At 58.4% G+C, this 115,343-nt stretch carries 99 protein-coding genes, 4 pseudogenes and 2 riboswitches (1 of these 105 cut by a window edge); of the genes and pseudogenes, 55 read left to right on the top strand and 48 right to left on the bottom strand.

Annotation, left to right across the window (positions count from 1 at the left end):
* Nucleotides 1-620, bottom strand: a pseudogene (gene tssI / locus JTJ32_RS07885) (type VI secretion system tip protein TssI/VgrG) (its annotated part extends 244 nt beyond the left edge of the window); the annotation flags it as partial.
* Nucleotides 621-681: 61 nt separating this feature from the next.
* Nucleotides 682-1,209: an Hcp family type VI secretion system effector gene (locus tag JTJ32_RS07880; protein ID WP_184322532.1), complete on the bottom strand. Its 528-nt coding sequence runs from the start codon at nt 1,207-1,209 to the stop codon at nt 682-684.
* Between the two features lie 529 nt (nt 1,210-1,738).
* On the opposite strand from JTJ32_RS07880, the gene tssA reads away from it, so the two are divergent.
* The 14 genes from tssA to JTJ32_RS07810 all read left to right on the top strand — a co-directional run bounded on the left by tssA (nt 1,739) and on the right by JTJ32_RS07810 (nt 21,231).
* A complete protein-coding gene (tssA, locus tag JTJ32_RS07875) occupies nt 1,739-3,286 on the top strand; it encodes a type VI secretion system protein TssA (RefSeq protein WP_210041681.1) in 1,548 nt (515 codons plus the stop codon).
* Nucleotides 3,287-3,314: 28 nt separating this feature from the next.
* Nucleotides 3,315-3,812, top strand: a complete 498-nt coding sequence (tssB, locus tag JTJ32_RS07870) for a type VI secretion system contractile sheath small subunit (RefSeq protein ID WP_210041680.1) — start codon at nt 3,315-3,317, stop codon at nt 3,810-3,812.
* Nucleotides 3,813-3,840: 28 nt separating this feature from the next.
* Entirely contained in the window at nt 3,841-5,316 is a 1,476-nt protein-coding gene (gene tssC, locus JTJ32_RS07865) for a type VI secretion system contractile sheath large subunit (protein ID WP_184322535.1), read from the top strand.
* On the top strand, nt 5,313-5,723 hold the full coding sequence (gene tssE, locus JTJ32_RS07860; protein ID WP_184322536.1) for a type VI secretion system baseplate subunit TssE: 411 nt from the start codon (nt 5,313-5,315) through the stop codon (nt 5,721-5,723). The genes tssC and tssE overlap by 4 nt, the downstream gene beginning before the upstream one ends.
* A 106-nt stretch (nt 5,724-5,829) precedes the next feature.
* The gene (gene tssF / locus JTJ32_RS07855; RefSeq protein WP_210041679.1) at nt 5,830-7,617 is read left to right on the top strand and encodes a type VI secretion system baseplate subunit TssF; all 1,788 of its coding nucleotides are present in this window, start codon (nt 5,830-5,832) and stop codon (nt 7,615-7,617) included.
* Nucleotides 7,581-8,588 carry a type VI secretion system baseplate subunit TssG gene (gene tssG, locus JTJ32_RS07850; RefSeq protein WP_210041678.1) on the top strand — a complete coding sequence of 336 codons (1,008 nt, stop codon included), beginning with the start codon at nt 7,581-7,583 and terminating at the stop codon, nt 8,586-8,588. Before tssF ends, tssG begins: the two co-directional genes overlap by 37 nt.
* Nucleotides 8,589-8,600: 12 nt before the next feature.
* The gene (gene tssH / locus JTJ32_RS07845; protein WP_210041677.1) at nt 8,601-11,219 is read left to right on the top strand and encodes a type VI secretion system ATPase TssH; all 2,619 of its coding nucleotides are present in this window, start codon (nt 8,601-8,603) and stop codon (nt 11,217-11,219) included.
* Nucleotides 11,220-11,229: 10 nt separating this feature from the next.
* Nucleotides 11,230-12,750 carry a sigma-54 interaction domain-containing protein gene (locus JTJ32_RS07840; RefSeq protein WP_210041842.1) on the top strand — a complete coding sequence of 507 codons (1,521 nt, stop codon included), beginning with the start codon at nt 11,230-11,232 and terminating at the stop codon, nt 12,748-12,750.
* 187 nt (nt 12,751-12,937) lie between these two features.
* Nucleotides 12,938-14,095 carry a type VI secretion system-associated FHA domain protein TagH gene (gene tagH, locus JTJ32_RS07835; protein ID WP_210041675.1) on the top strand — a complete coding sequence of 386 codons (1,158 nt, stop codon included), beginning with the start codon at nt 12,938-12,940 and terminating at the stop codon, nt 14,093-14,095.
* Nucleotides 14,096-14,110: 15 nt separating this feature from the next.
* Nucleotides 14,111-14,599 (top strand): type VI secretion system lipoprotein TssJ, encoded by a 489-nt coding sequence (gene tssJ, locus JTJ32_RS07830; RefSeq protein WP_408004587.1) that lies wholly within the window; start codon nt 14,111-14,113, stop codon nt 14,597-14,599.
* Between the two features lie 2 nt (nt 14,600-14,601).
* Nucleotides 14,602-15,933 (top strand): type VI secretion system baseplate subunit TssK, encoded by a 1,332-nt coding sequence (gene tssK / locus JTJ32_RS07825; protein WP_184322541.1) that lies wholly within the window; start codon nt 14,602-14,604, stop codon nt 15,931-15,933.
* 17 nt (nt 15,934-15,950) lie between these two features.
* Nucleotides 15,951-16,826, top strand: a complete 876-nt coding sequence (gene icmH, locus JTJ32_RS07820; protein ID WP_236059215.1) for a type IVB secretion system protein IcmH/DotU — start codon at nt 15,951-15,953, stop codon at nt 16,824-16,826.
* Nucleotides 16,823-20,329, top strand: coding sequence for a type VI secretion system membrane subunit TssM (gene tssM, locus JTJ32_RS07815; protein WP_210041671.1), 3,507 nt, complete (start codon nt 16,823-16,825; stop codon nt 20,327-20,329). Before icmH ends, tssM begins: the two co-directional genes overlap by 4 nt.
* A gap of 32 nt (nt 20,330-20,361) precedes the next feature.
* On the top strand, nt 20,362-21,231 hold the full coding sequence (locus tag JTJ32_RS07810) for a serine/threonine-protein kinase (RefSeq protein WP_328823957.1): 870 nt from the start codon (nt 20,362-20,364) through the stop codon (nt 21,229-21,231).
* A gap of 115 nt (nt 21,232-21,346) precedes the next feature.
* Here the strand turns inward: JTJ32_RS07810 and JTJ32_RS07805 are convergent, their stop codons facing one another.
* Complete coding sequence (locus JTJ32_RS07805; RefSeq protein WP_099227818.1) at nt 21,347-21,805, bottom strand: metallophosphoesterase family protein; 459 nt, start codon at nt 21,803-21,805, stop codon at nt 21,347-21,349.
* Between the two features lie 180 nt (nt 21,806-21,985).
* Between JTJ32_RS07805 and JTJ32_RS07800 the strand changes: the two genes are divergently transcribed.
* Both JTJ32_RS07800 and JTJ32_RS07795 read left to right on the top strand, forming a co-directional pair.
* Nucleotides 21,986-23,152: a DUF2314 domain-containing protein gene (locus JTJ32_RS07800; protein ID WP_210041667.1), complete on the top strand. Its 1,167-nt coding sequence runs from the start codon at nt 21,986-21,988 to the stop codon at nt 23,150-23,152.
* A 98-nt stretch (nt 23,153-23,250) separates the two neighbouring features.
* Nucleotides 23,251-24,090 carry a TauD/TfdA dioxygenase family protein gene (locus tag JTJ32_RS07795; RefSeq protein WP_210041666.1) on the top strand — a complete coding sequence of 280 codons (840 nt, stop codon included), beginning with the start codon at nt 23,251-23,253 and terminating at the stop codon, nt 24,088-24,090.
* 423 nt (nt 24,091-24,513) lie between these two features.
* Here JTJ32_RS07795 and cobM read toward each other — a convergent pair whose 3' ends face one another.
* The 4 genes from cobM to JTJ32_RS07775 are packed head-to-tail and all read right to left on the bottom strand — an operon-like array spanning nt 24,514 to nt 26,637.
* Entirely contained in the window at nt 24,514-25,260 is a 747-nt protein-coding gene (cobM, locus tag JTJ32_RS07790; RefSeq protein ID WP_210041665.1) for a precorrin-4 C(11)-methyltransferase, read from the bottom strand.
* A 31-nt stretch (nt 25,261-25,291) separates the two neighbouring features.
* Nucleotides 25,292-25,741 carry a cobalamin biosynthesis protein gene (locus JTJ32_RS07785; RefSeq protein WP_210041664.1) on the bottom strand — a complete coding sequence of 150 codons (450 nt, stop codon included), beginning with the start codon at nt 25,739-25,741 and terminating at the stop codon, nt 25,292-25,294.
* Nucleotides 25,719-26,441 carry a CbtA family protein gene (locus JTJ32_RS07780; protein WP_210041663.1) on the bottom strand — a complete coding sequence of 241 codons (723 nt, stop codon included), beginning with the start codon at nt 26,439-26,441 and terminating at the stop codon, nt 25,719-25,721. The genes JTJ32_RS07785 and JTJ32_RS07780 overlap by 23 nt, the downstream gene beginning before the upstream one ends.
* Nucleotides 26,442-26,451: 10 nt before the next feature.
* Entirely contained in the window at nt 26,452-26,637 is a 186-nt protein-coding gene (locus JTJ32_RS07775) for a CbtB domain-containing protein (protein WP_099227811.1), read from the bottom strand.
* A 101-nt stretch (nt 26,638-26,738) separates the two neighbouring features.
* A riboswitch (cobalamin riboswitch) is annotated at nt 26,739-26,949 on the bottom strand.
* Nucleotides 26,950-27,007: 58 nt separating this feature from the next.
* A riboswitch (cobalamin riboswitch) is annotated at nt 27,008-27,230 on the top strand.
* 110 nt (nt 27,231-27,340) lie between these two features.
* Between JTJ32_RS07775 and cobW the strand changes: the two genes are divergently transcribed.
* From cobW to JTJ32_RS07755, 4 genes are all read left to right on the top strand, one after another.
* Nucleotides 27,341-28,450: a cobalamin biosynthesis protein CobW gene (gene cobW / locus JTJ32_RS07770; protein ID WP_236059214.1), complete on the top strand. Its 1,110-nt coding sequence runs from the start codon at nt 27,341-27,343 to the stop codon at nt 28,448-28,450.
* Nucleotides 28,451-28,453: 3 nt separating this feature from the next.
* Entirely contained in the window at nt 28,454-32,218 is a 3,765-nt protein-coding gene (gene cobN / locus JTJ32_RS07765) for a cobaltochelatase subunit CobN (RefSeq protein ID WP_210041662.1), read from the top strand.
* Nucleotides 32,218-33,252, top strand: coding sequence for a magnesium chelatase ATPase subunit I (locus tag JTJ32_RS07760; RefSeq protein ID WP_210041661.1), 1,035 nt, complete (start codon nt 32,218-32,220; stop codon nt 33,250-33,252). Before cobN ends, JTJ32_RS07760 begins: the two co-directional genes overlap by 1 nt.
* A gap of 77 nt (nt 33,253-33,329) precedes the next feature.
* Complete coding sequence (locus JTJ32_RS07755; protein ID WP_210041660.1) at nt 33,330-33,920, top strand: vWA domain-containing protein; 591 nt, start codon at nt 33,330-33,332, stop codon at nt 33,918-33,920.
* 163 nt (nt 33,921-34,083) lie between these two features.
* Here the strand turns inward: JTJ32_RS07755 and JTJ32_RS07750 are convergent, their stop codons facing one another.
* Entirely contained in the window at nt 34,084-34,350 is a 267-nt protein-coding gene (locus JTJ32_RS07750; RefSeq protein ID WP_004879734.1) for a hypothetical protein, read from the bottom strand.
* A 308-nt stretch (nt 34,351-34,658) separates the two neighbouring features.
* On the opposite strand from JTJ32_RS07750, the gene JTJ32_RS07745 reads away from it, so the two are divergent.
* The gene (locus JTJ32_RS07745; protein WP_099227807.1) at nt 34,659-35,984 is read left to right on the top strand and encodes a sigma-54 dependent transcriptional regulator; all 1,326 of its coding nucleotides are present in this window, start codon (nt 34,659-34,661) and stop codon (nt 35,982-35,984) included.
* Here JTJ32_RS07745 and JTJ32_RS07740 read toward each other — a convergent pair.
* Nucleotides 35,928-36,506 carry an AAA family ATPase gene (locus tag JTJ32_RS07740; protein WP_210041659.1) on the bottom strand — a complete coding sequence of 193 codons (579 nt, stop codon included), beginning with the start codon at nt 36,504-36,506 and terminating at the stop codon, nt 35,928-35,930. The two genes, JTJ32_RS07745 and JTJ32_RS07740, sit on opposite strands and share 57 nt — an antisense overlap.
* Nucleotides 36,503-37,066 carry a nicotinamide riboside transporter PnuC gene (pnuC, locus tag JTJ32_RS07735; protein WP_210041657.1) on the bottom strand — a complete coding sequence of 188 codons (564 nt, stop codon included), beginning with the start codon at nt 37,064-37,066 and terminating at the stop codon, nt 36,503-36,505. Before pnuC ends, JTJ32_RS07740 begins: the two co-directional genes overlap by 4 nt.
* A gap of 240 nt (nt 37,067-37,306) precedes the next feature.
* Here pnuC and JTJ32_RS07730 point away from each other — a divergent pair, with 240 nt between their 5' ends.
* Both JTJ32_RS07730 and JTJ32_RS07725 read left to right on the top strand, forming a co-directional pair.
* Entirely contained in the window at nt 37,307-38,137 is an 831-nt protein-coding gene (locus tag JTJ32_RS07730) for an undecaprenyl-diphosphate phosphatase (RefSeq protein WP_099227804.1), read from the top strand.
* The gene (locus tag JTJ32_RS07725; RefSeq protein ID WP_184322555.1) at nt 38,134-38,574 is read left to right on the top strand and encodes a DUF1294 domain-containing protein; all 441 of its coding nucleotides are present in this window, start codon (nt 38,134-38,136) and stop codon (nt 38,572-38,574) included. Before JTJ32_RS07730 ends, JTJ32_RS07725 begins: the two co-directional genes overlap by 4 nt.
* Here JTJ32_RS07725 and JTJ32_RS07720 read toward each other — a convergent pair.
* Nucleotides 38,569-38,913 (bottom strand): MmcQ/YjbR family DNA-binding protein, encoded by a 345-nt coding sequence (locus tag JTJ32_RS07720; protein WP_099227802.1) that lies wholly within the window; start codon nt 38,911-38,913, stop codon nt 38,569-38,571. The genes JTJ32_RS07725 and JTJ32_RS07720 overlap by 6 nt on opposite strands.
* Before the next feature lie 126 nt (nt 38,914-39,039).
* On the opposite strand from JTJ32_RS07720, the gene pcaD reads away from it, so the two are divergent.
* The 4 genes from pcaD (at nt 39,040) to JTJ32_RS07700 (ending at nt 43,120) form a co-directional block, all read left to right on the top strand.
* Nucleotides 39,040-39,834, top strand: a complete 795-nt coding sequence (pcaD, locus tag JTJ32_RS07715) for a 3-oxoadipate enol-lactonase (RefSeq protein ID WP_210041655.1) — start codon at nt 39,040-39,042, stop codon at nt 39,832-39,834.
* Nucleotides 39,835-40,072: 238 nt separating this feature from the next.
* Nucleotides 40,073-41,032 (top strand): LysR substrate-binding domain-containing protein, encoded by a 960-nt coding sequence (locus JTJ32_RS07710; protein WP_099227800.1) that lies wholly within the window; start codon nt 40,073-40,075, stop codon nt 41,030-41,032.
* A gap of 72 nt (nt 41,033-41,104) precedes the next feature.
* Nucleotides 41,105-41,710, top strand: a complete 606-nt coding sequence (locus JTJ32_RS07705; RefSeq protein ID WP_210041653.1) for an FMN-dependent NADH-azoreductase — start codon at nt 41,105-41,107, stop codon at nt 41,708-41,710.
* Nucleotides 41,711-42,049: 339 nt separating this feature from the next.
* Nucleotides 42,050-43,120, top strand: coding sequence for an alpha/beta hydrolase family protein (locus JTJ32_RS07700; RefSeq protein ID WP_184322559.1), 1,071 nt, complete (start codon nt 42,050-42,052; stop codon nt 43,118-43,120).
* 41 nt (nt 43,121-43,161) lie between these two features.
* Here JTJ32_RS07700 and JTJ32_RS07695 read toward each other — a convergent pair whose 3' ends face one another.
* From JTJ32_RS07695 to glgA, 10 genes are all read right to left on the bottom strand, one after another.
* A complete protein-coding gene (locus JTJ32_RS07695) occupies nt 43,162-43,815 on the bottom strand; it encodes a glycosyltransferase family 2 protein (protein WP_210041651.1) in 654 nt (217 codons plus the stop codon).
* On the bottom strand, nt 43,787-44,410 hold the full coding sequence (locus JTJ32_RS07690) for an SAM-dependent methyltransferase (protein WP_210041649.1): 624 nt from the start codon (nt 44,408-44,410) through the stop codon (nt 43,787-43,789). The genes JTJ32_RS07695 and JTJ32_RS07690 overlap by 29 nt, the downstream gene beginning before the upstream one ends.
* A complete protein-coding gene (locus tag JTJ32_RS07685; protein ID WP_210041648.1) occupies nt 44,407-45,180 on the bottom strand; it encodes a PIG-L deacetylase family protein in 774 nt (257 codons plus the stop codon). The genes JTJ32_RS07690 and JTJ32_RS07685 overlap by 4 nt, the downstream gene beginning before the upstream one ends.
* Nucleotides 45,173-46,207, bottom strand: coding sequence for an acyl-CoA dehydrogenase family protein (locus tag JTJ32_RS07680; RefSeq protein WP_210041647.1), 1,035 nt, complete (start codon nt 46,205-46,207; stop codon nt 45,173-45,175). Before JTJ32_RS07680 ends, JTJ32_RS07685 begins: the two co-directional genes overlap by 8 nt.
* Nucleotides 46,204-48,387: a glycogen debranching protein GlgX gene (gene glgX, locus JTJ32_RS07675; protein ID WP_099227794.1), complete on the bottom strand. Its 2,184-nt coding sequence runs from the start codon at nt 48,385-48,387 to the stop codon at nt 46,204-46,206. Before glgX ends, JTJ32_RS07680 begins: the two co-directional genes overlap by 4 nt.
* 157 nt (nt 48,388-48,544) lie before the next feature.
* The gene (locus JTJ32_RS07670) at nt 48,545-48,937 is read right to left on the bottom strand and encodes a DUF2934 domain-containing protein (protein WP_210041646.1); all 393 of its coding nucleotides are present in this window, start codon (nt 48,935-48,937) and stop codon (nt 48,545-48,547) included.
* A gap of 17 nt (nt 48,938-48,954) precedes the next feature.
* The gene (locus tag JTJ32_RS07665) at nt 48,955-51,738 is read right to left on the bottom strand and encodes a malto-oligosyltrehalose synthase (RefSeq protein WP_210041645.1); all 2,784 of its coding nucleotides are present in this window, start codon (nt 51,736-51,738) and stop codon (nt 48,955-48,957) included.
* Nucleotides 51,735-53,813: a 4-alpha-glucanotransferase gene (gene malQ, locus JTJ32_RS07660; protein ID WP_210041644.1), complete on the bottom strand. Its 2,079-nt coding sequence runs from the start codon at nt 53,811-53,813 to the stop codon at nt 51,735-51,737. Before malQ ends, JTJ32_RS07665 begins: the two co-directional genes overlap by 4 nt.
* On the bottom strand, nt 53,803-55,620 hold the full coding sequence (gene treZ, locus JTJ32_RS07655; RefSeq protein ID WP_184322564.1) for a malto-oligosyltrehalose trehalohydrolase: 1,818 nt from the start codon (nt 55,618-55,620) through the stop codon (nt 53,803-53,805). Before treZ ends, malQ begins: the two co-directional genes overlap by 11 nt.
* 18 nt (nt 55,621-55,638) lie before the next feature.
* Nucleotides 55,639-57,231 (bottom strand): glycogen synthase GlgA, encoded by a 1,593-nt coding sequence (gene glgA, locus JTJ32_RS07650; RefSeq protein ID WP_099227789.1) that lies wholly within the window; start codon nt 57,229-57,231, stop codon nt 55,639-55,641.
* 594 nt (nt 57,232-57,825) lie between these two features.
* Here glgA and JTJ32_RS07645 point away from each other — a divergent pair.
* Nucleotides 57,826-58,317 (top strand): GNAT family N-acetyltransferase, encoded by a 492-nt coding sequence (locus JTJ32_RS07645; protein ID WP_099227788.1) that lies wholly within the window; start codon nt 57,826-57,828, stop codon nt 58,315-58,317.
* A 264-nt stretch (nt 58,318-58,581) separates the two neighbouring features.
* On the opposite strand, the gene JTJ32_RS07640 is transcribed toward JTJ32_RS07645, so the two are convergent.
* Complete coding sequence (locus tag JTJ32_RS07640; protein ID WP_184322566.1) at nt 58,582-58,755, bottom strand: DUF6026 family protein; 174 nt, start codon at nt 58,753-58,755, stop codon at nt 58,582-58,584.
* Nucleotides 58,756-59,066: 311 nt separating this feature from the next.
* Here JTJ32_RS07640 and gnd point away from each other — a divergent pair, with 311 nt between their 5' ends.
* The 4 genes from gnd (at nt 59,067) to JTJ32_RS07620 (ending at nt 64,322) form a co-directional block, all read left to right on the top strand.
* Complete coding sequence (gnd, locus tag JTJ32_RS07635) at nt 59,067-60,041, top strand: phosphogluconate dehydrogenase (NAD(+)-dependent, decarboxylating) (protein WP_099227786.1); 975 nt, start codon at nt 59,067-59,069, stop codon at nt 60,039-60,041.
* Nucleotides 60,041-61,573 (top strand): glucose-6-phosphate dehydrogenase, encoded by a 1,533-nt coding sequence (gene zwf, locus JTJ32_RS07630; RefSeq protein WP_210041643.1) that lies wholly within the window; start codon nt 60,041-60,043, stop codon nt 61,571-61,573. Before gnd ends, zwf begins: the two co-directional genes overlap by 1 nt.
* Entirely contained in the window at nt 61,566-62,396 is an 831-nt protein-coding gene (locus JTJ32_RS07625) for an HAD family hydrolase (protein WP_210041641.1), read from the top strand. Before zwf ends, JTJ32_RS07625 begins: the two co-directional genes overlap by 8 nt.
* A 105-nt stretch (nt 62,397-62,501) precedes the next feature.
* Nucleotides 62,502-64,322, top strand: a complete 1,821-nt coding sequence (locus JTJ32_RS07620) for a glycoside hydrolase family 15 protein (RefSeq protein WP_210041640.1) — start codon at nt 62,502-62,504, stop codon at nt 64,320-64,322.
* Nucleotides 64,323-64,339: 17 nt separating this feature from the next.
* Here JTJ32_RS07620 and alkB read toward each other — a convergent pair whose 3' ends face one another.
* From alkB to JTJ32_RS07605, 3 genes are read right to left on the bottom strand one after another with little or no spacing between them, the layout of a single operon-like run.
* Nucleotides 64,340-65,017: a DNA oxidative demethylase AlkB gene (gene alkB, locus JTJ32_RS07615; protein ID WP_210041639.1), complete on the bottom strand. Its 678-nt coding sequence runs from the start codon at nt 65,015-65,017 to the stop codon at nt 64,340-64,342.
* A 25-nt stretch (nt 65,018-65,042) separates the two neighbouring features.
* Nucleotides 65,043-65,222, bottom strand: a complete 180-nt coding sequence (locus tag JTJ32_RS07610) for a hypothetical protein (protein ID WP_025993687.1) — start codon at nt 65,220-65,222, stop codon at nt 65,043-65,045.
* Nucleotides 65,223-65,244: 22 nt separating this feature from the next.
* On the bottom strand, nt 65,245-65,550 hold the full coding sequence (locus tag JTJ32_RS07605) for a DUF1883 domain-containing protein (RefSeq protein ID WP_099227781.1): 306 nt from the start codon (nt 65,548-65,550) through the stop codon (nt 65,245-65,247).
* Between the two features lie 170 nt (nt 65,551-65,720).
* Here JTJ32_RS07605 and JTJ32_RS07600 point away from each other — a divergent pair, with 170 nt between their 5' ends.
* Nucleotides 65,721-66,071, top strand: coding sequence for a hypothetical protein (locus tag JTJ32_RS07600; RefSeq protein ID WP_210041638.1), 351 nt, complete (start codon nt 65,721-65,723; stop codon nt 66,069-66,071).
* A 48-nt stretch (nt 66,072-66,119) separates the two neighbouring features.
* Here JTJ32_RS07600 and JTJ32_RS07595 read toward each other — a convergent pair whose 3' ends face one another.
* A complete protein-coding gene (locus tag JTJ32_RS07595; protein ID WP_099228034.1) occupies nt 66,120-66,401 on the bottom strand; it encodes a hypothetical protein in 282 nt (93 codons plus the stop codon).
* 454 nt (nt 66,402-66,855) lie between these two features.
* On the opposite strand from JTJ32_RS07595, the gene galU reads away from it, so the two are divergent.
* The 3 genes from galU to JTJ32_RS07580 all read left to right on the top strand — a co-directional run bounded on the left by galU (nt 66,856) and on the right by JTJ32_RS07580 (nt 70,527).
* Nucleotides 66,856-67,695 (top strand): UTP--glucose-1-phosphate uridylyltransferase GalU, encoded by an 840-nt coding sequence (gene galU, locus JTJ32_RS07590; RefSeq protein WP_099227779.1) that lies wholly within the window; start codon nt 66,856-66,858, stop codon nt 67,693-67,695.
* Between the two features lie 105 nt (nt 67,696-67,800).
* Nucleotides 67,801-69,159, top strand: coding sequence for a glutathione-disulfide reductase (gene gorA / locus JTJ32_RS07585; protein ID WP_210041637.1), 1,359 nt, complete (start codon nt 67,801-67,803; stop codon nt 69,157-69,159).
* Between the two features lie 66 nt (nt 69,160-69,225).
* On the top strand, nt 69,226-70,527 hold the full coding sequence (locus JTJ32_RS07580; RefSeq protein ID WP_210041636.1) for a hybrid sensor histidine kinase/response regulator: 1,302 nt from the start codon (nt 69,226-69,228) through the stop codon (nt 70,525-70,527).
* Between the two features lie 35 nt (nt 70,528-70,562).
* On the opposite strand, the gene JTJ32_RS07575 is transcribed toward JTJ32_RS07580, so the two are convergent.
* Nucleotides 70,563-71,570, bottom strand: coding sequence for a DNA-binding protein (locus JTJ32_RS07575; protein WP_210041635.1), 1,008 nt, complete (start codon nt 71,568-71,570; stop codon nt 70,563-70,565).
* Between the two features lie 176 nt (nt 71,571-71,746).
* Here JTJ32_RS07575 and JTJ32_RS07570 point away from each other — a divergent pair, with 176 nt between their 5' ends.
* From JTJ32_RS07570 to ahpF, 3 genes are all read left to right on the top strand, one after another.
* Nucleotides 71,747-72,706, top strand: a complete 960-nt coding sequence (locus tag JTJ32_RS07570; protein ID WP_184322574.1) for a site-specific integrase — start codon at nt 71,747-71,749, stop codon at nt 72,704-72,706.
* 101 nt (nt 72,707-72,807) lie between these two features.
* Nucleotides 72,808-73,371 (top strand): alkyl hydroperoxide reductase subunit C, encoded by a 564-nt coding sequence (ahpC, locus tag JTJ32_RS07565; RefSeq protein WP_004879663.1) that lies wholly within the window; start codon nt 72,808-72,810, stop codon nt 73,369-73,371.
* 132 nt (nt 73,372-73,503) lie between these two features.
* Entirely contained in the window at nt 73,504-75,066 is a 1,563-nt protein-coding gene (gene ahpF / locus JTJ32_RS07560) for an alkyl hydroperoxide reductase subunit F (RefSeq protein WP_099227774.1), read from the top strand.
* A 62-nt stretch (nt 75,067-75,128) separates the two neighbouring features.
* On the opposite strand, the gene gloA is transcribed toward ahpF, so the two are convergent.
* A complete protein-coding gene (gene gloA, locus JTJ32_RS07555) occupies nt 75,129-75,650 on the bottom strand; it encodes a lactoylglutathione lyase (RefSeq protein ID WP_099227773.1) in 522 nt (173 codons plus the stop codon).
* Between the two features lie 150 nt (nt 75,651-75,800).
* Between gloA and JTJ32_RS07550 the strand changes: the two genes are divergently transcribed.
* Complete coding sequence (locus JTJ32_RS07550) at nt 75,801-76,361, top strand: DUF4946 domain-containing protein (protein WP_099227772.1); 561 nt, start codon at nt 75,801-75,803, stop codon at nt 76,359-76,361.
* Nucleotides 76,362-76,848: 487 nt separating this feature from the next.
* Here the strand turns inward: JTJ32_RS07550 and JTJ32_RS07545 are convergent, their stop codons facing one another.
* The 9 genes from JTJ32_RS07545 to JTJ32_RS07505 form a co-directional block, all read right to left on the bottom strand.
* On the bottom strand, nt 76,849-77,211 hold the full coding sequence (locus JTJ32_RS07545) for a histone-like nucleoid-structuring protein, MvaT/MvaU family (protein WP_099228033.1): 363 nt from the start codon (nt 77,209-77,211) through the stop codon (nt 76,849-76,851).
* Between the two features lie 482 nt (nt 77,212-77,693).
* A complete protein-coding gene (locus JTJ32_RS07540; RefSeq protein WP_210041634.1) occupies nt 77,694-78,779 on the bottom strand; it encodes a tetratricopeptide repeat protein in 1,086 nt (361 codons plus the stop codon).
* 135 nt (nt 78,780-78,914) lie between these two features.
* Complete coding sequence (locus tag JTJ32_RS07535) at nt 78,915-80,312, bottom strand: efflux transporter outer membrane subunit (protein ID WP_099227770.1); 1,398 nt, start codon at nt 80,310-80,312, stop codon at nt 78,915-78,917.
* Nucleotides 80,312-83,503, bottom strand: a complete 3,192-nt coding sequence (locus JTJ32_RS07530) for an efflux RND transporter permease subunit (protein ID WP_099227769.1) — start codon at nt 83,501-83,503, stop codon at nt 80,312-80,314. The genes JTJ32_RS07535 and JTJ32_RS07530 overlap by 1 nt, the downstream gene beginning before the upstream one ends.
* A 12-nt stretch (nt 83,504-83,515) precedes the next feature.
* Nucleotides 83,516-84,757 (bottom strand): multidrug efflux RND transporter periplasmic adaptor subunit MexE, encoded by a 1,242-nt coding sequence (mexE, locus tag JTJ32_RS07525; RefSeq protein WP_099227768.1) that lies wholly within the window; start codon nt 84,755-84,757, stop codon nt 83,516-83,518.
* A gap of 145 nt (nt 84,758-84,902) precedes the next feature.
* Entirely contained in the window at nt 84,903-85,883 is a 981-nt protein-coding gene (locus JTJ32_RS07520; RefSeq protein WP_210041632.1) for an energy transducer TonB, read from the bottom strand.
* Entirely contained in the window at nt 85,880-86,326 is a 447-nt protein-coding gene (gene tolR, locus JTJ32_RS07515) for a protein TolR (RefSeq protein WP_210041631.1), read from the bottom strand. Before tolR ends, JTJ32_RS07520 begins: the two co-directional genes overlap by 4 nt.
* Nucleotides 86,323-87,021: a protein TolQ gene (gene tolQ, locus JTJ32_RS07510; protein ID WP_210041630.1), complete on the bottom strand. Its 699-nt coding sequence runs from the start codon at nt 87,019-87,021 to the stop codon at nt 86,323-86,325. Before tolQ ends, tolR begins: the two co-directional genes overlap by 4 nt.
* Before the next feature lie 51 nt (nt 87,022-87,072).
* Entirely contained in the window at nt 87,073-89,616 is a 2,544-nt protein-coding gene (locus tag JTJ32_RS07505; RefSeq protein ID WP_210041629.1) for a TonB-dependent receptor, read from the bottom strand.
* 269 nt (nt 89,617-89,885) lie between these two features.
* Between JTJ32_RS07505 and JTJ32_RS07500 the strand changes: the two genes are divergently transcribed.
* A complete protein-coding gene (locus JTJ32_RS07500; protein WP_210041628.1) occupies nt 89,886-91,016 on the top strand; it encodes an ROK family protein in 1,131 nt (376 codons plus the stop codon).
* A gap of 34 nt (nt 91,017-91,050) precedes the next feature.
* A complete protein-coding gene (locus JTJ32_RS07495; RefSeq protein ID WP_236059212.1) occupies nt 91,051-91,935 on the top strand; it encodes a DUF6528 family protein in 885 nt (294 codons plus the stop codon).
* Between the two features lie 27 nt (nt 91,936-91,962).
* On the opposite strand, the gene JTJ32_RS07490 is transcribed toward JTJ32_RS07495, so the two are convergent.
* A complete protein-coding gene (locus JTJ32_RS07490) occupies nt 91,963-92,865 on the bottom strand; it encodes an AraC family transcriptional regulator (RefSeq protein WP_210041627.1) in 903 nt (300 codons plus the stop codon).
* Between the two features lie 150 nt (nt 92,866-93,015).
* Between JTJ32_RS07490 and JTJ32_RS07485 the strand changes: the two genes are divergently transcribed.
* The 5 genes from JTJ32_RS07485 to JTJ32_RS07465 all read left to right on the top strand — a co-directional run bounded on the left by JTJ32_RS07485 (nt 93,016) and on the right by JTJ32_RS07465 (nt 98,310).
* On the top strand, nt 93,016-94,086 hold the full coding sequence (locus JTJ32_RS07485; RefSeq protein WP_099227761.1) for an aldo/keto reductase: 1,071 nt from the start codon (nt 93,016-93,018) through the stop codon (nt 94,084-94,086).
* A gap of 78 nt (nt 94,087-94,164) precedes the next feature.
* On the top strand, nt 94,165-94,695 hold the full coding sequence (locus JTJ32_RS07480) for a nuclear transport factor 2 family protein (protein WP_210041625.1): 531 nt from the start codon (nt 94,165-94,167) through the stop codon (nt 94,693-94,695).
* Nucleotides 94,696-94,816: 121 nt separating this feature from the next.
* Nucleotides 94,817-95,671, top strand: coding sequence for an oxidoreductase (locus JTJ32_RS07475; RefSeq protein WP_210041840.1), 855 nt, complete (start codon nt 94,817-94,819; stop codon nt 95,669-95,671).
* 90 nt (nt 95,672-95,761) lie between these two features.
* Nucleotides 95,762-96,481, top strand: coding sequence for a haloacid dehalogenase type II (locus JTJ32_RS07470; RefSeq protein ID WP_099227759.1), 720 nt, complete (start codon nt 95,762-95,764; stop codon nt 96,479-96,481).
* A gap of 80 nt (nt 96,482-96,561) precedes the next feature.
* Entirely contained in the window at nt 96,562-98,310 is a 1,749-nt protein-coding gene (locus JTJ32_RS07465) for an OPT family oligopeptide transporter (RefSeq protein ID WP_210041624.1), read from the top strand.
* Nucleotides 98,311-98,464: 154 nt separating this feature from the next.
* On the opposite strand, the gene JTJ32_RS07460 is transcribed toward JTJ32_RS07465, so the two are convergent.
* From JTJ32_RS07460 to JTJ32_RS07445, 4 genes are all read right to left on the bottom strand, one after another.
* Entirely contained in the window at nt 98,465-98,908 is a 444-nt protein-coding gene (locus JTJ32_RS07460; RefSeq protein ID WP_210041623.1) for an NUDIX hydrolase, read from the bottom strand.
* Between the two features lie 137 nt (nt 98,909-99,045).
* Nucleotides 99,046-99,471 carry a GNAT family N-acetyltransferase gene (locus JTJ32_RS07455; RefSeq protein ID WP_184322588.1) on the bottom strand — a complete coding sequence of 142 codons (426 nt, stop codon included), beginning with the start codon at nt 99,469-99,471 and terminating at the stop codon, nt 99,046-99,048.
* A gap of 137 nt (nt 99,472-99,608) precedes the next feature.
* Nucleotides 99,609-100,733 carry an alkene reductase gene (locus JTJ32_RS07450; RefSeq protein ID WP_099227755.1) on the bottom strand — a complete coding sequence of 375 codons (1,125 nt, stop codon included), beginning with the start codon at nt 100,731-100,733 and terminating at the stop codon, nt 99,609-99,611.
* 102 nt (nt 100,734-100,835) lie between these two features.
* Nucleotides 100,836-101,513, bottom strand: coding sequence for a type 1 glutamine amidotransferase domain-containing protein (locus JTJ32_RS07445; protein WP_210041622.1), 678 nt, complete (start codon nt 101,511-101,513; stop codon nt 100,836-100,838).
* A gap of 208 nt (nt 101,514-101,721) precedes the next feature.
* Here JTJ32_RS07445 and JTJ32_RS07440 point away from each other — a divergent pair, with 208 nt between their 5' ends.
* The gene (locus JTJ32_RS07440) at nt 101,722-102,306 is read left to right on the top strand and encodes a TetR family transcriptional repressor CurR (RefSeq protein WP_099227753.1); all 585 of its coding nucleotides are present in this window, start codon (nt 101,722-101,724) and stop codon (nt 102,304-102,306) included.
* A 16-nt stretch (nt 102,307-102,322) separates the two neighbouring features.
* Here the strand turns inward: JTJ32_RS07440 and JTJ32_RS07435 are convergent, their stop codons facing one another.
* Together JTJ32_RS07435 and JTJ32_RS07430 are read right to left on the bottom strand one after the other, a co-directional pair.
* Entirely contained in the window at nt 102,323-102,625 is a 303-nt protein-coding gene (locus JTJ32_RS07435) for an ArsR/SmtB family transcription factor (protein WP_099227752.1), read from the bottom strand.
* Between the two features lie 46 nt (nt 102,626-102,671).
* On the bottom strand, nt 102,672-103,565 hold the full coding sequence (locus JTJ32_RS07430; RefSeq protein ID WP_210041621.1) for an NAD(P)H-binding protein: 894 nt from the start codon (nt 103,563-103,565) through the stop codon (nt 102,672-102,674).
* A gap of 76 nt (nt 103,566-103,641) precedes the next feature.
* Between JTJ32_RS07430 and JTJ32_RS07425 the strand changes: the two genes are divergently transcribed.
* Nucleotides 103,642-104,229, top strand: coding sequence for a TetR/AcrR family transcriptional regulator (locus tag JTJ32_RS07425; RefSeq protein WP_210041620.1), 588 nt, complete (start codon nt 103,642-103,644; stop codon nt 104,227-104,229).
* 51 nt (nt 104,230-104,280) lie between these two features.
* On the opposite strand, the gene JTJ32_RS07420 is transcribed toward JTJ32_RS07425, so the two are convergent.
* Entirely contained in the window at nt 104,281-104,655 is a 375-nt protein-coding gene (locus tag JTJ32_RS07420; RefSeq protein WP_099227749.1) for a winged helix-turn-helix transcriptional regulator, read from the bottom strand.
* A gap of 102 nt (nt 104,656-104,757) precedes the next feature.
* On the opposite strand from JTJ32_RS07420, the gene JTJ32_RS07415 reads away from it, so the two are divergent.
* The 3 genes and pseudogenes from JTJ32_RS07415 to JTJ32_RS07405 all read left to right on the top strand — a co-directional run.
* Nucleotides 104,758-105,876, top strand: coding sequence for an NADH:flavin oxidoreductase (locus JTJ32_RS07415; RefSeq protein ID WP_210041619.1), 1,119 nt, complete (start codon nt 104,758-104,760; stop codon nt 105,874-105,876).
* 341 nt (nt 105,877-106,217) lie between these two features.
* Nucleotides 106,218-106,997: a YkgJ family cysteine cluster protein gene (locus tag JTJ32_RS07410; RefSeq protein WP_210041618.1), complete on the top strand. Its 780-nt coding sequence runs from the start codon at nt 106,218-106,220 to the stop codon at nt 106,995-106,997.
* Between the two features lie 52 nt (nt 106,998-107,049).
* Nucleotides 107,050-107,335, top strand: a pseudogene (locus tag JTJ32_RS07405) (MFS transporter); the annotation flags it as partial.
* 108 nt (nt 107,336-107,443) lie between these two features.
* Here the strand turns inward: JTJ32_RS07405 and JTJ32_RS07400 are convergent.
* Nucleotides 107,444-107,851 (bottom strand): hypothetical protein, encoded by a 408-nt coding sequence (locus JTJ32_RS07400; protein ID WP_210041616.1) that lies wholly within the window; start codon nt 107,849-107,851, stop codon nt 107,444-107,446.
* A 153-nt stretch (nt 107,852-108,004) separates the two neighbouring features.
* Between JTJ32_RS07400 and JTJ32_RS07395 the strand changes: the two genes are divergently transcribed.
* Nucleotides 108,005-108,859 carry an AraC family transcriptional regulator gene (locus JTJ32_RS07395; RefSeq protein WP_184322597.1) on the top strand — a complete coding sequence of 285 codons (855 nt, stop codon included), beginning with the start codon at nt 108,005-108,007 and terminating at the stop codon, nt 108,857-108,859.
* A 139-nt stretch (nt 108,860-108,998) separates the two neighbouring features.
* On the opposite strand, the pseudogene JTJ32_RS26720 reads toward JTJ32_RS07395, so the two are convergent.
* Both JTJ32_RS26720 and JTJ32_RS26715 read right to left on the bottom strand, forming a co-directional pair.
* Nucleotides 108,999-109,205 (bottom strand): annotated as a pseudogene (locus JTJ32_RS26720) (methyl-accepting chemotaxis protein); the annotation flags it as partial.
* A 78-nt stretch (nt 109,206-109,283) separates the two neighbouring features.
* Nucleotides 109,284-110,003: pseudogene (locus JTJ32_RS26715) on the bottom strand (PAS domain-containing protein); the annotation flags it as partial.
* A 648-nt stretch (nt 110,004-110,651) separates the two neighbouring features.
* Between JTJ32_RS26715 and JTJ32_RS07385 the strand changes: the two are divergent.
* Nucleotides 110,652-112,898 carry a TonB-dependent siderophore receptor gene (locus tag JTJ32_RS07385; protein WP_210041612.1) on the top strand — a complete coding sequence of 749 codons (2,247 nt, stop codon included), beginning with the start codon at nt 110,652-110,654 and terminating at the stop codon, nt 112,896-112,898.
* 273 nt (nt 112,899-113,171) lie between these two features.
* Nucleotides 113,172-115,280, top strand: a complete 2,109-nt coding sequence (locus JTJ32_RS07380) for a Tat pathway signal sequence domain protein (protein ID WP_236059211.1) — start codon at nt 113,172-113,174, stop codon at nt 115,278-115,280.
* Nucleotides 115,281-115,343 lie beyond the last annotated feature (63 nt).

Below are 115,343 nucleotides of genomic sequence, written 5' to 3'. Positions count from 1 at the left end.
GTTTCGGCGACCATCGCGCTGTCTTGTCGATACACCACGGGCGCCAGTTTGGGAAACACCGCCTGATCCTCGCCGAACACCAGCAGGTGGGCAGCGGGGCTGTGTTCGAAGTGATAATGCAGGCCTTCCTCCTCGCACAGACGCTGAATGAAGTGCAGATCCGATTCGTGGTACTGCACGCAGTACTCACGCTCGGGATAGACGCTGGCGAGCTGGAAACGATAAGTGGTGGCAAGCAGGCCATGCTCTTCCAGTATCAGGGCAATGATCTGCGGCACCGTACGGTGCTGAAAGATGCGTTGATTGATGCGGTGGCCGAGGCGGGCCAGATGCGGGCGCAAGGTGATCGAGTAACGGGTCAGACGTTGCCCCGAATCGCCTTGGGCGATGCGGTCGATCAAACCGTGAATGCCGCCGTTGTCCGGTGCGAACTGCAAAAAGGCAGGACGGTTAAGCAGGCTTTCCAGATCCAGGCAGGACGACTCGCTGAGCAGATCCAGGGTAAAGGTGAACGGCTGACTGATGGCTTCCCGGCCGTTGAAGGCGAGCACCTGAAAGTCATGATCGACGCCATCAAGGTTGAGCTTGAAATCATGCTTGCTTGAAGATTCAGACCTCATGGCTTATCCCATGTCGAAGTGAGGTAAAGAACCATCGACCCTTACGGGTCGATGGTGTTAATTACTCAGCCTTTTCTTTCCCATGGGTGCGCCAGTCGTCAGAACCCGAGGTTCCGCACGTTTCATGAGTCCAAGTGATTTTCCGGTAAGCGAAATGCACGTCCTGAAGGTGAGTGAAGCTGGCCTTCGCAGGATCTTGGCAGTTATGCATATAGTCCTTTATCTGGACGATGGTGGCGTCGGTCAAAAGAGTTGTGTAGTAAAGCTCCTGATTGCCGTTGACTGATGTGCGGTACCACTGGATCTTGACTTCACTCAAACACTCGCCCGACGTCAGTGCTGCCTGCAGCAACGGTGAGGCTTTATCGAAAATCTTCGTGATACATAAAGGCTTGTGTATCCGCAGTCCGCTGGGTTGACCCGTCTGGGGGTCGCAAGGAATGACAACCTCATGGCTGAACGCTTGTACCAGAGCCTGATCTTCGTGACCTTCCTGGTAAATATTCCCCACTGAATGCGCGGTAAATGCACCTTCAGTTATAAGCTTCTGTTTTACCCCTGTGATGGATATGTAAGCAGGTGTTGCCATTATAAACTCTCCTGATATTTGATTGGCCAGCTGGAACTCGACGTGCCGGCTAGCAGGTGATTAACAAGAACTATGCCAATTAACTGTATGCCCAGTATCTCAAGGCTTTGATTAAGCATGGATGAGTCCTCTTATTCACAGGGCGGTACTTTTTTGCCGAAAAGTGCGCATGTCTTTGCGCACGTGGAGGATTTTCTGCGCATTCGTATGGATACCTCGACATTTATTAGGGGAGGGCGGTTGGGTTTGGCGCAATATTCGGCGAAGGTGTGCAATAAATAGCACGGTTGGTCAGGCGTCAAACAGTAGAAATGCCTGACTCATGCGTGCAAGAGCGTATTGTGTTAGCTCACAAGCATCATCTGCGTTCGCTTCCTACATTAAGACTATGCGGCGTTGTAGGAAAATTCTGAAAAGTTGCTCCGCGATATTGGGTCGCTTGTTAAACGTAGTGTGAGCAGTTAGTGTTTGCGCCGTTGGCCAATATCTACCAGTAACGATACTTGACGCATAAAGGAGGTAACAGTAAATGACTCATTCGGATACATTGTCTGCACGTTACCTCCATCTGGCAAAAAGTCCTGTATCCAGTCATGGCTATGCGGGCAACGACGTCCGCTTTTCCGAGGAGTTTGAAACCTTGGAAGCACGACTGAATAGCGAGCAGTCGGTTCTGGGGGCTGGAAAGGTTGACTGGTTAAAGGTTCGTGAAGAAAGCGAGAAGATCCTGCGTGATCAGTCGAGAGATCTACGTATTGCGAGTTGGTTGACATGGGCGCTTTATAAAGTTGAAGCGTTTCCAGGTTTATTGGCTGGCATCGGCATGCTGCGTTATCTCTGCGAACACCATTGGTCAGAGTTATATCCAGCTAAACACCGAACACGTATTGCCGCCTTTGCGTGGTTGCTGGTCAGGCTTGAGAAGGTTCTCGTCGACGATGTTTCAATAAAACAACAGCTTCTGTTGTTTCAGCGTTTATCGGGTCATCTTGATGGGCTCGATGAGTCGCTGAGGCGGCATCTGGGTGAAGAAGCACCATTGATCTTGCCGGCTCGCAGGCGATTGGCCCGAATGCTCCAGGCCGCCTCGCAAAACGAAAGCAAGCCTACGATCACTGAGCAGGTCAAGGAGGTGGCTACCCAGTTTTTCAGCCAGCCTTCTGTGAATAATGACAAAGATGCCCGCAAGGCTCTTGGTACGCAGCAGGATTTAACCCAGTCCCTGTGCGCTTGGTGGCTAAGGCAGAAAGCCACTGATGTCCGCGCGTTTCGTCTGAATCGTACGGTGCTCTGGCTTACGGTTGATACTGCCCCGGCGTGTAACTCCGAGCGCATAACAGCATTGCGTGGCTTGCCCATAGACCGATTGAGCAATTACAAAGAACGTTTTGAGCATGGCAAATATGCGGACCTGATTGTGGACCTTGAGTCGAGCATCGCTCGTTCTCCCTTCTGGTTCGACGGTCAACGAAGGGTATGGGAATGTCTGCAGGGGCTCAACGCGGAACTCTCCATGCGTGAAGTGGAAGTTCATTTCGCTCTTTTTTTGCAACGAGTACCTGGCATCACCGAATTGCGTTTCCATGACGGTATGCCCTTTGCCGATGATGAAACACAGAGTTGGATATCGACGCATGTGATGCCTCACGTATGTCCTACTCAACCCGAACTTGCTCAGAGCAATACCGGCGTCCAGCCAGCCTGGAATGCTGTTCTGAATGAAATGATTCAGAGGCTGCACAAGGACGGTCTGAAGTTTGCGGTCAGGGAATTGACCCGGCACCTCATGAGCGCGACCAGTGAACGTGAGCGTTTTTTCTGGCAATTCAGCATCGCTCGCCTCTGCCACCGTGCAAAAAAATATGAGTTGGCCAAAGTTCAACTCGAACTGCTTGATCAAGAGCTTGAGAGGAAGGGACTTGAGACATGGGAGGCCGAAGCGTTCCTGGACATTTCCCGGCTTCTATACAGTTGTCACGATAAGCTTCCGCCTGACCGGATTTCACGAGTGAGCAAAGACGAAATCTACCGGCGGTTATGCAAATATGATTTTGAAACCGTGCTGAATAAAATATAAGTGCTGTCATAAGCAAGGAGTGAATACAGTGGCAAAAGAAGGCTCTGTCGCGCCCAAGGAACGTATCAATGTTACTTTTAAACCGGCGACTGGTGACGCACAGGAAGAAATAGAGCTTCCGTTCAAGTTGTTGGTGTTGGGTGATTTTATTCAGCGCACGGATGAGCGAAAGCTTGAGACGCGCAAGTCCATCAGCGTTGATAAACACAATTTTGATGACGTGCTTGCGAAACAGAATCTGAGGCTTTCACTGAGTGTTCCCAATCGGCTACGGGATGAAGGCGAGACTGAAGAGTTGGCGATCGATGTCAGCGTCCATGCAATGACTGATTTCAACCCGGCCAGCCTCGTGGAACAAATCCCGGAGCTCAGGAAACTCATGGAATTGCGTGACGCCCTGATGGCCCTCAAAGGACCGTTGGGCAACGCGCCTGCATTTCGCAAGGCGATTGAAAATGTGCTTGCAGACAAGGCTTCACGTGATCGGGTACTCGGTGAGTTAGGGCTCGATGCGGTAACGGAATGAAGTATCTGGAACGTCAGGAAGAAAATTTATGAGCACCATCACTGCACAACAGGATAACCACGACAATGTCGAGTACGGCATTCTCGACCAGATCATCGCCGAGACCAGAATGTCTCCGGGCGATGAAGCCTATGCGATAGCAAAGCGTGGTGTTGCCGCTTTCATCGAGGAGTTACTGAAACCGCATAACAGCGCGGAGCCGGTAAAAAAGGCGCTTGTCGATCGAATGATTACCGAGATCGATGTGAAGTTGAGCCGGCAGATGGACGAGATCCTGCATCATTCCGAGTTTCAGTCGCTCGAGTCTTCGTGGCGTGGCTTGAAGTTGCTGATCGACCGAACGGATTTCCGGGAAAACATCAAGGTCGAGATGCTGAGTGTTTCAAAGCAGGATCTGTTCGATGACTTCGAAGATTCTCCAGAAGTGATGCAGTCCGGTCTTTACAAGCACGTGTATACGGCGGAGTACGGTCAGTTCGGAGGAAATCCGGTAGGTGCGATCATCGCAAACTACTACTTTTCGCCCAGCGCTCCGGACGTCAAGACGATGCAGTACGTTTCCAGCGTCGCCTGCATGGCCCATGCGCCCTTCATTGCGGCCGCCGGGCCTCAGTTCTTTGGTCTTGAGCAATTCACCAGCCTGCCTGATCTCAAGGATCTGAAGGACCATTTCGAAGGTCCGCAGTTTGCCAAATGGCAGAGTTTTCGGCAGCAAGAGGACGCCCGATACTTCGCCTTGACGGTCCCTCGGTTTCTGCTGCGCAGCCCCTATGATCCCCAGGAAAATCCGGTCAAGACATTCTCCTACCGGGAGAACGTCGCGAATGCTCACGAGCATTATCTCTGGGGGAACACCGCCTATGCGTTTGCTACCCGGTTTACCGACAGTTTCGCCAAGTTTCGCTGGTGTCCCAATATCATAGGGCCGCAGAGCGGTGGAGCTGTTGAGGACCTCCCTCTGCATCATTTTGACAGTCTGGGTGAGATTGAAACCAAGGTGCCGACCGAAGTGTTGGTGTCCGACCGTCGAGAATATGAACTCGCAGAGGAGGGCTTCATTGCGTTGACGATGCGCAAGGGAAGTGACAACGCCGCTTTCTTCTCTGCCAGCTCCGTACAAAAGGCCAAGTTCTTCGGAAACAATCCGGAGGGTAAAGTGGCCGAGCTCAATTACAAGTTGGGTACTCAACTGCCTTACATGATGATAGTTAATCGCCTGGCCCACTACATCAAGGTGCTTCAGCGCGAACAGATCGGGTCATGGAAAGAGCGTACGGACCTTGAACTGCAACTCAACAAGTGGATACGGCAATACGTTTCCGATCAGGAAAATCCCGGGGCTGAGGTCCGCGGTCGACGGCCATTGCGTGCGGCGCAGATTACAGTGAGTGATGTCGAAGGCGACCCGGGTTGGTACAAGGTTGCTCTTAACGTGCGTCCGCATTTCAAGTACATGGGGGCCTCTTTTACATTGTCGCTGGTCGGGAAAATGGATAAGGAATGATCCGTTGCACGAGTCTGTTTGAACGGCTGGCCGGGGTACCTGAAAAGCGGCTCTGTTTGAACCGGGAAACTCAGCTTGTGACGTCGGTTGCCGTTCATCTTTCAAGAATGTTGAGTACTCGGGCGGGTAGCGTTCAGACGCTGCCCGATTACGGTCTTCCGGATTTGAATGATCTGCGATTCAGCCTGAACGATGTGATGCGCAATTCCCGGAAGGCCATTGAAGATTTTATTTGCGCTTATGAGCCGCGGCTCATGAATGTTCGCGTTGTTTCCGAGTCGCGCGACGACAATGCGCTTGAACTTGGCTTCCACATCCAGGCGGTTGTGAATATCGATGGCGTGAACAAGGAGGTGCTTTTTCAAGCGGTGCTGAATGGCCGTGGGCGCGTCGATGTAAAGGTGTGATCAATCTGGGCGGGGCGGCATGTCTACGTGAACGTATGCGTCAGGTATGTCGTTCCTTAATGCCTCTATTCACCGTTCTCGGTGAACTTGGAACAGGTAATGAACGTTGTCTTTCAATGACTACTATCAGGATGAACTTTCAGCCTTGCGTCAGCTGGGCCGTCGTTTTTCCGAGCGTAATCCTGCACTGGCGCCTTTTTTGGGCCAGGCGGGGCGTGATCCTGATGTCGAGCGATTGCTCGAGGGGTTCGCGTTCCTGACAGGACGGCTGCGTCAGAAGCTGGACGATGAGTTGCCAGAATTGACTCACTCATTAATGAATTTGCTCTGGCCCAATTATCTGCGACCGCTGCCGTCGGTGAGCATGCTTCAGTTCGAGCCACTGCTTCGGTCCGGGCCCGCAGTGCTGGTTGATCGATCCACTCCTGTTGAAAGCGATCCGGTAGATGGGCGTGTCTGTCGTTTTCGCACGTGCTTCGCAACCGAGGTCTTGCCGCTTGAACTCAAGGAACTGCGTCACTCGTCGATCAGCGATGGGGCAACCCTGAAATTGTTTTTCGTCATGAGTTGCGAAGGTCACATTGGCGAACTGGAGTTAAAACGAATAAGACTGCATCTTGCGGGTGATCGTTATGTCAGTCAGGCCTTGTATCTCGCGCTGATGCGTAAACTCGAGGGTGTCACTCTCAGCGTGCTCGATGCTGAGGGGCGTCTGATTGATGACGCTCATGGAAATACCATTGAACTTGATATTCCGGTCACTGAAGTGCAGCCAGTTGGCTTTGCTGAAGAAGAAGCATTGATACCTTATCCTTTCAATACATTCAGAGGTTACCGCTACCTGCAGGAATATTTTTTCTTTCAGGAAAAATTCATGTTTGTCGACGTCACGGGCTTGAGTGTTCTGAGTGCGTTGCCCGAATCTATTATCAAACATGCCCGTGGCATACAGTTGACCTTGAACATCAAGGGTGCTGAAATCCAGCGTCTTCGGCCCACCCTCGATCATGTAAAGCTGTACTGCACACCGATCGTGAATTTATTCAAACAGGATGCCTTGCCCATCCTGGTCGACGCCAAGCGAGATGATTATCTTCTCGTCCCGTCCAGAGATGATCTCGACAGTTGTGCAGTGTATTCAGTGGATCGGGTAACCGGTTGGCAATCTGGTGGTCTTGGCTATCAGGACTATGCCTCGTTTGAATCGTTCGAACATGATTCAGGGCAAGGCTCGACGAAAACCAAGCCTTTCTACAGCGCTCGGCAGCGCCCCTCCATGCAGTACGATGGCCTGGATACTTATTTAAGCTTTGATCATCGAAGTGCTGAATACCCTGAAACGGTATCCGTCGAGCTGAGCTGTACCAATCATGACCTTCCATTGCAGATCAAAGCCGGTGGTATCTGCAGGTCCTGTGACGGAACGCCGGATTTCCTTCGTTTCAGAAATATCACTCCGGCCACACCCAGCTATGCGCCTCCTGTCAGTCGCGATTTTCTATGGCGTGTGATCAGTAACATGTCGTTGAACTATCTGTCACTCGCCAATATCGACGCGTTGAAAGTTGTACTCGAAACTTATGATTTACCTCGTTATCACGATCAGCAAGCCGAACGGGCCAGTCGGCATCTTCTCAAGGGGCTTGAATCAATAAGCCATCGTCCCGCGGATCGACTTTACAAGGGGCGGCCCGTGCGGGGCGTCACGACAGAGTTGGTGATCAATCCCGACGGTTATGAGGGCGAAGGCACTCTATTTCTGTTTGCATCAGTACTGAACGAGTTTTTCGCACTGTATGCCAGCCTCAACTCTTTCCATGAACTGAGTGTGAAAAGTACACACGGAGAATTTTACAAATGGACACCGCGCATGGGACTCCAGCCGCTTCTTTAGTTGCACTCAGTCACAGGATCCGTGAGTACTCCATTTATCAGGCGATCCCTCTGATCCTGGAGGTGCTTCGCGAGATTCATCCCAAGGCTGATGATGAGTCGCTGCATGACTTTCTTTTACTTCATGCGAACCCGGGCCTTGGCTTTCCCGGAAGCGATATCGAACGTCTCGAACTGTTTGAATGGCATGGGAAACTTCACGTGAGGCTATGCCTGAATGTTATCAGCCTGGTCGGCTCCGGCTCGCCGCTGCCAGCCTTCTACGGCGAGCAGGTCTTGGACGAGGAGGGTGACTTCAGCGTAACGCGCGATTTTCTTGATGTTTTTCATCACCGGCTTCAGAAGCTCATGTTGCCTGTCTGGCGCAAGTACCGTTATCACGCGGTGTTTGCTCATGGTGCGACCGATCATTTTTCCGAGCATCTGTTTGCATTGATCGGACTGGGTGGCGAAAGGATCAGGGAAGCTGCCGACCTAGACTGGAAGCGGCTCCTGCCTTACCTGGGGCTGCTCAGCTTGCGCGCGCACTCTGCGGCGCTGATCGAATCGGTCCTGCGTTATTACTTCAACCATGCCGATTTCTTCATTGAGCAGTGTGCAGAGCGTGTTGTTCACATCACCCGTGAACAGCGCAACTTTCTGGGTGGAAACCATAGTCAGCTCGGGCAGGACGCCGTTCTTGGTGAGCGGATTCGAGACCGAAGCGGCAAGTTTCGTATCCACATCAGGCGACTGTGCTGGGACAGCTTTCACAAATTTCTACCTCAGGGCGCCTCGAATCAGCCTCTCAGTGCCTTGGTGCGGTTCACGCAACGAGACTTTCTTGAGTACGACGTCTGTCTTGCCCTGCTGCGGGAAGAAATTCGGGCCCTGTGCATTGGTGAAAAGAATACCTGCCGCCTCGGCTGGACCAGTTGGCTGGGGCATGAGCGTGCCGACGGTATGGTGACGCTTGGCCAGTCGATTCATTAAGGATAGATAGTCATGATCAATGTAGATCTGCAGCAACTGGTCAATGCACTGGACGCGCCCACCCGGATGAATCTGGAGAGCTGCGCAGCGCGTTGTGTAACGAGAGGAGGCAGCAGGATTCTTGTGGAGGATCTGCTGCTTGCCCTTCTGGAACGTCCGGACAGTCTTCTTTCCCGTGCGCTTTTGGATGCTGATGTCGACTCTGCGCATTTTGCGTCTTTGCTGCAGCCGGGTATGGAGCAAAGCGCCTCTCGCAATCCTGTATTTGCGCCGGAACTCGTGCAGTGGCTACAGGACGCGCTGCTCGTGGCCAATCTTGAACTGAGCCAAAGCCACATTGAACAGGCCGCACTCGTTCTTGCACTGTTGCGCAATCCGATTCGATACGCAGGCAGCCGCTATCAACCACTGCTGAGCAGGATCAATGCAGATCGCTTGAAGGATTTCTCTCTTGCCGAGCAGCATGATCCCGAAGGCCATTTGCCTGAACGGACAGATGAATCACTACTGAAACGCTTCACTCACAACCTGACACAGCGGGCGCGTGAGGGTCGGCTTGATCCCGTCCTTTGCCGGGATGAAGCGATTCGGCAGATGATTGACGTGCTCTCCCGAAGACGCAAGAACAATCCGATCGTGGTAGGCGAAGCCGGGGTCGGTAAAACCGCGATTGTCGAAGGCCTGGCGCTGAGAGTAGTCCAGGGTGAAGTGCCTGAGTCTCTCAAGGATGTTGAACTGCTGACACTGGATATGGGCCTGCTGCAGGCCGGGGCGAGCATCAAGGGTGAGTTCGAGCGTCGTCTGAACGGGGTGATCGAGGAGGTCAGGGCATCAGCGCGCAGCATCATCCTGTTTATCGACGAAGCCCACACTTTGATTGGCGCAGGAGGACAGCCAGGCGGTTCCGACGCTGCCAACCTGCTCAAGCCTGCGCTGGCCCGAGGTGAGCTTCGGACAATCGCAGCGACAACCTGGTCGGAGTACAAAAAGTATTTCGAGAAGGATCCGGCGCTGGCACGCCGTTTCCAGCCGGTTCGCCTGCTGGAGCCTACAGTGGAAGAGGCAATAGTCATTCTGCGTGGCCTTGCTGCGACCTATGAAAAAAGCCACGGTGTGTATCTGCGTGATGATGCTGTGGTCGCAGCGGCTCGGCTATCGGCGCGCTATCTCACCGGTCGGCAGCTACCGGACAAGGCGGTTGATCTGCTTGATACCGCCTGCGCCCGTGTTCGCATCAGCCTGGCAGCCGCGCCGCAACAATTGGAGCGCCTGCGTACCCGGTTCGCCGAGGACCAGCGTCAGCTCGACGCCTTGCGACGAGACTCACAGGCCGGGTTGGGTGTTGATGAACGGGCTCTGTTGACACTTGAGGAAAGCCTTCATGAACTCCGGAAGCGAAAAAGCGACGTTGAAACCTTATGGAACCAGCAACGCGCCAATGTCGAACAGTTACTCAATCTGCGTCAGCAGTTGTCCGAACTGCGCGAGAAGCGCGACCTGAAGGAAAAGACTGATATCGAGCATCCTCATCAATTGTGTGCGCTCATAGAGTCGCTGGAAACGGAGCTGACAGGTGTTCATAAAGCCCTGACCGAAGGTGAGGCAGCGGAGCGACTGGTCAGTTTTGAAGTGTGCCCTCGATTGATCGCCGAGGTGGTCAGCGGCTGGACCGGCATCCCGCTTTCACAGCTTGCACAGGAACACAGTTCGAAAGTTGCCGATTTCGCACAGGACCTGAAAAAACGTATTCGTGGCCAGGACCAGGCTGTTCATGTGCTTGACCGAGCGATGCGTGCCGCGGCGGCAGGCCTTAACAAGCCGGATGCTCCGGCCGGTGTCTATCTTCTGGCAGGCCCCAGTGGCGTGGGCAAGACCGAAACAGCCATTGCGCTGGCTGACTTGTTGTATGGCGGTGAGCGTTTTCTCACGGTCATCAACATGTCCGAATTTCAAGAGAAACATACGGTTTCCCGCCTGATAGGCGCGCCGCCCGGTTATGTCGGGTACGGAGAGGGTGGTCTGCTCACCGAGGCTGTTCGACAAAAGCCATATTCGGTCATTCTGCTGGATGAGGTGGAGAAGGCCGATCCCGATGTGATGAATCTGTTTTATCAAATATTTGATAAAGGCATTGCCAATGACGGTGAGGGTCGGGAAATCGACTTTCGCAACACGCTTATTCTTATGACGACCAATCTTGGAAGCGAACTCATTGCGACGTGTTGCCAGACAGATCAACGACCTGATGTCGAGCAACTCGAAGCACGCATTCGCCCGGTTCTGATCGCGCATTTCAAGCCTGCACTTCTGGCAAGGATGCAAGTCGTGCCGTACTACCCGATTTCTGGAGAGATACTGCGCGAACTGATCGAACTCAAGCTCATACGCCTGGGAGAACGGTTGAAAAGTCGAGGACTCACCTTCGCGTATTCAAAGTGTCTCGTTTCGTTCTTGCTTGAACGATGCTCGCAAGGCGATACGGGGGCGCGGTTTGTGGATCGCCTGCTGGACACCTGCCTCATTCCGTTGATTGCCAATCGTCTGCTCGGCGCCATGTCCGACGGTCAGGGCATTCAACGCGTTTACGCGACGCTGGATCCTGCCGGCCTCATTGTCTGTGAGTTCGATTGAGATGACGTCGATGTTTAACGCTGTCCAGAATCCGCTGGACTACGCGCATACGCTATGTTCGATCTACACCCGCCTGTCATGCGCTGGCGACAGTGAGTCGCTGCTCAACGGGTTTGCCCGGGCAGCCTGCCAGCTTGTCGGTTGTGAGCTGGCCCAGTTATTCCTCTTCGAAGCAGGCAATGAGCGGCTTGATCTGAAGGTGCAGGTGTTGAATGACATCATTCAGCCCGAAGCCGTCGCAGGTCATTATTCCGATTACAGTACGGAAAACCTGCTTCAGTTCGCTTTGTCTCAGAGCACGCCTGTCAGTGTGAATGAAGTGGACTCAGGCCTTTACGATACGAGCTTCCTGCCCTCAAGGCCGTCAGGCTGGAAGTCATTGTTGTGCGTGCGTCTAAGCACCAGAGATAACGTCACGACGGGGCTTCTGGTGTGCGCCAGCGAAGCAGCCAGATCACTCGAGTGCTTCGCGGCTTCATTGGAATCGCTGGGTTCTTTCGTACTTGCGCTGAAGGTTCTATTCGAGCGCCGCCATGCCCTCACGGGAATGCCGATACTGGAGTCCGGGTCCTCGAGTTACGGGCTGATCACCAAAAGCGAACCCATGCGTCAGACCTGTCAGCTGGTCGGCAAGGTTTTGCAAAGCGCTTACACCGTTCTGCTGACTGGCGAGACCGGGACGGGCAAGGAGGTCGTTGCCCGTGCCATCCATTCCTACGGACCCCGGCGCAAAAAAGCTTTTGTCGTGCAGAACTGCGCCGCGTTTCCCGAAAATCTTCTGGAAAGCGAGTTGTTCGGCTATCGAAAGGGGGCATTCACCGGCGCTGATCGCGATCGCCGCGGTCTTTTCGACATCGCGGATGGCGGCACGCTCCTGCTTGATGAAATAGGCGATATGCCCCTCGGACTCCAGGCAAAGCTTCTGCGAGTCTTGCAGGAAGGAGAAATACGTCCCCTGGGTTCAGACACGGTACGTAAAGTCGATGTGCGCATCATTGCTGCCACGCACAGGGATTTGCCAGCGCTGATAGCGCAAGGGCGTTTTCGCGAGGACCTTTATTACCGCCTCGCCCAGTTTCCCGTTTCGTTACCGCCGTTGCGGCATCGCGTGGAAGACATCGAACCGCTGGCCAGACAGTTTGCGTCCAGTGCCTGCATTTCGTTGCGACGTGAACCGGTACGGTGGTCGGAATCGGCACTGTCTTTTCTCTGTGACTATTCCTTCCCCGGCAATGTGCGGCAGTTGAAGGGGTTCGTCGAACGCGCTGTTCTGCTTAGCGAGGATGGACACCTGCTGCCGGAACACTTCCCTGTTGCAAGCGGTACCGAAGGTTCTTTTCACGGCGTGACGTTGCGTGAGCGCATGGAGCATTTCGAACGTGACGTATTGCTTGAATGCCTGCGTAAAAACAGTGGCAATCGAACGCTGACCGCGCGCAAGTTAGGTCTGTCACGACGCACATTGCTTTACCGGATGACGCGCCTGGATATAAACAGCGCCAGAAAGTGCTCCGCCAGGTGCCCCCAATAACCGGATCGTTAGTTTCATGGAGATACCTGATGAACTTCAGTCAGCGGAGGGCTGTTCTCTTTTTTTGTGCGCTATCGATTCTTCTGGTCGGGTGCAGTGGCCCATTGAAGTTCAGTGATAGTGAATATCGTGCCCTTGGGAATACGACGTCAAACAATCGCAATCGATGAATCAGAGAGATGTGTTGATGGAATTGGTGTTGGAAGTAATCAACCCGCCGGACCTCAAGGAGGGGTGCTCACCGTCGTGGCGCTTCAACCAGAGCGGCGGTGTTCTGGGACGCAGTCCAGAGTGTGAGTGGCGTATTGAAGATCAGGCGCTTTATGTGTCCAGGCAACATGCGCGTATCAGTCATGAAGACAACGTGTTCTACCTGACAGACATCAGTCGTAACGGCACTCTGCTTAATGGTGTTGAAACCCTTTATGCCGGCGAAAGGCGGTGCGTCAGGCATGGCGATACCTTTCGTATAGGGGACCTGGAATTGCGAGCTTGTCTGCTCGGCATCCGAAGCGAGCGGACCTGTCAAAAAGCGCAGTCATCTATTAACGGTCTCCCGGTTTTCGCTGAGCTCGATCCACTCGCTGTATGGCAGGCAGGTGATAAACGCCACTGTCGTTCCGATGAGCTTTCATCCTTGCTGGAAGAGCGGGTCGAGTTTCCAGGCATTGGTCGGTATTCATCCACAGATCGCGAACAGTTACGGTTGCCGGAGTTGATACCTGCACCCCTGCCGGCTGCCCAGCGTTATGCGAAGAGCGCTGACGAAATGACGGGTTTGTTCTGTCAGCGGCTTGCCGAAGCGCTCGATGTGGACCTGAGTGGCGTCGATTCGACAACGTGCGAGGCGTTGGCAATTGATGCAGCACGGCTGTTCAGACAGTGCATTGATGGTCTGGAGCACGGTTCATCGACTCGCAACGAGCTTGACTCTGAACTGGGGGGTTGCCGTCCGGCGTCAGGAACCGGCAGGGACCGACCTGTCGATTCACTGGATGCCAGCTCGATTATCCAGCTGCTTTTGCACCATCAGTCCGGGCAAGCGTCCCGAATGATTACTCAATCATTTCGCGCTTCCCAGTCCCATCAGGTTGCCCTTCTCGCAGGTTGCCGGGCCATGGCGCGCTCGGCTCTGGAGCATTTCTCCCCGCAACGGCTGCATTGGCAGTTTGAGCATGAAGACAAGTCCTGGCTACGGACCGCAGGCAGTCGATGGCGCGCTTATGTTCACCACCACCGGACCCTTGCTCAGGACGATCAATGGACTATGGGACTGTGGAACCGGGATTTTCTAAAGGCTTACGACGAACAGATCCGCCTGATCAACACCCTTTACCCGAACTGACTGAGAAAAACCTGAATGCCTATGTATTACGCCAGGCCAGTGATGCTGGCCATGTTCATGTTGCTGGGCGGCTGCTCGGCGCTGTCGCCTTATTCCACGCAGACGCGGCTGGAGATCAGCCTTACCGGGAGTGATCGACTCAATCCGGACCTCAACGGCCGACCTTCACCAACGGTGCTGCGCCTTATGGAGTTGAAGCATCCCGCAACGTTCCAGAGTGTGGATTTCTTTTCCCTCTACGACCGGGCCAAGGACGTGCTCGCTCAGGATCTGGTCGCGACGGAGGAACTGGAGTTGCGCCCCGGCGATCGCGTCGACCTGAAGCTCAAGCTTGAGCCTGGCAGTGCTTACGTCGGAGTGCTGGCTGCGTATCGCGATCTTCCCGAGGCGCGATGGCGCTATGTGATCCAGCTGACGCCCGAGGCGCTGACGCGGGCCGAATTCACGCTTGATGAAGCCGGTTTGCATCGCAGTGACGAAACCGTTTCAAGGGCAGGGAGCTAAGCATGAACGCTCACAAGGTTATCTGGCAGGAAGGCATGCTGCTGCGCCCTCAGCACTTTCAACACAATGATCGATACCACGACCAACAGATGAGGTTGTGCACGCAACTGACTGGCATACACATGTGGGGCTTTAAAACGGTTGAAATCAATCAACAGTTTTTAGGCTCGGGTCAGATTGTTATCAATCGGGCATCAGGTGTACTGCCGGACGGCACCTTTTTCGATTTGGGCGACAGGGATAAACCATTGGCATTGGAGATACCTCCAAACACGGCCAACACCGCAGTTTATCTGGCATTGCCGCTGGTGACGGGTAATTGCATCGAGGCACGCAGTGCCGACCAGCCGGAGGTGGTTGCCCGATTTACCACCTACGCCACCGCAATCGCCGATTCCAATGCCGGAGAAGATACCCGAACCGAAATACTCTGCGCCCGGCCCGAATTTCAATTGCTGCTGGGGGACCAGAAGACCGAGCACGCTTACGTAAAGCTCAAGGTGTGCCAGGTACTGGTCAGCACGCCTGACAATGCCGTCAGGCTCGACGATGGGTTCGTTCCTTCTTTCATCAATGCAGGCGGGTCGCCTTATCTGATGTCGTGTTTGAAGGAAGTCGTGAGCCTGCTTGGGAACAGAGGCAACGCCATCGCCGGACGAATCCGCTCCAACGGTCAGGCAGGCAGCGCCGAGGTCGGTGATTTCATGATGTTGCAGTTGATCAATCGAACGGAGCTGGTGCTTCAGCACTACCTGACCCAGCAGGACGTTCACCCCGAGCCGCTTTATCGTTCGCTTTTGGCATTGCTGGGCGAACTGTCGACCTTTGGTGCTGAAAGCAAGCGTCCGCTGCTGGACGGCCAGTATCAGCACAGCGATCAGGGTACGACGTTCAGAAAAGTGATGTTCGCGATTCGACAGGTCCTGTCGATGGTCCTTGAGCAGCACGCCATTGAACTGGAGCTGCAAGTGCGTCAGTACGGCGTGCTGGTTTCTCCGCGCGTGGATCGACAATTGCTGGGCTCAGCCTCGTTTGTGCTCGCAGCCCGGGCGCAATGCGATGCTGAAGAGCTGCGTCACCGGTTGCCTTCTCACCTGAAGGTCGGCTCGGTCGAAAGCATCCGCGAGCTGGTCAGTCTGCATCTGCCGGGCATGCGTCTCAGACCCTTGCCCGTAGCTCCGCGTCAGATCCCGTTCCATTCGAACCGAACCTATTTCAGTCTGGAACTCAGCGAGCAGGAGCAGGCGCAAGTGGATACGTCTGGCGGATTTGCCTTCCATGTTTCAGGCGATTTTGCAGGTCTTGAGCTGCAATTCTGGGCGGTCAGAAACTGATGGCAAAGGTAGTGGATATGCAAGACCACAATGAAAATCCTACCCGACTGCACGGGCAGCGCTCAGGTGATCACACTCACGAGCGGCTCACGTGTTCGGCCGGATTCCATCCGTTCGAAAGCCTTCAGGAACGGTTGACCTACAGTGCCCGACTGGCACCTGAAAAGCGTATGGACGTTCACATCAACCCCTTGATCGCTGCTGCAAGTGACCTGCTGCGGCACCTTTCAAGGCTAGCCGCTGCACCGGATGAAGAAGACATTCGTCCGTTGAACAGAACGCTGATCGGGCAAGTGAAACTGTTCGAGGCCCATGCCCATCATCACGCGATAGAACACGACCAGATGCTGGCGGCACGCTATGTGTTGTGCACGGTGCTCGACGAGGCTGTCCTGATCACCGCATGGGGCAGCGCCAGTAATTGGTCGACCATGAGTCTGCTGAGTCATTTCCATCAGGAGACGTTTGGCGGCGAGAAGTTTTTCCAATTGCTGGACAGACTGGGCAGTAATCCGGCCAGGCACCTGCACATGCTGGAACTGATGTACCTCTGTCTGGCTCTGGGGTTCAAGGGCAAGTACCGCGTCTCGCAACGGGGTGATGACGGACTGGACGATATTCGCGACGGCCTCTATCGGCAGATACGCCAGTTGCGAGGAGAGGTACCTATGACGCTTTCGCCGCATTGGCGTGGCTCGCAAGAGGACGCTTCGGAGCCGCCGCGGCTCGTGCCGTCCTGGCTGGTGATCATGTTCACACTGATGACAATGGCGGTGATGTATTCGGGGTTCGCCTGGGTGTTGGGCAAGCAGCGCGAGACGGTCCTCAGGCCTTATCAGTTCATTGATTCAGGGGCGCTTCAGCGCCAGTCGCACAACCGAGAGACCCGATGAAGACATTATTGAAAAAGTTGTTCTCCGTGCTGGGAAAAACCTGGGTCTGGTCGTTATTGCTGGTGCTCGTCATGAGCGCTCTGGTCTGGCTATTCGGGCCTTTGTTCGCGGTCGCCGAACACAGGTTTCTGGACAGCGCGACTTCGCGCCTGCTGGTTGCCATTGTGCTGTTGCTCGCCTGGGGGCTGGCAATGGTCTTCGTCGGTTGGCGAACGGGTAAAGGCGACGAAAAAAAACAGGGCAGCGACACCGAAAGGGAGCAGATGCACCAACGCATCGCAATTGACAAGGAACGTCAGGAGCTGACCCGCCGGTTCAAGGACGCCGTAAGGCTGATCAGGCGTTCGAGTCTTTACGACGGGCACGGCGATTCCGGGCGCCTGGAATTACCCTGGTACCTGATGATCGGCCCGCAAGGCAGTGGCAAGACCAGTCTGCTGGACTTTTCCGGGCTCGACTTCCCCCTCAACAAGGTTCAGCGCAAGCTCACGCGCGATACCAGCAGCACAAGCTATTGTGATTGGTATCTCACTGATCAGGCGGTGATCATGGACACCGCTGGCCGTTATCTGAGCCAGACGCAGACAGAAGTAGACAGCAGCGCATGGCGCACGCTGTTGTCATTGTTACGTGACAGACGCCGCGTGCGTCCTCTCAGTGGCGTGATGGTCACGTTACCCGTGGAGCTGTTGATCGACGACCCGTCGAATCGACTCGAGTCATTGGCCGAAACCGTTCGAACTCGTCTGGACGAGGTTCGTCGTCAACTGAGCATTGAGGTTCCCGTTTATCTCGTGCTGACCAAGGCTGACGCTATAGAGGGCTTCGATGAGTTCTTCGACCATTTGTCTCGTGAGGAAAGCCGGCAGGTACTGGGTTCCACGTTCGGCAAGGACGAGCGGGGCAGCGACGTTGATGTTGTCGGCAAGGCATTCGAATCGTTGTTGAAAAGGCTGGGCAGTCAAGTCATCACGCGGCTTCATCAGGAGCGCGACATTCAGCGACGTGGCCGAATGCTGGAGTTTCCTGATCAATTGGGACGCATCGGCAATAGTCTGAACATCTTCGTCGAGCTGGCCTTTTCGGGCAATCGTTACCAGCGTGCCAGCCATCTGCGCGGTTTTTACCTCACCCGTGCGCCTCACATGATTGATCAGGCTAGCCCGCTGCAAGAGCAGGCGGTTGGCGATCAGGACAGCAGTGGTCTGCCGTTACGACATGCCGGGCGCCCGCGATTCATCCATGACCTATTGGCACGGGTCATATTCCCGGAGTCCAGGCTGGCGATGCTCGACAAAAACGTGCGTCGACAGCTGGGTTGGAGACAACGTGCGATTCTTGGCAGCGCGTTCCTTGTGGTCGCGATGGCCGGTCTGGTGTGGGCGACCGGATTCAACGCCAACCACGACCGACTTGAAGCACTTCGTCTGGCCGCGCAACCGTTGGCCAGGCAGCACTTGCAGATAGGGCCACAGGATGACGTTTTGACGGTGCTTGATGCTCTGAACACTCATTACCAGTCCACGCGGGTGTTTCCCGATACAGCGGGGCTGTCCGTCTACGAGCGCAATGGCTTGTATCAAGGGCAGGCTGTCAACGAGGCGCTGCTGGCCAGTTACCATGCGCAATTGCAGCAATTGTTGTTACCTCGTCTGGCAGGCTTGCTCGAAGCACAGATGCAGGCTGCTGCACACGACCGCGAGCAGTTGTTGGGCAGTTTGCGCGCCTATCTGATGTTGACCCATCAGGAGCACCGGGATCGTGTCTGGCTGCGGGAATGGATCGCCGCTGACTGGTCGATACGCTATGCCGCTCATGCCCAGGCACGGCGTCAATTGAATGAGCATGTGCAACGTTTGCTGGATCTGCCGTTTGTCTATTCCGGCAACGCCGAGCTGGTGGCGCAGACTCGCCAGGTCTTGCGCAACGAGTCTCTGGCCAGTGTGGTTTATCGGGTACTGCGTGATAAGGCGCGCAGTCTTCCCGAATACAGCCTGGCGCAACGAATCGGTCCGCAACGGATGCTGCTGGCAGGCACCGACTATCGTATTCCGGGCTTTTACACACGTCATGGCTATCAGCAATATTTTGTGGTTCAGGGCTCGACAGTGGTCAGCGAAATTCTCAAGGACAACTGGGTGCTGGGCGAGAGCGCTGCGCTTGGTACTGCCGACTTGCGCCGGTTGATGATCGAACTGGAGCAGCTTTATTTCCGCGATTACGCCAATCACTGGTCCGAAGCTGTCGATCGGGCATCGTTGCAGCCGTTTGAAGGACCAAGGCAGGGGGCGTTGCAAATGGCCGGTCTGAGCGCCGCCAACTCGCCACTGGTGCAGTTGCTGGTTGAAATCCGGGACAACACCCGCTTTCCGACGGTGGCCGAAAGCCTCGACACACCGCCCGTCCCGGACAAGGCCGGTGCTGTGGGCAAAATCGCTTCAGCCATTGGCGGGCACGTACAGCAAGCGATAACCGAGGGCCTGCCCGACGCTGCGAAGAAGACGCTGCAACGTCGCTTCGATCCGTTGCATCGACTCCTGGATGAAGAAAATGCGCCCGGTGCTGACCTGATCTCCCTGTTCAGTGCGCTGGATGACGTTCAACTGCAAATGGCGGCGCTGGGCCGCTCTGGCCAGCCTGAACTGGCTGCATTCGAGATGGCCCGCAGCCGTATGGGCGGGCAGCGCGATGCGTTGAGCAGTCTGCGTAATACGGCTGCATCGCTGCCGCAGCCTGTGGCCGGATGGTTCAATGGATTGGCGGAAGATGTCTGGAGCCACGTCCTGCATCAGTCGTATCAGTACGTCAATCAGCGTTACAAGGATGAGTTGTACAGTTTCTATGGTCAGGCGCTCGACAAGCGTTATCCGTTTCACGCCCACAGCAGCAGCGATGTTGCGCTCAGCGATTTTCGCGAGTTTTTCAAATCTCAGGGGCTCGCTGATCGCTTCTTCAACAGCTACCTGAAACCTTTTGTCAGCGGCGAGCCAGGCCACTATCGCTTACGCAGCATCGACGGCTACAGCCTGCCGATGAGCCGGGCGTATCTTGATCAGATGTCTGCGGTGTACGCCATTCGCGACAGCTTTTTCGCGGAAAGCGCTCAGGAACCAAGGGTCCGGTTCAAGCTTGAGCCTTACACACTTGATCCGAATGTCAGCCGCGCCGAGTTTCGCCTGGGCAACCAGTCTATGGAGTATCGCCATGGGCCCATCGTACCCGTTGCTTTCACATGGCCGACCGAGATCGAGGGTGGCCGGGCCAGTTTGATCATGGACCGTATGGCCGGTCGCCCGATGGGCATCGAGAAGAATACTGGCCCCTGGTCACTGTTCCGCCTGCTGGACCTGATGCAGACCGAACCACTCAAGGGACGTGATGTTATGGTGTTGAAAGCCGATGTGGGCGGGATGCGGGCCAACTATCTGCTGCTGGGGCAGCGTTCTCCGAACCCCTTCGATATGTCGGTGTTACGAAGCTTGCGTATGCCAGCACAGCTTTGAACGTCCGGAAGGCGCAAGACAGGTTTCCCGATGTGCTCTCAGGCCGCTACAAAGTCGAGCGTCTGCTTGGCGCCGGCGGCATGGGAGTCGTCTATCAGGGCCGCGACCTGCTGCACGAGTTGATGGGCGAGCCTGATCCCTGCATCGCGATCAAGGTGCTCAACGATGATCTGGCGACGGCGAAGGACGCCGATGCACTGCTTTACAGCGAGTTTGCCCTGACACGGCACCTTCATCATCCGCATGTGGTTCGTCCTTTTGCGTTTGGCGTGGACGCCGATCGGCATCAAGCTTTTATGACGCTTGAATTCATGCGCGGTGTGCGCCTTGATCGACTCCTCAAGGCGCACACCGCAGGATTACCCTGGGAGCAGGCAAGAGGAATGGCGATAGCGCTGCTGGATGCCGTGGCACATGCTCACGAGAAAGGCGTACTGCATGGGGACGTGAAACCGGAAAATGTCATGCTCACTGAGCAAGGACTGCGACTTTTCGACTTTGGTCTCGGGCAGCCCGTCGATAGGGTTCTCAGCGGACTGCCGCAGATGAATCGACACTCCTTGCAGCCCTGGACGCCCCGTTATGTTGCGCCCGAGGTGCGTGATGGCGGCCCGCTCACAATGCAAGCCGATGTTTACGCCGTTGCACGAGTGCTTTACGAAATGGTCGCAGGAAGGAAAGCACTGGCTGATGCCGGTGACCTCCAATCCTGCCCGGTACGCGGCGCTTCATCGCTACTAAAACCCGAAGGTCTTCCGTCCGCATGTTGGTCTGAATTACGTGTGGCGCTGATGACTGATATTCGAGACAGAAAAATAAGCGCTCGCCAGATGCTTAACGCTTATAAGCGCGCGTCGAAGCGGCGGTTTTGGCGATGGGGTCAGGCAATGGTCAGCGATTAACGAACCGCGACGACCAGCGTCAATCCGTAGATCACACTTCATCAACCCTAAGGGATGTTTCAGGCAATGGTTGATGGCACATGATGTGTAGCGCCGATTCATGTAGCGAACCCACTTACTCAAGCAGTTGCACCAGATGTGGCTCCAGTGAAGACGCCTGCACATCAAGCAACACCAGCGTCACCGGCAATTTGAAACGACGCCGTCCCGCACTGCCGGGGTTGATGTAGAGCCGCTCCCCGCGCCATTCAATAAGTGGCTTGTGCGAATGCCCGGTGACCACCAGCCGCGTGTGCTCATCAAGCAGGGCGGGCACGTCGGCGATGTCGTGGACCAGCAATACCTGCCAGCCACCCAGTTCGAAAAGCAGATGGTCAGCGATGTCGTTCGCCCACGGCGAACCCACGTCGTTGTTGCCACGCACGATGTGCAGCGGGGCGATGGCCTTGAGCTGCTCGACGATCTCTGCGCTGCCAATGTCTCCGGCGTGGATGATCTGCTCGCAGCCTTGCAGGGCTTCCATGGCTTCTGGACGCAGCAAACCGTGGGTGTCGGAAATAATGCCGATTTTCATGAGGGCCTCGCAGCGATGTTGAGTGGGTTATGACCGTGAGAATTGATGGGTGTGCCTGCTGGAAAGTGGGTCTTGAAGAAAATAGTCTCGGGGTCACGGAACGCGGATGCTGCGAGTTGCGTCTGAGACGAGTTTGAGTTTTTCCACACGTATTAGCCGCTTAAAGGAATGACCCTTCGTATGACGGAACAGATTATTTATGGCGTCGAAGGCGAGAGCGCCGACTTCAAGGCTGCTGTAGCCAGTGCGCATCGCACGTTCAAGTTCTTCTGGAGAGAGCTGTCGTGGGAGCAGCGGCGCATCGTCAAGGCGCTGGACATGGCGGCGGTCAAGGTCTCGTTTGCGACCGATTCGACTGATTCGGACGGCCCTTCGGTCGAGAACATGTGGGTGACCGATATTGGGTTCGACGGCCACACACTTACCGGTGTGTTGATGAATGAGCCTCGCTGGGTCAACCAACTGAGTGCGGGCGATCCGGTGTCGGTGCCGCTGGCGCACGTGAACGACTGGATGTACGTGTGTGGCGGTCGGGTCTATGGAGGCTTCACGATCGACGCGCTGAGAGCCGGCATGTCAACCGGAGAAAGGGCCGCGCATGATCAGGCGTGGGGGCTGGATTTTGGCGAGGCAGGGCGGGTGGCTCTGGTTCCTCCGGCCAATGGCAAGGCACCGGTGCTGTTCAACCGCCCGCTGAATGGCCGTGCAGACGGTAAGGCTCTGGACAAGCTGGAGCGCACCGAGCATCCGATGGCGTTGAACGTTCAGAGCACAGTAGAGCAGGGCCTTCGCGACGATCCTTCTTTGATTTCTGATTACGACGATGGCGGATGGCAGTTGTTGCATCACGAGGCGCTCGCCGGAAACTGCAACTTTGTCATCACGCTGCTTTACATGGGCGCAGACGCTGCCGCGCTCAACAGCCAAGGTGAAAGTGCCTTGATACTGGCCAGACGTGCCGGATGGCCAAGGCTCGTCGAGTTACTGGAAAGTGAAAGCCCGAACCTGCAACGGGCGATGCAGTATTCAGGCTTCTCGCTGTGGCCGATTGGACTGGGGATGGTCGCGGTCGCTCTGGGCGGTCTGTATTTTGTGGCCTTCAAGCCGTTGATGGATGTCTGGGCTGGCGTGCGTGCAGAGGCTCCGGACAAGTGGCTATTCACAGCGCTGTTCATGCTGCTCGGGTATGGCCTGGTGTCCTGCACCGGTCCCTGGTATTTCCGACTCCGGGAGCGTACGCCGATGTGGGGCAAGTCCCGTGCAATGGACGTGATTGCTCTGATGGGCTGGCTTGCGATTGGCTTTGTTCTTCAAGAGGCATTGGCCGATTACCTGAGCAGACGCTGAACCCCGCTGTATCGCCTGGCAAAACTTATAACTCCTGGCTGTTGCGCACTGCTCATCAAAAGCGTACCGTAAGGTTCACTTATGAAGAGCGTCGCATCATGTTAGCCACTTCGAAAACGTGTCTGCTTCACGAGCCGATCAAACCTGTCATCGGCACCCGGATTCTCAACACCAAACACGAACTGTTGAGCGGCGAGCTTGCGGACGGGATCCGCGCTTTGCTGGAACAGCGGGGTGTGCTGATTTTCCCGCGAATCGGTTTCAGCGATGCCGAGCAGATTGCGTTCACCCGAACGCTGGGCACGTTTTCGGCAGAAGCCAGCGACGGTCAGAATGTCACCAAAATCACGCTGGACGCCAGGGTGAACCCGGCGGGTGCCGAGTTTCTGAAGGGGTCGCTGTATTGGCACATCGACGGCACCAGCAGCGATGTGCCCATCCTGGCTTCGCTTCTGGCCTGCAAGGTGAAGGCAAGCTGGGGCGGCAACACCGGGTTTTGCAATACGTATGCGGCCTATGAGGCACTGTCTGCGGCGGACAAGCTGCGCTACGCCAGCATGCGTGTCGTGCACGCGCCCTGGTCATCGCTGTTTTACTACAATCCAGAGCCGAGTCTGACGACGCTCAAGCTCATGCAGGCCATCGGTGAGAAAGAACTGCCGCTGGTGTGGAAGCATCGCTCGGGTCGTAAATCGCTGATTCTGGGCTGCACGGCGCAGCAGGTAGCCGGTGTCAGCCGGGCCGAGAGCGCACGGATTCTGGTCGAGTTGCGTGAGTGGGCGACGGGCGAATCGTTCAGCTACAGCCACGAATGGCAGGTGGGTGATCTGGTGGTCTGGGACAACACGGGCACCATGCATCGTGCCGAGGCGTATGACCCGGAGTGCGGGCGCCTGATGCATCGCACCAAGCTGGAAGGGGAGGAGCCTTTTGAATGAGCCCTGGTGCGATGTTGTTCGAAAATAAACTCATGTGTACATTTACGCATTGACTCACACCATGCGTTCACATGTTCGCGACATTCGAGCACTTATGCTCGGTCAGTCATTGGTGTAACGGGCCGTTATCAGTCGGCTGGAGGAAAGACCTATGCGCGGATCCATGCGCGGGACCAGGGAACCCATCGCGGGTGTGTTCGTTTTGCTGTTGCTGGCTGCCGGAGGTTGGGCGGCACAAGAGCCGTTTCCCCACTTTGGAAGCAATATCACGCCTGATTCGCAGATAAGTGAAAAGGTCCGTACACAGCCGGTTCAGTCGAGCGCAGCTTGCGCCGGATAATCTGCGTCGTTTCAGTAGCGCCGGTGCCACGCCGGACTATGCCCACGCCGTTGTCGGCACCCGCTGTCTGCCGAGCCCTGTCGCTAAGGTCTGAACAGGTGCGCATGGCCTGCCCGATACAGCGATGACTCGCTGAACGTATCGTTTGCCAATACACGTCCTACCAGTATCAACGCGGTGCGCCGGAAACCTTTGGCCTGCACCTTTTCTTCTATGTCTGCCAGGGTGCCTTGCACCCAGTCCTGATCCGGCCAACTGGCGCGATGCACCACGGCAATCGGGCAGTCCTCGCAGTAATGCGGTAGGAGGTCTTCGATGATCCGGTGCAGATTGTTGACACCCAGATGAATCGCCATGGTGGCCCGATGCTGCGCAAGGCTGGCCAGTTCTTCGCCGGGCGGCATTGAAGTCTTGTCGGCGTAACGGGTCAGGATCACGCTTTGCGAGATGTCGGGCAGGGTCAGTTCTGTGCCGAGCAACGCTGCACAGGCGGCCGTTGCAGTAACGCCGGGGATGATTTCAAAGGGAATGCCCAGTTCGCGCAAATACCGGATCTGTTCGCCGATGGCGCCATACAGGCTCGGATCACCTGAGTGCACGCGTGCAACGTCCTGACCCTGGGCATGAGCGGTCTTGATCAGGTCGATGATCTGTTCCAGGTGCAGCTCGGCGCTGTTGACCACCTGAGCGGCCTGATTGCCCTCCAGCACTGCGACGGGCACCAGTGAGCCTGCGTATAGGATGACCGGGCAACTGCGGATCAGGCGCTGGCCCTTGACGGTGATCAGCTCCGGGTCGCCGGGGCCTGCGCCGATGAAAAAAACGGTCAAGGAAATCTCCTGAATTGAGTCAATGCCGCGATTATCCGCCTGTAGCAGGGCTGGTTGCCAAGGCAAATGTAGCGTGGGTGTTTTTCTGGCGTTCGATCACCAGCCCGGCGGTGCCATCACCCAGTTGCGCCGCAAGCGCCAGCGCCGAACCTTCAGCGACGCCGTGGCATCCGGTGTGTTGCAGGACATTCGCCGAACGATGCGTAAGGTGCAGATCCCAATACACCAGCTGCGCCGCATTGAAGAACACCAAAGGAACGGCCAGTTGCTGCGCCAATTCCAGCAGGCCGGGCTCTTCGCTTTTCAGGTCGATGGAGGCCAGCGCCGTGATATCGGCCATGCCCAGTCCATGCGCCTTGAGGTGTTGCTCCAGCAGTTCATGCAACTGCAGGGCAGAGCAACCGCGCCGACACCCCACGCCCGCGACGATGACAGACGCGGGCAGGGTGATCGTCTGCTCAGGCCGGGTGTGGTTCGGCATGCTGCAGATCGACGTTGTTGCGACGGAACAGCCAAGCGCTGATCATGCCCAATGCCACCCAGAACACGGCATTGGTCAGCAGCGAGGCCACGATGAATTGCGATTCCAGCGCCTCGGGCGCAAGGCGCTCGTGAACCAGCGGCTGTGGCGCGCCGATCACATGCGGTGCAACCAGAATGGCGATGCCCAGCACTTTGAGCAGCAGATTCTGACTGAAAACCAGCAGCGCGAGACCCGCAGCGGTGGAGGCTGCGGTGCCGATCCACCAGAGCTGGCGCTGACCGAGCTCGGCGGCTGCAGTGCCCGGCAGCTCCGGTGGCAGGCCCAGCGTCGGGGCCAGCACGAACACGGCGAAACCGGCCAGTCCCCAGCCGGCACCCTGAAGCGGGCTGCCCGGTGCGCGCAAGGTATAAAGCCCGGCGAGCATCAGTGCGAATCCTACTGCGACCACCAGATTGCCTCCGGTGGTGGACAGCACGCGCTGCCACCCGTCTTCCGGCTCCCAGGCGGCTTCGTCATGTTCATGACTGTGCTCGGCCGCAACGCCGCTGGCCTGTTCATGCACGTGTTCGGCAGGGGCGTTTTCGTAGGTTTCGGCCTGCTGGATCAACGGGACGACCCAGAAGCTTTGCAACAGCGTCAGCAACAGCGCGGCGAGCAGGCCGGTGAAACCTGCGGTGTAGGCGATTCGCTTGAACATTGTGTTGTCCTCAATGACAAGGGAAGGCGGCGCTGTGACGGGTATCGTGTGCCGCGTTGTGCACGGCGGCAATGTGCGAGAAACCGGCAAAGTACACCAGGCACGCGCCCAGCAGGGCGGCGCTGATGGCTGCGGTGAGACGTTGCGTGCGAGTGGAGCTGGCTGTGGCCGGATGGCTGCTGCTGATGGTCGTCATGGCGTTCCCTCTGAGTCGTTGGGCAAAAAGCGGGCCATGCGCACAGATACCCGCTGACGAACGTCAGAGGCTTCAACGGCGCCCGCCCACCGCGGGTGTGTCATTTGCAAACGTAGCGGGCCGGTCTCCGGGCTCGCGAGGGGACGAGACAACACTGTATCTCCTTCGAAGTCACCTTCCCATGCCGGAGCACAGTGGATCTGACTTCCTCTCGCTTACCGTTGCGGGGGCAGCACCGGACTTGCTCAACGATCTGAGCGCACCGGTTTCCCGTTTCACCCCGTGAGGGGCACCCGTAACAAGGCGCACAGGAGACCACGCGTGACGGGGGATCGTCAATCTCAGCGATTGACCTGCCAGCGGTCACTGCGTAGCCTTGCCGGTTCGAGGTTCTTCGCTTGCAGCCCAGTGCTCAAGCGTAGCTAAGACGGGAATGCGGTCGATGCCGCAGCTGCCCCCGCAACTGTAATCGGTCATGTTCGTCGCACAGCCACTGCCCCGGCGGGAAGGCGCGATGAATGCGTATCGCAAGGCTTGAAAGCCTGCAATGCGCTGCCGTAAGCCAGGAGACCTGCCTCGACCCGGGCCAAGGCCTGCGAATTCTCACTACAACCGGGCGGGGTGATCCGGTGGCGATCTGATCCGTGTGTGTCGCACGCGGTTCTCGTCCTGTCTGCCCGCCGCATTGCCACAAGGGCATCTGATGAAAACACTGGCCAAGCTTCCCGTCACCATCGTCACCGGCTTTCTGGGCTCGGGTAAAACCACCCTGTTGCGTCACATGCTCGATAACGCCGAAGGGCGTCGCATCGCTGTGATCGTCAACGAGTTCGGCGAGTTGGGTATCGACGGCGAAATCCTCAAGCAGTGCACCATTGGCTGTACCGAAGAAGAGGCCAACGGGCGTGTCTATGAGCTGGCCAACGGCTGCCTGTGCTGCACGGTTCAGGAAGAGTTCTTCCCGGTGATGCGCGAACTGGTGGCTCGTCGCGGCGATCTGGATCACATCCTGATCGAGACCAGCGGCCTGGCGCTGCCAAAGCCTCTGGTTCAGGCTTTCCAATGGCCGGAAATCCGTAACGCCTGCACCGTCGATGCGGTCATCACCGTGGTCGACAGTCCGGCGGTATTGGCCGGTACGTTTGCAGCCTTCCCGGACCAGGTCGATGCCCAGCGCAAGCTGGACCCGAATCTGGATCATGAGTCGCCCCTGCACGAATTGTTTGCCGACCAATTGGCCAGCGCCGATCTGGTCATCCTCAACAAGGCCGACATGATCGACGCTGAAGGGTTGGCTGCGGTTCGCGCCGAAGTCGCTGAAGAACTGCCGCCCGCCGTCAAGGTGATCGAGGCCAGCAGTGGTCGTCTGCCGATCAGCGTGTTGCTGGGCGTCGGTGCCGAATCGGAAGTCCACATCGACGGTCGCAAGACCCATCATGATCATCATGACGGTGAAGACGATGATCACGACCACGACGCGTTTGACTCGATCTCCATCAAACTGCCTCAGGCCGAAGAGGCTTTACTGCTCAATGCATTGAACCAACTGGTCGTGCAGCACGGCATTCTGCGCGTCAAAGGTTTTGCCGCGATTCCCGGCAAGCCGATGCGCCTGCTGATTCAGGGCGTGGGCACACGTTTTGATAAGCACTTTGACCGTGCATGGCGTGCGGACGAAGAGCGCATCACTAATCTGGTGTTGATTGGCCAGGAACTGGATGCCGCTGCGCTTGAAGCCCAGCTCAACAGCTTGCTGGAAGAAGAGGTTTATAAAGGGCTGGAAGCAAAACTTCTTGAGATGAGCAAGGACTGATCCATGCACCTGCTGAGAACCCAGCCCGGCGGTTTCGTACCCGACGACAGCATCGCTGACCTGGGGCAGACCCCGGCCGATCTGGTGATTCTCTGCAGCGGCGATTCGAGCCTGGCGCTGCTGGCCGAAGCGGCCCGGCAGATGCCGGATGATTATCCCAGCCTGCGTCTGGCCAACCCGATGCAGATACAGAACCACGCCTCGGTCGACCTATATGTCGATGAGGTACTGCGTCACGCCAAAGTGATTGTGCTTTCTCTGCACGGCGGCATTGGTTACTGGCGTTACGGCGTCGAGCGGCTGATGGAACTGGCTGCGCAAGGCGTCACGGTGATTATGGTGCCGGGGTGTGACCGGCACGATCCGGAACTGATCGACCTGAGCACCGTTGCTGCGACCGACTGCAACCGCCTGTGGCAGTTCCTGCGTCAGGGCGGTCTACAGAATGCGCTGGACCTTTATAGCTGCATCGCCAGCACCTGGCTCGGTCACGACTACGCCTGGGCCGAGCCTCAGCCGTTGCCACGTACCGCTGTTTATCATCCGAAGCGGGCAACTGCCGGACTGGCCGGCTGGCAGGCCGATTGGCTGAGTGACCAGCCTGTGGCTGCGCTGCTGTTTTATCGTTCGCACTTGCAGGCCGCCAACACCGGCTTCATCGACGACTTCTGCGCGCGACTGCAGGCACAGGGCCTCAACCCTTTGCCGATCGCCGTCGCCAGCCTCAAGGAGGCTGGCTGCTTCACGCAGGTAGAAGACTGGCTGGATGAGGCCGGAGTTGAGCTGATCCTCAACACCACCGGCTTTGCCCAGTCGAGTCCGGAAGCGCCGCACCTGCGACCGTTCCGACGCGACGTGCCGGTCATTCAGGCCATCTGTGCGCAGGACAACGAGCCTGCATGGCAGGCCAGCGAGCAGGGCCTGGGCGCGCGCGATCTGGCGATGCACATCGCGCTGCCGGAACTGGACGGGCGCATCATCAGCCGTCCCATCAGCTTCAAGGACCTGGCGTGGCGCAGTGAGCGCAGTCAGTCCGATGTGGTCTGCTACCGGGCTCATCCCGAGCGTATGGATTTCGTCGCGCAACTGGCGCGGCGCTGGATTCTGCTGGCGCGGCTGCCCAATGGCGACAAGCGTGTCGCGCTGATTCTGGCCAACTATCCCACTCGCGACGGTCGTATCGGCAACGGCGTCGGGCTGGACACGCCGGCTGCCGCACTGAATATCCTGCGCGCCATGCAGGCTGAGGGTTATCCGGTGTCTGAGCTGCCTGACAGCGGCACCGAGCTGATTCACCAACTGCTTGGCGGCGTGACCAACGATCTGGACAGCATCGATCAGCGTCCGTGTCAGCAGAGCATGGCGCTGGATGAATATCTGGACGCGTTCAATGCGCTGCCGCAGGCCAATCGTGATGCGGTGAACGCCCGCTGGGGCGCGCCGGACGCCGATCCGATGTTCCGTAGCGGCCGGATGATGATCGCAGGCCTGCGCTTCGGTCTGACCTTTGTCGGCATTCAGCCTGCACGCGGCTATCAGGTCGATCAGAGCGCGGTCTATCACGACCCGGATCTGGTGCCGCCGCATGGCTATCTCGCTTTCTACTTCTGGCTGCGCAAGGCCTACGGCGCGCATGCGGTGGTGCATGTCGGCAAACACGGCAACCTGGAGTGGCTGCCCGGCAAGGGTGTAGGCCTGTCGGAGAACTGCTGGCCGGATGCGGTGCTGGGTCCGATGCCGAATATCTATCCGTTTATCGTCAACGATCCGGGCGAGGGTGCGCAGGCCAAGCGTCGTACGCAGGCCGTGATCATCGACCACCTGATGCCGCCCCTGACCCGCGCCGAAACCTACGGCCCGCTGCGCAATCTGGAATTGCTGGCCGACGAATATTACGAAGCACAGTTGCTCGACCCGCGCCGCGCCCGCGAGCTGCAGCGCGATATCCTGAAGCTGGTCCGCGAAACGCAGATCGACCGGGAACTGGCGCTGGATGAAGCGACCGACTGTGATGCAGACGTTGCAGTCTGGTTGCCGCGTCTGGACACCTATCTGTGTGATTTGAAGGAATCGCAGATCCGCGATGGTCTGCATATCTTTGGCCAGTCACCTGAAGGTCGCTTGCGCACCGACACGTTGCTGGCGCTGTTGCGTATTCCCCGTGGCGACGGCCGCGGAGCCCAGTCGAGCCTGTTGCGGGCGTTGAGCAAGGCATTCGATCTGGGCTTCGATCCGCTGGATTGCGAGCTTGCCGAGCCTTGGCAGGGGCCGCGACCAACCGAACTGCTGGCACTGAGTGCCGACCCGTGGCGCACGGCTGGCGATGCGCGTGAGCGTCTTGAGCTCTACGCCGCCGTCTTGATCGAACGCATTACGCAAGGTCGAGACGTGACGGATTTGCCGGAGCATGCCGATCTGGCGCTGATCCTCGACAGCCTGCGGGAAATGGTCGCCCCACGCCTTGACGCCTGTGGTCCCGGAGAAATGCAGGGCATGCTGGATGCGCTGAGCGGTCGCTTTGTGCCTGCCGGGCCCAGCGGTGCGCCGAGTCGCGGGCGGCTGGATGTATTGCCCACCGGGCGCAATTTCTTCAGCGTGGACGTACGCAACCTGCCAACGACCACGGCGTGGCGGATCGGCTTCCAGTCGGCAAACCTGCTGCTGGAGCGCCATCTTCAGGACCACGGCGATCATTTGCGGCAACTGGGCCTCTCGGTCTGGGGCACAGCGACCATGCGCACAGGCGGCGACGACATTGCGCAGGCCATGGCGCTGATGGGTGTGCGTCCTGTCTGGGCGACGGGCAGTCAGCGCGTCGATGACTTCGAGATTCTGCCGGTCAGCCTGCTGGACCGCCCGCGAGTGGACGTGACCTTGCGGGTTTCCGGCTTCTTTCGCGATGCCTTTGCCAACCTGATTCGTCTGTTCGACGCAGCCGTGCAAGCTGTTGCGGCGCTGGACGAACCGGATGACCTGAACCCGATTGCCGCCCGTGTGCGCGAAGAACGGGCAAATTTTATCGCTGAAGGTCTGAGCGAGGACGAAGCCGCGCGTCAGGCCGGCTGGCGCATCTTCGGTGCCAAGCCAGGCGCCTATGGCGCAGGCGTCCAAGGCGCTATCGATGGTCGCTTGTGGCAAAGCCGCGAGGACCTGGCCGAGGTTTATCTGAATTGGGGCGGTTATGCCTATGGCGGTTCAGATGAAGGCACACCTGCCCGGCAGCGTTTCGCTCAGCGTCTTTCTCAGGTGCAGGCGGTGGTGCAGAACCAGGACAACCGCGAGCACGATCTGCTCGATTCCAACGATTACTACCAGTTTCAAGGTGGCATGCTCGCCGCCGCTGAAACCCTCAGCGGCCAGAAAACGGCCAGCTACCATGGTGATCACAGCCAGCCGGACCTGCCGAAAATCCGCACCTTGAAGGAAGAGTTGAACCGTGTGATCCGTTCGCGGGCAGCGAATCCCAAGTGGATCGAGGGCGTCAAACGCCACGGCTACAAAGGCGCGTTCGAAATGGCGGCCACCGTGGACTTCCTGTTCGCATTCGACGCGACGACTGAGCTGATCGATGATCACCAATACGCACTGCTGGCCGATGCCTATCTGCTCGACCCGTCGACTCGTGAATTCATTGAACAGCACAACCCCGATGCCTTGCGTGACATGACCGAGCGCATGCTCGAGGCTCAGCAGCGCGGCCTCTGGCAGGTGCCGGGCGATTATCAACAAGCCCTGGAAGACCTGCTGCTGGATATGGAAGAGAAGTGATGACCCTGTCTGATTCAAACCTTGCCGAAACGCCGCATTTTCCGCTCGCCGCCGTCGTGGGTGCCGATGACCTGAAGCTGGCGCTGTGCCTGACTGCCATTGATCCGCGTATTGGTGGCGTGTTGATCGAAGGTCCACGAGGCATGGCCAAATCGACCCTGGCGCGCGGACTGGCTGATCTGCTCGCCAGCGGGCAGTTCGTGACTCTGCCATTGGGTGCGACCGAAGAACGGTTGGTCGGCACGCTGGATCTCGATGCCGCGCTGTCCGAAAGCCGCGCGCGATTCTCGCCAGGTGTGCTGGCCAAGGCCGATGGCGGCGTGCTGTATGTCGATGAGGTCAACCTGCTGGCTGATCATCTGGTCGACCTGCTGCTGGATGTCGCTGCCAGCGGTGTCAATCTGGTGGAGCGTGATGGCATCTCCCATCGTCATGCGGCCCGTTTCGTGTTGATCGGCACCATGAACCCGGAAGAGGGTGAACTGCGTCCGCAATTGCTGGACCGTTTCGGCCTCAACGTCGCCCTGAGCGGACAGGTGCTGCCTGCCGAGCGTAGCCAGATCATCCGCAGGCGTCTGGATTTCGATGCCGATCCGTACGCTTTCGGTGCTCAATGGCAATCCGGGCAGAACGCGCTGAAACAGCGTTGTGAGCAGGCCCGTTCGCGGCTGGCTGGCATTGAACTGGATGACACGTCGCTGGCGCTGATTACCGAACGCTGCTTTGCGGCGGGTGTGGACGGTATGCGTGCCGATCTGGTCTGGCTGCGCGCCGCACGGGCACATGCGGCCTGGCGTGGCGCGGGGCAGATCGAAGAACAGGACATTGATGCCGTGGCCGAGTTTGCCTTGCGTCATCGCCGTCGCGAACAGTCGCCACCACCACAATCGCCGGAAACACCGGAAACGCCACCTTCCGGTGTGTCCGAAAAACAGGACACCCAAGGCGGGCAGGGCAGTTGGGGTGAGCTACCGGCTCAGGCAGTGCCTACCGGAGCACGCCGCGAAGTGCCGAGCTGGCCAAAAAAGCCTTAGGCATCCGTCCCCATCGCTCAAAGGGGGCGGGTGCCGTTCCCCGGCCGGGCCGACTTGCTTCGGGCAGAACCGGCGCATTGCGAGCAGGCCTGGATGGCCCTGTCCAATGGCTGCCGACCTTGATGAGAGGTCGTCCGAAAAAGGCTGGCGATCTGGTTCGCCAGCCGCGCAGCAGCCGCCCCAGCGAGCTCTTGCTGGTGATTGTCGATGCGTCTGCGTCAACGAAACGCCATCAGGCACTCAGCCAGGCAAAGGGCGTACTGTCCCAGGTATTTGACGACGCCTATCGCAGCCGCACCCGACTGGCCTTGCTCACCGCCAGTGGCAATACGCCAAGCTGGCAGTATCAGGGCTTGAAAGCATCGTCGGCGCTGACTCCGTGGCTGGATGCGCTGGGGGCCGGAGGCGGAACGCCGCTGCCGCAAGCGTTGGAAGAGGCCCGTCTGTGGCTGGCGAAACGCAGCAAGCGTTATCCGTGCGAACAACAGCGTGTTCTGGTGCTGACCGACGGCAGGCTCAAGCAACTGCCGGCACTGTTGGCCTTTGAGTGCGCAAGTCTGTTGATCGATATGGAAAAAGGCCCGATTCGGCTGGGAAGAGCGCGAGAGCTGGCGCGCGGCCTGGGGGCGGATTATCGGCATATTGATGAGCTTGGCCCGGCTGACTGAAGCTCAGCGGTGACTCAGGTGACGCGTTCTGCTCACTGAGTCCGAATCTGTGCCCGGAGCCTCAAGGGATGCGTGCCCACGCGCAGCGATGGGCACGATCAGTATCGAGGCAGAGTCGCGTGTAACGGACTGCGCACTTCGATAGGCACGCTCAAACAGGAACTCAGGCTGGCATGGTCCAAGGCTTGAGGTCATACCCTTCGTTACTGATTTCAGCACGGGCCTGCTCCAGAGCGCTGGCCAGCTGCTGTTTGTCCGAGTAGGTGCTGCTCGGAATCTGCTTGCGGCCAATGCGGGTGCTGGTGCGGTCAATTACGGTCAGGCTCAGTTCGCCGTTCCCGTCCTGTGGTGCCCAGGCAACACACTGGAAGGGTTCAAAAGCGTGTCCAGCGATCAGAAGTGCATCGTTGAAGCGCAGTGGGGCGTTCATGGTCAATTCCTCAAAGTGCCCATATCAATTCAGTCACGTCGGCGGGCTTACCGTCCGGCTGGTTACTTGTGTTGATGAACGGGAGGGGCGCATGAGTCACACACATTTCTGAAATTTTTTTTATTCCGTTACGTGCGCGGCCGTAAAAGTAGCGTTACATCACTAATGACGTTTGGTTATTGCCATTAGATGCAAACGGTACAAGGCGGTGTCAAATATTTGCTAATGTAAGGATCGGGCTCGCCAACATACTGTTTATACAGCGTTTTTCATAACCTTAATTCGACGCCGGGCGCCAAGGAACCTCTATGCATGAATCGGCCCCAACGCGACGTCTGTTAATTGTTGACCCCTGTGATGATTGTCATCAATTGATCCCTGTTCTGCATGCCGCCGGATGGGCGGTGGACAGCAGTACGCTCGAGTCGGCGCTCACTCTCAGCTGTGATGTCGGTTTGATTCGCCTGATGCCTGACCATTTCGAGCATCCCGAGATGGTCAAGGAGCTCATTACTCGCACCAATACTCAATGGATCGCAGTGCTGGCGCCGGATGACCTGCGCCGGGAAAAGATCGGGGATTTCGTCTGCGAGTGGTTTTTCGATTTCCATACCCTGCCGTTCGATGTCGCCCGTATGCAGGTCACGCTGGGCCGTGCCTATGGCATGGCTCGACTGCGGGCTCAGGGGGCGGCGCAGACGTCCAGCAGCGAACACGAGATGCTCGGCGAGAGCAGGCCGATTCGCGAGCTGCGTCGATTGCTCGGGAAGCTGGCACCGACGGAGTCGCCGGTCATGATTCGCGGCGAACGCGGTACGGGTAAAGAGCTGGTCGCGCGCACCCTGCACGCCCAGTCTCAACGGCGTAACAAACCGTTCGTGGCCGTGAATTGCGGTGCCATTGCCGAACACCTGATTCACGCCGAGCTGTTCGGTTATGAGAAGGGCGCCTTCAACGGCGCACAGGAGCGCAGGATAGGGCGTATTGAAGCGGCAGACGGTGGCACGCTGTTTCTGGATGAAATCGGCGATCTGCCCCTCGAAGTCCAGGCGCATCTGCTGCGCTTCATACAGGATCGACAGATCGAACGCATCGGCAGCAGTGAGCCGATTCCTGTGGATGTCCGGGTGCTGGCCGCCACCCATGTGGACCTCGAGGCGGCCATTCGCAAGAAGCGTTTTCGTGAGGACCTGTATTACCGGCTCAATGTCCTGCAGGTCGGCACGGCTCCGCTGCGTGAGCGACATGGCGATCTGGCAATGCTGGCCAATCATTTTGCGCATTTCTACAGCCATGAAACCGGCAGGCGCGCCCGGAACTTCAGTCAGGATGCGCTGATTGCCATGGGCAAGCATGACTGGCCGGGCAACGTGCGCGAACTGGCCAACCGGGTGCGACGTGGTCTGGTACTGGCCGAAGGTCGGCAGATCGAAGCCGCGGATCTGGGGCTTCTGGGCGAGGAAGACATTGTCAGTAGCATGGGAACGCTGGATGACTACAAGTCCCGGGCTGAGCGGCAGGCTCTGTGTGATGTGCTGACCCGCCACAGCGACAACCTCAGTGTAGCGGCCAAGGTGTTAGGGATTTCGCGTCCGACCTTCTACCGATTGCTGCACAAGCATCAGATCCGGTGAGGTCGCGAGCAACCGGCTGACGGCCGCCATGGCCTGGTCATGGCGTTGCTGCCAGTCGCCTTCTATCACTTGAAAGCGTTGCGCATGCTGATCGAGCCATTGCCGGCTGGCGCTGAAAAACGCCTGACGTTCTGTCAGTTCCGGCTGGCAGCGTTGTCCGTCGCCGATCCACTCGACGCCCTCGGGGGACAGCAGCAGGTGCAGGTCATAGTGCCTTTTGAGCAACTGCTGTTCGATCCACTGCGGACAATCTGCGAACAGGGTGCGGCTCCAGAGCATGTTGCTCAGCAAATGCGTGTCGAGAATCAACAGCGCAGGCCTTGTCGCGCGAGCGGCGTCTTCCCGGTCGAGCTGACCCTGAGCGATGGCATCAATATCGTCATAGACCGTGTCGCGACCCTGCTCGTCGATGAAGTGACGCACGTATTCATCGACCAGAACACCGCCAAAGCGCTCGCGTATCGCCGCGCAGAGCCAACTCTTGCCGCTGGACTCCGGGCCGGTCAGCACCAGAACCTTCATCGGGCCAGCGCCAGGTCGTTGCGCCACTCGCGCCAGCCCTGAACGGCCAGCAGCGTGAACAGTCCGTAGAGCGCTGCAGTCAGGTACAGATCCTTGTAGATGAACAGACCGACGAAAATGACGTCCAGCACGATCCACAGTGGCCAGCACTGCACGCGCTTTTGTGCCATCCAGACCTGCGCCACCAGGCTGAAACCGGTAAGCGCCGCGTCCAGCCAGGGTTGCGCGGCATCAGTGAAGTGAGCCATGCCGGCCCCCAGCGCCAGACTGATGACGACGCCAATGGCCAAGCCGATTGCAACCGAACCGCCGCGCAGCACCGATACCGCACGCACCGGCAGACCGCTGCCGTGGCGGGTCCATTGCAGCCAGCCGTAGACCTGCAATCCGGCGTAGATCGCCTGCAACAGCATGTCCGAATAGAGTTTTATGTCGTAGAAAATCCAGATGTAGATCACCACCATGACCAGGCCGATCGGCCAGCACCACGGGTTTTGCTTGACCGTCAGCCAGACCGCGATCACGCCGATGGCGGCAGCAAAAAGTTCAAGCCCGGACATGGCGGCTCCTTGGTAGCGGGTAGGAAGGGCCGGCGATTGTAAGCGGTTCCAGGCGCACCGTGCAGGTTCTGATGGCAAGCTCATGCTGCCAGCAGGCTTTACGCTGAAAGGTCTGCTAGCATTCTGCGTTTTTGCGGCGCTTCTTCAAGCTTCATTCAGCTTTGCAGCGGCATAGTGGCAGGCTTTTTTCATAAGACAATACAAATCAGCGAGCCTCGGGTATCGCTGTATGGGGGAATGATGGATCTTTGGACCGCTGCGCAGGCGTTGATATTGGGTGTTGTAGAGGGACTGACGGAGTTTTTGCCGATCTCGAGCACGGGCCACCAGATCATTGTCGCGGACTTGATCGACTTCGGCGGTGACCGTGCGGCGGCGTTCAATATCATCATTCAGTTGGGCGCCATTCTGGCGGTGGTCTGGGAGTTCCGGCGCAAGATTCTGGATGTGGTCGTCGGCTTGCCCAAAGAGCAGCAGGCGCAACGTTTCACGATCAACCTGCTCATCGCGTTCATGCCAGCGGTGATTCTGGGCGTGATCTTTGCCGACCTGATTCACCACTATCTGTTCAACCCTGTCACCGTGGCGACTGCGCTGGTCATTGGTGGCGTAATCATGTTGTGGGCCGAACGCCGCGAGCATGTGGTCCACGCCGAGACCGTCGACGACATGAAATGGACCGACGCGCTGAAAGTCGGTCTGGTGCAGTGCCTGGCGATGATCCCCGGCACGTCGCGCTCCGGCTCGACCATCATCGGCGGCCTGCTGTTCGGTCTGTCGCGCAAGGCAGCCACCGAGTTTTCGTTCTTTCTGGCCATGCCGACCATGGTGGGCGCTGCGGTTTACTCGGGCTATAAGTACCGTGACATGTTTCGTCCAGACGACGTTGCGGTCTTCGCCATCGGCTTCATTACTTCGTTCATTTTCGCCATGATCGCGGTGCGCGGTCTGCTCAGGTTCATCGCCACCCACAGCTATGCCGTGTTTGCCTGGTATCGCATTGCGTTCGGTCTGTTGATTCTGGCGACCTGGCAGTTCGGCTGGATCGACTGGGCGGCCGCCAAGGCATGACGTCGGCTCGTGAGGCCAGGCCGCCTGCCCGGCAGCGCAAGGCGCCGGTTCAGGCATTGCGCCTCAAACTGATGGTCCTGGCGCTGCTATGTGCGTTGCCGGTCTATGGATCGGCAATGCTGTGGATCAGGCAAGGTCTGCTGATTCCGGTGCTCATGATCACAGTAATGAGCCTGCTGGCGTTCGTGCTGTATCGGCATGACAAGTTACAGGCCGGCAAAGGCGGGCAGCGCACGCCTGAAAACGTGCTGCATGCCACCGAACTGCTGGGAGGGTGGCCGGGCGCGCTGCTGGCGCAGCAGGTCTTTCGGCACAAGACCCGCAAGGTGTCCTTTCAGGTTGTGTTCTGGTTGATCGTGCTGGTTCATCAGGCCTTGTGGATCGACTGGCTGTTTCTGGGCCGTCGGCTCTGGCACTGGGTGCCGCTGCCCTTATAGTTTCAGCGCAATCTGCTGCCGCTTGGGCAGCTTGCCGACCACCAGTTGATGCGAACGTGTCAGCAGATCTCGAATCTCATCGTCGCTCAGGGCGTGGGGTTCTGGAATGCTGATCCAGTGCGCTCGGGCCAGGTACGGGGCAGGGCGGATGCCTGGACGATCCACATAGCCGAGAAACAGGTCAGGATGAACCTTGAACGACAAGCCCTGGCCGACGAGGTCCATGACCGCGAACATCTTGTTGCCCGCAATGGAAAACACCCGTATCCCGCCCCATTTGTAGTCTTCGCGGGCACCGGGCAGGTTCAGGCAGAAAGTGGCGATGTCTTCGGTTCGCATGGTGCGCTCCTTGCCAGATGTGGCGACCGGTAAGGTGTTCGATAGTCGCACGGATATTCGATCAGCGGATTGTATGACGTCCCGACACTCATTAGTGTTCAGCTTTTGCTTTCTCTGGAGCTTCGAATGTCTGCCGTACAACTCGCCGATGGCCCGTTGAATTATCTGCTTGAAGGCCCGCAGGATGCGCCCGTGCTGGTGCTGTCCAACTCGCTGGGCACCGACCTGCACATGTGGGACAACCAGATTTCGGCACTGACCGAACACTTTCGTGTGCTGCGTTACGACACGCGCGGCCATGGGCAGTCGCTGGTCAGCGAGGGTCCTTACAGCATCGAACTCAATGGCCGGGACGTGCTGGCGTTGCTGGACGCGCTGAATCTGGACAAGGTGTTCTTCTGTGGCCTGTCCATGGGGGGGCTGATCGGCCAGTGGCTGGCAATCCATGCCCCTGAGCGCCTGCAACGCGTTGTGCTGTGCAACACCGCGGCAAAGATCGGAAAACCGGATGTCTGGAACCCGCGCATCGAAACGGTGCTGCGTGACGGTCAGTCGGCCATGATTGCGTTGCGTGACGCTTCGATTGCCCGCTGGTTCACGCCGTCCTTTGCGAAAGCCGAGCCAGCGACGGTCGAGACGATCGTCGGCATGCTGGCGCAGACCTCACCTCAGGGTTACGCGGCCAACTGCGCTGCGGTGCGTGATGCGGATTATCGCGAGCAGATCGCCTTGATCAAGCTGCCGGTGCTGGTGGTCTGCGGTACAGAAGACGCCGTGACCACGCCAGCAGACGGGCATTTCATGCTTGAACGTATCGCGGGTGCGCAGATGATCGAGCTTGCGGCCGCTCACCTGTCGAGTGTCGAGGCGGGTGACGCGTTTATCCGGCCCGTACTGGCGTTTTTGACGGCTGATCGGTAAGTACTGCGCCGCACATATAGCTCTGATTGAGTGGCAGGCCTCAGCGCGTCTTTGACACGGTGCTTGCTCGCAGCAAACACCTGACTGTGTGAGGCGGCTTGCCGGGGATGCAGTGGTAGTTTGTGGGTCGCGTGGTAACCGCGAGTCAATTCGCGAAGGGGCAGCGAAAGCCACGCAAATTTGAGGTGCCGGCTCACCCGCTGCCATACTCGCGCCCTCTGAGCGCGCGAGGTGTCCGTTGTTCGATCTCAATGATCTGTTTTATTTCGTCCAGGTGGTCGAGTGCCGGGGATTTGCGCCTGCCGGGCGCAAGCTGGGTATTCCCAAGTCCAAGCTCAGCCGCCGTATTGCGGGTCTTGAAGAGCGGCTCGGCGTCAGGCTGATCCAGCGCTCCACGCGCAAGTTCGCCGTGACCGAAAGCGGGCGGGATTACTACGGGCATTGCGTTGCGATGCTGGTCGAGGCCGAGGCGGCGGAAGAGGCCATTCAGCGTTCCAGATCCGAACCCCAAGGGCGCATTTCCCTCAGCTGTCCGCCTGCCATGGGCGCGATGGGTATCAACGAGACCGTGGCCCGTTTCATGGCCGCGCACCCCAAGGTGCAGGTGTTTATCGAGAGCACCAATCGCCGGGTCGATCCACTGTCCGAGAACATCGACATTGCACTGCGAGTGCGATTTCCGCCTCTGGAAGATGAAGGGCTGGTGGTCAAGACGCTCGGCTACAGCGCCCAGCGGCTGGTGGCTCATCCTGATCTGGCAGCGCAGATTGGCACCGATGCCTCGTTCGAAGATCTGGCAAATCTGCCCACTCTGGACCTGATCTCGGCGACCTCGAACCACCGCTGGCTACTGGAAAACGGGGCGGGGCAATATGTGGAAGTGCGTCACGCGCCACGGCTGGTCTGCTCGGACCTGGATGCCATTCTGCAAGGCGCGCTGCAGGGTGTGGGCGTGGCGCAACTGCCCGAGATACTGGTTCGAAATGCTCTTCAGCAGGGGCGCCTCGTTGAGCTGTTCAATGCCCATCGCCCCAAATGCGGCGTGATTCATGCCGCGTTTGCGTCCCGGCGCGGGCTGCTCCCCGCCATCAGGGCGATGCTGGATGCGTTCGAAACCTCATTCAAGGAGCTGACGCATAACCCTGAGTCCATTTATAGTTCTATCAGTAGAACGAACAATCACATTCAGGGCGACTAATCACGCATTAGGAACAGCGATAGGATGCTCCCCACTTGATCGCCCAATGACGATATGACTCGGGAAGCCCTTATGAACATTCTGCACATCGATTCCAGCATTCTTGGTGACCACTCCGCTTCGCGTCAGCTCAGCCGTAGCGTTGTGGAAGCTTACAAAGCCGCACACGCTGACAGCGCTGTGACCTATCGCGACCTGGCCAGCGAAGCGCTGGGCCACTTCTCGCCAGCGACCCTCGCCGCCGCAGGCACGCCGGTCGAAGGCCGCGACGCTGCCCAGCAGCAGGAAGTCGCGACCAACGAAGCCACCTTGCAGCAGTTTCTGGATTCGGATGTAGTTGTCATCGGTGCACCGATGTACAACTTCACCATTCCTACGCAGTTGAAAGCCTGGATCGACCGCATCGCAGTCGCGGGCAGAACCTTCCGTTACACCGAAGCCGGCCCTGAAGGCCTGTGCGGCGACAAGAAGGTCATCATTGTTTCCACGGCTGGCGGCATGCACTCCGGGCAGCCGAGCAGCGTGGGTCATGAGGATTACCTCAAGCTGATGTTCGCGTTCATCGGCGTGACCGATCTTCAGTTCGTCCGCGCCGAAGGCCTCGCTTACGGTGAAGAGCCTCGTGCCAACGCGCTGACCGCTGCGCAGCAGCACATCGAGCAAACGCTGTTCGCCTGACAGCGCCCTGTTTCGATCAAACTCCACCGCCCGCGCGTTGCGCAGGGCTGTGGAGTTTTTTAATGCCTGCAGTTCAGTGAAGAATTGACAGCTTCCTTACAGGTAGCCAGGCGCTGGCGGCAGTACACTGCACGCCTGAGCGCTGCTTCGAGCCGATTTTTTGTGCAGTGGTTGGCAGTTGAAAAAAACAGCGAAGATAGATGGCCCGGCTTATGCACTATTTCTGCAAGAAGCACTCTCATTTGCTGTGAGAGCGGGGCGCTGGAGCATGAAGCTCGACACAAGCGCATGAATGGACTGTCCGGCACATGCCGGGACTTACAAAGGTTGGGCCTTGCCATGGTACGTCTTTGTGCAGTGATGCTGGTTTGTCTGCTCGATAGCCTGATTTCGGTGCATGTTCAGGCCGACGATTTCGTCACGGATAACGTGCTGCCGGACAGCGAATGGAGTGCCGGCTATCACGAGCTGAGTTTTATCGATCCGCTGGATTCCCAGCCGATGCAGGCCATCGCCTTTTATCCCTCCACTGATCCCGAGCAGGTCAGCAACGTGCAGGGCTATCGGGTCGAAGCTGGTGAGGACGCAGCCATCGCGCTGGGACGTTTTCCGTTGCTGATGCTGTCTCACGGCAACACCGGCACGCCACTCGCGCTGCACGATCTGGCGACTTCGCTGGCCCGTCGGGGCTTCGTCGTGGTGGCGGTCGTCCATCCTGGCGACAACTATCGCGATCACAGCCGCCTTGGCAGTTTGAGCAATCTTTACGGCAGACCCCTGCAGATTTCAGAAGCCATCAGCGCCGCGCTGACGGACCCCATGCTTGCGCCTTACCTCAGCGCGCGTCAGGTGGGTGTGATCGGCTATTCGGCTGGCGGTGAGACCGCACTCATCCTGGCAGGCGCACAACCTGACCTGAAGCGCCTGCAGCAGTACTGCGTCGAGCGACCTTCCGACCGCGACGCCTGCAAGACTCAGGGCCAGTTGGTGGCAGACCGTGAAGACCTGCACCCACAGGCTGATCAACGGGTCGGCGCGTTGATGTTGATGGCGCCGCTCAGCCTGATGTTCGGCAGGCAGACGCTGGGTGATGTCCATGTACCGGTGCTGATGTATGCGGGCGCTGATGATCAACTGCTGGCGCTGGACAAGAACGCTGAAGCGCTGGCGCGCAAGTTGCCCCAGGCGCCGGACTACAAATTGCTGGCCGGGGCAGGGCACTTCATATTCATGGCACCCTGCAGCGATGAGCAGCGCGCCAGCATGCCCATGGTGTGCAACGATCGCGAAGGCGTTGACCGGGCCGACATCCATCGTACGCTGAGTGCGGAAGCGGTCAGGTTCTTCACCAGCACGCTGGGCGCGTCCGGTTCCGACAACTCCGGGATGCAGACGGCGAATCATCAATAACCTGCATGGTGGATGCTGCAAGACACACGACGTGTCAGCCGTCAGGGATTCAATGACCGCAAGTAATCCCCGAATCCGCCCCGGGCCTTTGAGTCCAGCCGGGTGCTGGTGGTGACCCGCGGGCGACAGCTCCAGGCTATGCGTGCACCGCAGAGTTCCAGCTGACGAACCAGATGCACGTCTTCATGGCACGCCAGTGCGGGGAATCCGCCGGCACGCAGGTAGGCCATCGAACTCACACCCAGGTTGGCACCGTGGATATGACGATGCCCGTCACGATGCTGATAGAGCGCGTTGTAGGTCGTCTGTGCAGCGACGGAAACACCCTTATCCCAGGCACCCGGTGTCACCGTGCCACATACCGCGTCGGCATCCAGCGCCAGCTGTTCGGCGAGCCAGTCGCTGGCCACGCTGCTGTCTCCGTCGGTACAGGCCAGCCAGCGGGCACCTCTGTCCAGCAGAAAGGCGGCGCCCTGCGCACGAGCCTGGCCTACGTTGCGCGCTTGAATGTCCAGTGTCATGACGCCATAGAGCCGTGCGATCTCAGCCGAGTGATCAGTGCAACTGTCGAGTACCACCAGAACTTCGACCTGTTCACCATTCAGGTCTGGATGCGCTGCGGCCATCAGGACAGTTTCCAGGCACTGATCCAGCAACCGCTCTTCGTTATGTACCGGAATCAGAACGCCGATCATCCCAGAACTCCTTTTCAGCCACAGAGGTTCCATCACGTCCCCAGAGGTCCAACAGGAAGTCCTGTTCGTGATGAGTGAAAAGCCGGTGCATCGAGAGCCGCTCGTTCAGCACGTCATGGACACGCTGTGCACTCAACGGACAATCGTCTATGTGAGGTCGCCAGTGGCAGGCGAGAATCTGACCGTCCGGCGTAAGCGCTTCCAGCGCGCAGTCGATCCAGCGGTACAGATCATTGAGGTCCAGGTAGTACCCCAGTTCGCTGAGCACAATCAGATCGAACTGGCCTTGCGGCCATTGTTGCGGCAGACGTGCCTGCATCACGCGAACATGGGGGAAATCAGTCAGTCGCTCGCGCGCCAGCTCGACAGCGCGTTGCGATGTGTCGCAACACAAAAGGGCATCGCAGCGTGTGGCCAGCTCGGCACTGAGCTCGCCGTTGGCGCACCCGGGCTCAAAAATAGCCGCATAGTGTTCCCTGGGCAGTGCAGCCAGGCACAGCGCCCGCTTGCGTCGTTCGTACCAGCGCTGCTTGAACGCCCACGGGTCGCTGTCGTTACGGAAAAGCTCGTCGAAATAGCTGTCAGCCACGCTCATGTGAAAACCACTTCAAAAGGCTGCAGCAAACGCTCCAACACACTGTTCGGCAATACGGGCGATAAACCGATGCCGGGATCGCCCTGTAACTGGCTGGCGAAGGCATGGGCAGCGTCCCGCTTGCGGGCGCTGGTTTGCGGGTCCAGCAACACCTTGCGCGCTCTCTCCCACGGCAGACGCTCGTCTTCGGGGTCAGCCCAATGCCAGGCCCAGATCGGGACTTCATGAAGCTGCGCGCCAGTTGCCCTGCAGGCACGGCCTGCGGCCCGGCCGACGGCCTCATGGTCCCCGTGGCCGTCTTCCGACCAGGTCGCGAACACTACATCAGTGGGGGACAGATGCTGTTCGAGGAACGCGACCAGACGGTCTTCGTCGCTGGCGACATCGCCATCCCGAAAGCCGCCCCGAATCCATTCCAGACTGTCCAGAGGAATCTCCAGTCGCTTGAGCGCCTCGGCACTTTCCTGGGGCCGGATCGCGCTCAGCCGCTGCACAGGCCATAACGGCGAGCCCGGATGGCTGGCAGTGCCGTCAGTCACCGATATCAGCATCAGCGAGCGCTCCAATTGCGCCAATTGCCGCATCAGGCCGCCGCAGCCCAGTATTTCATCGTCAGGGTGGGGGGCGATGATGACCGCCCGACAGTTGGGCGGCACCAGCAGGTCAGCAGTGATTGCCGCCAGCGCACCCAGTTTCTTCGAGGCGTTCCAGGCTTCCAGCGGCGTGCCGCGACCGGACTCGTCCTCGCTGACCGTAAATCCTTCACTCATGAGCACGAGCCTCGGTGACCAGCGACCAGGTGTCGGTGGCTGGACGATGATTGCGTACCTGTTCGCCAAGTGCGGCGAGGTCCTGTTCGGCATGGCTCTGACGCAGGAAAACCGGCAGATCCGCACTCAAGCGGGCGAAGTGCGCATCTTTGCAATAAGGTCCGGCACCCAGCGCACGGCCTGTGTGCTGTATGACCTGCTCGGCGCACTCTTCGACCACTGCGCGACAGCGCCTGGCAAGCAGTTGAGCATCGGCAAGCGGCGCATGATCAATCTCGTCGGCTGCTGCCTGCAACACCCTGGACGCTCCATAAAGCGCTGTGTCCACAGCGCCCAGATGCGCCAGCGCATGGGGATCGTCACGCTTGCCGGATTGAAACAGCCGTTGTGCAATCGATCGAGAGGCGCCATACCAGCAGGCCGCGATACCGATGCCGCCTTGCCAGAATCCTGCTCTGTTCAGGTAATCGCCGGGAGAGCCGACGAGGTGCCCGAAGGCCTGCTCGAACAGTACGTCGACACTGCCCGTCGCGCCCATGCCAACGGCACGCCAGCCATCGGTGCCGATCTTCACACCCGGCTGATCCAGTGGCACGGCGACCAGTTGCTGGCGCTGCTGCTCGTCCCATACGGTGACGAGTGCATGGCTGAGTACAGCAGCACCCGAGCACCATGCCTTGCGTCCATCGAGTCTCAGCGAATCGCCTGCACCGCTGAGAAGTACCCGGGCCTGAGGCGGCTCGGCCGCCCACATTCCCCAGGTACTGAATTGTTCGGGGGGCGGGGCACCCAGCTCCGCCATGATCGCCATGGCGTCGGTGTGCCCCTCATACAGCTTGCACAACCCCAGATCATGGCCTGCGACGCAGGCCAGCGCCTGCCAGCGCTCAAGCGTCTGACCGCTGGCAGGCAGGGGGATCCAGTCCAGCCCTTCGTTGACCATTGCCTGCAAGCACTCGCCCAGCGCACGCGTATCGGCATAGCCGTGCCTGCGCCAGTCGAGAAACTCACTCAAGGCCTGGGTCATTGCTGATCTTCACGCTTGAGTTCGAACAGCAGCAATGAACGAGGAGTGACGGTGTATTCCGTACCGAAACTGAATTGCTCCTTGCTGCGTGCATCGTCCTGATTGGTGTCGATCAGGCAGGTGTAGTGCGTGCCTTCCGGTACTTCCGGCAGCGTGAAGTTGACACCGTCATGGTGTGCGTTGACCACCAGCAACAGCGTGGCATCAGCGCCCGGACGACGAATACCGGTTTCCTGCGCGCGGCCATCCATCAACATGCCCAGGCAACGGCCATTACTGTCGTGCCATTGATCGACGGTCATCTCGTTGCCGTCCGGCGAGAGCCAGGTCACGTCCTTGACGCCGATTTCCTCGTTGTAATCGCCCACCAGGAAGCGGCTGCGACGCAGGATCGGGTAGCTCTGACGCAGCTTGATCACGCGGGTGACAAACTTGAGCAGCGCTTCGCCATCGCCGTCCAGATCCCAGTTCACCCAGCCAATTTCGCTGTCCTGGCAATAGGCGTTGTTGTTGCCGTGCTGGGTACGGGCGAACTCGTCACCGGCGACAATCATCGGCGTACCCTGAGCGAGCAGCAGGGTGGCGAAGAAGTTACGCATCTGACGCAGGCGCAGCGCGTTGATTTCCGGGTCTTCGGTCGGACCCTCGACGCCGTGGTTCCAGGACAGGTTGTTGTTGCTGCCATCCTGATTGTTTTCGTCGTTGGCTTCGTTGTGCTTGTCGTTGTACGACACCAGGTCGTGCAAGGTGAAACCGTCATGCGCGGTGATGAAGTTCACCGACGCCTGAGGACGACGACCGCGCTGATTGAACATGTTGCCGGAGGCCGTCATGCGTGCAGCGAAGTCAGCCAGCTGACCTTCATCGCCTTTCCAGAAGGCACGTACGGTGTCGCGGAACTTGTCGTTCCATTCCATCCAGCCCGGCGGGAAGCCGCCGACCTGATAGCCGCCCGGGCCACAGTCCCACGGCTCGGCAATGAGCTTGACCTGACGCAGCACCGGATCCTGACGGCAGGCGACCAGGAAGCTGTGACGCTCGTCGAAGCCATCATGGTAACGGCCCAGAATGGTTGCCAAGTCGAAGCGGAAACCGTCGACATGCATTTCCGAAGCCCAGTAGCGCAGGGAGTCGGTGACCATCTGAAGGACGCACGGGTGGCTCAGGTCCAGCGTGTTGCCGGTGCCCGAATCATTGATGTAATAACGCTTGTCGTCCGGCATCAGACGATAGTACGAGGCGTTGTCGATACCGCGCATGGACAGGGTAGGGCCCAGCTCGTTGCCTTCGGCGGTGTGGTTGTAGACCACATCCAGAATCACTTCGAGCCCGGCATGGTGCATGTGCGCAACCATTTCCTTGAACTCGGCAATCTTGCCGTGTGCCAGATAGCGCGGATCAGGGGCGAAGAACGCGATGCTGTTGTAGCCCCAATAGTTGGTCATGCCCTTTTGCAGCAAGTGCTGGTCATTGACGAACGCATGAATCGGCAACAGCTCGACAGAGGTCACGCCCAGCTTGCGGATGTGATCGACGACGTCGGCTGATCCCAGACCTGCAAACGTACCGCGCAGCTCTTCCGGCACCGAAGGATGACGCATGGTGAAACCGCGCACGTGGGTCTCGTAGACAATGGTTTTGTCCCACGGGATGCCGACGCGCTGATCACGGCCCCAGGTGTACGCCGGGTCGATAACCTTGCTTTTCGGTACAAATGGCGCGCTGTCGCGCTCGTCGAAGCTCAGGTCGCCGTCGGGGTGGCCGATGGTGTAGCCGAACAGGGCTTCCGACCATTTCAACTCGCCTACCAATTGCTTGGCGTACGGGTCGATCAATAGCTTGTTGTGGTTGAAGCGATGGCCATTCTGCGGGTCATACGGTCCGTATACGCGGTAGCCGTAGATCAGGCCCGGATGAGCATCCGGCAGGTAGCCGTGGTAAATCTCGTCGGTGTATTCCGGGAGCTCGATGCGTTCCAGTTCCACTTCGCCCGAGGCGTCGAACAGGCACAGCTCAACCTTGGTGGCATTGGCCGAGAAGATCGCGAAGTTGACGCCCAGGCCATCCCAACTGGCACCCAGTGGGAAGGGAAGTCCTTCACGGATACGTGACGGGTTACTGGCAGGGTTTTCTGGTGTGGCCGAACTTTCATCTGCCGCTGTGGTGGACTTCGTATTCATGGTGCCTTCCTGACGTCGAATGATTTTCTAAGCGGCCGAAACCGTTATCGAAGCCGAGCGGGCTTCAACACTGAAGTTAAAGTTTGGGGTTACCGCAGGTCTCAAGGAGAACTCAATGAGACCTGCGACAATGGACTTGCGAGAAGACAGAAGAGTTTCAAGTATTCGATGGCTTGCGCGGTTTCTTCGGTGCAGGCTTGGCTGGCACATCGCCTGGAGCGGCCGCAGGTGCCGGTTTTGGCTTGGCCGCAGCTTTTGGCTTGGGCGCCGCTGCCGGCTTGGACGCTGCCGGTTTGGCAGCAGGCTTGGCGTCTGGCGCTGCCTTGGCTACCGGTTTGGCAGGGCCCTTGGCAGGGGCCTTGGCGCTGTCAACTTCCGGCAGCTTGGGCTTGCTGGATTTGCGCGCAGAGGTTTTGTCCGGAGCCAGAGCTTCGGCTTCCGCCAGCTTGCGCGCCATTTCCCAATGGCGTGCGTCGTGGCCGGAAGGCTTACCTTCGGACTCCCAGATCTGATAGGCAAATTCACGGATTCTTTTTTCGTCGGCACTCATCTCGACACTCCCAGGTATTACATAGTTTGAATAAGCAAATTGACGGAAAATTCTTCAAGCGCTGCGCTGAGCGGTATTTCCCCGTCACTCATCACGACGACGTCGGAAAAGAGGCCTTTCCACTTCTGATCTGAATCTGCAAACGGCACGGTAATACGTGTGTCACCCCAGTGAGCAGCATTAATGAATGGAGCCTGCGCAGTGCCCAATAGTTCACTGCATATGCGCGGCACCACCACGATTGCCCGCTCGTTCGCGCTGATCCGTGCGAACGCCAGTACCTTATCGGCATGAATGCCTTTCACTTCCAGCGGCTGATAATCGCCTTCACTGAACAGCGCCGGGTGCGTGGCACGCACGTTGAGCGCCGCTGCAATCAGTGCCTGTTTGATCCGGCCGTCATGCCAGTGAGTCAACAGCTCGGGTGCACTGACATTCTCCGTCAGAGCCTGTTGCCGAGCAGCGTAGTCCACTGGCCTGCGGTTATCCGGGTCGACCAGACTGAAATCCCAGAACTCTGTGCCCTGATACAGATCGGGCACACCGGGCACCGTCAAGCGTAGCAAGGTTTGCGCCAGACTATTGAGCGCGCCTGCGGTGGCGATGCGATTGGCGGTGGCGCTCAATGACTGGCGCAGCGCGAGCGCTTCGGGGGCCAGCAGCACACGTTGCAGAAATTCTCGGCATGCCGTCTCGTAAGGCTGGTTCGGCGCACTCCAACTGCTTTGCAATTTGGCTTCGCGCAGGGCTTTTTCCTGCCATTGCACCATGCGCTTTGCATAGGCTTCGTGGGCGTGTTCGCCTTCCAGATCCAAAGGCCAGCTTCCCAGCAACGCCTGGTAGAGCATCAGCTCATCACCTGCGCTGATCACAGGCTCTTCACCTTTGAGCGGCACCGCCAGCTGGCGCCAGCGCTCTACCTGCTCCGCATACCAGTCAGCACACTCACTGAGTACCGCCAGGCGTGTGCGGGTGTCTTCGCCGCGCTTGTGATCGTGCGTAGCGGTCGCCAGCAGATTGTCCGGGAACGTCTCGATGCGCTGGATGCAGGCCTGGTGGAAGTCTTCAATCGGCGCACTGAAATGTTGCGGATGGAAGCCCACATCGTTGCGCGACAACAGCACGGCCGAACGATAGAACGAGGTGTCTTCCACCGATTTAGCCGCAACAGGGGAGGTCAACTGCTGGAAGCGCACGCACGCATTCTTGTACAGCTTTCGCAAGTGGCCGCGTGGCAGTTTTCTCCATGACTCGCCGCCCAGCCAGCGCGCGAGGTAATCCAGCACCGGCCAGTCACCTTCGTTCAGCGTCGAGCGTGCACCTTCCATGGCCTGCTGGAAGAATCTTTCATCTTCTGTCGAACGCCCGCAGACGGTGATATAGGTGCGGTACACCGGGAAGTTTACGATCAAGGCCAGCAGCGCACGGCGAATCGCACCCAACGTCAGGTCACGGCTCATCAGGTCGCTGCGCGCCACCTGCAGCAGCGACTGCGCAACGTTTTCGAAATCGCCCGCCAGCGTGCCGTGCAGCACCAGGTCACGCGCCACCAGTACTTCCTCGTCGAAGTTGGCGGTGCGTTCACTCAGTCGGCTCCACAGCGCGCCCAACGGGGCTTCACCCTTGGGGTCGTGTTGCAACAGCGATACCTGGTTCATGAATTCGTAGCCGGTGGTGCCGTCCACGCTCCAGTCTTCGCGCAACGGTTCGTCAGGGCCGAGAATCTTTTCAACGAAAATCGGCAGATGATTCAATCTGGCTTCCGCCGGTCGCTGGCTCAACAGCCCCTGGACGCGACGATGCAACTTGCGTCCATAACCGCGCGGGTTGGCCAGGCCGTCGATGTGGTCGATGCGCAAGCCATCTATGAGGCCGTCAGCGATCAGCTGGAAGATCTTGCCGTGAGTGGCTTCGAACACGTTCGGACGCTCGACGCGCAGGCCGCCCAGTTCGTTGATGTCGAAGAAACGACGCCAGTTGATGTCGTCCCCGGCTGTACGCCAGCTCGCCAGGCGATAGTACTGACGCTCCAGCAACTGGTGAAGGTAGTCAAAACCCTCAGGCTGACTGGAGTCGAATCGGGTAATGACCTGTTCGATGGCCTTGAGTACTTGTGCGTCGTTCGCCAGTTCGGCAAGTTCAGCCTTGGCCTGACGCGCGCGCTCGTACGCTTGTGGATACTGGTTCAGCGCTGCGAAACGTTCACCCAGTTCCTTGAGTTTCGGGTGGTCGGCGTTCTGCAGCAGCGAGTCGTAGGTGGTCGGGCAGATCGGAAAGTGGTGCTGGTAATGCTCGATATGAAAGGCACCGCGCTGCGCGTCGAAGCGCAGCGGAATTTCGCCTGCCTGCAATACCGTGCCGTAGTCGCTGCTCAGGAAAGGCAGCAGCAATTGACCAGCCAGCAGCGGATCCGGCGAATTCCACTGGATGTCGAAGAAGTCGGCATATGGACTGCGACGTCCCCATTCAAGCAGATCGAGCCACCATGGATTATCTGCACCGCCCACTGCCATATGGTTGGAAACGATGTCCAGGATCATCCCCATGCCATGCTCACGCAGCTTCGCCACCAGACGGAGCAGGGCAGGCTCGCCACCCAGTTCCGGGTTGATGATGGTCGGATCCACCACGTCGTAACCGTGCATGGAACCTGCGCGTGCCTTCAGAATCGGCGAGGCATACAGGTGACTGATGCCCAGGCTGGCGAAGTACGGCACCAGTGGCACCGCATCATCCAGCGTGAAGTCTTTATGAAACTGCAGACGTTGTGTAGCTCTCAACGGTTGTAGAGGACGGTTCATTGGTCACGCTCCGCAGCTTGCAGCCGGGATTGGGACAGCAATTCCAGTCGTCGAGCAGCATCTTCATTATCAAGGAGTGAGGCTGCATCGCCGGGTAGACGTCTGCGCCAGTTAGGGTGGCTGTCGATGGTGCCGGGCAGGTTGGCCTGCTCCTGAACACCCAGTGCGTCTTCGACGGGCAGCAGCACCAGCGGCGCACGGGTGTGGCCCAGGTAGCGAATGCTGGCATCAATGATCTGTACCGGGTCGTCCGTGTTTTCATCGAAGCCGTCGTTGCTCTGGCTCAAGGCCCGACGCAACGCGTTGTATTCGCGGGCACGTTCTTCACGCCAGTGCTGCTCACTCTGTGCGTCCACATGGCCCAGTCGCGCATTCCATTCGATGTCCAGCTCGCTGAGCCAGCCGGCCAGCGTCGGCAGATCGTGGGTGCTGGTGGTTGCCAGCGCCTCATCGGACCAATCCAGAATCGGTTTGAAAGAACCGTTGTTCTGCTCGAACAGCAGCACGCGCATGCCCAGCATCTCGCGAGCGCTGAGTTTTTCACTGAGGCCTTCAGGCACCGTGCCAAGGTCTTCACCCAGCACGATGGCTTCATGACGCAGCGACTCCAGACTCAGCAGTCGCAGCATGTCGTCCAGCGGAAAGTTCAGGTAAGCGCCTTCGCTGGGCGGTGAGCCCAGCGGGATCACCCAGAGGCGTTGCAGGCCCATCACATGGTCAATGCGCAGACCGCCCGCATGGGCAAAATTGGCGCGCAGCATTTCGATGAAGGCGCGGAAACCATTGCGCTTCAGGCCGTCGGGAGAAAACGCGGAAATGCCCCAGCTCTGACCTGCGCGATTCAGGATGTCAGGTGGAGCACCAACGGTCAGGGCCGACAACAGTTCGTCCTGACGGCTCCATGCCTGGCTGCCGCCACCGTCGGCACCGACGGCCAGGTCGGCGATCAGACCGACACGCATGCCGCTGCTGCGTGCCGCGACCTGGGCGCGCTCGAGACCGCGAGCAATCAACCACTGGGTAAAGGCGTGAAAGCTGATCTGTGAGTCATGTTCAGCTGCGAATGCCGACACTGCCGGGTTGCGAGGATCTTTCAGCTCATCGGGCCACTCATGCCAGTTGTCGCTGATATTCATGCGTGGACATTCGGCGCGTAAAGCTTCGAACCGGCAGTGGTTTTCAAGTGCTTCGCCACCGCTGTGACGGAAACTGTTGAAATCCTCATACAGCGGATGCGAACCGGCGCTGAATGCGTTGTACAAGGCATGCAGAGCCTTCCACTTGGCGGCAGCGGCAGCGGGCCAGTCAATCAGCGGGACCGCCTCGAGGCGTTTCAGCTCATCGGCAACACCGGCATCTTCGATGGCTTGGCGCCACGCTCGTTCACCCAGAATGGCGCCGGGTGAGGCGTACAGGCTGTTGAGAAAGAGTCGGCTGGAAGGCGAGTAAGGACTGTAGCGATGCGGGTCGCTGGCGAACATGGCGTGAATCGGACTGATCGCCAGTGCGTCAGCACCACGCTCGCCGGCTGCGCGGACCAGCGATTCAAGTGCCTGCGTATCGCCAAAACCACCGTCGCCTTCGCGCCGCAGCCCGTAAAGCTGGACCGTCAGGCCCCATGCCCTTGGTTTGCGCGTTTCAGTGGCCATGGCCATGCTGAAGCAGGTTTTTGGGGCGACCGCGATGGTCAGGTGTTGCCCGGCAATATCCAGCTGCTGATACCCGGGCGGTGCGAGCGCAGGCAGCTCGGCATGGGCTGTCAGCCTGGCATCCAGTGACGAGCCGTCTTCCAGATGCAGCGTAAAAGGCGTCTCGGGCTTGAACCAGGCCGACAGATCCAGCTTGCAGTCCTGATCGACAGTCAACAGAGGCGGTGCGCCTGCATTCTCGCGGGCAGCCTGCAAGCGCTGCAGGCTGGCATCGATGGCCTCGCTGCCGTCGGCCGGGTAGCCCAGCGCCTCGAGAACCTTGCGCAAGACATCGTGGCTGACAGTCTGCGGACGAGCGTTGGCATCGACCCAGTGCACCGACAGGCCTGCTTCGGTGGCAAGCCTTTCCAATTGCTCATTGCTCATCCCGTTCCTCCAGAACATCACGGCCTGTCAGGCTGACAATTGCCGTGTATGGATTGAGGATGCCCTGGTGTGAAAGTTCGGACGATTTTGGCAAGGTGGAGAAAATCACCCTCGCACCTTCCTGTTGCGAAGCAGTGACAGCGTGCTCGCTCAGGTTCAGGTCAATGCGCAGCACGCTGCCGTCGCCCATGCGCCAGCGCGCACTGACGGCACTATCCCCCAGAATGTCGGTGCCCAGTGCCTGAGCGCCGGGCAGGCGCGGGATGATTTCCTGCTTACGCAGCACCAGCAATTGCTTATAAAGCTCTAGCCAGTTGCGATGATCCAGCCCTGCATCCGTTTCCAGATTCAGTGCTGCGAAAGCCGGGCGGGAAGCTTCGAAGGTCTTCGGATCATTAGGGTCGGGAATGTGCTCGCGACGTTCTGGATCGGCGAACGCGGCAAAATCGGCGAATTCGTTGCGTCGACCCTCGCGTACAAGATCAGCCAATTCGCCATGGTGGCTGGTAAAGAACAGGAACGGGTCGCTGGCTGCCCATTCATCGCCCATGAACATCAATGGAATCATCGGCGAAAGCAGCAGCAGGGCGGTGGCCGCCTTGAGTGCCGGTGCAGGGCAGAGCTGCGGCAGGCGTTCGCCGAGTGCACGGTTGCCGATCTGGTCATGGTTCTGCAGAAACAGAACGAAAGCGCTGGGCGGCAGATGACCGCTGGGCTCACCGCGAGTGTGGCCGTGCCGGGTCTGTTCGCCCTGGTACACGAAGCCTTCGCTCAACAGACGCGCCAGCTTCTGTGTCGGCTCCTGCGCGAAGTCCGAATAATAGGCGTCGGTTTCACCGGTCAACAGTACATGCAGCGTGTTATGCCCATCGTCATCCCACTGGGCGTCAAAACCTTTGTCGGCGAGCAGGCTGGCCTGGTTGAATTCGTTCTCCAGATTCAGCCACACGTGTCGACCTGGTTCGATCTGTTCACGCACCCGCCCGGCGAATTCCGGCAGAAACGTTTCGTCACGGATTGCGTGGACAGCGTCCATGCGCAGGCCGTCAAAACGGTATTCGAGCAGCCACATCAGCGCGTTGTTGACGAAGTAATCGCGTACTTGCGGGCGCCGGAAGTCGATGGCGTCGCCCCATGGTGTGTGCAGGTCGCTGCGGAAAAACTCCTTGGCGTAACTGCCCAGATAGTTGCCGTCCGGGCCAAAGTGGTTGTAAACGACGTCCAGAATGACCGCCAGCCCGTATCCATGCGCGGTGTCGATCAGGTGCTTGAGCTGCTCGGGCGTTCCATAGGAGGACTGCGGTGCATAAGGCAGTACCCCGTCGTAACCCCAGTTGCGATCGCCTGGGAATTGCGCGAGAGGCATCAGTTCGATGGCGGTGACGCCAAGGTCGGCCAGATGCTGCAGATGCTTTTCTACACCTGCATAACCTCCCATGGCGCCCACGTGCAGCTCATAAATGACGGCCTCATGCCAAGGGCGGCCCTTCCAGTCGGTGTTTTTCCACTGATAGGCAAGCGGGTCGACCACGACACTGTGTGAGTGAACATCGTCGGCCTGGGCACGGGAAGCGGGGTCAGGGACCTTGAGCTCCCCGTTGATATTGAACTGGTACCGGGTGCCCGCTTTGCAGCGGGCCTCCAGCACGAACCAGCCTTCAGGCTGAGGGAGCATGGCCAGTGATTGACCATCCTCCAGTTCAAGGGTGACGTTGTCGGCATCCGGTGCCCAGAGGGCAAACCGGGTGAGTTCGGGGTTTACCAAAACGGCGCCGTGGCGCCAGCTGTTTTCTGTGCGCAGAGGCATCCATTGACCCCTTTTTCCTTAATAGTGAATTGAAGCGCCCGCATTTTTCTTCAACAGATCGCGATACAGTTCTGCGTAGGGCTCTACCGCCTGATGCCAGTTGAACGGGGCGGCCATGGCGCGGCAGCGCATGGCATTGAGTAACTCCGGGTGAGCGAAGACCTGGAACGCACGGTTCAAGGCTTCGGTGTAGCTTTGCACGGTCGACTCGTTGAACAGAAAACCTGTCACACCGTCTTCAATCGTGTCGGCCAGACCACCTGTGTTGCGTGCCACTGGCAGCGAACCGAAGCGCTGGGCATACATCTGGCTCAGGCCGCACGGCTCGTAACGGGAAGGCATGAGCAGAAAGTCACTGCCTGCAAACATGCGTCGGGCGTCGGTTTCATTGAAGCCGATACGCACGCCGATGCGCCCTGGGAAGCGGGTCGCGAGGGCACGCATGGCGTCTTCCTCTTCAGGCTCGCCGCGACCAATGATTGCAATCTGGCCACCCTTGTTGACGATGTGTTCGGCAACACCAATCGTCAGGTCCAGGCCTTTCTGGTACACCAGGCGTGATACCACCGCGAACAGCGGGCCGGTGGATGCGTCCAGGCCAAACAGTTCTCGAACGTAGTCAGCGTTGATCTCCTTGCGCAGCCACTCGTTGGGTGCAAAGTGGCAGATCAGGTGCTCATCGGTGGCGGCGTCCCAGCTGGCGTCGATGCCATTGGGAATACCGCTGAGCTGGCCCTTGTTCGCCTTGCTCTGCAGAAATCCTTCCAGTCCGCAGCCGAATTCTGGCGTAGTGATTTCCTTGGCATAGGTCGCGCTGACGGTCGTGATGTGGTTCGCGTACGCCATGCCGGCCTTGATGAAAGACAGCTTGCCGTAGAACTCCATGCCTTCGGCCTGCAGGGCTTCGTCAGGGATGCCGAGTTCACGGCTCGAACCTGTGCTCACAGTGCCCTGGTAGGCAAGGTTGTGGATGGTGAAGATGCTGGGCGTGGTCTGGCCGCGCCATTTCATGTAAGCGGGGGCGAGTCCGGCTGGCCAGTCATGGGCGTGAACCAGTTCGGGGCACCATTGAGTCTTCACTGCGCCTGCAGCGAAGTCGGCGGCGGCAAGGCCAAGGCGCGCAAAACGGATGTGGTTGTCGGACCAGTCCCGGCCATGGCGGTCGGCGTAAGGCGTGCCTTCGCGCTCGTACAGTTCAGGGCAGATCAGCACATAAATGACGAGGCCGTCTTTCATGTCCATACGGCCTACCTTGCACGCTGGCAACCCTGCATATCCGCCCAGCTGGCTGATGATATGGATCGGGTTGCCGCTATTGATCACTTGCGGGTAGCCGGGTATCAGCACGCGGACATCGTGCAAGTGACGCATGGCTCGCGGCAAGGCAGCAGACACATCGCCCAGGCCCCCGGTTTTCACAAGGTCAGCCAGTTCTGAGGTCACAAACAGGACTTTGCGCTTGTTGACTGGGGAAAGGGTGGGCTGTGAAGTCGAAGTCGGCAGTTGCAGCAGTGGAACGCTCGTCGAAGCGAAAACCGGCAGATGAGTCAGCTCGCTGGCCGGCTGATTAAAACTCTCTCCCTTCTGGGTTTTGACAGCGGCGCTAATCATCGTTTTCTCCCGTTAAAACAGTATTGGTGCATCACATGATTTTTATTGGCCATTTCCTATGGCCGGGTACCTGCACATGCACTACGCAAAAACAGTACCGACTTGGACTATACATAGCAGCGATGCAATGTGATGAAGACATTGTCTGCAATATGCCAACAGCATAGGCGCTCTATTCACCTGACCCGGCGCTTTTGGAGAAGTTTCGAGTTTTTTACCAGCGGTCGCCTGGGGCGGGGGTTGGCGGCCTGTTTATGGGCATAAGCGGCTCGATCGCTGCGCCTTTTCGGGGCGGGGTTCGACGACATTCTCGCGTAATGACCGGCCGTCGGATTGTTCGACAATCATCGGGATCCCATTCATTTGATGAAAAAATCCCGCGCCTTTTCTGCTTTTTGCATCTGGATCGATGCACGCTGCCTTTTCCAGGTGCGGGCAGTGATCGATTCACGTGCACCTAGAGAAACTTCCTACATCTGTACTGGAACATTTTGGCGCGGGGCGGGATAGAATCACGGTCCTTTGGCCTGCCGTTCACTGGGCAGGCCCATCGCACGCGCGATTAAGAAGACTCTTTGATTGACGAGGACGGAAATGGAAGGCCCAGAGGTGTTGGTACTGCAAGCGAGTTACACCAATCCGGTACACGCAGACGCGATTGGGTTCGTCTTGAATGAATATGCTCTGGATGCCATGGGCTCTGGCAAGCCCCTGTCGAGCGATACGCGCCAGCAACTGGCGATAGAACTGGCCAAGCGGCCACATGCTTTCAGCGTCCTGGCATTCATCGCCGGTGAGCCGGTCGGGCTGGTCAACTGTTTCGAAGGCTTTTCCACCTTTGCCTGTCGTCCGCTGGTCAATATCCACGACGTCGCCGTCATCGCTACGCATCGGGGCAAAGGGATCAGTCAGAAAATGCTCGCGAAGGTCGAAGAGATCGCACGTCAGCGCGGGTGCTGCAAACTGACGCTTGAAGTGCTGGAAGGCAACGATATCGCGCAGGCGGCCTATCGCAAGGTTGGTTTCGACAGCTATCAATTGAATCCGGAGATGGGGCGTGCACTGTTCTGGCAAAAGACGCTTTGACGGCGGCAGTGCTACAGGATTGTGGATGCGTGCAGCGTTATCATGCGATCCGTGCTTCGGCAGTTGCGAAATGTATCTGGTTCGCGAAACATTACTGGCGCAAAATGCGGGACTGTCCGAGGGTAGATATTTGCCTGGAGCCGTTGATCACGGTTCCTTGTTGAATTAATCGGAAGCGGATATTGCGGAGGGGATCAGGCGGGCAAGCCAGCGGATCGGGCTTGCCTCGGGCGGTCATTCATTGCGCAGCGGGTGTGCAACTCTTCAAAGCTGTAATGCTGTACCGGAAGAAATCAGCTGGGTTTGCTGAAGCATGAGGCTCAGATGAGCGACTTTTTTCTGCAACTGCTCACGTTCTTCTTTCAACGCACGCAGTTCGTCGCGGCGGATTGTCACATACAGGGTTTGTGGTGCCAGTGCTGGTAGTACAGTGCCCATTGCTCACCTCGCAAATGGTGGATTAAACCTGGAAAGGTCCGTGGCAATGACTATCAATCCCTGAGTGGCCGCTGCTAACCTCTCTATCGGCTCAGATTCTGATTTCTTTTGCATTAAATTGGAACTTTTTTATTTTTCATGGTCGCGAATGTTTATTGATCGCGACAAAATGCACCCTCTGACAGCTCTGCTGTTGTCATCTCCCTCAGGGGAACCGACGTTCTGCCTCGCTTGACTAACCAGCATGCTCACCGACTGTTGATGCGCTGGACAACAGGTGAGGCCCCTTTTACGAGTTTAGGAGCAACTTCATGCAACTTGGGATTATTGGACTGGGCCGCATGGGCGGCAATATCGCACGGCGTTTGATGCTCGATGGTCACACCACTGTGGTGTACGACCGTGATGAAGCGTCACGCAGCGCCCTGGCCAATGAAGGCTCGACGCCAGTCGCCGATCTGGCCGAACTGGTGGGTGCCCTGCAGGCGCCGCGTGCTGTCTGGGTCATGTTGCCGGCCGGCGCACCGACCGAGGACACGATTCAGATCCTGAGCCAGTTGCTTGAGCCCGATGACGTGATCATCGATGGCGGCAACACGTTCTATAAAGACGACATCCGTCGCGCGCAGGAACTCACCGACAAGGGCCTGCACTACGTGGACGTTGGTACGTCCGGTGGTGTCTGGGGGCTGGAGCGTGGTTACTGCATGATGATCGGTGGCGAGAAAGCGATCGTCGATCGTCTTGACCCGCTTTTCGCCACGCTGGCGCCCGGCATGGGCGATATCCCGCGTACCAAGGATCGCAACTCGACCGATCACCGTGCCGAGCATGGCTATATCCATGCGGGTCCTGCAGGCTCAGGTCACTTCGTGAAGATGATTCACAACGGCATCGAGTACGGCATGATGCAGGCCTTCGCCGAGGGCTTCGATCTGCTCAAGCAGAAGAACTCCGAACATCTGCCCGCCGAACAGCGCTTTGACCTCAATACCGCGGACATTGCCGAAGTGTGGCGTCGTGGCAGTGTCGTCTCGTCCTGGTTGCTGGACCTTACGGCGGATGCGCTGGCCACCGATCCGCAGCTGGACGCGTTCTCAGGCTCTGTCGCCGACAGCGGTGAAGGCCGCTGGACCATCGAGGCCGCCATTGAGCAGGCCGTTCCGGTTCCCGTGTTGTCCAGCGCGCTGTTCGCAAGATTCCGCTCCCGCCAGACCAGCTCTTACGCTGACAAGATGCTGTCGGCCATGCGCTTTGGATTCGGCGGTCACAAGGAACCCAAGTAATGGGCCTGTCACGCGGCACCTCCGAGCAAAAAGCCGAAGTCGCACCACCCACGACGCTGTTTTTGTTTGGTGCGCACGGGGACCTTGTCAAACGCCTGCTGATGCCGGCGCTCTATAACCTGGCGCGTGACGGTCTGGTCGACTCGGGGCTGCACATCGTCGGTGTCGACCACAACGCGATCAGCGACGCCGATTTTGCCAAAAAGCTTGAAAACTTCATTCGTGAAGAATCTGCCGCAAAGGTTTCCGAGTCGGGCAAAGACCCGCTGGATTCCGGGTTATGGGCCAAGCTTGCTGAGCGAATCAGTTATGTGCAGGGCGACTTCCTGGATGATTCCACCTACCGCGACATCGAAAGCAAGATAAAAAGCACCGGCTCGGCCAATGCGGTGTTCTATCTCGCAACGGCGCCGCGCTTCTTCAGTGAAGTGGCAACACGCCTGGGGTCGTCCGGTCTGTTGAAGGAAGTCGATGACGGATTTCGCCGCGTGGTGATCGAGAAGCCTTTTGGCTCCGATCTGGCCAGTGCGGTGGCGTTGAACACCTGCCTGCTCAAGGTCATGAGCGAAAAGCAGATCTATCGCATCGACCATTATCTGGGCAAGGAAACGGTGCAGAATATTCTGGTCAGCCGTTTTTCCAATGGTCTGTTCGAGTCGTTCTGGAACAATCACTACATTGATCATGTGCAGATCACCGCAGCCGAAACGGTCGGTGTCGAAACCCGCGGCAGTTTCTATGAGAACACCGGTGCTCTGCGCGACATGGTGCCCAATCACCTGTTTCAGCTTCTGGCGATGGTTGCCATGGAGCCGCCGGCCGCGTTTGGGGCCGATGCCGTTCGCGGTGAAAAGGCCAAGGTGGTGGGGGCAATCCGTCCCTGGAGTGAAGAGGAGGCACTGGCCAACTCGGTGCGCGGTCAGTATGCGGAAGGTGAGATGTCTGGCCGCAAGGTGCCGGGCTATCGCCAGGAAGAGCGCGTTGCAGCCGACAGCACCACGGAAACCTACGTGGCGCTCAAGGTGATGGTCGATAACTGGCGCTGGGTGGGGGTTCCGTTCTACCTGCGTACCGGCAAGCGAATGAGTGCACGCAGCACCGAAATCGCCATCTGCTTCAAGCCCGCGCCCTATGCGCAGTTTCGTGATACGGAAGTGGATCGGCTCAAGCCGAACTATCTACGCATCCAGATCCAGCCCAACGAGGGCATGTGGTTCGATCTATTCGCCAAGCGCCCTGGGCCGACGCTGAAGATGGAAGACATCGAGCTGGGTTTTGCCTACAAGGACTTCTTCGAAATGCAGCCATCGACCGGCTATGAAACGCTGATCTACGACTGCCTGACCGGGGATCAGACGTTGTTCCAGCGTGCCGACAACATCGAAAACGGATGGCGCGCCGTGCAACCGTTTCTCGATGCGTGGGCCAGGCACCCCGAGGTCACGTTGTACGAGGCGGGCAAGGACGGTCCCGAGGTCGGCGACGAGTTGTTGAATCGTGATGGTCGTGAATGGCGTGAACTCAATGTCTGAACCCACTGATCTGTCTGCGTCCGAACGATCTGTACGTTTTCTGCTTTCCGATATCGATGGTACGTTGCTGCGTCCCGATCACAGCCTGAGTCAGGCCAACATCGACGCCGTGCATGATCTGCAACGGGCGGGGGTTCATTTCACCCTGGCAAGCAGTCGGCCTCCGCGTGCGATGCGAGGGGTGATCGAGGCGCTGGGCATCGAGTTGCCAACGGTTGCGTTCAATGGCGGAACCATCACCCACGCCGATGGCCGTCTTCTGGCAGCACACCGCATCGACCCGACTGCGGTGCGTACTTGCCTGGACCTCTTCGCGACCCAGAAGGTCGCGATCTGGGTGTTCGCTGATGACGATTGGCTGTTGCTCGATCTCGAAGGGGACTATGTCGACCATGAGCGCGATGCGTTGGGCTACGAGCCGGTACGAGTGAGCAGCTTCGAGCCCTATCTGGATCGTGTCGACAAGATTGTCGCCGCGAGCAAGGACTTCGAATTGCTCAAAACGCTCGAAGCGCGTCTGAATCCGCTTATCGACGGGCTGGCGCTGGCTGCGCGCTCGCAGCGTTATTATCTGGATGTCACGGCGCTGGAGGCCAACAAAGGTTCTGCGCTGGTAGCACTTGCTGATTACCTGGGCGTCGATCTCGCTCACACTGCTGCCATCGGTGATGGCGGCAATGATGTGGCCATGTTTCACAAGGCCGGGGTGTCGATCGCGATGGGCCAGGGAGAGCCCGCCGTGTTGAGTCAGGCTGATCATGTCACCGGCAGCAATGTCGAGGACGGTGTTGCAACTGCAATCGGGCGTTACATCCTGGGTTGACCCTGTCGCTGCCCATTGCGGGCAGCGTCGCTGTATTTCACTTGCCTGTGATTGGCCGGGGCGGGTATTCATGACGGCAACTGTTCATACATCAGAGCATTACGAATGGCCGCATTGATTGAAGACTACGCACTGTTGGGAAACTGTCAGACGGCCGCGCTGGTGTCGCGCGATGGGTCGTTGGACTGGCTGTGTTTCCCGCGCTTCGATTCTCCTTCCTGCTTCGCGGCCTTGTTGGGCGACAGCGACCATGGTCGATGGAAAATCGCGCCACGCGCCGCGATCGTTTCCATCGAGCGTCGCTACCGGGACGGCACAATGATTCTGGAGACCGTATTCGAAACCCGTGAAGGGCGAGCGATGCTGGTCGATTTCATGCCCATTGACACGTCCGGGCATGTCGTTCGCACGGTGGTCGGTCTGTCTGGAGAGGTCGCGTTCGATATGGACCTGGCCATTCGTTTCGATTACGGCAGTAGCGTGCCTTGGGTCGAGAAGAAGGATCCGCACACGCTGACCGCTGTCGCGGGACCAGAAATGCTGGTGTTGCGCAGCCCGGTGCCACTGCTGCCTCAGGATCATCACACGGCCAGCCATTTCACGGTCGCGAAGGGTGAGAGCAAGGTGTTCACCCTGGCGTACCAGGCGTCCTATCTGCCGGTTCAGGCGAGCATCGATACCGGGCATGCGCAGGAAGAAACCGAGCGCTACTGGCGCGAGTTTTCGGATCGCTGTCCCGACGTCGGTCCCTGGACTGATCAGGTCAAGCGCTCGCTGATTACACTCAAGGCGATGACCTATGCCCCGACTGGTGGCATTGTTGCTGCCGTGACGACGTCGCTGCCTGAGCAGTTGGGTGGTGAGCGCAACTGGGATTACCGCTATTGCTGGCTGCGGGACGCGACCATGACCCTGCTGGCATTTATGAATCTGGGTTATTTCGAGGAAGCCACAGCATGGCGCAACTGGCTGTTGCGCTCGGTGGCAGGCAATCCGGAACAGATTCAGATCATGTACGGCGTAGGCGGCGAGCGGCGCCTGGCCGAATATGAATTGCCCTGGCTGAGCGGCTATGAAGGTTCTCAACCCGTGCGTATCGGCAACGGCGCCGCCACGCAGGTTCAGCTGGATGTTTACGGCGAAGTGGCCGATGCCATGATTCAGGCGCTCAAGGGTGGCATGCCGCGTCATCCACGCAGCGTTGCAATTTCCAAGGTAGTCATGCCGTTTCTGGAAAAAGTCTGGCATCAGCCGGACGCCGGAATCTGGGAGATCCGCTCCGAGCCTCGGCACTTCACGCACTCCAAGGTCATGGCGTGGGTTGCGTTCGACCGTAACGCCACACAGATCGCGCAGGCTGCCGAGAGCGACGAAGACCGTGCTTTGGCCAGGCATTACAGGCAAGTAGCCGATGAAATTCACGCCGATGTCTGCCGCAACGGTTTCGATGCGCAGTTGAATAGCTTTGTGCAAACCTACGGTGCCAAAGAAGTCGATGCCAGCCTGCTGCAGATTGTCCTGACCGGTTTTCTGCCTGCCGATGATCCACGCGTGATCGGCACGGTGGCCGAGATCGAGCGCACATTGATGCAGGATGGTCTGTTGCTGCGCTACGACGGCGAGCGGAGTGTCGATGGTGTGTCGGGAAGCGAGGGCACGTTTCTGGTCTGTTCGTTCTGGCTGGCGGATGCCTACGTGTTATTGGGCAGGGCGGACGAGGCGGCGGCCTTGTTTGCCAGGCTGTGCGACCTGTGCAACGACGTTGGCCTACTGGCGGAGCAATACGATCCGCAGGCAGGGCGCATGCTCGGAAATTTCCCTCAGGCGTTCAGCCATATCGGCATTATCAATACTGCCTTGAACCTTCATCGGGTGGTGTGTCCCGCAAGAGCGCGTACCTCTCGCGACATCGACGGTTGCGTTTGACCTGCGGGGCAGACGTGTCAGCCGGCCTTGCGAAAGGTCAGGTTGATGCGCTGCTCGCCCAGCACCGGATGCACGGCGGGCTTGATCGGCAGGATGCCATGAAAGCGCAGCCTGTCCTCGCCGCCCCAGACCACGACATCGCCATGAAACAGCGAAATGCGCTGAGGCCTGTCGCTGCGCTGCAGACCGCCGAACTGGAATATGGCAGGAATGCCCAGTGAAACGGAGACGACCGGCCAGCGGTGGTCGTGTTCATCCTTGTCCTGATGCAGAGACATCTTTGCACCGGGGACATAGCGATTGATCAGGCAGGCATCAGGCACAAAGTCTGCGAAGCCAGCTTTACGAGCGGCGTCTTGAGCCAGCTCCAGAAACACCTCAGGCATCGGAGGCCAGGGCTGGCCGGTTTGCGGGTTTGTGTCGGTGTACCGGTAGCCCTGACGATCGGTGACCCAGCCAAGCGGGCCACAGCTGCTCAGTGCGGCTGACATGATGTGGCCGCCGGGCGTGACCATGTTCCTGAACGGTGCGTCGTGAAGTGTTGCGTGCAGGGCGCTCAGCAACGGATCGACGAAGGGCAGGGCAAGGCCGCGAAACAGCCAGGACTGTGGACCTATCTGCTGGCTCGACGGAGGCTGGGGCGCTTCACTGGCAAACAGATCGAAGGTAGCGCAAGAGTCGGCATTGCGTTGCATGACTGGATTCAATACCTGCTACGGTCTACAGAGCCTTGCTGACTTTGACGTCACTGATCTGGTCGTCGCCCTGGCCATGCATCTTTTCCAGCGCCGCGCGCGCCTCTTCGACGGATGCAGACTGCAACTGGGCGAATTCAAAGCGGCGCTCGCCGTTGAGTTTGTAGCTGACGGCGTATTTGGTAGTGCGAGCGGGACTGTTCATGGCGATTCCTTGTATCGGCGTATCAGCGCAGGCTTGAGGTCGAGCGACGTACGATCTTGATGGAATGGGTGAAAGCGGGTTTACGGCCCGGTGTGGCGTCCGGCTTGCGTCCGGTGGTATCGATGGTGATGTTCCAGAACCCGGTGCTGGGTGCCGCGATCTTGGCCGGAAAGGTATCGAATGCACCGCCGTGGTAGGTGTGACGGCCGCCATTCTTGAACGCGCGGAAATTGGCATCATTCATCAGGCGGATGTTACAGAGCTGTGAGCACTGGATGACGACCAGATCGTCCTCGTTGAGGTGCTCACGCTGGTGTACGAATTTCATGTAAAACTCCGGAGAAATTGGCTTTTTCTGAAAAATCAAAACGATAGCATGCGGCGTAGGCCAATTGACGCCGATAGGCGGTTAATTGTGCTCTTTTATGGACAAAAAAACGCATCTCGGGAATTTAATCGGGCCGTCGCGGGTCGTACCACCTTTATTTGGAGGATTGTATGAAACTGGCAGTTGTAATCCTGGCACTGGCAATGACTGGCTGCGCGACGGTGAGTGACATCGAGCATACGCCCGCCACCATGAATGTGATCTCGGGCAAGAACCCTCAGGAGTACGCGGACTGTTTCATGGAAAAGATCAGCAGCAGTCGCTCGAAGCCTTCCGTAGAGCCTCATCGTGACGGCCTGCGCCTGATTGTCGCGCAGAAAATGAGCAAATCGCCGACAGCAGTCATTGACGTTGAAAACCGCTCGGGAGGCAGTGCGATCAAGGTCTATGAACGTCTGGCCAACGTGCCGATCCGCTTTCGCGATGTTCAGCATGCCGCAGAGGCCTGCATCTCGGGATGATTCAGGTCGCCCGCTCAGCCAATCGCTGAGCCGGGCCGGGTCGATGACTTACTTGCAGACAACCAGAACGCTGCGGCTTTTGTAGTTGCCTACATCCACACCCAGGGTCTTTTCGCTCTCCGCCGGCCTCGGGGTGCCGTCGGTGCCGACGATCTCGTAGCCCGTGCCTGCGCACGAGGCGTCGGCTTTTTCATAGCAACTGGCCCAGGACATGGCTTCGCCCGAGCAATCGATGCTCAGTCCCTGCTTGCCGTTTTTCAAATAGGTGTTGGATGCGGTGGCACAGCCGGTGAGGCCCAGTACGGCAATAATGGACAAAAGTCTGATCATGTTTTTCGCTTCAGAAAATAAGGCCAGCGGACTGGCGGATGCGGTGTTTGGACTGGTGGGCGGTGCCATCGTTCCGCCATGTTTCAAGGATAAATGCGGTGCGTCACTTTTCTGCCGTCCCGCTCCAGGGCACCTGGTTTCACGCTGACGGATGGCCGCCTGATTCATTCATTGCGTTTAAATTCATCGGCTACGCTTGGGCAAGTCAAACCCTGCTTGTATCGTCGGGAAACTGGCGGTTTCAAAGGGGCGACAAGCAGTGCACTGCAAGCGCCATGCCCGAGTCAGTCGACCGCAGGCCATGTTCGATGGTCGGGATATACGCGTTTTGCGGAACTATCTGCGTGAGAGTGCCTCTACCATGACATCCTACGGCCCGTGGCGGGCATTGTAAGGTGACCGCCGCCTGATTAGACTGCGCCGTTAACACCAACAGCCCTTATCAAGGACTTTTATGATCAAGAAATGCTTGTTCCCAGCAGCCGGTTACGGCACTCGCTTTTTGCCAGCGACAAAGGCCATGCCCAAGGAAATGCTGCCGGTGGTCAACAAGCCACTGATCCAATACGGTGTAGAAGAGGCCCTCGCTGCGGGCCTGAGCCAGATTTCCATCGTGACCGGTCGCGGCAAGCGCGCGCTGGAAGACCACTTCGATATCAGTTACGAGCTCGAGCATCAGATCAAGGGCACCGACAAGGAAAAATACCTGGTCGGCATTCGCAAGCTGATCGACGAGTGCAGCTTTTCCTACACTCGCCAGACCGAAATGAAAGGCTTGGGCCATGCGATCCTCAGCGGTCGTCCTCTGATTGGCAACGAAGCGTTTGCCGTGGTTCTGGCGGACGACCTGTGTGTCAATCTGGAAGGTGACGGCGTGCTGGCCCAGATGGTCAAGCTGCACAACCATTATGGCTGCTCGATCATCGCTATCCAGGAAGTCGACGCTAACGAGACCAACAAGTACGGCATTATTGCAGGCGACGAGATCAAGCCAGGCCTGTTCCGTGTCACCGACATGGTCGAGAAGCCGAAGCCTGAAGACGCGCCTTCCAACATGGCTATCATCGGTCGCTACATCCTGACTCCGGATATTTTCGAGAAAATCGAACAGACCGAGCCAGGCAAGGGTGGCGAAATCCAGATCACTGACGCACTGATGAAGCAGGCTGCCGAAGGCAACGTCCTGGCCTACAAATTCAAAGGCCAGCGTTTTGACTGCGGCGGCGCTGAAGGCTACATCGAAGCAACCAACTTCTGCTTCGAGCACTTTTACAAGACGGGCAAGGCTTACTGATTCATCTGCCTGTCCATGTTTCAAGTCAAGGCCACCTTCGGGTGGCTTTGTCATTTCTGACTGACCGCCAAGCGGTTATGCTGTGCCCCTGGTGAGGAGACATTGATGGCTTACGATTTCGATCTGTTTGTAATTGGCGCGGGTTCAGGTGGCGTCAGGGCGGCACGGTTTGCCGCAGGGTTTGGTGCAAAGGTGGCGGTTGCCGAAAGCCGTTATCTGGGCGGGACCTGTGTCAACGTTGGGTGCGTGCCCAAAAAGCTGATGGTCTACAGCTCGCATTTCTCTGAAGATTTCGAACATGCGAAAGGCTTTGGCTGGTCACTGGGCAAGGCAAGTTTCGACTGGCCGACCTTGATCGCCAACAAGGATCGCGAGATCAACCGCCTCAACGGTATTTACCGCAAGTTGCTGGTCGACAGCGGCGTCACGCTGCATGAAGGGCATGCGAAGGTCGTGGGCGCGCAAAAGGTCGAGATCAACGGCAAGACCTACAGCGCCGAGCGTATTCTGATTGCAACCGGCGGCTGGCCTCAGATTCCTGATGTGCCTGGTCGTGAACATGCCATTTCCTCGAACGAAGCCTTCTTCCTCAAGGAGCTGCCCAAGCGCGTTGTTGTGGTGGGCGGCGGTTACATCGCGGTCGAGTTCGCCTCCATCTTCAACGGTCTGGGTGCGGAAACGACGCTGGTCTACCGGGGCGAGCTGTTTCTGCGTGGGTTCGACGGCAGCGTGCGCACACACCTGCACGAAGAGTTGCTCAAGCGTCACATGGATATCCGTTTCAACAGCGACATCGAGCGCATCGACAAACAGGCTGATGGCTCGCTGAAACTGAGCATGAAAGGCGGTGGCACGCTGGAAACCGACTGTGTGTTCTATGCGACGGGCCGTCGTCCGATGCTCGACAACCTCGGGCTGGAAAGCGTCGATGTCAAACTCGACAAGCACGGCTATATTGAAGTGGACGAAAACTACCAGAGCAGCGAGCCATCCATTCTGGCGATCGGCGATGTCATTGGTGGTGTGCAACTGACTCCGGTCGCGCTGGCCGAAGGCATGGCGCTGGCCAGACGTCTGTTCAAGCCGGAGCAATACCGTCCGGTGGATTACAACCACATCCCGACGGCGGTGTTCAGCCTGCCCAACATCGGGACAGTGGGTCTGACTGAAGAGGCGGCCATCGAGGCGGGGCATGAGGTGCAGATCTTCGAGAGCCGCTTCCGGCCGATGAAGCTCACCCTGACCGACGATCAGGAGCGCACCCTCATGAAGTTGGTGGTCGATGCCAAAACCGACCGCGTACTGGGCTGCCATATGGTGGGGCCGGATGCAGGCGAAATCGTGCAGAGCCTGGCGATTGCGATCAAGGTGGGGGCGACCAAGCAGGTGTTTGATGACACCATTGGTGTGCATCCGACTGCAGCAGAGGAGTTTGTCACCATGCGTACACCGGTCAAACGCTAGATCAGGCAATGTCCGGGACTCAGGATGAGTCCCGGAGTGAAAGAGATCAAAGGAAGGACCCCTCCAGTGAACAGGCAAAAACCGACATCCGCGATGCCTTTGCATTCGAGCGGGCATGAGCAGGGCTCCATGCAGCAGATTGATGTGCTGCGTGAGAGCGAACGACAATTCAGATTGCTGGCTGACAACATGAGCCAGTTGGCCTGGACGGCAAATCCTCAGGGGCATGTCCAGTGGTACAACGAGCGCTGGTACCTGTACACCGGCTCTTCGCTTGAGGCCATGCGAGCACTGGGCTGGCGTTCGGTTCTTCATCCCGAGCAGCGGGAGCGCGTCGTGGCTCGCCTGCAATACTGCTTTGCGACGGGCTCCATCTGGGAAGACACCTTTGCTTTACGTTCCAGGGACGGTGCGTTCAACTGGTTCCTTTCGCGGGCGTCGCCAATGCGTGACGAGCAGGGTCATATCACGTATTGGCTGGGCACTCACACGGATATCACGGCTCAGGTGCGGGCTGAAGAAGCGCTGCGCGAGCTGAACGAAAATCTGGAACTGCGAGTAGCCGAGCGCACTCAGGAGCTGGCGCGTGCCAATGAGCTGTTGCAGATCGAGATGAGTGAGCGGGCGCAGGCCGAGGAAGTGTTGCGCCATGCACAGAAGATGGACGCTGTCGGCCAGTTGACCGGCGGTATTGCTCACGATTTCAACAACATGCTGACGGGCGTTCTGGGCGCGCTGGATTTCATTCAGCGCCGGGCCGCAGCGGGTCGTCTGGATGACGTCGAGCGCTATGTCAGCGCCGCGATTGCATCTGCCAATCGCGCCGGAGCATTGACCCAGCGGTTGCTGACGTTTGCCAGGCGTAAGGCGCTCGACACCTGTGCGGTCGATGTCAATCGGATGATCCGCTCGATGCAGGAGCTGTTGCAGGGCACACTGTCCGCTCAGACCTTTCTGCATTTCGAGCTCGATGAGACATTACAGCTGATCCGGACCGATGAGCATCAATTGGAAAACGCGCTGTTGAATCTGGTCATCAATGCGCGCGATGCAATGCCGGACGGCGGGCAGCTCCGGGTACTGACTCGGGCTGTAAGCGTGACCAGGCCACAGGGCGCGCTGCCAGCGGGAGAGTACGTCATCCTTGGTGTCGAGGATGACGGTTGTGGCATCAGTCAGGAGGTGATTGATCGGGTCTTCGATCCGTTCTTCACCACCAAGCCGGTTGGTCAGGGAACGGGGTTGGGTTTATCGATGGTCTACGGCTTCATCAAGCAGACTGGCGGGCATGTGCAGATCGAAAGTACTGAGGGGCGGGGTACTCGAGTTGATTTGTACCTGCCTTGCGAGACTGACTCGTTGAACTGAATGGCGTCTTGCCCGTTCTTGGCGTGGCTTGCGCGTCAAGGTGCCGTTGGTTTCCTGCGGGTCGAGCTGGCCTTGGCGGGCGGCTCGCTGGCGGTTTTCAGGGTTTCCAGTGCTACTTCCTTTTTGATCAGCAGCAGTTCCAGTACGCGGTTCTGCTGTTGTGTGTCTTTCAGGCTCTGCTTGAGTTCGACAGTCTCTTCCTGGAGGCTTCGCACCTTTTCTTCCAGCAGGGCGCACTGCGTCTGACCTTGTTGGTGCTGCTTGATGGATGCTGCGGCCTGGGCGCTGGCTTTATCCGTCAGGTCCTTCTGGGCATGCAGATCGCGCTGTGTGCTGCGAGCCTCTGCCAGTAAGCGTTCGTTGTCGCGGTTCAAGCCGGTTATGTCTTCCTGGCGCATGCTGAGGCTTTGCTGAGCCTGTCGCAATTCCATCTGCAATTGCTGCACCTGGCCTTCATGGCGTTGTTGTTCGTGCTCGCGCTGCTCGCGGATCGAGTTGCGATAGTGCTCCAGTGCGTCGCGGGCGTGCAGGTGCTTTTCTTCAAGGGAGCGGATCTGTTCGTTCTTGTCTGTCAGACGGGACTCGAGGTCCGAGCCGGCCTGTGTCAGGCGGGTGTTTTCGCTTCGCACGTTGATAAGCGTCTCCTGCAGGTCGAGCAGGGCAGTGGCTTGTCGCTCCAGCGTCTGGTCCTTTTGCCGGATTTCATCGCTCAGATCTTCTGCCTTCTTCTGGGTGGCCGAGAGTGCGTCCTGCAGGGTTCTGCACCTGGTCTCGTGGTCGACACATAGCTGGTCAATGCGTTCCTGCGCCTGTTCTTGCAGGCGCCTGGCAAGATTGGCCACCAGTTCCGTCAGTTCCTCATTGATATCAGGCGCGGGTGAATGAGCGGTTTCAAGCTCCTTTAGATATCGGTGGATCGTGGTTTTCGAACCCGTATTGCCCATTTCGATACGTACTGCATCGATGCTGGGGTTTTCGCCGCGGGCGAGCAGGGCGGACCTTGCCTTGAGTACCAATGCCTTGTTAACGCCGCCCCGTGCCATGTCTGCTCCTACGATTCCGTACTGTGGTATGTACTCTGTATTTACATACTATATTGAATAGAAAATAACGTCATTATTTGAATTTTATGGCATGGGATATTGGCGTATTATCCCGTGTCAGACGCGTGGGGCGCTCTTTTGCCCTTTCGGCCGGTACACCTACGCAGGTTTTGCTCATGAATGATGTCGATCGCTATCTGGAAGCGGCCACCCGCGACAACACGCGCCGCAGTTACCGGGCTGCCATCGAGCACTTCGAGGTCGCGTGGGGCGGGTTTCTGCCGGCGACCAGTGAGAGCGTTGCGCGGTATCTGGCGCAGTACGCGGGAGAGCTGTCGGTCAATACCTTGAAGTCGCGCCTGTCGGCGTTGTCTCAGTGGCATTCCAGTCAGGGATTCGTCGATCCGACGCGCTCGCCGGTCGTGCGCAAGGTGCTCAAAGGCATTCGTGCCTTGCATCCTGCGCAGGAAAAGCAGGCTGAGCCTCTGCAGTTGCACGATCTGGAGCGGGTCGTCACCTGGCTTGAAGCCGAAGCGCTCCAGGCGCAGGCTCGCAACGATCAGCCCGGTGTGCTGCGTTGCCGGCGTGACATGGCGCTGATCCTGTTGGGATTCTGGCGGGGATTTCGCAGCGACGAGCTGTGCCGTCTGCAGGTTCAGGACGTCAAGGCGATCTCCGGCGCGGGCATCAGCCTTTATCTGCCCCGCAGCAAGGGCGATCGGGAAAACGCGGGCAGGTCCTACCAGACCCCGGCCTTGCAACGGCTGTGTCCGGTTCAGGCTTATATAGACTGGATCAACTGTTCGGCACTGGTGCGCGGTCCGGTATTTCGCGCCGTGGATCGCTGGGGCAATCTGGGGGAGGAGGGGTTGCACGCCAACAGCATTATCCCCTTGTTACGTCAGGCCCTCAGCCGTGCCGGTATTGCTGCAGAGCAGTACACCAGCCATTCGCTGCGTCGTGGCTTCGCGAGCTGGGCTCACCGCAGCGGCTGGGACCTCAAGTCGCTGATGGCCTATGTGGGCTGGAGGGACATGAAGTCCGCAATGCGTTACATTGAGGCCGCTCCGTTTTCGAGCTCTCCCGAGAGCCAGGGCGGTATGAAGGTTTCTTCTATTGATAAGCCGCTTCCATAGCGAAAAGCAATCAGTGACATCAGGTTTGCCAATGAGCCTTTGTCATCGATCGTGCGTAAGCTTCACTTCATCGAATTCACAACCCATCAGGAGATATACCGATGCCTATCATCAACAGCCAGGTAAAACCGTTCAAGGCAACAGCTTACAAGAACGGCTCTTTCGTTGACGTTTCGGATGCTGACTTCAAAGGCAAGTGGTCTGTCGTATTCTTCTACCCGGCCGACTTCACCTTCGTTTGCCCGACCGAGCTGGAAGACCTGGCTGACAACTACGCTGAGTTCCAGAAGCTGAACGTTGAAATCTACAGCGTTTCGACCGATACCCACTTTGCCCACGCTGCATGGCACAACACCTCGCCTGCAATCGGCAAGATCCAGTACACCATGATCGGCGACCCGACCCTGACCATTTCGCGCAACTTCGACGTGCTGATCGAAGAAGCCGGTCTGGCTGACCGCGGTACTTTCGTGATCAACCCTGAAGGTCAGATCAAGATTGTCGAACTGAACGACGGCGGTGTTGGCCGTGACGCTTCCGAGCTGCTGCGCAAGATCAAGGCTGCTCAGTACGTTGCTGCTCACCCGGGTGAAGTCTGCCCAGCCAAGTGGAAAGAAGGCGAGGCTACTCTGGCTCCGTCTCTGGACCTGGTCGGCAAGATCTGAGTCGTATGAATCGGCTAGGGGCGTTGAGCTCTTGAGCAAGTAAACCGCATCGCCCCAAAAAACGCCCGGGCGGTCATCGCCTGGGCGTTGTTTTTTCTACTCTCTGAAAATTTTGCCAAAGGAAGTCGCAGCATGTTGGACGCCAATCTTAAAGCCCAGTTGAAATCTTACCTGGAGCGGGTCACTCGCCCCATCGAGATCGTCGCGTCCCTTGATGACGGCGCGAAGTCTCAGGAAATGCTCGCATTGCTCAACGATGTGATCAGTGTTTCCAAAGACGTCACCTTGAATGACAGCGGTACTGATGCGCGCACGCCGTCGTTCTCGCTGAACAGCCCTGGGCACGCTATCAGCCTGCGTTTCGCTGGTATTCCCATGGGGCACGAATTCACCTCGCTGGTCCTGGCGCTGCTGCAAGTCGGCGGCTATCCACCCAAGGTCAGTGCGGAAACCATCGAGCAGGTTCGCAATCTTCAGGGCGAATTCAAGTTCGAAACCTATTTCTCGCAGTCCTGCCAGAACTGCCCGGACGTCGTCCAGGCGTTGAATCTGATGGCCGTGTTGAACCCGAATATTCAGCACGTCGCAATCGACGGCGCGCTGTTCCAGGACGAAGTCACTGATCGCAAGATCATGTCGGTGCCAAGTATCTACCTGAACGGCGAGCTGTTCGGTCAGGGCCGCATGGGTCTGGAAGAGATTCTGGCCAAGATCGACACGGGTGCTGGCGCTCGTCAGGCCGAGAAGCTCAATGCCAAAGAGGCATTCGACGTTCTGGTGGTCGGCGGTGGTCCAGCCGGTTCGGCAGCCGCTGTGTATGCCGCACGTAAAGGTATCCGTACCGGTGTGGCCGCCGAGCGTTTCGGCGGTCAGGTGCTCGACACCATGGCCATCGAGAACTTCATCTCGGTCCAGCACACCGAAGGCCCGAAGCTGGCCGTTGCGCTCGAAGAGCACGTCAAGCAGTACGAAGTCGACATCATGAACCTGCAGCGCGCTGACAAGCTGATTCCTGGCGCTGCCGGTGAGCTGCACGAAGTGAAGTTCGCCAGCGGTGCGAGCCTGAAGGCCAAGACCGTGATTCTCGCCACCGGCGCACGCTGGAGAGAGATGAACGTTCCGGGCGAGCAGCAATACCGCAACAAGGGCGTGGCGTACTGCCCGCACTGTGATGGTCCGCTGTTCAAGGGCAAGCGTGTTGCGGTGATCGGCGGCGGTAACTCCGGCGTCGAAGCGGCCATCGACCTGGCGGGTATCGTGTCTCACGTGACCCTGCTGGAGTTCGACGTGCAATTGCGTGCCGACGCCGTGCTGCAGCGCAAGCTGCACAGTCTGCCGAACGTGACCGTCATCACCAGTGCGCAAACCACTGAAGTGACGGGTGACGAGCAGAAGGTCAACGGCCTGCGCTACAAGAACCGCGTGACCGGTGAAGAAATCACCGTGCCACTGGAAGGTATCTTTGTGCAGATCGGCCTCTTGCCCAACAGCGAATGGCTCAAGGGTTCCATCGAGTTGTCACCGCGTGGCGAGATTGTGGTCGATGCTCGCGGTGAGACATCTATACCCGGCATTTTCGCTGCTGGCGACGTGACTGTAGCGCCGTACAAGCAAATCATCATTGCTCTGGGCGAGGGCGCCAAGGCCTCGCTGAGCGCCTTCGATCACCTGATCCGTACGTCCGCGCCGGCCTGACAGGCTGTCGCTCAACAAAAAACCCCATGAGCGATCATGGGGTTTTTTGTTTTCAGAGAACGTTAAAGCGGTGTTGGCTGGATGATCTCGACCCAGTAGCCATCAGGGTCCTTGATGAACGCCAGGCTGTTCATGCGGCCGTCCGACAGGCGTTTCTGAAACTTCACGTTCAGCTTCTCGAAGCGTTCGCAGGCAGCGACCACGTCCGGCACCGACACGCAGATGTGGCCAAAGCCGCGCGGATCGCTGTTGCCATCGTGATAAACGGCCGACGGGTCGTTCTCGGTGCCGTGGTTGTGGGTCAGCTCCAGAATGCCCGGGATCGACTTCATCCACTCGTTTCGAGCGGCATCATCAGCCGGAATCAGCTTTTTGTCGGTCAGCGCCAGAAAGTACAGGCTGAATTCGGCTTCCGGGAAATCACGCTTCTCGACCAGGCTGAAGCCCAGGACGCGGGTATAGAAGTCCAGTGATGCAGTGATGTCTTTGACACGCAGCATGGTGTGGTTGAACACGAACTGCTGTGTAGCGGCTTCGGGTTCGGCTGTCACGCCTGGAATGGAATTGAGGTCTTGCAGGCTCATGAGTGTCTCCAACATGGGTATTAATGGTGCCAGATGATACGGAGCGGGGCGGCCTGTGCCAAACGCCTGACGGGATAAAGGACCCCGGCCCCTTGCGGGTGGCTGGCGACAGGCTCAGACTTTGCGGTCAATCGTTCCGATGGCCATGACATGACCACCCTGATTTTCCCGCAATGCCGACTTTCGCTCTTGAGCCTGTGCCTGCTGACATGCAGTGCACCTGCGCAAGCCGCCGACGTGATGATTATCTGGCCCGCAGGCTGGGAAGTGGAGTCTTTGCCGACAGCGGCGGACGCACCTTCTCAGCCTTCCGTGCAGGTCAGACAGCGTGCGGTCAAAAACGATCAGTCGGGTAATCCCCTGATGGTCATGGAGCTGACTCAAACCCGTCTGACGCCCGGGCATGAAGTCAATGTGCAGGGCGTTTTGCTGGAAATGCGCAAAGCGGTCCAGGTCAATTTCGCCAAAAGCGGTTTTCAGAGCGTCTGCACTCATGTGCGTGACGGCAAGCTCAGCGTCGTCCCGGCGCTGGAAACCACTTGCACTGTCACCCAGAACGGCGTGCACGTGCTCACACAGACGCTGGTCGCAGCCGCCAGCAAGGAAAAGGCCTGGTCGTTGTCGTATGCCGGGTCGGCAGAGGGGTACGCGGCCAACAAACAGGAGGCATTGCAGATTCGGGATAGCCTGCGTCTGGACGGGGAGCCTTGAGGGAGGGCTTTATTGCAGGCAAAAAGAAGCCCGCCGAGGCGGGCATGGGGCGCTATTCCTTTAGCGGTCTTCACTATGGAAGAACGCATGTGAAAAATCTGTGAACCTCTTGCACGTTCGTCGCCCGGCGAACGCAGGCGGCGCCTGAATGTCGGAAACGTCTGACGTTAATTAACTACCTTGCGGTTTCAAAGCTGACAATTGGCTGAACACACATTCGAAACTTGAAGTTTTAACTGTGAGGTGAATCGTATGAGCATCAGTAGAAATATTGGCGTCATTATTTTGCTTTGCAAGAGGCCCGACCTTTCATATATGCACCGGTCAGTTCAGTCATTGCTGTTTGTGGGAGCGCCGCTTCAGGGATGTGACAAGTCTGCTACACACCGATGTGATACTGAGGCAGGCACCTGACAATAAACCTGAACCACCGTAACAGCCAATAAAAAGCCCTGCGAGTGCAGGGCTTCCAGGTGCGTAGTTGTGATCAGGCGCGTAGCCATGAATCAACGGTATCGACACCGTATTGCTCTTTCCAGGCTTTAAGGCCTCGGTGATTGCCACCCTTGGTTTCGATCAGCTCACCGGTGTGCGGGTTCTGATAAACCTTTACAACGCGCGCGCGGCGGCGCTTCGGGCCGGTGGGGGCAACCAGTGAGGTAGAGCTGCCAGGGTCGAGGATCGCGATGATGTCGCGCAGGCTCTTGCCATAGCTACCCATCAGTTCCTGGAGCTTTTGCTCGAATTCAATCTCCTTCTTCAGGCCGGCGTCATTCTTCAGGGCTTCCAGCTGTGCCAGCTGCTCCTGAAGGGCTTTTTCTGCTGCTCGAAACTCGGCAAGTCTGGACAAATAACACACTCCGACAATGTCATGGCTGTTGCCAGCCCAATAAAGCGATAAGACAAAACTGTTTGGCTGATCCGCTCGTACGGTCACTGCCCCATACCCGCGCTGTCTGCAAAAAATAAGCCTTCCTGGCTTGCCATTACGCAGATAGAGGGTAGTTAAAACTGTGTAGCGGACAAATAATGCACCTTTTTTTTCAGTTAGAAAATAGTCTTGTTGAAATTGCTAAGAGCCAACTGTGCAGAGCAGTTGTTTGTCGAGGGGGAACGGTGTGTTATCCGGGGAAACGGTGTGTAAGTTATTTCTGATATTAGCGGACTGCTGAAACTGACTGAAGAATCTCTGGCGCAGCACCACACGCGAAATGCCTGACAGACAAATACGAGTTACCCGTACATGGGTCGGATTGTGTGAAAGCGCCGTTGCAAAAGGGCTGGAGCGACCAACGGCATGGCCATTTGCTGTGCGTAACCTGGACCTTTTGCCTACAGCCCTTGCTGCAAGGCGGGATCGTCTGGGTTGAGCTGTTCCAGCTCGGCCAGCAGGATCTGCACGTTCTGCAGCTGGCCATTTTCCTTCCAGTACTGGATCAGCAGAACGCGTGCACGTCGATCCGCCGGATCGTTCTGAACAATCTGTGCCAGTTGTTTCTGGGCCGCTTCAAGCTGGTCCAGGTCATGCAGAGCGACAGCCAGGTCGTAGCGGTAGTCGTTGTTCTGCGGTGCAAGCTCTGACGCCTTGGCCAGACTGAGCAGCGCAAACTCCCCTTGACCATGGTCCACCAGCCACATGCCCAGCGCATGCTGCAGCAGCGCCGAGTCGGGATGATGCTCCAGTAATCCGGCAAACAGGCTGCGTGCCTTGTCGGCCTGGCCTTTCTTGTCCAGCAGCTCGATATGCGCCAGTGCGGCTTCGATGTTCTGCGGGTCCAGCGCGGTGGCTCGCTGCAAGGCCTTGAGTGCCGGTTCGAGGTCGCCGGTCTGCAGGTAAAGCCTGGCGAGCTGCAGCTGGTTATCAACGGTCGCGGGTTCGCTCTCAAGGGCCTCCTGGAAGGCCTCGGCGCTCTGCTGCAGCACGGCGAAATACAGGCCCAGGTCGTCGGGTGACAGGCCCAGCAGCGCGCTGGTTGCGCTGAATCTGACGGATTGCTCCCTGTCATCCAGCATCGGACCCAGCAACAGACTGCGCTGACTGCTGGAAACCAGTTTGACGCTGGTGGCAATGGCAGCCTTGCGTACCTCGACCGATTCGTCCTTGAGGCTGGCGTCGATCAGTTTAAGGGCTTGCGGGCTAGGGTAATTACTCAGTTCGGCGAGCAGGCTGACCCGGTGCGCGTCGGAAAGGTCTTTACGGGCCAGCTGCTGATACAGCACTCGCGCCGCGCCCGGTTTGCCCTCATGCGCCTGCTTGAGTGCCTGTGTGTAGGTATGAGCCAGATTGGCCGGCGTGCTCTGCGTGGGCACATTGCGCCATCCCCAGAACAGCGTGGCGAGCAGTATGACGACGAATGCGGCGCCTGCGCCGATGATCCAGCGACGGCGATTGAGGGTGTCAGGAGATGAGCCGGGCATACCGATATCCATTGCTTGGCGGCTTGCAGCTTCGTGGAGTCGCTGGTCAGTGTCAAACGGCGAGGGTACTCGAACGGACAAAAAAATGCCCCGCCTCTGTAAAGAGGCGGGGCAGGGCAGACCCGGATGCGGCTGTCAGGCCTGCGGTTGCCAGCCACCACCCAACGCTTTATAGATGGCGACGATCCCGCGATACAGCTCGATCTCGGCCTGAGCCTGAGAGTCCTCGGCAGCCAGACGTTCGCGTTCGGCGTCCAGCAGAACGAGGAAATCAGCTGTCCCTTCACGATACTGAACGTTGGCCAGACGGGCCGCTGCACGGCTGGATTCGCTCTGGCGGATCAGGGACAACAGTCGCTGCTGACGCTTGTCGTAATCGCTGAACGCGTTTTCCGACTCTTCCAGGGCGAGCAGAACCTGCTGTTCATAATTGGCCAGCGCACCTTCAGCGTCGGCATTGGCGCTGCGAATCTGCGCCCGGACACTGCCCAGATCAAAGGCAGCCCAAGTAATGCTCGGACCGAGCGACCAGGCTCTGGCTGCCGACGAGCCGATTTGCGAACCCCGCCCTGCGGTAAAGCCGAGGAACCCGCTCAGGCTGACCCGAGGGAACAGGTCGGCGGTAGCAACACCGATGCGTGCTGTCGAGGCGGCCAACTGGCGCTCGGCGGCCAGAACATCAGGCCGGTTGCGCAGCACCTGGGTCGGGTCGCCAATCGGCAATGCCTTGGCGATGGCCGGCAATTTGGTCGGGCTCAGATCCACGCTCAGGGTTTCCGGCCGTTCACCCAGAAGGGTGGCGATGCGGTTGCGCTGACGATTCTGTTCGGCCTGCAGTTGCGGCACGGTTGCTTCAACGGCCGCCAGTCGCGCGTCGGCTCGCACCACATCCAGTTCGTTGCCGACGCCGGCGTCGCGCAACTGCGTGGTGACGCCCTGAGAATCCTGCTGGTTTTTCAGGTTGTCCCGTGCAATGGCTTCGCGTAACTGTGCGCCACGCAACTGACCATAGGCGTCGACCACTTCGGCGATCAGCGTCACTTGCAGTTGATAGAGATTGGCCTGCGCGGCGGCTTCGTCGGCGTTGCTGGCTTCCAGTTGGCGCTGAATGCGTCCGAACAGGTCCAGTTCCCAGGCCATGTCCAGACCCAGGTCGTACCGCTCAGTGTTGACGCGTCGGTCGGTCACGCCAGGCTGCTGCCCTTTGCCCAGATCGCTGCTGGCCCGGCTGGTCACCACCGGCATGGCGTCGTTGGCCACGTCGTCGCGAATGGCACGCGCCGCTTTCAGGCGGGCAAACGCGACACGCAGATCCCGGTTGCCATTGAGTGACTGAGTGACCAGTTTGTCGAGGGTCGGGTCGTCGAACTGCTTCCACCACAAGGCATCGGCCTTGGTACGGTCGTAGTTGCCCTGAGCGGCAGCGGCGAGTTTTGCCGGTGCAGTATCGGGCGCCTTGTAGTCCGGGCCGACGGCACAGGCCGCCAGCGCCAGGACCAGCAGGCTCGGGACAAAGAATTTAACCGCGCTCATCAATGCATCTCCGCAGGCAGTGTTTGCAGTTTCTGCGCCTTGGCGACCTTGCGGGCCTCCTGGCGCTCGACGAAGTTACGGATCAGCACGTAGAACACCGGGGTCAACAGCAGGCCGAAGAAGGTGACGCCGAGCATCCCGGAGAACACCGCCACACCCATGGCATGACGCATTTCGGCACCGGCACCACTGGACAGTACGAGCGGCACGACACCCATGATGAAGGCGAACGAGGTCATCAGGATCGGGCGCAGACGCAGGCGGCAGGCTTCCAGCACCGCATCCAGCGGGCTCATGCCTTCTTCCTGTTTGTCCTTGGCGAACTCGACGATCAGGATCGCGTTCTTGCACGCCAGCCCTACGAGTACGATCAGGCCGATCTGGGTGAAGATGTTGTTGTCGCTACCCGCAATTATCACCCCGGCAATCGCCGACAGCAGCGTCATCGGTACGATAAGGATCACCGCCAGCGGCAGGCTCCAGCTTTCGTATTGGGCGGCCAGCACCAGGAACGCCAGCAGTACGCAGAGCGGGAAGACGAACAGTGCGGTGTTGCCCGACAGAATCTGCTGATAGGTCAGGTCGGTCCATTCGTAGACCATGCCATTGGGCAACTCTTCCTTGAGCAGCTTTTCGACAGCCGCCTGAGCCTGTCCCGAGCTGTAGCCCGGTCCGGCAGCGCCGTTGATTTCGGCCGTGATGAAACCGTTGTAGTGCATCACGCGGTCGGGGCCTGCGGTGTCGCTGACCTTGACGAAGGTCGCCAGCGGGATCATCTCTCCCAGGTTGTTACGCACCTTGAGCTGACCGATCTGGTCGGCGTCCTGACGGAACTGTTGCTCGGCCTGAACGTTGACCTGGTAGGTACGACCAAAGCGGTTGAAGTCGTTGGCGTACAGCGAGCCCAGATACACCTGCAGGGTGTCGAAAATGTCGCTGATCGCCACGCCGTGGGTCTTGGCCTTTTCGCGGTCGATGGACGCATCGACCTGCGGCACGTTCACGGTGTAGCTGGTGAACAGACCGGCCAGTTCAGGCACGCTGCGGCTCTTGGCGATGATGTTCTGGGTTTCCTTGTACAGCTCGTCGTAACCCAGATTGCCCCGGTCCTCGATCTGCAGGCGGAAGCCGCCGATGGTCCCCAGACCCTGCACCGGTGGTGGCGGGAAGATCGCCATGTAGGCTTCCTGAATCGACGCGAACTGGCCGTTCAACGCACCGGCGATGGCGTTGGCCGACTGGCTCGGGTCCTTGCGTTCATCAAAAGGCTTGAGCGCAACGAACACCACGCCATTGTTCGGACTGTTGGTGAAGCCGTTGATCGACAGGCCCGGGAAGGCAATCGCGTTTTCCACGCCCGGCTGTTTCAGGGCCAGGTCCGACATGCGCTTGATGACTTCTTCGGTCCGGTCCAGGCTGGCCGCATCCGGCAGTTGCGCGAAGGCCACCAGGTACTGCTTGTCCTGGCTGGGTACGAAACCGGTTGGCGTACTGGTGAAACCCATCCAGGTCAGCACCATCAGGCCTGCATACACCAACAGGGCAATGCCGCTGCTGCGAATCACGCGTGCAACCGTGCCGACGTAGCCATGGCTGGCTTTCTCGAAGAAGCGGTTGAACGGACGGAACAGCCAGCCGCCCAGCATCCTGTCGAGGAAGCGCGAGAAACGGTCCTTCGGCGCATCGTGAGCCTTGAGCAGCACGGCGGCCAGTGCAGGCGACAGGGTCAGTGAGTTGAACGCCGAGATCACGGTCGAGATGGCAATGGTCAACGCGAACTGTTTATAGAACTGTCCGGTAAGCCCGGAAATGAACGCTGCCGGTACGAATACCGCGCAGAGCACCAATGCCGTAGCGATGATCGGCCCGGTCACTTCGCCCATCGCTTTGTGGGTTGCCTCGACCGGTTCGAGCCCCAGCTCAATGTTACGTTCGACGTTCTCCACCACCACGATAGCGTCGTCCACCACGATACCGATCGCCAGCACCAGCCCGAACAGTGACAGCGCATTGAGCGAGAAGCCGAACAGGTGCATCACGGCAAATGTACCGATCAGCGACACCGGTACCGCGACCAGCGGGATGATCGAGGCGCGCCAGGTCTGCAGGAACAGGATTACCACCAGCACCACCAGAACCAGTGCTTCGAACAGGGTGTGGATCACCGCTTCAATGGAGCCGCGCACGAAGATGGTCGGGTCATAGACGATGCTGTAGTCCATCCCCTCGGGGAAGCCTTTCTTCAGCTCGGCCATCTTGGCCCGCACGTCATTGGAAATATCGATCGCGTTGGAGCCCGGACGCTGGAAAATCGGCAATGCAACGGCGGGCTGATTATTCAGCAGCGAGCGCAGGGCGTACTGGTTGGAACCCAGTTCGACACGGGCAACGTCTTTCAAACGCGTGATTTCGCCATCGGCACCGGCACGGATGACGACGTTCTCGAACTCTTCCTCGGTGACCAGGCGGCCCTGAGTATTGATCGACATCTGGAAACTGGTGGCATTGGGTGAAGGTGGCGCGCCCAGCTGGCCTGCGGCGACCTGACGGTTCTGCTCGCGGATCGCATTGACCACGTCGGTAGCCGTCAGGTTGCGCGACGCGGTTTTGTTCGGATCGAGCCAGACCCGCAGCGAGTAATCGCCCATGCCGAACAACTGCACATCGCCCACACCGCCCAGTCGCGCCAGTTCATCCTTGATGTTCAGGACGGCGTAGTTGGACAGGTACAGCATGTCGTAGCGCTGATCCGGCGAGGTCAGGTGCACAACCATGGTCAGGTCGGGCGAGGCCTTGTCGACCGTGATACCGATCCGCGTCACCTCTTCAGGCAGCTTGGGTTCGGTGCGCGTCACGCGGTTCTGCACCTGCACCTGTGCGTTGTCCAGGTCGGTGCCCAGCGCGAAGGTGATGGTCAGGGTCAGCTTGCCGTCGGCAGTGGCCTGCGACGACATGTAAAGCATGTTCTCGACGCCGGTGATGGCCTGTTCCAGCGGTGAGGCCACGGTTTCGCCGATCACCTTGGGGTTGGCGCCGGGGAAGTTGGCCCGCACGACGACGGTAGGCGGCACGACTTCCGGGTATTCGCTGATCGGCAGCTGGAACAGCGAGATGGCACCAGCGATCAGGATGAGCAGCGAGAGCACTGCGGCGAAGATTGGCCGCGAGATAAAGAATTTTGAGAAGTTCATCGAACGAGTCCCTTAGCCGCGAGGCGCAGTGGCGCTGGCGAGTTTGGCGGTCGCGTTGGGCGCCGACTGTTGCGGGTTGCTGGCTTCAAGGGCCTGACGTTGCTTGAGGAGCAGGGCAAGGGTGTCGGCGCTGGCCATCGGCGTGACTTCAGGGTCCACGGGCTGGCCGGGACGGACACGCTGCAAGCCCTTGACGACGATAGTGTCGTCCTTGCCCAGGCCGTTGCGGACAATGCGCAGGCCTTCGATTTTCGGGCCCAGCTCGACCGGGCGATAAGCCGGCTTGTTGTCCTTGTCCATGACCAGCACGAACTTCTTGCCCAGGTCGGTGCCGACCGCCTCATCGTTGATCAGCACGGCCGAGTAGGTGCCGCTGCCGACCAGCTTGAGGCGCGCATACAGACCGGGTGTGAAGCTGCCGTCGGTGTTGTCGAACACGGCGCGGCCACGGATGGTGCCGGTGCGCGGGTTGACCTGGTTGTCGACGAAGTTCATCTGGCCCAGGTGCGGATTGCCGTTCTCGTTGGACAGGCCCAGGTAAACCGGGGTGGTCTGGCCACGCTGACCCTTGCGGGCGAGCTCGGTGTACTTGAGGAACACGCGTTCGTCGGCGTCGAAGTAGGCGTAGACCTTGTCGGTGGACACCACGCTGGTCAGCGCTGTCACATCGGCAGTCACGATGTTCCCCGCAGTGATCTCGGCACGGCTGACGCGACCCGTGATAGGCGCGGTGACGCGGGTGAAGCTGAGGTTCAGGCGCGCCAGATCCAGTTGCGCCTGAATCGCGGCGACGCCGGCCTTGGCTTCCTGCGCGGAGGTCGTGCGCGAGTCTGCCAGTTCGGCGGAAATGGCATTGTTGGTGCGCAGGCGCTCGCCACGCTGGGCTTCGTTCTCGCTGCGTACGGCCACGGCCCGCGCTTGCTGCAATTGGGCCTCGAGGCGACGTACTTCAGACTGGAACGGACGCGGGTCGATCTGGAACAGCAGGTCGCCTTTCTTGACCAGCGAGCCGTCGGTAAAGGCCACCTGATCGATCTGGCCGGATACACGTGGCCGAACTTCGACGGTTTCCGGCGCTTCAAGGCGGCCGGTGAACTCGTCCCATTCGTTGACGGGTTGTTCCAGCACCTTGGCGACGCTGACCTTGGCCGCGGCGGGTGCCTGAGTGGCCTCAGGTGCGCGACCACAGGCGCTGATCACGACCAGTGCCAGGGCAGTGAGGGGGTAGCGCAAATGAGCGAGTGTCTGGGGCATGGGAAGTTCCGCCGATAGTAAAGGATGGGCGGATTCTGTTGCTCGCAGGGTGTTATTAACGAATCGAATAAATCGAAGGTTACTATCATCCGGAATGATGAGCGTAGTGTCAGCAGGGCAGCGCTACACCCCCTGTTGTGCAACCTCACTGAGCATTCTGCAACCGGTAACGGAACGTGTTGCGTACGCCGATGACCTTGACCGGGTGTCCGCCGGCGACCTGCGGGCTGTACCGGAAACCGGCGGCGGCCTTGAGCGAGACGGCTCCGAAGTGGGACGCATCGCACTGCCCCTTGACCAGTCGTGCTGCGGTCGTCGTGCCATCGGGCATGAGGTCGTACTCCACTGTGCAGTCACCTTCCAGCTCGTTTTCGAGCGCTGCCGCCGGATAGTCGGGCGCTGCCTTGGTCAGCGGCAGGTACTGTTTGCCAGCGGTTGCGGCGACAGCAGTCGCGGGTCCGGACGCCGACGGCGCAGGTTTCGCCTCGGCTGCGGCCGGTGCAGTGGTTGAAGCGGCCAGTGCCGGGGAGGGGGCGTGGGCGGGCGCAGTCGGGGCTGGGTGAGGCGCCGGTTTGGACGGGGGCTGTCGTGGCGGTTTCTGTCGCGCCTGCACATCAGCCTGTTCTGCCAGTCGGCTGGCTTCGAGTCGAGCCTGCTCTTTGGCGGCCTGTTCTGCCACCACCTGTTTCTGTTGCTCGGCCGCCTGCTGACGTTGCGCCTCGGCAGCGCGGGCGCTGGCGGCAGCCGCAGCAAGGGCAGGGTCCGCCGTCAGTCCGGTGTGGATCACCAGCGTCTGCCTGTCTGGCTCGGCTGTTGATGGAGCAGATGCCGTGCTGCCGAGCCACGCCGCCAGAAAATGCACGGCCACCACCAACGGGATGAGCAGCAATGCCGTGCTTGCCGAAGCAGGCGCAGGGTCGCGCGGCAGCGGCGTGCTTGGTGGGTCAACCAGCCTGAGGTCAGGCCTGATCGCCAGATACCGGATGGGTACGGTTCTGCACGTGCCATCGTGACGGTGAGTGCTGAAGCGACAGCGCACGCCGGATTCGGGTAGCCGATGGCTGGCCGGGGTGAACGACACGCCTACCTCGGGAAGCGGTGATGCAGGTTTGTGCGCGGTCTTCATGGCGCGGCATCCGCAGGCTGCGAAATCAGCCCGATATTGGGCACGCCGGCCTGTTGCAAGGTGCCCATCAGTTCCATGATCCGCCCATAACTGACAGCCCGGTCGCCACGAATCAGCACGGCGGTATTGGTCTGATCGCCGAGCGTATCCCGTACTTGCTGGCCCACGGTTGGCAGCGCCAGTTGAACACGTTGGTCCTCGCCTCGATTCAGGTAGTACAGGCCTTCGGCGTCGATGCTGATGACCAGTGGCGGGTGATCCAGGGTGTCGATGGCCTGCGCCCCCAGGCGAGGCAGATCGACGTGTACGCCCTGAGTCATCAGCGGCGTGGCGACCATGAAAATCACCAGCAGCACCAGCACCACATCAATGAATGGCACGACGTTCATTTCGCTGGAAATCCTGCCCCGGGAAACCGCGTGGAAAGAACCTTTCTGATTCATGCGGTTTCCCTCGAGCTCATGTCCAGATGACTGCGGCTATGCAGGCTGGTCAGTAGCAGGGTATGTAGCTCTTCAGCCAGATCGGCCAGCCGGGTCTGCACGTCGGCGACCTTTTTCGACAAAAAGTTGTAGGCAATCACGGCAGGAATGGCGGTGAACAGACCGATGGCGGTGGCCACCAGCGCTTCGGCAATCCACGGCGCTACCGTGGCGAGCGTCGCCTGCGCGGTTGCTCCCAAAGCCTGAAACGACCCCATGATTCCCCATACCGTGCCGAACAGGCCGATGTAGGGGCTGACCGAACTGATGGTCGCCAGTATCACCAGGCGACGATTCAGGCGCATGCCTTCGCGTGACAACGCCAGACGCAGTGCACTGCCCACGGCCTCCATGGTGATTGTGGGATCGGTGTCGCCGTGGGTCAGTTGGCAGAAGTTGCGAAAGCCGTCGCGAAATACCTTGCCTGCGCCGCCAGGCTGGTCGGGCAGTTCCTTGTACAACTGATTGAGGTCGATGCCTGAATGGAAGCGTCGCTCGAAGTCGGCCAGGTGATTGCTGTCGCGCCGCAAGTCGAAGCTGCGAATAAAGATCAGCAGCCAACTGACTGCAGAGGCCAGCAAGAGGATAAACATGACGGTCCGGGCAACCGGACTGGCGCCTTCAATCAAGCTGACAATGGACATGGACGATTGCATCGAAGGGTATCTCCTGAGGGTTCTTGGGTGTTAATCGAGTCAGTGAGCAGGTCAGAGCCTGACCTTCATGCCGACCCATAAGGACTGGCCGAAGCTGTTGCGCTCAAGCAGGTTGTTGTCCGCGTCGCGAATCAGGCGCTTCTGGTCGGTGAGGTTTCGCCCTTCGGTGTAGAGGGTCAGGTTGGCGTTGAGCGCGTAGCTGACCTGGGCGTCCAGTTGCCCATAGCGCTCTTCGAACTTGTCCTGGCGTGGGTTCTGGACGCTGAGGCTGGTGCGCCGGTCGCCGACCACGGCGTAGCTGATCTGCGACTTGATATCACCGATGGCGTACATCAACGTGGCGTTGTATTGCTGCTTGGGCGCGTCGACCAGTTGGCTTGCCCGACGCGTCGAGCCGTCGGCCATCGGTACATTCATCGAGCCGTCCAGCCAGGTGCTGTTGAGCTTGAAGCCCAGCCCGTCGAACGGTGCGGGCAGAAATGCCAGGCGGTCCTTGATAAGGTTTACGGATACGCCGCGAACCTGTGCCGTCGAGGTGTTGAGCGGTTGTGAGATGGTGGTCTGAACACCCGTGCTGTCCGTACTGCTGGAGCTGCCGACGAATATCTCGTTCTTCAGGTCTTTCTGAAACAGCGCCATGGACAGCAGCGCTCCCTGACCGAAGTAATAATCGGCTGCCAGATCATAGTTATTGGAGGTGATCGGTTTAAGGCTCGGGTTGCCGCGGTTGATGCTGACTGCGCCGTCCACCTGACTGACGCTGTTCAGCGGTACCACATATTCCGGGTTCGGCCGACCCAGTGACTGGCTGAAACCCGCACGCAGACGCACTGAAGCCGTCAGGTCGTAAAAGGCGCTGAGGGAAGGCAGTACGTTGTCATAACTGCCGGAATTGCTGCTGGGGTTGAGTGTGCCGCTGTTGTTCTGAAAGGCCGAGGAATCGAAGCGAGTGTGTTCATAGCGCGCGCCACCAAGGATTTCGAAACGCTCGCCGCGGTACCTGAGCAGACCGAAGCCTGCGGCAATGTCTTCCTGATAACTGAGGTCGTTCTGAGTACTGAGCAGGGTGCTGTTGGCCTGATCGAGCCGAAACAGCCCAGGGTTGTCTGCGAAGAAACGGTTGGTTGCCTTGTAGTAGTCACCTGCATTGCTGAACGAACTGGCGGGGATGCTGGCGGCGCTGGTGGGCAGGAAGCTCTGTTGATCAATGTCCTGGGTGACTTCCATGCGTCGCCAGCTCGTGCCCACCCTGACGCCAGGCCCACGGTCCTGCGGGTCGGTGTTGAAGCCGTAGGTCCCTTGCCATTCCTTGATGGTCTGCTGGCGCTCCAGCTTTTCCGGCTGGATAGTGAACAACTGATAGTTTGCCGGCGTGTTCGCCGCGGAAGGGTTGGCGGGGGTGATGGTGGACATGTCGCGATTGTCAGCGTCCTGGCTCGTCAGGTCGTACTGATAGCCGAAACTGGAGCCGTAAGCCGAACGGAATTCAAATTGGCCATCGTCCTTGCGCTCATAGGTGCTGCGTGCCGCATAGAGCTTGCTGGTCAGGCGCTGTTGATCGGCGGGTTTGAAGTCAACGTCCCAGATGGCCAGATCCGTCGCCGTAGTTTCAGGAAAATAATCGACGCGATAACGATTGCGGCCCTGGGCATAACTGCCGCTAACGTCAGTGATGTTACGCGGTGAGCGGCCTTCGAGAATGTTCAGGTAGCGGTATTCGTCGGAGTCGTAGCTGTAGTGCGCGCCGAGCAGCGATGAATAAAGGTTTTCGCTGGGTTTGTATTCGAGGCGGCCCAGCAGGCTCCAGCGATCCAGTCGGTTGGTATACCGCGCCTGATCACGGCGGTCCACCGACGGCGTGCCAGCCGCGCTGTAATTGATGGTGCGGATGTCCTTTTCCTGATCGCGACTGCGGTCGGAGAAGCTGCCCGCCAACATGTAGCCGAACTGCTTGTCCTCGCCGAAGCGGTCATTGACTCTGCCGTCGATGATCGCGGAAGGGCTGGAAGGTCCGCCCGGCACGCTCATGTTGCTGTAGTGCCCGACCTTGGTATCGGTAACGGCCTGAAAGCCGCTGTAATCGAACGCGCTGATCGGTTGCAGGTCGACGATCCCGGCAATGGCCGGTTGCAGGTCGGGCGTCAGGCTCTTGTAAACCCCTACTCGTTTGAGAGCGACACCGGGGATGGCTTCCAGGTCGGTCTGTCGGCCCAGCGCGAACCAGCCATCGGGGATCATCGCCCCGTCGAAGGTGGTTGTGGTGAAGCGTGAGGGCAGGCCGCGTATGGAGACGAAGCGGCCTTCGTCCTCATCGAACTCGGTGGTCACGTCCGGCAACCGGCGCAGGGAGTCGGCCACGTTCAGATCAGGCTGCTGGCCCAGTTCGTCAGATGAGATGAAATCGGCGACCTGCGACGTGTTGCGTTTGGCGCGGATTTCCTCGCGATTCTGTTTGACGTACCCCGTGACCGTGACGCTTTCTGCAGCAGGCGCATCGCTTTTGCCGGAGGGTTCCTGACCAACCGCAGGGGGGATGAGAGTCAGCAGCACGGCGCCGGAAACAAGCGGGTAAAAAGCACGGGTTCTGGTCAGCATGGTGAAATCTCGTGAAGGCCGAAGAGGTCTGTCTTTTTATTTACGCTTTAAGTGTTAAATAAAAATGACTGACAGCAGCCGGCTTGAGATTTCGTCGTTAATCAGTTCGCTATGAGTCATAGAAAGCACGCCGAGAGAGGCACGCTGGGCATATGAGCAAATTGCCAAAAGCCCAGCGTTCAGCATGTTTGGAATTGTCATCATATTTAAACGTAAAGTGTGAAAATATGCGGCCTATTCACAACTACTTTGGCAAAGGAGAACGTTTCTTGCCCAAGCACACGCTTAATGAAGGGATTCAAGTGTCGGATAACGAGCGGTTCATTCTGGATCTGATCCGGCGTGAAGGCCGTATCAGTCAGTCACGTGTCGGTCAATTGAGCCACCTGACCCAGCAGTCGACTCACCGGATCATCAGCACGCTGCTGGCGCGCGACCTGTTGCAGGCCGGCCCGCCTGCGTCTGGTGCAGGACGCGGCAAGCCTTCACCGAGTCTGCAATTGGCGGCCAGAACCGCCTTCAGCGTCGGCATCGCAATCAATACCGACTGCGCCATCCTTTCGTTGACTGCGCTGGATTGCGAGCTGGTGGAAGAAGTGCGTTTTCGATTTCCGCCCTTGAGCCGGCAGACCACTCTGGAGCGCTTGAGCACTGCGCTGGACAGGATCTGTTCGCGTAATGGCGTGGACAAGGCGAGCCTGATCGGCGTCGGGTTCTCGATCAACGGCTATTTTGTCGCCAACCGTCGGCAGATCAACGCTCCGGAGCCGTTGCGTGACTGGTCATTGATCGATCTGCAGCCGCTGTTGGAAGAGACGTTCGGCCTGCCGGTGTGGATCGAAAACAGTGTCAGCGCTGCTGCGGTAGGCGAGAGCCTGTGTGGTGCCGGGCGCTGGGCGCGTTCCTTCGTGTACTTGGGGTTCAACTATGGTTTCGGCGGCGGGCTGGTGATCGAGGGCAAGCCGTTTTTCGGTGCCAACGGCAACGCAGGCGAACTCAGCTCGATACTCACGCGTGAAGAGCAGGAAGTGCGTCCGGCGCTGCGTTACCTGCTGGAAATGCTTCAGGAGCAGGGGGTGGATGTCGATTCCATCGAAGACATCTCGCTGCGGTTCGATCCTCAATGGCCAGGTGTTGACGCCTGGGTCGACCGGGTGATGCCGTGCCTGAACCGCATCATCAATTCGCTCAGCGGCATTCTCGATCCTCAGGCCATCGTGTTTGGCGGGCAATTGCCGGTCGCGCTGGGTGAGGCCCTGATGGTACGCGTCGAATACTGGGGCGGCGACCGTTACGGCATTACGGCCGCACGACCACGTCTGATAATGGGGCAGCAGAGTTGTGACGCCGCAGCCCGTGGTGCGGCCCTGATTCCGCTGCGGGCCTGCTTTTTCCTGTAAGCGTTTTTTTCGCCTGCCCGGCCCATGAGGTTCGATGATGCGAACGTTGCACTGTCTGCTTGTGCTTCTGCTGACCACCACAGCGACAGTCGCCCGGTCGGCCGAAAGACTTTACGCCTGTGGGGACGATCAAGTCCGCGAGTACCGTGTGCAAGTGGCGAGCGCCACCGAAACCTGGCGCTGGAGCGCCGCCCAGGCGAAAGATTTGCCGGACGCCTATCGCCAGAAGCTGCTGTCGCATATTGACGAATGCAAGCCGGTCGAGGGTGGCCGCGCCATACTGGTGACGTCTTCCACAGGTGGCGTGGTTTTGCTGGATAGGGCATCCGGCCGGGTCCTGTTTCGCGCTTTTGCGCCGATGGCGCATTCGGCCGAGTACTTGCCCGACGGTTTGATCGCAGTCGCGTTGTCGATTGAGCCCAATGGCGACCGACTGCAGCTCTACGATCGGTATCGCAACGAAAGGCCGCTGTTCGAGACGCCGCTCCCTTCGGGTCACGGCGTGGTCTGGGATACCCGGCGTCAGCGTCTGTTCGCGCTGTCCCATGACCTGTTGCAGGCCTTTACGCTGAGCGGTGAGCGCGCATCACCTGCACTGCATGAAGCTGGACGCTGGACGTTGCCGGGAAGGCGTGACGGCCATGATCTGTCGGCGCTTGGCGATGGTCGTTATGCAGTCACGACCGATGACGGTGTCTGGCTGTTCAGTCCGGACGATGGGGCGTTTTCGTCGTTCGAGCCTTTACGCTCGGCCTCAAGGGTCAAGGCACTGAGCGTTCTGGGTGAGCGCACGGCCTGGGTCGAGGTCGAGGAGAACTGGTGGGCCTACGGCTTTCATCTGGCGGATCGCGAGGGCAGAGGCGGGGTGCGTGTGCCGGTCTCGGACCTTCATCTGTACAAGGTGCGCTGGGTGCATTGACCTGCAAGGCCTCGGCGGACTGCCTGCTCACTTTCCCGCACTCATCTCGACCGCGCTTCGCAATCGGCTGGCGTCCCGCGCCGGTGGCAGGCCAAACAGACGCACGTAGTCCCGGCTGAACTGCGAGGGACTTTCGTAGCCGACCTGATAGCCAGCCCCGGCCGCGTCCACGGCTTCGGCGACCATCAGGCGACGTGCTTCCTGCAATCGCAACTGACTGCGAAATTCCAGCGGACTCATTGACGTCACTGCCTTGAAATGCGCGTGGAACGTGGAACGGCTCATACCGGCCAGTTCGGCAATGTCATCGATCCGACAACCCTGGCGGTAGTGCTCACGCATCCAGGCAATCGCTTTTGCAATCTGCCGCAGTCGACTGTCTGCCCGGGCCAGCTGCCGGACGATACCATTGCCGCTCTCGCTCAGCAGCCGATACAGCATCTCCCGAATGATGAGCGGTGCCAGTGCCTCGATGTCGTGGGGTGCATCCAGCAGACCGGCAAGCCTGGCCGCTGCGTCGAGCAGTTCCGGCGTGGTGGCGTTGAGTTCGATACCGGCAGTCGGCAGGTCGCTTGGTTCGCTGATGGCCGGGTGCCGAAGCGCCAGTTCGCTGAGGATGGTCATGTCCAGGTCCAGCACGAGGCACAGATACGGTAACGCCTCGCTCGCTTCGATGACCGACCCCATGACGGGCATGTCCACCGACGCCACCAGATAGGTGGATGCGTCATACACGTAGGACAAGGTTCCAGCCGCCACCTGCTTGCGGCCTTGAACGATCAGACACAGGGTGGGTTCATAGACCACCGGCATCGGCACGGTGGGCGCGCCCGAGCGAACCAGACTGACACCCGCGACAGGCGTAGTGTGCAGGCCGTCGGTCCTTGCATGACGGCGGATGATGTCGATCAGTTTTTCCAGAGAACCCATAGCGGCCCGTCCCACTTGATGATGAAACAGCTTTCAATCCCGTTCGGATAATCGTGCAAGAACGCAGGACGATCCGGCTATAGCGTAGCGCCTCCCTGGCGGCAGACTGAACCCGACTGCTCAGAACTTCATCTCAGTAAGGAGGCCATCATGCCCGCTATCACTGCTCTCGACCATTACCGCCTGCTCGGACGATCAGGTATGCGCGTCTCGCCCATGGCCCTTGGCACCATGACCTTTGGGGCTGACTGGGGCTGGGGCGCGGAGGCCGATCAGGCACGGCAGATATTCGATGCCTATGTCGACCGGGGCGGCAACTTCATCGATACCGCCGTCAACTACACCAACGGCGAGTCGGAGCGCATCCTGGGGCAGTTTCTCAAAGGCAAGCGCGAGCGCCTCGTCGTCTCGACCAAGTACACCATGGCGCGTGATCCGGGTAACCCCAACTCGGGCGGTAACCACAGGCTTAACCTGATGCGCTCGGTCGAGACCAGTCTCAGGCAACTCGACACCGACCGCATCGAATTGCTCTACCTGCATGCCTGGGATTTCACCACCTCGGCCGACGAAGTGATGCGCGCACTGGACGACCTGGTGCGCGCCGGCAAGGTGCTTTACCTCGGTATCTGCAACACCCCGGCATGGAAGGTCGCTGAATTGCAAACCCTGGCGCTGTTGCGTGGCGGGTCGCCGCTGGTTGCGCTGCAAATCGAATACAGCCTGGTCGAACGCAGCGTCGAGCATGAGCTGATTCCGATGGCCGAAGCGATGGGGCTTGGCGTGCTGCCATGGTCGCCATTGGGCGGCGGCATTCTGACCGGCAAATACAGCCGCGACGATCTGCAGCAGGCCAGCGAAGCGGGCGTATCGTCTACCCGCAAGGGCGTGATCAGTTCATCGGGGCATATGACCGAGCGATCACTCGAGATCGCCAGTGTCGTGGGTGACATCGCCAACGAAGTCGGCGTCACGGCCTCCCAGGTCGCACTGGCCTGGACGCTCATGAATCCCGCAGTGGTTGCGCCGGTACTGGGTGCCAGAACGCTGGCGCAGGCGCTGGACAATCTCGCCGCGCTTGACCTGCAACTGGATGATGAACAGGTTGCCCGGTTGGATCAGATCAGTGCGCCCGCGCCGATCTTTCCCGAGCGCTTCGTGTCGCGGCCGATGGTTCAGCAATTGATCTTCGGCGGTGCCCGGCTGCAAAACCGTTTGTGACCGCATTCCATAATGCCCGCTTATTTTTGGGTGGGTCTTTTGTTCTCTAAATGCCGTGGTGGCTGGAGGAGTCTTCAAATGCACGTTTCCATTGTGAAAAGTACTCGAGCGTTGGCGCTGGTCATGGTTGCCATGATGGGCGCCGGGCTGATTTGCGCAAACGCTGATGCCGCTTGCGCCTCGGATACCGAGGCCTGCAACAAGCAGCGCGTGACCCAGGCCTTTGATCGCTGGGCGGCCGGAGGGACGACGTTTTTCACTGACATGCTGTGGCCCGATGTGGTCTGGACCATCAAAGGTTCTGGCCCCAGCGCGGGCGTTTATCGGGGCGTCGATTCGTTCGTTCAGCAAGCCGTGCGACCGTTCGTATCACGGTTGTCCAGTCCGGTCGGACCGGTGAGCAAACGCGTCTGGGCGGATGGCGATCACGTCATCGTTCAGTGGGATGGCGTTGGCGTGGCGCGGGATGGGCAGGCTTACAACAACAGTTATGCCTGGATCTTTCACATGCGTGAAGGCAAGGCATTTGAAGCCACCGCGTTTCTCGATCTTGCACCTTATGACGAGGTGCTACGACGGATTCCTGCGCCCGAGGCAAGCGGGGGATAGAGGCTCTTCATCCGGCCGATAGGTAGTATTGATGTTGATCAGCATCAAAGACATTGACGGTTATGATTTCGATCATCATCATAGCGCTATCTTCAGTCAGTCGACCCGCGAAGGCACCTCTATGACGACCCACACACCTGTAGCGCTGGTGACCGGCGCTTCTTCCGGCATCGGCGAAGCCACTGCCAACGCGCTCGCTGCGGCAGGCTATACCGTTTACGGAACCAGCCGGAAAGGAACCCGGAGTGGCCCGCGCAATTTTTCGATGCTGGCCCTCGATGTGACGGACGATGCGTCCGTCGAGGCGGCGATAAAGGAACTGCTGGTGCTGGAAGGGCGCATTGACCTGCTGGTCAACAACGCCGGTTTCGGAATTGCGCCAGCAGCGGCCGAAGAGAGTTCGATCGAGCAGGCCAAGGCCATTTTCGACACCAACTTTCTGGGCATTGTGCGCGCCACTCGCGCCGTTGTGCCGCACATGCGCCGGCAGGGTGGCGGCCGGATCATCAACATAGGGTCCATTCTGGGCATCGTGCCGGTGCCGTTCGTGGCGTTGTACGCGGCCACCAAACATGCGGTGGAAGGGTATTCGGAGTCTCTGGATCACGAATTGCGCACATTCGGTATCAGGGTCACGGTCATCGAGCCTGGCTATACCCAAACATCATTCGAAACCAACAACCTTGAAGCTGACGCCAAGCTGGAGCTTTATCAAGACGTCCGGGCGCGGGTGTCCAAAGCGGTCAACCACGCCATGGCCAGTGCCGACAGCCCGGATGTAGTCGCCCAGGTGGTGCTCAAGGCCGCCCGTGCCCAGCGTCCGAAGCTGCGTTACACCGCCGGTAAAACGGCAGGCCAGTTTAAATTCATGCGCCGCTTTTTGCCGGCGGGTTTTCTGGATACGGCCATCCGCAAGAACCTGAAACTGGACGCAAAATCGCCTTCGCAGGCACGCACCGCTCACCAGCCAGGTTGATCCGGTCAGCATCGTCCGATCAATCCATGTTCGCCAGACGCGCGTTTACTCACTACAGTGGTTCCCGATGGCAATTTCAGGAGGAACCCGATGACGCTTCCAAAAGCGCTGGCGTTTGATGTCTTCGGCACAGTGGTTGACTGGCATTCGGGTATTGCCCGCGAAACCGCAGCGTTTCTGGCCAGCAACCTGCCTTCGGTCAGACCGGCCGATTTCGCATTGCAGTGGAGAAAGCTTTACGCCCCGGCGATGCGCGAGTGCATCAATGAGGCGAGAGGCTTTGTTGTGCTGGATACCTTGCACCACGAGACGCTGCAACAGCTTTTGAGCACCCATGGTCTGGACGTCAGTCGCATTCAGCCCGATGAGTTATGGCGGCTCGCCCACGCCTGGCGGCGGCTTGATCCTTGGCCCGATGTACCTGAAGGGCTGGTGCGGCTGCGCGAGCGTCTGCCAGTCGTGACCCTGTCCAACGCCAACGTTGAGCTGATGATCGCGATGAACCGCTACAACGGTCTGCAGTGGGACGCCTTGCTGGGAGCGGAGTTTGCCCAGACCTACAAGCCGGAGCCTGCCGCCTACCTGACGACCGTCGATGCACTGGGCTTGAAGCCACAGCAATTGTGTCTGGTGGCATGCCACCACAGCGATCTGGCGGCAGCCAGGGATTGCGGCCTGATGACGGCTTTTGTCCATCGGCCCATGGAGTACGGAGGAGCCCCTGCGCCCGACGCGGATTATGCCCAGGACTGGGACTATGAAGCCGACAGTCTGATCGACCTTGCCCGGCAGCTTTGCACGTCACCCTGAACCTTGCGACGATACGGCGCTCACTTGTTAGGCCGCGGCGTTGAGTGACCGCGCTGTTTCATTGCCGATAAGGAATTCGCATGCACCAAGCCTCGCCATCGCTTTCGTCGACGACTTCGCTGGCCGGACCTGTAGAACGTGAGCTGAGTCTGCGCGCTGTCGTTACCGGGATCGTGCTCGGTATCCTCCTGACACCCTCCAATGTATACGCGGGACTCAAGATTGGCTGGTCGTTCAACATGTCGATCATCGCCTTGCTGATCGGCTATGGCATCTGGCAAGGCCTGGCCCGTCGTTCGACCACGCAAATGCCCTGGACCCTGCATGAAAGCAACATCAACCAGACCGTTGCTTCTGCCGCTGCATCGATCATTTCCGGCGGACTGGTTGCGCCGATCCCTGCCTACACGCTGCTGACCGGCCAGCAACTGGATGCCGTTCCGATGATCGCCTGGGTGTTCTCGGTGAGTTTTCTGGGTATCTGGATCGCCTGGTACCTGCGCCCCTCGCTGCTCAACGATAAAGCGCTGAAGTTTCCCGAAGGCATGGCGACGCTGGAAACCCTGCTGCACATCTACAACCACGGCCATGAAGCCGCGACACGCCTCAAAGTACTGCTGAGCGCCGCGTTACTGTCAGCATCGGTCAAATGGGTCGATACCTTCATGTGGGCGTTGCCACGCTGGTCGCCCAACGCCCAGCTGGAGCGTCTGACCTTTACCGCCGACCCCTCGCTGCTGCTGGTGGGTTTCGGCGCGATCATTGGCATTCGCGTGGGCTTGACGTTGCTGCTCGGCGCTGTGCTGGCATGGGGCGGGCTGGCACCCTGGCTGCTGGAGCAGGGGCTGGTGCAGTTGCCGCCCGACAGCAGTGGCCCGCAGTTCGCCGCTCTGGTGGAATGGCTGTTGTGGCCAGGTGTGAGCCTGATGGTCTGCTCGACACTCGCGTCGCTGGCAATTCGGCTTTGGGCCTTGCACAACACCACCAGGGCGCAGGGCGGCAAAACCTGGACTCTGCCAAAGCCTGGACCGGCGGCCGGCTTTGCACTGGCGATCGTGCTGGTGGTCAGCCTGCAGGCGCTGCTTTTCGGCATCAATCTGTGGATGGCGCTGCTGACCATTCCATTGGCCATCTGCCTGGCCGCAGTGGCGGCCCGAGTGGTTGGCGCAACCGGCATTCCGCCTATCGGCGCCATTGGTCAGTTGTCCCAGCTGAGCTTCGGCATCGTTGCGCCGGGTCAGGTGCCGATCAACCTGATGAGTGCCAACACCGCAGGCGGTTCGGCCGGGCAGTGCACCGACCTGATGAACGACTTCAAGGTCGGCCGTGCCATTGGCGCCACCCCGCGCAAACAACTGATTGCGCAAACCCTGGGGATCTTCGTCGGCAGCATCGTCGGTGTGTTGGCCTATCTGGCGCTGATCCCTGATCCGCAGGGCATGTTGCTCACCGAAGAGTGGCCTGCGCCCGCGGTCGCTACCTGGAAAGCCGTGGCGCAAACCCTGACCCACGGGCTGGACTCGCTGTCCGCCAGTATTCGCTGGGCAATCTTCATCGGCGGGCTGGCCGGGCTGCTGCTGGGCATTCTCGACAGCGTATTGCCCGCACGCCGCGCCAGATTCCTCCCCAGCACCGCCGCGCTGGGCCTGGCCTTCGTGCTGCCCGCGTCGGTATCGCTGATGATGGCCCTCGGCGCTATCGTGACCTGGCTGGTGAGCTGCCGCTGGGCGAGCGTTACCGAGCGGTTCGCGATTACCGCGGCGGCGGGGCTGATTGCAGGGGAGAGTATTACCGGGGTCGGGGCGTCGTTGTGGCAGATGGTGGGGTGAGCGGTGAAGTGCCTGGATACGCTTTTGCACGTAGGGCGTGGGATAGTATGGCGGTTGCATCTAATGCACTGTGCGTGCTGATTGACTGCCGGTTCCCGGCAGATAGCCGGAAAGCTGCCTCTCACGGTTCGATGTTTTCATGATCTGCTGCCCATCAAAGCAGCGAAGCCGTCTTGAGCAGTTCTGACAGGCCTTCAGGTACGAGGGGGGATTCGGCGCAGAAGCTGGATGCTGTATGCCACGCTGCCCTGAAACACGATCCGTCGCTCTCTTGCCCTTCCAGCAGCCGCTTTTCATACACAGTCGCGTCATCAAACGTCGCGTCATAGACCTGGACTATTTCGTGTCCCGGCTTGCCAGCGTAAGTGAAAATGCTTTCCAGCGTACCGATCAGCCGCAGGTTGCCGATTGACAGCCCCAACTCTTCCTGCACTTCCCGGATGATGGCATCGCTACTCCTTTCGCCAAACTCGATGCCTCCGCCGACGGGGCGAAAGAAGGTTTGCTGTTTGGCCTCGTCGTAGAACTCATTCACCAGAATCTTCCCTTGGTGATGGAAGACACAGATGGCGAGGGGGCGAATGCGTTGTAACGACATGGTGAGAACATCCTTGTGAGCAAGCAGTGCTGTGAAGTCAGCCTTTTTGCGAGTGAATCGTTGTCTGTGGCGATTTGGCCATGTGTTCGATCACGTTGAAGGGCTGGTCAACGCAAGACAGTCTGCGCGTAGATGAATCATCCAGTGAGCGACTTCAAAAGAATATGCCGATTCCACGGTCCACAATACTTGGGGATTTGCGCGATCAGCTCATAGCCAATGCGTTGATACCAGCCGGCAACCCCATCATCCAGCGTTTCAATGATGGAATCCACACAGCCTCTCTCGATTGCCAGCGCTTCAAGCCTGTGCAACGCCTCGGCGCCGAGCCCGGTTCCGCGCCATTGTTGATCGACCCACAGAAAATTGACAAACAGACGGCCAAACTCAGTACGTCCTGTAGCGCCACCCATCAGCCTGAAGTCTTCAGTGACCGCACAGGCTATGTCCTTGGCACTTCCGCCTAGTGGCTCGGATAAATTGCGTCCCGTGTCGATAACGCCATTTCTGATGGTTTGCAGAAAATCACCACCGACCTTGTCATCGGCTATCCACTCTCTCATTTCAATGCTCCCTGCGTCTGTGTGTGCCAAAAACACACGCAAATGAGGTGCCAGAGCAGTCGATGGTCAGCATGAGCCGCAGCAAATGCAGCAGGTGCGCGCTCTTGTAAGAGCGCGCGCCTGATAAATCCTATGGGTCAATCCCGATAAACGGGGTAATCCGTATAACCCTCGGCACTGCCGCCATACACCGTCGCCGGGTTCAGCTCATTCAAGGGCCAGTCATGTTTGATCCGCGCAGGCAGGTCAGGGTTGGCCATGAATGGGCGACCGAATGCGACGAAGTCTGCCAGTCCTGAGTCCAGCAGTCTGGCACCCGATTCTCCGTTGTAGCGACCTGCGTAGATGATCGCGCCCTTGAAGGTGTCGCGCACTGCACGGCGGAAGGTTTCCGGCATGGCAGGGGCGTTGTCCCAGTCGGCTTCGGCGATGGACAGGTAGGCGATCCCCACATCCTGAAGCACTTTGATTGCCTCGATGTACGTGGTGTGCGGATCTTCCTCGACCATACCCAGGTAAGTGCGGGCTTCGTCGGTGGTCGTGAACAGTGGCGCAAAACGCACGCCGACCTTTTCCTTGCCGATGCATTCGGCCACGCCCGCCACTACTTCGCGCAGAAAGCGCAGGCGGTTTTGCAGGGATCCGCCGTACTGGTCGGTGCGAAGGTTGCTGTGCGCGGAAATGAACTGGTTGACCAGATAGCCATTGGCGCAGTGCAGTTCGATACCGTCGAAGCCTGCTTCCATGGCATTGCGCGCTGCCTGAATGTAGAGCTGGATCAGTTCCTGGACTTCATCAGTGCTCAGCGCTCGTGGCGCGGAAGGTGGAACCAGCTCGCCTGCGCCGGGGGCAGTCTCGATAAACACGCTGACGCGATCTGTGGCAACGGCAGAGGCCGACACGGGGGCGTCGCCGTTTGGCTGCAAGGCGGTATGAGACACACGGCCCACATGCCAGAGCTGGGCGAAGATCACGCCGTCTTTGGCATGAACGGCCTCGGTCACTTTGCGCCATCCGGCGATCTGCTCTGCGGTATGAATGCCCGGAGTCCAGGCATAACCCTGACCGCGCGGCTCAATCTGCGTGCCCTCAGTGATCAGCAGACCCGCGCCGACGCGCTGCTGGTAATACTCGGCCATCAACTCGTTGGCGATGTTGCCCGGCTGCGTGCTGCGCTGACGGGTCAGCGGCGGCAGAACAATGCGGTTTTTCAGCGTATGGGAACCCAGTTTGGCGGGGGTGAAGAAAGTGCTGTTTTTCATCGGTGTACCTTGTGCGGTCTGATTAGACCAGTCGACTAGTAATTGCATAAAAATAAAACCGTGTGTCAGGCACACGGTTTCATGAGCGGCCGGATAGACAAATCAGCCAAGCATCTTCAAAAGCTGCTCGGCGACTGCTGCGGAGCTGGCAGGGTTCTGGCCGGTGACCAGTTGCCCGTCGACGACCACATGGACTTGCCAGTCAGCGACTTTGGAGTAGTGGCCGCCAAGGCGTTGAAATTCGTCTTCGATCAGGAAAGGGACGACATCGGTCAGGCCGACCGCCGCTTCTTCGGCATTGGTGAATCCGGTGACTTCGCGGTGCTGGATCAGCGGTTTGCCATCAGCCCCGACGACATGACGTAATACGCCCGGTGCGTGGCAAACGAAGCCATGTGGCTTGTTGCTGCGATCAAACGCTTCAATCAGCGCGATGGAATGCCTGTCTTCGGCCAGGTCCCACAGCGGGCCATGACCGCCTGGGTAGAACACGGCATCAAAGTCGTCAGCGCTGACGTCTGCCAGACGTCCGGTGGTGGCCAGTGCCTGTTGAGCGGCAGGGTCGTTGCGGAAGCGGGCGGTCTCGGCAGTCTGCGCATCCGGCTCATCGCTCTTCGGATCCAGCGGCGGCTGACCGCCCGCTGGCGAAACCAGTGTGATTGCTGCGCCGGCGTCCTTGAAGGCGAAGTAGGGGGCTGCGAATTCTTCCAGCCAGAAGCCGGTTTTCTTGCCGGTGTTGCCGAGCTGATCATGTGAGGTCAAAACCATCAAGATTTTCATAGCGCACCCTTTGAGTTGGTCAGGCATCAGCGACGTGCAACGAATTTGCGTGTCCTGATCACCTGTGGAATAGGTTGACGGGGCGCAGCATAGTTTCTAAATAGACCAGTCGTCTAGTAGTTTTTTTAACCCGAGGTTTTTCACGACCGGATGTGGCAAACTCTCGGTCTTTCGAATACGACTGGTCTATTGCCTGGTAACCCGCCCCATGAAACCGACCTACGACGACACCCGCCAACACCTGCTCGACACCGGCCATCGCATGATGGCCGAGCGCGGATTCACCAGCGTTGGCCTGAACGAACTTCTGCAGGCGGCAGGCGTGCCGAAGGGCTCGTTCTATCACTACTTCAAATCCAAGGAGCTCTATGGCCAGGCTTTGCTGGAGGACTACTTCGTCGGCTATCTCGCTGATATGGAGCGACGCCTCACGCTGCCTGATCTGAGCGCTTACGAGCGTTTGATGGATTACTGGCAGGGCTGGCAGGATCGCTGCGTGCCGGACGGACACGGCGATGAGTGTCTGGTGGTCAAGCTCAGCGCCGAAGTTTCCGACCTGTCCGAGACCATGCGCCTGACCCTGCGTGACGGTACTGAACGAGTGGTGTCGCGTATCACCACCTGCATCGAGCAGGGCCAGGCTGATAAATGCCTGCCTGCCGGAGATGCCCGTGAACTGGCGGAAACCCTCTATCAGCTTTGGCTGGGGGCCAGTCTGTTGAACAAACTCCAGCGTACGGGGCAGTCGCTGGGCAGGGCGATGGAGACCACGAAGCGGTTGTTGAAGGTTTGATCGAACGACAGTCTGGTCAAGTGGAGTGGCTGAGAATGGAGTCAAGCAACCCTGGAAAGCGCCTTTCGAGCTCATCCTTGCGAAGAGCGTTCATGTGGGTTGTACCGACCGTGCGTGTGCGCATCAACCCTGCATCGCGCAGGACCCTGAAGTGATGAGAGGCGCTTGATTTGGGGCGTCCTCCATCCAGCTCACCACAGGTCGCTTCGGCCATGCCGTAGAGACGGCGAATGATCTCCATGCGCACAGGGTCGCTTAACGCATACAGAACGCGCTCCAGAACGAAATCACTGGCTTCCGGATGTTTGAGTGCTCTCATGGTCGGCAACCTTTGGCGCAGAACGGTGGTAGTGGATACGAGGCTTTCAGCGCACCTGTCTTCTGAAAGCATCGAGGTTTTCACGAAGCCAGTCCGATAACGAGCGGGGCGCTGTACCAGTGAGGTCTTCTACCGTGAAGGTTCGTTCTGTCAGTACGCAATCATGGAAAATCCGATCAAGCCCCACGAGAAGTTCAGCCTCGAACGGAGAGCGTCCATCGGCAACCAGCGCAGCATACTGGGCTTCGGGAGTCCTGTGGGTATAGCTGACCGCGTGGCCTAGCAAACCGGATAATTGCTCGGCGATTTGGGGCATTGTCCAGTTTCCAGGTCCTGTCAGGTGGTAGGCACGCCGGGAGCCTTTCTCCACCTCTTCCAGTAGCGCTATGCGCGAACAATCGGCCACATCTCGAGTGTCTATCAGGTTGACGCGGCCATCGCCTGCCGCACCGGCCCAGGTGCCCTCAGCGATGGCATTGCCGGCGCGTTTGAGTACGTCCATGAATGTGGTAGGTCTCAACACGGTGGAAGCCAGGGGTTGCCGAGCCAAATGAGCTTCTATCGCTGAATGCCAGGCGAATGGATTCATAGGGGTCGATGGCCCCATGACCGAAATCTTTACGATGTGCTGCACACCTGCTTCTACCGCAGCGTCAATGATGGCAATCTCATTGGCGACCTGTTGCGCAGACGTACCGTGAGTGATGAACAGTTTATCGACGCCTGCAAGTGCCTTTTCGAGCGTTGACGGTTGATCAAAATCCACTGTCGCAGACGCCACCCCCGCGATGGAGGATGAGGATGACCGTTGGCGTGAAAGAGCCACCAAGGTGACCGGGTCAGGTGCCAGTTGATTGATCAACCGCATTCCTACGCGGCCTGTAGCACCTGCAATGGCAATGCGCGGTGGTTTCGTTTGCCTGTTTGACGGGTTAATCATGATGAATTTTCCGTATCATGGAACGATCAGTCCATCTATCCTGTACTGATCGTTCCAGCGTGTCAACGGAGGAATCATGAGCGGTAAACCGCAATATGATGAAAGCGCAGTACTGAAAGCCGCTATAGGCGTTTTCTGGCGTCACGGGTATGCAAATGCATCTGTGAGCGATCTGACAGAGGCGACTGGATTGTCTCGATCAAGCTTGTATCAACGCTTTCAAGACAAGGACGGGCTCTTCAATGAGTCTCTCCAGTTGTATACCGAGCGCGTATTGGCCCGAATGAAATCCACTCGCGTACAACACTCCAAAGCGAGCGTGGAAGCGCTGCTACGCGAGTTTCTGCCCAGAGAATCCGATGCAACGCGCCCGCCTGGTTGTTTGATTTCTCGCAGCAACGCTGAGCAGGAAGACCTTAGTGCCGCAGGAAAGAGGGCGGCAAACGCCGCTGCCTGCAAGCAGCGTCAGTTTGTTTTGGAAATTCTGGCTGAGGGGCAGTCGGCTGGTGAGATTGGGCATGACGCAGATGCAGATCTGCTGTCCTGGTATTACTTTGGGATATTGCAGTCGATTGTGAATCTGCCTTCGGTCGGTGCAACCAGCCAGACGCTTGCCCGTCTCGTTGATGTAGCAATGCTCGCATGGCCGCAAGGCAAGGCGTAAGTGACGGCATCGTAAGGCCGCGTCGCATGGCCTGGTGCGGCGTTCACACCTTCAGTTTGCCGCTGTGGCTTCGTCGAACTTCAACCGGGCCGACTCGACTTCAGGCAGTTTGTCGAGCGTCCATTTGTGCAATTCGCGAAACGGCTGCTGGAGTGTTCGACCCAGCGGGGTAATTTCATATTGCACCGCCACGGGAGAGAACGTGATCACCTTGCGCAAGACCAGACCATTGCGCTCCAGTCTCCGCAAACACTGTGTAAGCGCCTTTTGAGTAACCCCCTCCAGACGACGTTTGATCGCATTGAAACGATGTGGCTCGTCATCAAGTACGGCCAGGACCATCATTGACCACTTGTCTGCGATCTGGTCGAACAGCGCCCGGCTTGGGCACTCCGACGAGAAACATTGAGGCTTGATTTCCAGCATCGAGGTTTCCTCTTGTATACCTGGGCGACTCCAGGTGCCTAATTGACATTTGGTTTACAAAATATACTTATATGGCTTCCCAAAGCAAACGGAGTCCATTCCATGTCGAACCCTGATACCAGCATTTTATTTCGTCCTTTGTCGATTCGGTCGCTTGAACTGAAAAACAGAATTGTCATGGCGCCGATGACCAGGCAATTTTCGCCGCATGGCATTCCCGCCGAGGGAAGCGCGACGTACTACCGGCGGCGTGCCGAGGGACAGGTGGGCTTGATCTTGTCGGAAGGCACAGTCGTTGATCGTCCTGCTTCACGTAACGGTGCCGGTATTCCCTTTTTCCATGGTCAGGCAGCGCTCGCCGGGTGGAAGCATGTGATCGATTCTGTCCACCAAGCGGGTGGCCGCATGGGGCCGCAGCTGTGGCACACCGGTGCAGTACGCGATGCCAGCGGCTGGGAACCTGACGCATCGGTTGAAAGCCCGTCCGGCCTGGATTCACCCAATGACCCTCGCGGCAAAGCGATGAGCGAAGAGGATATTGCAGATACAGTTGCAGCGTTCGCCAAGGCAGCGGCGGATGCCAAACGTCTGGGTTTCGACACCGTCGAGATCCACGGGGCTCATGGTTATTTGATCGATCAGTTTTTCTGGGCGGGTACCAATCAACGCACCGATCGTTATGGCGGACCGACGATCAAAGAGCGCTCGCGTTTCGCGGCTGAGATCGTGTCTGCCGTGCGTCATGCAGTCGGTCCCGAATTTCCTGTCATCATGCGCGTCAGCCAGTGGAAGCAGCAGGATTTTGGGGTGCGAATCGCCGAGACCCCCGCGATGATGGAAGATTGGCTGCTGCCATTGGTGGAGGCGGGGGTTGATGTCTTGCACTGCTCGCAGCGACGCTTCTGGGACCCTGAGTTTCCCGAGATTGACGGTGAGAACGGGCTTAATTGCGCAGGCTGGGCGAAGAAAGTGACGGGCGCCACAACCATCAGCGTCGGTTCAGTCGGGCTGGACAACGATGTCACGCACGCCTTTGCGGGCCAGGGATCAACGTCTGCGAGTCTGGATCGTCTCATCGAGCGCATGGAGCGCGAGGAGTTTGATCTGATTGCAGTGGGGCGTGTTTTACTGACTGACAAGGATTGGGTCGCTAAAGTGGAACGAGGCGATTTTACCGACCTCAAGGGTTTCAATCCGGCGTCTTTGGCCGAGTTGGCTTGAGCCATTGCCGAGCATTGAGTGAGGTCGCGACCGTGACATTCAGATTTCACAAGATGAATACGGGTTTGTGGTTCAGCGCAGCCCGGCTGTTTCGGTGACCTTGCAGGTATCCAGGCCCGCATCGCGGTGGGCCTGGATACTTGCAACACGAAACAGGGATACCCGATGGCTGAACAGGGCGGCGTCGCGTTGACAAATGCACGCCGTCGGCTGACGAGGGCTTGCTCACAATAATTGGTAACCAATTGCTGCTATTGCCGCCCGATATTTGATGTATACCCTTTTTCTTTTTTGCCGGCGCCGCTGCACGAAGTGTGAAGGGTGAGCGTTAAGGACTGACCATGAACCCCCAAAGCCAACCCGATATGCCTGCAAAAATCGGCCCGATCATGTTTGCATGCAATGGATGCGGAGTCTGCTGCAAAGGACGTCTCATACCCCTCACGCTCCAGGAGGCCGAAGAGTGGCTGGATCGCGGTAACGATGTTGCCGTCATACTTGAGGCGTTCGATCACTCGACCTACGTCGAGCCGGCGCACTACGCCCACAGCGTCCAGCGGGCTACGGAAGTGATCAGTGGCGAGGCACGCATCCAGGTGGTCGCCATCTTTGCAGGCAACGCGCTGACACAGTGCCCGAGTCTGGGTGAGGATAACCGCTGCGCAATCTATGAAGACCGGCCGTTGGTCTGTCGAATCTATCCCATGGAGATCAACCCGTTTCTCACCCTGCGTCCCGAGGAGAAGGTTTGTCCGCCGGAGGTCTGGGAGTCAGGCGAAGTATTGTTTTCCGATCGGGTCATTGACCCTGTCCTGGAGGATCAGATTCAACGCTCACGCCAGGCTGACCGTGATGACGCCGAGGCCAAGGTTGCCGTGTGCGAGCAGATGGGAATGAATGTCGCCGCCTGGAAAGGCAATGCACTGGCTGTTTACCTGGCTGACCGCGTGTTACTGCGCCACGCCATAAGGCTTGTCAGGGCTGGCGATCCCGTGTCTACAAACGTGTCCTGGAAAGTTCGTGCCGATGATGCTGATCTTCACACCCGTCTGGAGCTGGCGGGCGTTGAACTGGATGCTGGATCGCAGGCTGAATATATCTTTCACTCGGTCACTGTCTGAGCTGGAGGAGGTTTCTCCGGCAGTGGAATCCCGATAAAGACAAGTTGACAGAGGCCTGGTCGCCAACGCATATCTGGCCGATCTACTGCGCAGTGGCCTCTGACTCTGCACAGACTTCTGCCAAATCGGCCGCCAACGGCATCATTACCACCGCGATGTTCATTGGCTGCGGCATCGCACCGATATTGATGGGCACGCTGATCAGCACGGGCGGTGGCTGGAGCAGCCTTCACGGCTATACAGTGTGTTTCTTTGTCATGGCGCTCGGCGGGGCGCGCCTGCAGCTGTTTTCTCATCGGCCGCAAGTGTTGGTTGCCCAGGCTGCCGGGAATCTATAAGGCTTATCCAGATGCGTGGCCTTGAGCGGTGCGGTTTGGTACTCCATGTCGCGGCGTGCGCCGCAGGCACTGTGGCGCGCCTGTTTGAGCCAATGTCGGGGTCAGCGTTTATGTAGAAGCAGCTTTCAGGACCTTGGGTTTTAATAATGTCTCCGCCAGCAACAAGGCCTCGTCTTCAGTGGCTGTCATGAGCATGGGATAGCCCCAGAATTTCTCGTAAACAACTGAGAAGGCTTTGCCTGCCAAGCGTTTGGCAAGACTTGATTCGACATGAATCGAGGCTTTGACATACTGCTTGAGCTCGCTTTTATGGCGCTTCATCCATAGGGCCATTTGTTTCATTTCGTCTGGCGAGTGTTCGGTCTGCTCCTTATCCAGCCCTTCGTTGCTGAGGAGAACGAAGGGCTGATGGCGAGCAAGCAACGCTTCGAACTGGGCAAGTGAGTCTTCTTGGCTGTAGCCCTGTGTCGCTTTTTGCAACCATACGAGCGGGAATTGGTTAGTTTCTATACGCATTTCGATACTCCTCCGATGAGATCGCCAAATCTGTGTGACGGCCTGCAGTTTCAGGATACCCTGTAAGCAGGTCGGCGAGATTGCACAGCTTGGCCATACTATTGTTCGAATCAGCCAGATTTCGTCTTGGTTCAGCGAGGGTGCACAGCTGGTATGGCAAACATCGTCAATGGAGACACGGTCCCCAAGTGGGACGTCGATAGCATTTCGCGGACAGTCGTTGCGCTCAGTGCCTCGATGGTGAGCAAAGACTGGGAGCAAGCAAGCCATCAACATCGCAAGGCGCAACTGCTTTATTCCGTGCGTGGCGTGCTCAATTGTGAAATCGAAGAAGGCGTATGGATCGTTCCACCGCAATGTGCCGTATGGATACCTGGCGGTTTGTCACATGCGACACGTGGCTCGGGAGAAACGGAATGTTACTGCTTATTTGTGGAACCCGACGCCGCACCGGACCTTCCGCAAGGTTGCTGCACGATTGGGGTCTCGCCACTGCTGCGGGAATTGCTGCTCAAGGCGGCGGGATTCTCGGAAGACGCCGCCACCAGCGCACGCGAAGACCGCCTGATCGCAACGTTGTTGGACGAATTGTCGGCAGCCCCCGTGCAGGACCTGCATTTGCCGATGCCTCGCGACAGGCGTCTGCGCCGGCTCGCTGAAATGCTCCTGGCCGACCCTGCGGTGAAGATTTCAGTGCACGATTGGGCATCCCGCATAGGCATGAGTGAGCGCAGCATGAGTCGGCTTTTGCTGCAGGAGATAGGGATGAGCTTTGGGCGTTGGCGTCGCCAGTTGCATGTGATTCTGTCACTGCAACGCATGATCAAAGGGGAGAGCGTACAGACGGTTGCATCGGAACTCGGTTATGAAGGCTCCAGTGGCTTCATCACCATGTTCCGCAAAACCGTAGGCAAGGCCCCTGTGCAATATCTCACCACCCGCTCAAGTGCTCTTGCTGCGGGTGATTCGTTGCATGTGCCTTCAATCCTGCTTCCTGATAACGTTTAACCGCGGCGAGTAAGCGATCTCGCCGAGGAGTGAGCATCACGTCCTGCATGATTCAACCGGTTGCCGCCGTGGCAGCGGCAACTGGTCGATTCCACATGTCCGTTACATGACCTGACTGAAAGGCTGCTGCTCAGCGCGCAATCATCCCGGCGGCTTGTTCGGTGGCTTCGGTAGTACGCGTCGCGAGTTTACGAACCTCGTCGGCCACAACAGCGAAACCGCGCCCAGCCTCACCTGCACGTGCAGCTTCAATCGCCGCATTCAGCGCCAGCAGATTTGTCTGGCTCGCAATGCTTTGTATCGTACCTACAATTTGCGACAACTGAGCCAGGCTGGCCTCCAGGGTCCGTTGATGCGTAATTTCCGACTCTCGCAGCGCATTCTGCTCGTGCTGCAGGTGGACATCCACAAGAGCGCCGACTACGCGAAGCGGAGATCCTTTCGGATCGCGCCGGGTCTGACCTCGTGCTCTGAACCAACGGTATTCGCCACTCTTCATCTTCAACCGATACTCGATGTCGAATGGAGTTTTTCCTGACCTATCATTCAAGTGGGCGCCGAAAGCGTTAAGGCTTCGTTCTTTATCATCCGGGTGCAACCGGGATGCCCAGCTATCCAGAACATCAGGAAATTCTTCAACCGTTTCAAAACCAAGCAGTCTTCGGAACTGAGGCGACCACCAGAACGGGTTCCTGGCATTCACAGGATCCCCGGCAATGACCTCCATGTCCCACAAGCCATCGGAGAGCATTTCCCTGGCCAGTTCGAAGCGGGTGATGATGACGTCATGTTCCTGCTCGCGTTCCAGCTGATCATGAATATCCCGTAGCGAGCCAGCGACCCGGATCGGCGTGCCTCGTTCATCACGAAGTGTTTCACCTTGTGCATGGAACCAACGATAGGAACCGTCCTTCATCGCGAGCCGGTTTTTCACTTTATAAGGCGTGTTGCCTGACTTGTCGTTGAGATGTCGAGCAAAGGCGTCAAGCGTCTCCTGCTTGTCCTGCGGATGCAGGCGATCGGCCCAACTCGCCAGGACATTCGGGAAATCAAGTTCGTTATTAAATCCGAGCAGATTGCGAAATTGCTGCGACCACCAAAAGCGGTTCTTGGGATTGATCGGGTCGCCAGCTACGACCTCCATATCCCAAAGGCCCTCGCTGGAGGCGCGATTCACCAGGTCGAATCTGACGGCGTAGGTTGACGCGCTAGCTGCCGATTCGTGAAGTCGTTCCCGCTCAACTTCAAGCTCTTTTTCAAGTTGGCTTATGCGTGATTGGGACTCACGCCGGGATGATTCGAGAGTTCCCCAGGCATCAAGGATTACCGGGGCCTCCCGGCAACCTTTAACGTCAGGTGCTTCGCCGCTTTTGATGGCAGCTATCAGCTGTCGGAGTGCATAACGATCACGGCGTAAAAACGGGATGGACATGGTGCAAGACTCGATAGATTTAATAGGCCTCATCCATGCGCCTTGATAGTTGTTTTTTTCGGCCTCTGTTCAGATAACTGTAGACCTGATCGCAACTTAAATTGAGGGGTGGCATGCTCAATTGCAGTCGGGAAACTCCCCGCCGCACACATTGGCCGAACTGAAAAATAATCTGGCCATCCCTCGATATCTGGCAACAGCAGCCTGTTGCTAAATTGCGCCACAACGAATGCTAATCAGTTTCACCTGAGATTAATTCGTCACTTCTGTTCTTCGGTCGGGTTCCGGTTGAGTCGTGGGTCTTCAAATCCGCTTCTCGATGGTCGGCCGTTGTCTGTTTTTCTTGATAAGGAATGACTCATGTCGAGTTCGTTGACTGACTGCGGTGGAGGGCGCCATGGCGCGCCTCAACGTCTGGTGAAGAAACCGGTTGCTGCAGCGCTGCTTGTGCTTTTGGGACATTCAAATTGTGTGATGGCAAAGGACACGGTCAAAGCCGACGAAAACACTCCGTCTCAGGGCGTGATGTTCCTCCCGTCCCTGACGATAAGCGGGATAGGAGCACCCGGCGGCACCGAGACAGAAGGCACAGGCCTTTATACCCTCGGTCAGACAACGGCCGCGACTCGCTTGCCGCTCACGCTTCGGGAAACGCCGCAATCGGTTTCAGTGGTGACACGTCAACGCATGGACGATCAAAAGCTCGATTCGGTTCAGAGTGTGCTGGAGAACACCACTGGCATCTCCTCGTACCAATCAGACAGCCAGCGCACGAGTTTTTATTCCCGAGGCTTTCTGATCGACAACATCCAGTATGACGGCATACCGGCTGTCATCGGCGATGTCATAAACGGCAGCGGTATCAGCGACCTGGAAACAGCGTTTTATGACCGTGTCGAAATTGTGCGCGGGGCGAACGGACTTCTTACCGGCACGGGCAATCCGTCGGCTGCGGTCAATCTCGTCCGCAAAAGACCCACGTCAGCGTTTTCCGCCTCCACCTCCATCAGTGCGGGGTCGTGGGACAGTTTTAGAGAAGTGGGGGACATTTCCGTACCCCTGACAACCGACGGTCGCGTTCGGGCACGTATGGCTGGGGTCAATAATGATGGCCACTCTTACCTCGACGGGTATCAAACACAAAAGCAAGCGCTCTACGGGATCGTTGAGGCCGATCTCACTGAAGACACTACGTTGGGTGTGGGTTACGACTACCAGAATAGTTCCCCTAAGCGACCGACCTGGGGCGGTACGCCTCTATGGTTCAGCAATGGCTCAGAGGCAGAATGGTCGCGCTCCAAATCTGTGGCAGCGGACTGGAGCCGCTCGGACAGTACTCGACAGAACGCTTTTGCCGAACTGGAGCACCGGTTTGATAACGATTGGAAAGTCCACGGTTTCGTGAATCAGTACCGTACCAGGTATGACACCCAGCTCATGGGGAGTTCTGGTACACCTGACCAGGATACTGGACTGGGCAGTTTTCCTGATGGCGCTTATCCGATAGCGTTGGCCGGCAAAGGTAAAAGCCGTCAAAACACCTTGGATGTGATGGCGAGCGGTCCCTTTGACCTGATGGGACGCCAACATGACCTGGTGGTGGGAGGTATGAGTTCTCGATATACCTCGAACAAAGATGACGTCAGCCCCTTTTTTTCAGGGTTCACGCCCATCAATATCTACGATTGGAGCAGCCACTTCCCCAAGCCTGACTTCGATGCAATGACGTCAATACCCACCCATACCCAGATCAAGCAGCGCGGTTTCTACAGCGCGGCGAGATTCTCTTTGGCTGACCCATTGAAGTTGATTGTCGGCGGGCGGTTCAATCGGTACGAGATTGACGAGACCGCAGGCGGAACGCCGTTCAGTTATAAAAAGAGTAATGAATTCACACCTTATGCAGGTTTGATATACGACATTGACGGTACGTATTCTGCTTATGTCAGTTATACCGGCATCTATAATCCTCAATCATCATTTCGAGACCGCAACGGCAACGTTCTTACGCCTACTGAAGGCAAGACGAAAGAAATTGGCCTCAAAGCTGAATACCTGGAAGGCAGACTGAATGCGTCGGTCGCATTGTTTGACACCGAACTGGACAATGCTGCACAAGCGGACGGTCGTCTTCTTACCCCAGGCGGAGCCCAGGCTTATAAAGGTGTCGATGGCACCAAATCCCGTGGGATCGAGTTTGACATGCAGGGTGAGGTTGCCACCGATTGGAATGTCTACGCTGGCGTGGCTGCTTTCACGGCCAAGGATGGTAATGACACCAGGCTAAATGCTCAGGTGCCACGCACTACCGCTCAGATGTTCACGACGTACAGATTACCCGGAGTCTGGGAGAAACTGACGTTGGGTGGCGGCATCAGATGGCAAAGCCGCTTCTTGAGCAGCAGTACCAGCACACGGGTAGCGGAACAGGATCCCTACGCGTTGACGTCATTGATGGCTCGTTATGAGATGACACGTCACATGGACGTCTCTATCAATGTTAATAATGTGTTTGATAAAAAATATGCAACGCAGAAGGGCGACTTCGACACGGTAAGTTATGGCGCGCCGCGGAACGCATTTCTAACAGTCAACTATAAACTGTAGCCCGAGCTGATGACCTCTGCGATCTGATCCGATTGCCGCCATCAGTCAGTTTTTTCCAGGTTCGACCGACAACACAGGTGGTGGGCCGCAATCGCCAGGCAGGAGAACGGCTGTCCAGCCGCAGGTGAGCGCCTGGTAAAGCAAATCACGCCTCTCAAACCGGAAAGTGAGAGACTCAACCGGAGCCGTCTCATCCTCCAGGCGACTCAAAAAACTTACCCAGCCGTATCGGTCTGCCGCCATTGAAGCCCCTCAAGGAATTCCACAGCCATTATGAACAACGCTGAAAACCTGAATCCAGTGGCTCCGTCCCTTGGCACGGATTTCCGTCGCGATCACGGTTTCAAAAGAAAGTCCGCTGTTGGCAGATGCTTAGTAGTTGCAGTGTCGCTGGGTGGGCTGTCGACATTGGCTTGCGCCGCTTCTCAATCCCCGTCGTGCGAAACACCAGCAGACGGCATAATGTTCATTACTCAAGACTGCGTCGACCCGCAGTTCGACCGCCCGATAATAGATAGCCGTGAAGATTTGAAAAGCCCTGTTCTGACGCATCTCGTTTCCGGGCACTTCGAAGGCACCGATGTAAAGTTCAGCTTTTTCTTCCCGCCGAAAGCCCAATGGAAAGGGCGTTTCTTCCACAAGGTTTATCCCTTGGGAGACGGCAGCGTTCCGGACCGGGTAATCAAATTTGGTGCCGACAGCGGTGCGTACACCGTGGATACTGTTTCACCTTCTGGCTATCGAGCCAACGCTGCGGCTGCAAAGTTCTCTAAGGTGGTTGCCGGGGAATACTATGGATTTTCCGCCTCTCAGATCCACGGCTATATCTATGGTGGCAGCGGCGGATCCTATCTGACCATCGCTGCGGCTGAGAACTCGTCGGGGGTATGGGATGGTGCCGTGCCATTCGTCATTGGCGTCCCAACATCGATTCCAACCAATTTTTTCGTACGTGCTTTTGCACGTCTTGTACTCGAAGACAAGGCATCAAACATTGCCGACGCGATGCGACCGGGAGGCAGTGGCGATCCTTTTGCAACACTTGACGCCACACAGGCCTCCGTTCTGGCGGAGGTCACAGCAATGGGCGTGCCCCTGCGCGGTTGGGATAATTACGCTTACATCCTGGGTCTCAACGACCCGCAAGGTTTACTGGGGTTTGCCAGTTCGGTCAAAGGCATTGATCCCGGTTATGCAGATGACTTCTGGAATAAACCTGGCTACCTGGGCACTGAGCAATCCACGCTGGGCAATCTTGTCCGAAGGGCGAAAATTGACCGCGTAGTGTCGGTTCAAAGGATAGATCGTGACTCGGAGGGTAAGCCATCAAGTTTGCACGTGGCCGGGTTGTCGCACCTCAAAAACAGCGCTTGGTTGGACTTTACCCTCGACGGAGCAGAAGGGGGCAATCGAAAGTTGCTTGGGTCGTTGGATGCCGAGCACGGAGTCATTAAGCTGTCCGAGCAAAATCAGGCCGACACGCTCAATACCCTGAGAACTGGAACCAGGATTCGTGTCGATAATCGCTGGGCAATTGCGTTGACCTCCTACCATCGGCATCAGGTACCGGTTTCTGGTGGATTTGCTGTGTGGGATCAATTCCGCAATGCAGACGGTTCACCGCGCTACCCGCAACGCCCTCAGGAAGCAGGCTCAATAATCAGCAAAGGTGTCAGCGGAGGCGGTAGCTTCACCGGCAAAATAAACAGCAAAATGATAATCATCGCCAATGCACTTGATGTCGATGCCTACCCTTGGGATGCCGACTGGTATGGCCAGCGATTGAAGGCAGAAGAGGGGGATCAGTACGATGCGAAGGTTCGGATCTGGTTAAACGATAATGCAGACCATCTGGATGGCAGCGTTGTGGCCTCGGGCGCGGCCGACAATCAATTTGTGAGACTCATCGATTACAACGGTATCCTCGAACAAGCGGTCAGGGACGTGAGTGCCTGGGTGGAAGATGATAGAGCGCCGCCTCGTTCCACTCAGTATGCGCTCAATAACGGTCAAGTCTCGTTACCCGCGGACGCATCAGCCAGGCAGGGTATCCAGCCAGGTGTGAAACTGACGTCAAGGAGCGGCGAGAGAATCATTGCCAAAGTCGGGGAGCCCGTTACGTTGATGGGTGACATTACCGTTCCGGCATCTGCCGGCAAAATTGTGAAAACAGAATGGAGTCAGACGGGGAACAATGATTTTCTGGATGCTCCACTTCCTCATCAGCCGTCAGAAACGCTCGCGGTACATAAGACAGTTGTTTACCCGGAACCTGGCACCTACTACCCCGTGCTCCGCGCCACCGTCCAGCGTGAAGGTGACGCCACGACGGAGTTTACGCGGGTCGCGAATCTGGCAAGAGTGCGAGTAGTAGTGGAATAGAAACTACGGCCATATGCCGAGTTTGGCGATTCATTCTGACAGGCTGACCTGAGCAGCCTTGTC

The sequence above is a fragment of the Pseudomonas alliivorans genome, assembly GCF_017826695.1.
Taxonomy (GTDB): Bacteria; Pseudomonadota; Gammaproteobacteria; order Pseudomonadales; family Pseudomonadaceae; genus Aquipseudomonas; species Aquipseudomonas alliivorans.
Note: the sequence above shows the minus strand (reverse complement) of the source record. Positions and strands in the feature narration are given on the sequence as shown.

Bases quoted from the DNA above. Each gene is read 5' to 3' on its own strand.
- JTJ32_RS07880 (WP_184322532.1), bottom strand. From the start codon at position 1,209: ATGGCAACACCTGCTTACATATCCATCACAGGGGTAAAACAGAAGCTT.
- tssA (WP_210041681.1), top strand. From the start codon at position 1,739: ATGACTCATTCGGATACATTGTCTGCACGTTACCTCCATCTGGCAAAA.
- tssC (WP_184322535.1), top strand. From the start codon at position 3,841: ATGAGCACCATCACTGCACAACAGGATAACCACGACAATGTCGAGTAC.
- tssE (WP_184322536.1), top strand. From the start codon at position 5,313: ATGATCCGTTGCACGAGTCTGTTTGAACGGCTGGCCGGGGTACCTGAA.
- tssG (WP_210041678.1), top strand. From the start codon at position 7,581: ATGGACACCGCGCATGGGACTCCAGCCGCTTCTTTAGTTGCACTCAGT.
- tssH (WP_210041677.1), top strand. From the start codon at position 8,601: ATGATCAATGTAGATCTGCAGCAACTGGTCAATGCACTGGACGCGCCC.
- JTJ32_RS07840 (WP_210041842.1), top strand. From the start codon at position 11,230: ATGTTTAACGCTGTCCAGAATCCGCTGGACTACGCGCATACGCTATGT.
- tagH (WP_210041675.1), top strand. From the start codon at position 12,938: ATGGAATTGGTGTTGGAAGTAATCAACCCGCCGGACCTCAAGGAGGGG.
- tssJ (WP_408004587.1), top strand. From the start codon at position 14,111: ATGCCTATGTATTACGCCAGGCCAGTGATGCTGGCCATGTTCATGTTG.
- tssK (WP_184322541.1), top strand. From the start codon at position 14,602: ATGAACGCTCACAAGGTTATCTGGCAGGAAGGCATGCTGCTGCGCCCT.
- icmH (WP_236059215.1), top strand. From the start codon at position 15,951: ATGCAAGACCACAATGAAAATCCTACCCGACTGCACGGGCAGCGCTCA.
- tssM (WP_210041671.1), top strand. From the start codon at position 16,823: ATGAAGACATTATTGAAAAAGTTGTTCTCCGTGCTGGGAAAAACCTGG.
- JTJ32_RS07805 (WP_099227818.1), bottom strand. From the start codon at position 21,805: ATGAAAATCGGCATTATTTCCGACACCCACGGTTTGCTGCGTCCAGAA.
- JTJ32_RS07800 (WP_210041667.1), top strand. From the start codon at position 21,986: ATGACGGAACAGATTATTTATGGCGTCGAAGGCGAGAGCGCCGACTTC.
- JTJ32_RS07795 (WP_210041666.1), top strand. From the start codon at position 23,251: ATGTTAGCCACTTCGAAAACGTGTCTGCTTCACGAGCCGATCAAACCT.
- JTJ32_RS07785 (WP_210041664.1), bottom strand. From the start codon at position 25,741: ATGCCGAACCACACCCGGCCTGAGCAGACGATCACCCTGCCCGCGTCT.
- JTJ32_RS07780 (WP_210041663.1), bottom strand. From the start codon at position 26,441: ATGTTCAAGCGAATCGCCTACACCGCAGGTTTCACCGGCCTGCTCGCC.
- JTJ32_RS07775 (WP_099227811.1), bottom strand. From the start codon at position 26,637: ATGACGACCATCAGCAGCAGCCATCCGGCCACAGCCAGCTCCACTCGC.
- cobW (WP_236059214.1), top strand. From the start codon at position 27,341: ATGAAAACACTGGCCAAGCTTCCCGTCACCATCGTCACCGGCTTTCTG.
- cobN (WP_210041662.1), top strand. From the start codon at position 28,454: ATGCACCTGCTGAGAACCCAGCCCGGCGGTTTCGTACCCGACGACAGC.
- JTJ32_RS07760 (WP_210041661.1), top strand. From the start codon at position 32,218: ATGACCCTGTCTGATTCAAACCTTGCCGAAACGCCGCATTTTCCGCTC.
- JTJ32_RS07750 (WP_004879734.1), bottom strand. From the start codon at position 34,350: ATGAACGCCCCACTGCGCTTCAACGATGCACTTCTGATCGCTGGACAC.
- JTJ32_RS07745 (WP_099227807.1), top strand. From the start codon at position 34,659: ATGCATGAATCGGCCCCAACGCGACGTCTGTTAATTGTTGACCCCTGT.
- JTJ32_RS07740 (WP_210041659.1), bottom strand. From the start codon at position 36,506: ATGAAGGTTCTGGTGCTGACCGGCCCGGAGTCCAGCGGCAAGAGTTGG.
- pnuC (WP_210041657.1), bottom strand. From the start codon at position 37,066: ATGTCCGGGCTTGAACTTTTTGCTGCCGCCATCGGCGTGATCGCGGTC.
- JTJ32_RS07730 (WP_099227804.1), top strand. From the start codon at position 37,307: ATGGATCTTTGGACCGCTGCGCAGGCGTTGATATTGGGTGTTGTAGAG.
- JTJ32_RS07725 (WP_184322555.1), top strand. From the start codon at position 38,134: ATGACGTCGGCTCGTGAGGCCAGGCCGCCTGCCCGGCAGCGCAAGGCG.
- JTJ32_RS07720 (WP_099227802.1), bottom strand. From the start codon at position 38,913: ATGCGAACCGAAGACATCGCCACTTTCTGCCTGAACCTGCCCGGTGCC.
- pcaD (WP_210041655.1), top strand. From the start codon at position 39,040: ATGTCTGCCGTACAACTCGCCGATGGCCCGTTGAATTATCTGCTTGAA.
- JTJ32_RS07705 (WP_210041653.1), top strand. From the start codon at position 41,105: ATGAACATTCTGCACATCGATTCCAGCATTCTTGGTGACCACTCCGCT.
- JTJ32_RS07700 (WP_184322559.1), top strand. From the start codon at position 42,050: ATGGTACGTCTTTGTGCAGTGATGCTGGTTTGTCTGCTCGATAGCCTG.
- JTJ32_RS07695 (WP_210041651.1), bottom strand. From the start codon at position 43,815: ATGATCGGCGTTCTGATTCCGGTACATAACGAAGAGCGGTTGCTGGAT.
- JTJ32_RS07690 (WP_210041649.1), bottom strand. From the start codon at position 44,410: ATGAGCGTGGCTGACAGCTATTTCGACGAGCTTTTCCGTAACGACAGC.
- JTJ32_RS07685 (WP_210041648.1), bottom strand. From the start codon at position 45,180: ATGAGTGAAGGATTTACGGTCAGCGAGGACGAGTCCGGTCGCGGCACG.
- JTJ32_RS07680 (WP_210041647.1), bottom strand. From the start codon at position 46,207: ATGACCCAGGCCTTGAGTGAGTTTCTCGACTGGCGCAGGCACGGCTAT.
- glgX (WP_099227794.1), bottom strand. From the start codon at position 48,387: ATGAATACGAAGTCCACCACAGCGGCAGATGAAAGTTCGGCCACACCA.
- JTJ32_RS07670 (WP_210041646.1), bottom strand. From the start codon at position 48,937: ATGAGTGCCGACGAAAAAAGAATCCGTGAATTTGCCTATCAGATCTGG.
- JTJ32_RS07665 (WP_210041645.1), bottom strand. From the start codon at position 51,738: ATGAACCGTCCTCTACAACCGTTGAGAGCTACACAACGTCTGCAGTTT.
- malQ (WP_210041644.1), bottom strand. From the start codon at position 53,813: ATGAGCAATGAGCAATTGGAAAGGCTTGCCACCGAAGCAGGCCTGTCG.
- treZ (WP_184322564.1), bottom strand. From the start codon at position 55,620: ATGCCTCTGCGCACAGAAAACAGCTGGCGCCACGGCGCCGTTTTGGTA.
- glgA (WP_099227789.1), bottom strand. From the start codon at position 57,231: ATGATTAGCGCCGCTGTCAAAACCCAGAAGGGAGAGAGTTTTAATCAG.
- JTJ32_RS07645 (WP_099227788.1), top strand. From the start codon at position 57,826: ATGGAAGGCCCAGAGGTGTTGGTACTGCAAGCGAGTTACACCAATCCG.
- JTJ32_RS07640 (WP_184322566.1), bottom strand. From the start codon at position 58,755: ATGGGCACTGTACTACCAGCACTGGCACCACAAACCCTGTATGTGACA.
- gnd (WP_099227786.1), top strand. From the start codon at position 59,067: ATGCAACTTGGGATTATTGGACTGGGCCGCATGGGCGGCAATATCGCA.
- zwf (WP_210041643.1), top strand. From the start codon at position 60,041: ATGGGCCTGTCACGCGGCACCTCCGAGCAAAAAGCCGAAGTCGCACCA.
- JTJ32_RS07625 (WP_210041641.1), top strand. From the start codon at position 61,566: ATGTCTGAACCCACTGATCTGTCTGCGTCCGAACGATCTGTACGTTTT.
- JTJ32_RS07620 (WP_210041640.1), top strand. From the start codon at position 62,502: ATGGCCGCATTGATTGAAGACTACGCACTGTTGGGAAACTGTCAGACG.
- alkB (WP_210041639.1), bottom strand. From the start codon at position 65,017: ATGCAACGCAATGCCGACTCTTGCGCTACCTTCGATCTGTTTGCCAGT.
- JTJ32_RS07610 (WP_025993687.1), bottom strand. From the start codon at position 65,222: ATGAACAGTCCCGCTCGCACTACCAAATACGCCGTCAGCTACAAACTC.
- JTJ32_RS07605 (WP_099227781.1), bottom strand. From the start codon at position 65,550: ATGAAATTCGTACACCAGCGTGAGCACCTCAACGAGGACGATCTGGTC.
- JTJ32_RS07600 (WP_210041638.1), top strand. From the start codon at position 65,721: ATGAAACTGGCAGTTGTAATCCTGGCACTGGCAATGACTGGCTGCGCG.
- JTJ32_RS07595 (WP_099228034.1), bottom strand. From the start codon at position 66,401: ATGATCAGACTTTTGTCCATTATTGCCGTACTGGGCCTCACCGGCTGT.
- galU (WP_099227779.1), top strand. From the start codon at position 66,856: ATGATCAAGAAATGCTTGTTCCCAGCAGCCGGTTACGGCACTCGCTTT.
- gorA (WP_210041637.1), top strand. From the start codon at position 67,801: ATGGCTTACGATTTCGATCTGTTTGTAATTGGCGCGGGTTCAGGTGGC.
- JTJ32_RS07575 (WP_210041635.1), bottom strand. From the start codon at position 71,570: ATGGCACGGGGCGGCGTTAACAAGGCATTGGTACTCAAGGCAAGGTCC.
- JTJ32_RS07570 (WP_184322574.1), top strand. From the start codon at position 71,747: ATGAATGATGTCGATCGCTATCTGGAAGCGGCCACCCGCGACAACACG.
- ahpC (WP_004879663.1), top strand. From the start codon at position 72,808: ATGCCTATCATCAACAGCCAGGTAAAACCGTTCAAGGCAACAGCTTAC.
- ahpF (WP_099227774.1), top strand. From the start codon at position 73,504: ATGTTGGACGCCAATCTTAAAGCCCAGTTGAAATCTTACCTGGAGCGG.
- gloA (WP_099227773.1), bottom strand. From the start codon at position 75,650: ATGAGCCTGCAAGACCTCAATTCCATTCCAGGCGTGACAGCCGAACCC.
- JTJ32_RS07550 (WP_099227772.1), top strand. From the start codon at position 75,801: ATGACCACCCTGATTTTCCCGCAATGCCGACTTTCGCTCTTGAGCCTG.
- JTJ32_RS07540 (WP_210041634.1), bottom strand. From the start codon at position 78,779: ATGCCCGGCTCATCTCCTGACACCCTCAATCGCCGTCGCTGGATCATC.
- JTJ32_RS07535 (WP_099227770.1), bottom strand. From the start codon at position 80,312: ATGAGCGCGGTTAAATTCTTTGTCCCGAGCCTGCTGGTCCTGGCGCTG.
- JTJ32_RS07530 (WP_099227769.1), bottom strand. From the start codon at position 83,503: ATGAACTTCTCAAAATTCTTTATCTCGCGGCCAATCTTCGCCGCAGTG.
- mexE (WP_099227768.1), bottom strand. From the start codon at position 84,757: ATGCCCCAGACACTCGCTCATTTGCGCTACCCCCTCACTGCCCTGGCA.
- JTJ32_RS07520 (WP_210041632.1), bottom strand. From the start codon at position 85,883: ATGAAGACCGCGCACAAACCTGCATCACCGCTTCCCGAGGTAGGCGTG.
- tolR (WP_210041631.1), bottom strand. From the start codon at position 86,326: ATGAATCAGAAAGGTTCTTTCCACGCGGTTTCCCGGGGCAGGATTTCC.
- tolQ (WP_210041630.1), bottom strand. From the start codon at position 87,021: ATGCAATCGTCCATGTCCATTGTCAGCTTGATTGAAGGCGCCAGTCCG.
- JTJ32_RS07505 (WP_210041629.1), bottom strand. From the start codon at position 89,616: ATGCTGACCAGAACCCGTGCTTTTTACCCGCTTGTTTCCGGCGCCGTG.
- JTJ32_RS07495 (WP_236059212.1), top strand. From the start codon at position 91,051: ATGATGCGAACGTTGCACTGTCTGCTTGTGCTTCTGCTGACCACCACA.
- JTJ32_RS07490 (WP_210041627.1), bottom strand. From the start codon at position 92,865: ATGGGTTCTCTGGAAAAACTGATCGACATCATCCGCCGTCATGCAAGG.
- JTJ32_RS07485 (WP_099227761.1), top strand. From the start codon at position 93,016: ATGCCCGCTATCACTGCTCTCGACCATTACCGCCTGCTCGGACGATCA.
- JTJ32_RS07480 (WP_210041625.1), top strand. From the start codon at position 94,165: ATGCACGTTTCCATTGTGAAAAGTACTCGAGCGTTGGCGCTGGTCATG.
- JTJ32_RS07475 (WP_210041840.1), top strand. From the start codon at position 94,817: ATGACGACCCACACACCTGTAGCGCTGGTGACCGGCGCTTCTTCCGGC.
- JTJ32_RS07470 (WP_099227759.1), top strand. From the start codon at position 95,762: ATGACGCTTCCAAAAGCGCTGGCGTTTGATGTCTTCGGCACAGTGGTT.
- JTJ32_RS07465 (WP_210041624.1), top strand. From the start codon at position 96,562: ATGCACCAAGCCTCGCCATCGCTTTCGTCGACGACTTCGCTGGCCGGA.
- JTJ32_RS07460 (WP_210041623.1), bottom strand. From the start codon at position 98,908: ATGTCGTTACAACGCATTCGCCCCCTCGCCATCTGTGTCTTCCATCAC.
- JTJ32_RS07455 (WP_184322588.1), bottom strand. From the start codon at position 99,471: ATGAGAGAGTGGATAGCCGATGACAAGGTCGGTGGTGATTTTCTGCAA.
- JTJ32_RS07450 (WP_099227755.1), bottom strand. From the start codon at position 100,733: ATGAAAAACAGCACTTTCTTCACCCCCGCCAAACTGGGTTCCCATACG.
- JTJ32_RS07445 (WP_210041622.1), bottom strand. From the start codon at position 101,513: ATGAAAATCTTGATGGTTTTGACCTCACATGATCAGCTCGGCAACACC.
- JTJ32_RS07440 (WP_099227753.1), top strand. From the start codon at position 101,722: ATGAAACCGACCTACGACGACACCCGCCAACACCTGCTCGACACCGGC.
- JTJ32_RS07435 (WP_099227752.1), bottom strand. From the start codon at position 102,625: ATGAGAGCACTCAAACATCCGGAAGCCAGTGATTTCGTTCTGGAGCGC.
- JTJ32_RS07430 (WP_210041621.1), bottom strand. From the start codon at position 103,565: ATGATTAACCCGTCAAACAGGCAAACGAAACCACCGCGCATTGCCATT.
- JTJ32_RS07425 (WP_210041620.1), top strand. From the start codon at position 103,642: ATGAGCGGTAAACCGCAATATGATGAAAGCGCAGTACTGAAAGCCGCT.
- JTJ32_RS07420 (WP_099227749.1), bottom strand. From the start codon at position 104,655: ATGCTGGAAATCAAGCCTCAATGTTTCTCGTCGGAGTGCCCAAGCCGG.
- JTJ32_RS07415 (WP_210041619.1), top strand. From the start codon at position 104,758: ATGTCGAACCCTGATACCAGCATTTTATTTCGTCCTTTGTCGATTCGG.
- JTJ32_RS07410 (WP_210041618.1), top strand. From the start codon at position 106,218: ATGAACCCCCAAAGCCAACCCGATATGCCTGCAAAAATCGGCCCGATC.
- JTJ32_RS07400 (WP_210041616.1), bottom strand. From the start codon at position 107,851: ATGCGTATAGAAACTAACCAATTCCCGCTCGTATGGTTGCAAAAAGCG.
- JTJ32_RS07395 (WP_184322597.1), top strand. From the start codon at position 108,005: ATGGCAAACATCGTCAATGGAGACACGGTCCCCAAGTGGGACGTCGAT.
- JTJ32_RS07385 (WP_210041612.1), top strand. From the start codon at position 110,652: ATGTCGAGTTCGTTGACTGACTGCGGTGGAGGGCGCCATGGCGCGCCT.
- JTJ32_RS07380 (WP_236059211.1), top strand. From the start codon at position 113,172: ATGAACAACGCTGAAAACCTGAATCCAGTGGCTCCGTCCCTTGGCACG.